The following is a 109,971-nucleotide window of genomic DNA, read 5'->3' on the forward strand; positions in this document are numbered from 1 at the left end:
AACAGCGCTCCATGGCTTGCTGCCACGGCAGCCAGCACTGATCGCGGTGTTCGCGCGGGCTCAGCCGCACGGGCCGCGGCGCCGGCACGCACAGGCCGAACAGGTGCTCGGTGTTGTGCGTCACGCCCGGTGCATAGCGGTGGCGCCACTGCGGGTAGATCTCGTAGACGTTCTCCAGGCCCCAGTCGCTGAGCACATGGCCGGGTGCGCGCGCGTCGAGCCCGGTCTCCTCGGCCACCTCGCGCACGGCGGTGGCCTCGAAGGCCTCGTCGGGGTGGTCGCGCGAGCCGGTGACCGATTGCCAGAAGCCCGGCGCGTCGGCGCGTTCGATCAGCAGCACCTCGAGCGCCGGCGTGTGGATCACCACCAGCACCGACCAGGGCAGCTTGTGCGCGGGCGCGGGCTCAGGCACGGCGGCCCGCGGTGAGGCGCTGCCACAGGCGCCACACCGAGAGCAGGCGCAGCGGCACCGAGAGGAAGCGGCTGGGTTTGCACGCCATCCACAGGCCCGAGGCCGCCGCCAGCGGCAGCACCACCTCGCGCGGCCAGCCGCGCAGCCACTGCCAGGCGGTCTGCACGCGGTCGGCCCAGGTCAGCACCGGTTCGAGCGAACGCGACTGCAGCGCGGCGCGCGCCCGCAGCGCGCGCGAACGCGCGCGCAGGGCCGTGCGGCGCTGCGCGAGCTGGCGGGCACGCAGGCCGGTCATGCGGGCGCCCCGTTCATGGTTCGAGCGATTCGCGGTCCTGGCGCAGCTCTTCGATGCTGGCCGAGAACAGGCGCGAGCCACGCCGGATGCGCTCGCGCGCCTGCGCCATCGCGATCAGGCCGGCGAGCAGAAACACCGCGGTGAACACCGACAGCGCCAGCAGCCGGTGCTCGTCCCACAGGGCCACGGTGATCAGGATGGCCAGGAAGCCCAGACCCAGCGCCATGCACACCAGCGCGATCGCGCCGTACGCGACCAGGCTGGCCACGCGCAGCACCTCTTCCTGGGCCTCGACGCTGAACAGCTCGAGGCGAACCTGCGCGAGTTCGACCAGGGTGGCGGCCAGGCCGCGCAGCGAGGCCGACAGGCGTTGGGCGGAGGGCTCCATGAACCGGGTCAGCGGCGGCCGATCAGCAGACCGATGAGCAGGCCCACGCCCGCCGCGGTGCCGATGGCCTGCCAGGGGTGGTCGTGCACGTATTCGTCGGTCACGCGCGCGGCCTCCTTGGTCTTGGCGGCGATGGTGTCCTCGATGTCACCGAGCTTGTGCTTGGCGGCCATGAGGTTTTCGCGGATGCGCTCGCGCATTTCGACCACCTTGCCTTCGGTCTCGCTGGCCGTGGCCTGCAACAGCTCTTCGGCGTCGCTGATGACGCGTTGCAGGTCGCGCACGAGCTTCTTCTTGCTGGCGGTGGTATCGGTGAGGGCTTCGGCCATGGCGGACTCCTTTTCCAGTCGGTTGAAAACGTTCGATCACGGGGACCAACGGTGCGACCACACAAGCATACGCAGGTTCCATGCAAAAAGGCGCCCGAAGGCGCCTTTTGCGGCATCGTCCTACAGGGCCCCTCAGGCCGGCTTGACCGCGTCGGGGTTGCGCAGGCGGATGTGCAGCTCGCGCAGCTGCTTCTCGTCGACCGGGCTCGGGGCCTGCGTGAGCAGGCACTGGGCGCGCTGGGTCTTGGGGAAGGCGATCACGTCGCGGATGGACTCGGCACCCGTCATGAGCGTGACGATGCGGTCGAGGCCGAAGGCCAGGCCGCCGTGCGGCGGCGCGCCGTACTGCAGCGCGTCGAGCAGGAAGCCGAACTTCATGCGCTGCTCTTCCGGACCGATCTTGAGCGCGTCGAAGACCTTGGCCTGCACGTCGGCGCGGTGGATGCGCACCGAACCGCCGCCGATCTCCCAGCCGTTGAGCACCATGTCGTAGCCCTTGGCGATGCAGCGGCCCGGGTCGGTGACCATCAGGTCCTCGTGGCCGTCCTTGGGCGCGGTGAAGGGGTGGTGCACCGCGGTCCAGCGGTCGGCCTCGTCGTCGTACTCGAACATCGGGAAGTCGACCACCCACATCGGGGCCCAGCGGTCTTCGAACAGGCCGTTCTTCTTGCCCAGTTCGCTGTGACCGATCTTGATGCGCAGGTTGCCGATGGCGTCGTTGACGACCTTGGCCTTGTCGGCGCCGAAGAACAGGATGTCGCCGTTCTGCGCGCCGCTGCGCTGCAGCACCGCGTCGAGCGCGGCATCGTGCAGGTTCTTCACGATCGGGCTCTGCAGGCCGTCGCGGCCCTTGGTGATGTCGTTGACCTTGATCCAGGCCAGGCCCTTGGCGCCGTAGATCTTGACGAACTCGGTGTAGGCATCGATCTCGCTGCGGCTCATCTCGGCGCCGCCGGGCACGCGCAGCGCCACCACGCGGCCGTTCTTCATCTGCGCGGGCGCGCTGAAGACCTTGAAGTCCACGTCGGCCATGACGTCGGTGAGCTCGGTGAACTCCATCTTCACGCGCAGGTCGGGCTTGTCCGAGCCGTAGCGGTGCATGGCCTCGCTGTAGGCCATGACCGGGAACTCGCCGAGGTCAACGCCCAGCGTGTTCTGGAACACCGTCTTGATCATGCCCTGGAACATGTCGCGGATGTCCTGCTCGGTGAGGAACGAGGTCTCGATATCGATCTGCGTGAACTCGGGCTGGCGGTCGGCGCGCAGGTCTTCGTCGCGGAAGCACTTGGTGATCTGGTAGTAGCGGTCGAAGCCCGCCACCATGAGCAGCTGCTTGAACAGCTGGGGCGACTGCGGCAGCGCGAAGAACATGCCGTCGTGCACGCGGCTGGGCACGAGGTAGTCGCGCGCGCCTTCGGGCGTGCTCTTGGTGAGCATGGGGGTTTCGATGTCGACGAAGCCGTTGGCGTCGAGGAACTTGCGCACCTCCATGGCCACGCGGTAGCGCAGCATGAGGTTGCGCTGCATGTAGGGGCGGCGCAGGTCGAGCACGCGGTGCGTGAGGCGCGTGGTCTCGGAGAGGTTGTCGTCGTCGAGCTGGAACGGCGGCGTGACCGAGGGGTTGAGCACCTTGAGCTCGTGGCACAGCACCTCGACCTTGCCGCTCTTGATGCCGTCGTTGGTCGTGCCCTCGGGGCGCGCGCGCACCACACCCACCACCTGCACGCAGAACTCGTTGCGCACCTCTTCGGCGGTCTTGAACATCTCGGGGCGGTCAGGGTCGCAGACCACCTGCACCGTGCCTTCGCGGTCGCGCAGGTCGATGAAGATCACGCCACCGTGGTCACGGCGGCGGTTCACCCAGCCCGCCAGCGTGACGGTTTGGCCCAGTTGGGCCTCGGTCACCAGACCGCAGTATTGGGAGCGCATGGACATGATGGCTTCTTTCTGTTTTCAGGAGGGGTCCGCGGCAACCACCGCGGGCTTGATCTTCGGGTTCTTGGGCCCACCGGGCACGATCACGCCCATGGACACGATGTAGGTGAGGGCCTCGTCCACGCTCATGGAGAGCTCAACGCAGTCGCGCGCGCGCAGCAGCACGAAGTAGCCGCCGGTGGGGTTGGGCGTGGTGGGCACGTAGACACTGACGAAGTCGTCGGTGAGCGTGTCCTGGCCGGGCTTGGCCTGCAGCGTGTCGAGCACCTCGCCCTGGGGCGCGCCCGTGAGGAAGGCAATGGTCCACATGCCTTCGTGCGGCCACTGCACCAGCACCGCCTTGCGAAAGGCGTTGCCCTTCTCGGAGAACAGCGTGTCGGAGACCTGCTTGACGCCCGAGTAGATGGAACGCACCACCGGAATCCGGTGCAGCAGCGCATGCCACCAGCTGACGATGCGGTTGCCGATGATGTTGGACGCGAGCGCCCCGATGGACAGCAGGATGACCAGCGCGAACACCACGCCCAGGCCAGGGATGTGCACCCCCAGCAGGGCGTCGGGCCGCCAGGCGGGCGGCAGGATGTTGAGCGTCAGGTCGAGCGTGCCGACCACCCAGTCGATCACCCAGAGGGTGACGATGAGTGGCACCAGGACCAGCAGTCCCGAGAAGAGCCACTTGCGCAGGGCGGTCATGCGGGCCGATCAGGTGGTCGAGGAGCCGGAGCCGCCGGCCGGTGCGGCGGCGGGGGCGCTCGCCGGGGCCGGCGCGGCCGCGGGCTTGCTCTCGCCCGACGGGGCGGCCGCAGCGTCGGCGCTCTTGGACTCGCCGGCCGAGCCGGCAGCGCCGCCGCTGGTGTTGCCGCCGCGGAAATCGGTGACGTACCAGCCGGAACCCTTGAGCTGGAAACCCGCGGCCGTGACCTGCTTGCGGAAGGCGTCGGCACCGCAGGCCGGGCACTGGGTGAGGGGGGCGTCGGAGATCTTCTGCAGGACGTCCTTGGCATGGCCGCAGGACCCGCACTTGTAGGCGTAGATGGGCATGGCGTGAACGCAGTGAAAAAGGGGAAGCCGCCCCGGCGCGCAGGCCCGGGCGGACAAAGCCCGCGATTATAAATTCCGGGGGGGTTCCCCTGCCGGGCGCGCGCGGCTCACCCGGGCGGCCTCACCACAGGCGCACGCGCAGCAGCAGCTGCATGGCCAGCAGCCCGAGCAGGAAGCCCACGCCGCCGTAGACGATGGCCTGCAGCAGGCGATTGGTGCGGCGCTGCTCGGCGATCAGGCCGTCGATCTCGCGCCGCAGGTCCTGCGGGCGATCGCGCAGGTAGTCGTGCAGCAGGCGCGGCAGCGCCGGCAGCAGCTTGGCGTACTGGGGCGCTTCGGCCTTGAGCTGGGCCAGCAGCTTCTGCGGCCCCATCTGCTCGAGCATCCAGCGCTCCAGGAAGGGCTTGGCGGTGGACCAGAGGTCGAGGTCGGGGTCGAGTTCGCGGCCCAGGCCCTCGATGTTGAGCAGGGTTTTCTGCAACAGCACGAGCTGGGGCTGGATCTCGACGTGGAAGCGGCGCGAGGTCTGGAACAGGCGCATGAGCACCATGCCCAGCGAGATTTCGCGCAGCGGCCGGTCGAAGTACGGCTCGCACACCGCGCGAATGGCCGACTCGAGCTCGTCGACCCGGGTGTCGGGCGGCACCCAGCCCGACTCGATGTGCAGCTCGGCCACGCGCTTGTAGTCGCGGCGGAAGAACGCCGTGAAGTTCTGCGCCAGGTACTCCTTGTCGAAGGCAGTCAGCGTGCCCACGATGCCGAAGTCGAGGGAGATGTAGCGGCCGAAGGTGGCCGGCTCCAGGCTCACCTGGATGTTTCCCGGGTGCATGTCGGCGTGGAAAAAGCCGTCGCGGAACACCTGGGTGAAGAAGATGGTGACGCCGTCGCGCGCGAGCTTGTGGATGTCCACGCCGCGGCGACGCAGTTCGTCGACGCGGTTGATGGGCACGCCGTTCATGCGCTCCATCACCATCACCTCGGTGCGGCACCAGTCCCAGTGCACCTCGGGGATGATGACCAGGTCGAGCCCGGCCATGTTGCGGCGCAGCTGGGCGGCGTTGGAGGCCTCGCGCAGCAGGTCGAGCTCGTCGTGCAGGTACTTGTCGAACTCGGCCACCACCTCGCGCGGCTTGAGGCGGCGCCCATCGGCCGAGAGCCGCTCGAGCCAGCCGGCCATCATGCGCATGAGCGACAGGTCCTTGTCGATCACGTGCAGCATGTGGGGCCGCAGCACCTTCACCGCGACCTCGCGGCCTGCGCTGCGGCCACTGCGCAAGGTGGCGAAGTGCACCTGGGCGATCGAGGCGCTGGCCACGGGCACGCGCTCGAAATGGCTGAAAACCTCGTCGAGCGGGCGGCCGTAGGCGCGCTCGATGGTGGCGATGGCGACCTCGGCCGGGAACGGTGGCACGCGGTCTTGCAGCAGCGCGAGTTCGTTGGCGATGTCGGGCGGCAGCAGGTCGCGCCGCGTGGACAGCACCTGGCCGAACTTCACGAAGATGGGCCCCAGGCTTTCGAGCGCCAGGCGCAGGCGCACGCCGCGCGGCTGCTCGAGCCGGCGGCCCAGCGTGAGCACGCGCGTGAGCCGGCGCAGCCAGGGGTGGTCGAAGCTCGAGAGCACGAGCTCGTCGAGCCCGTGCCGCAGCACCACCCAGACGATGAAGGCGCCGCGCAGCAGCCGCCTCACCGGTCCACCTTGGCGCTGCGCGCGGGTGGGCGGGGCATGCGCTCGGCAAAGGCCTTGACGGCCTCGGCCGCGCGCCGTGCGAAGCCCACGAGCGCATGGGCCGGGGCGTCGCCGACGATGCGCGAGAGGTCTTCCTCCACGTCCCAGCGCACGTTGTCGACCAGCCAGGCGATCTCGGCGGCCAGTTGCACGTCGCCCTGGATATCGACACCGGGTTTGTCGCCCGCGAGCACGCGCTGCGCGATGTCGATCGGCGAGGTCTGGGTGAGCGTGACCCGGAGTTCGGGCGTGGCCGATGCCGGGTCACAGCGCTCGAGCAGGCCGGCGCGCGTGGGCGCGAGCATGAGGTGGAAGTCGCCCCAGTGCAGCTGGATCGCTTTGCCGGCCTGGCGCTTCAGGCGCTCGGTGGCCGCGGGCTCCTGCTGCAGCACGTGGTTGAGCAACAGCACGAGGCGGTTCTGCAACTCGTCCACGGCCCAGGCGGGCGGGCGCAGCGCGCCCAGCAGGTCCTGCAGCAGGTTCAGGGGCGGCGGCAGGGGGGTGCCGGAAACGGAATCGGGTGGTACATGTGCCATGACCACCCGATTCTGACGGATAAGGCCGGCCCGGCGGCGTGCCCCGGGCCGGGTGCAGGGCTTATTGCAGGGCCTGCACGCCCGCCACCAGCCAGCCGCCCGGACCGGCCTTGGGGCGGGTGATGTTCCAGACCTCGCGGAACGGGTTGGGGCCGGCCGAGGCGTCCTCGCGGATCAGGCCCGAGAACTCGACGCTGGCCATGTAGTCCACGTCGGTCTCTTCGATGCCCAGGAGCTGTGCCTCGAGCATCACCACCTCGGTCTTGTTGGGCGCACCGCGGGCGTCGCGCTCGCGCTCGGCGAGCTGGGCCTGGATCTGCTCGAGCATGTCGTCGGTCATCATGGCGCGCAGGCTGGGGATGTCGGCGCGGTCCCAGGCGTCCTGCAGGTTCACGAAGTTGGTCTTGGAGGCCTTGAGAAAGCCTTCGGTGTCGAAGCCGGCCGGGATGCCCCAGGTCTGGCGGCCCAGCAGGGCCGAGCCGATCATGGAACCGCCGTGGCCGCCCTCGAGACTGGCGGGCGCACTGCGCTCCCAGGGGCGGGCCGAGGCGTCGTTGCCCACGTTCTTGGGGCTGTAGCTGCGCGGCATGGTGGGCTCGAAATCCGCCGGCGCGCGCGGCGCGGCGCCGGCGTTGCCCGCGCCCTGGTAGGCCAGACCGGTGTTCGCGGCGGCCGGCGCCTTGCGGCGCATCACGAAGCCGATCACCGCCATGACCACCACGGCCAGCAGCGCGAACAGCAGGAACTGCGCGAAGGCTTCACCGAAACCGAGCGCGGACGCGAGCCAGGCCAGGCCCAGGCCGGCGGCCAGGCCGCCGAGCATGGCGCCCCAGGGGCGCTTGGGTGCGGCGGCGGCGGGTGCCGTGGCCGGGCGCTGCGCGGCGCCGGCCTGCGGGGCCTGCGCGGGCGCGGCCTGCTGGGCCGGCGGCGTGGTCTGCGTCGGCGCGGTGTTGCGCTGCGTGACGTTGCTCGATTGCTTCCCGATGGACGAGCCCCCGCCCATGCGCTTGGCGAACGTATCGGTCGAGCCGACCGCGAGGGTCAGGGCCAGCAACACGGACCACAGCTTGTTCATCATCCTTGCCTCCTTATCGATATCGAACAATCCACCCAGCGATTCTGGGATCAACACTTGATGCCCACGTGCAAGGCGACCACCCCTCCCGTGAGGTTGTGCACGTCGACGTGGCCGAAGCCGGCCGACTTCATCATCTGCCGCAGGGTTTCCTGGTCCGGGTGCATGCGGATGGATTCCGCGAGATAGCGGTAGCTTTCTTCGTCCTTGGCGACCCACTTGCCCAGTTTCGGCAGCACCTGGAACGAATACCAGTCGTACGCCTTCTCCAGCGGTTTGGCCACCCGGGAAAACTCCAGCACCAGCAATTTGCCGCCCGGCCGCAGCGTGCGATGCATTTCGGCCAGCGCAAGTTCCTTGTGCGTCATGTTGCGCAGGCCGAATGCCACCGACACGCGGTCGAAGCTCTCGTCGGCAAAGGGCAGTTTCTCGGCGTCGCACACCAGGGTGGGCAGCACCACGCCGGCGTCGAGCAGCCGGGTGCGGCCTTCGCGCAGCATGGCCTCGTTGATGTCGGTGTGGAACACGCGGCCCGTGGGGCCGACCTCGCGCGCGAAGGCCAGCGCCAGGTCGCCCGTGCCGCCGGCGATGTCGAGCACGTACTGGCCCGGCTTCGCATCGGCCACGGTGATGGTGTAGCGCTTCCAGAGGCGGTGCAGGCCGGCCGACATCAGGTCGTTCATGACGTCGTAGCGCGAGGCGACCGAGTCGAACACGCCGCGCACGCGGCTGGCCTTCTCGCGCTCGTCGACGTTCTGGAAACCGAAATGGGTCTGGGCCATGGAGGGTCCTCAGTGGTGGTGGCCGCAGCCGGCACCGGCCTTCTCGGGCATGGGGTCGTCGCGGCCCACGCCGGCGGCCTGCAGCCGGGCTTCGTAGTCGGCCCAGAGCTGCTCCTGCTGGTCGCCCAGGAAGTACAGGTAGTCCCAAGAGAAGATGCCCGAGGAATGGCCGTCGTCGAAGGTGGGCTGCACCGCGTAGTTGCCCACGGGCTGCAGCTCGAGCAGGCCCACGTGGCGCTTGCCGGTCTGCAGCACCTCCTGGCCCGGGCCGTGGCCCTGCACCTCGGCCGAGGGCGAGTACACGCGCATGAGCTCGAACGGGATGCGAAAGCGCCTGCCGTCGGAGAAGCTCACCTCGAGCACGCGCGAGGCGCCGTGCACCGTGATGTCCTGGGGGGTGGGGGTGTTGCGGTCGAGGCCGGCCATGATTTGTCTCCTTTGCTTCAGACGAGCACGCGTTCGATGCCGCCCTGGTTGGCGCGTTCCACGTACTCGGGGAGCCAGTTCTCGCCCAGGATGTGGCGCGCCATCTCGACCACGATGTAGTCGGCCTCGAGCAGGCCGTTCTGCATGTCGTCGCGGTAGCGGCTCAGGCCCTGCAGGCAGCTCGGGCAGCTGGTGAGGATCTTGACGTTGGCGTCGGCCGCCACGGCGCCGCCATTGCGCAGCGCGGCCTCGCCCTTGCGCAGCTCTTCTTCCTTGCGGAAGCGCACCTGGGTCGAGATGTCGGGCCGGGTCACGCCCAGCGTGCCCGATTCGCCGCAGCAGCGCTCGCTCTTGAGCACCTGCTCGCCCACCAGCGCCTTCACGGTCTTCATGGGTTCCTGCAGCTTCATGGGGCTGTGGCAGGGGTCGTGGTACAGGTAGGCGCCCTTGCCTTCGAGGCGGATGCCCTTTTCAAGCAGGTACTCGTGGATGTCGACGATGCGGCAGCCCGGGAAGATCTTCTCGAATTCGTAGCCCTGGAGCTGGTCGTAGCAGGTGCCGCAGCTCACCACCACGGTCTTGATGTCGAGGTAGTTGAGCGTGTTGGCCACGCGGTGGAACAGCACCCGGTTGTCGGTGATGATCTTCTCGGCCTTGTCGAACTGGCCCGAGCCGCGCTGGGGGTAGCCGCAGCACAGGTAGCCGGGCGGCAGCACGGTCTGCACGCCGGCATGCCAGAGCATGGCCTGCGTGGCCAGGCCCACCTGCGAGAACAGGCGCTCCGAGCCGCAACCGGGGAAATAGAACACCGCCTCGGTCTCGGCCGTGGTGGCCTGCGGGTTGCGGATGATGGGGACGTAGTCCTTGTCCTCGATGTCGAGCAGCGCGCGCGCGGTCTTCTTGGGCAGGCCACCCGGCATCTTCTTGTTGATGAAGTGGATGACCTGTTCCTTGATGGGCGCGGGGCCCAGCGTGGCCGGCGGCGCGGCGGTCTGCTTGCGCGCCACGCGCTTGAGCAGGTCGTTGGCCAGGCGCTGCGCCTTGAAGCCCACGCCCACCATGGCCGAGCGCATGAGCTTGATGGTCTCGGGCTGGGTGGCGTTGAGAAAGAACATGGCCGCGGCATTGCCCGGGCGGAAGCTCTTCTGGCCCATCTTGCGCAACAGGTTGCGCATGTTCATGGTGACGTCGCCGAAGTCGATCTTCACCGGGCAGGGCGTGAGGCACTTGTGGCAGACCGTGCAGTGGTCGGCCACGTCCTCGAACTCCTGCCAGTGCTGGATGCTCACGCCGCGGCGCGTCTGCTCTTCGTACAGGAAGGCCTCGACCAGCAGCGAGGTGGCCAGGATCTTGTTGCGCGGGCTGTAGAGCAGGTTGGCGCGCGGCACGTGGGTGGCGCACACGGGCTTGCACTTGCCGCAGCGCAGGCAGTCCTTGACCGAATCGGCGATGGCGCCGATGTCGCTCTGCTGCATGATGAGCGATTCGTGCCCCATGAGGCCGAAGCTGGGCGTGTAGGCGTGCGACAGGTCGGCGCTGCGCGCGCCGTCCAGGCGGCCACGCAGCAGCTTGCCCTTGTTGAAGCGGCCCTCGGGGTCGACCTTGGCCTTGTAGGCGGCGAAGGGCGCGAGCTCGTCGTCGCTCAGGTACTGCAGCTTGGTGATGCCGATGCCGTGCTCGCCCGAGATCACGCCATCGAGCCCGCGCGCCAGCACCATGATGCGGTCGACCGCTTCGTGCGCGGTCTGCAGCATCTCATAGTCGTCGCTGTTGACCGGGATGTTGGTGTGCACGTTGCCGTCGCCCGCGTGCATGTGCAGGGCCACCCAGACCCGGCCCTTGAGCACGCGCTGGTGGATGGCGTTGCACTCGGTCAGCAGCGGACCGAAGGCCGCGCCGCTGAAGATCTGCTGCAGCGGGGCGCGGATCTGGGCCTTCCAGCTCGCGCGCAGCCGGTGGTCCTGCAGCTCGGGGAACAGGCGGTCGACGTCGGTGAGCCAGCCCTGCCACTGCGCGCGGACCTCGCGCACCAGCGCCAGGGCCTGCTGCACGCGGTCTTCGAGCAGCTCGGCGGTGGGGATCTCGCTCGCGTCGTCGCCCTTGCCCAGGGGCAGGTTGCCGCGCAGGAAGAAGGCCTCGAGCTCGTTGGCCAGGCGGATCTTGTTGCGCAGCGAGAGCTCGATGTTGATGCGCTCGATGCCCTCGGTGTACTCGCCCATGCGCGGCAGCGGGATCACCACGTCTTCGTTGATCTTGAAGGCGTTGGTGTGCTTGCTGATGGCCGCGGTGCGCTTGCGGTCGAGCCAGAACTTCTTGCGCGCCTCGGGGCTGATGGCGATGAAGCCTTCGCCGCTGCGCGAGTTGGCGATGCGGATCACCTCGCTGGTGGCGCGCGCGACCGCGTCGGGGTCGTCGCCCACGATGTCGCCGATCAGCACCATCTTGGGCAGGCCGCCGTTGCCCTTCTTGCTCTTGGTCGCGTAGCCCACCGCCTTGAGGTAGCGGTCGTCGAGGTGTTCGAGGCCGGCCAGCAGCACGCCCGAGCGCTTCTGCTCGGCGAACATGAAGTCCTTGATCTCGACGATGCTGGGCACCGCGTCTTTCGGGTTGCCGAAGAACTCCAGGCACACGGTGCGGGTGTGCTCGGGCATGCGGTGCACGATCCAGCGCGCGCTGGTGATCAGGCCGTCGCAGCCCTCTTTCTGGATCCCTGGCAGGCCCGAGAGGAACTTGTCGGTGACGTCCTTGCCCAGGCCTTCCTTGCGGAAGGTGCGGCCCGGGATGGCCAGGGTCTCGGTGCGGCGCAGGGTCTTGCCGTCGGGCGCGAAGTACTTAAGCTCGAAGGTCGCAACCTCGGCGTCGTGGATCTTGCCGCGGTTGTGGTCCAGGCGCGTCACCTCGAGCCACTCGGCCTGCGGCGTGACCATGCGCCAGCTCACCAGGTTGTCGAGCGCCGTGCCCCAGAGCACGGCCTTCTTGCCGCCGGCGTTCATGGCGATGTTGCCGCCGATGCACGAGGCCTCGGCGCTGGTGGGATCGACCGCGAACACATGGCCCGCGCGCTCGGCCGCGTCGGCCACGCGCTGGGTGACCACGCCGGCCTCGGTCCAGACCGTGGGCAGGGGCTCGTCGTGGCCGGGCACCTGGACCCACTCCACTTCGGTCATGGCCTCGAGCTTCTCGGTGTTGATCACCGCGCTCTTCCAGGTCAGCGGGATGGCGCCGCCGGTGTAGCCGGTGCCGCCGCCGCGCGGGATGATGGTCAGCCCGAGCTCGACGCAACCCTGCACCAGCCCGGCCATCTCGGCCTCGGTGTCGGGCGTGAGCACCACGAAGGGGTACTCGACGCGCCAGTCGGTGGCGTCGGTGACGTGCGAGACGCGCGACAGGCCGTCGAACTTGATGTTGTCGCGCGCGGTGAGCCGGCCCAGCAGCTTGTTGGCGCGCTGGCGCAGTGCGGCGACTTCGTCGAACTGGCGCGCGAAGGCCTCGACCGCGGCACGCGCCGCGACCAGCAGCTCGCCCACCAGGGCGTCGCGCGAGGGGTCGTCCTGCGGCGTGCGGCGTTTCTGCACCTCGCTCAGGCGGTGGTGGAGCGCGTCCACCAGCTGGCCCCGGCGCTTGCGGCTCGACAGCAGGTCGTCCTGCAGGTAGGGGTTGCGCTGCACCACCCAGATGTCGCCCAGCACTTCGTAGAGCATGCGGGCCGAGCGGCCGGTGCGGCGTTCGCCGCGCAGGCCGTCGAGCAGCGACCAGGCGCGCTCGCCGAGCAGGCGGATCACGATTTCGCGATCCGAGAAGGACGTGTAGTTGTAGGGAATTTCGCGCAGGCGGGGCGCGTCGTCCGTGGCGGTGGCGAGCAGCGGGATCGGAGTCGGAGCGTTCATGGGGCGCTCGGCACCGTCACAGGGCACCGAGGCGGGGATGGTATCGCAGCGCAACATCCCCTTTCCCGTCTGGTGGAAACCCCGGTTGTCACGGCGGGGCAACGCCTGTGCAATCGATCCGTCACAAAAGACCGATAGCCTGCGGCTTCCGCAGCACCCCTACCCGAGGAGCCTCCATGAAAAACCGCTACCTGCCCCTGGCCGGCGCCATCGCACTGGCCGCCGCCTTCACCACCCCCGCCCACGCACAGACCGAAATCCAGTGGTGGCATTCCATGGGCGGCGCGCTGGGCGAATGGGTGAACGACCTGGCCAAGGACTTCAATGCCACCCAGACCCAGTACAAGATCGTGCCGACCTTCAAGGGCAGCTACGACGAGTCCATGACGGCCGCGATCGCCGCCTTCCGCGCCGGCAACGCGCCGCACATCCTGCAGGTGTTCGAGGTGGGCACGGCCACCATGATGGCCAGCCGCCAGGCCATCGTGCCCGTGGGCGAGGTGATGAAAAAGGCCGGCGTGACCTTCGACCCCAACGCCTACGTGCCCGCCGTGGCCGGCTACTACACCGCGCCCAACGGCCAGATGCTGAGCTTCCCCTTCAACAGCTCGACGACCGTCTTCCATTACAACAAGGACGCCTTCAAGGCCGCCGGCCTCGACCCCGAGAAGCCGCCGCGCACCTGGCCCGAAGTCGCCCTGGCCGCGGGCAAGCTCAAGGCCTCGGGTCACAAGTGCCCCTTCACCACCAGCTGGGTGAGCTGGACCCAGCTCGAGAGCTTCTCGGCCTGGCACAACACCGAGTTCGCCACCCTGGGCAACGGCATGCGCGGCCTGAACACGCGGCTGAGCTTCAACAGCCCGCTGCACGTGCGCCACATCGAGAACCTGGCCAACATGGCCAAGACCGGCCTGTTCGTCTACAAGGGCCGCGGCAACGCCGCCGACGCCACCTTCGTCTCGGGTGAGTGCGCCATGATCACCGGCTCGTCGGCGCTGTACGGCAACGTCAAGCGCAACGCCAAGTTCGTGGGCGGCATCGGCACCCTGCCCTACTACCCCGACGTGGCCGGCGCGCCCCAGAACACCGTGATCGGCGGCGCCAGCCTGTGGGTGATGTCGGGCAAGAAGGAGGCCGAGTACAAGGGCGTGGCGATGTTCTTCGCCCACCTCTCCAAGGCCGAGGAAGCGGCCAAGAGCCACCAGCGCACCGGCTACCTGCCCGTGACCAAGGCGGCCTACGAGCTGACCGAAAAGTCGGGCTTCTACAAGCAGAACCCGGGCACCGACGTGTCGGTGGAGCAGATGATCCGCAAGACCACCGACAAGTCGCGCGGCATCCGCCTGGGCAACTTCGTGCAGATCCGCACCATCAACGACGAAGAGCTCGAACAGGTCTGGGCCGGCCGCAAGGCGCCCAAGCAGGCGCTCGACGACGCCGTCAAGCGCGGCAACGAGCTGCTGGCCCGCTTCGAAGCCGCCAACAAGGGCAAGTGATGTCCCCCGGGCACCCCGGGTGCCCAGCCCGCCCCGAACCGGCATGACCCGGTCGGGGCGGTTTTTGTTGTAGGGTCGCGCCCCTCGACGTCCACGAGATTGCCATGGAAAAACGCGTCCGATTCCGATCCGCCTGGCTGCCCTGGCTGCTGGTGGCCCCGCAGATGGCGGTGGTACTGGTGTTCTTCTTCTGGCCTGCCGCGCAGGCGCTCTACCAGAGCGTGCTGCAGCAAGACGCCTTCGGCCTGTCCACCGAGTTCGTGGGCCTGGCCAACTTCGAGCGCCTGTTCGCCGACCCGAGCTACATCGCCTCGTTCAAGGTCACGGCGGTGTTCTCCTTCCTCGTGGCCGCCGTGGGCCTGGTGATCGCGCTGCTGCTGGCCGTGATGGCCAACCGCGTGCTGCGCGGCGCCTCGGTCTACAAGACGCTGCTGATCTGGCCCTACGCCGTGGCCCCCGTGGTGGCGGGCGTGCTGTGGCTGTTCATGTTCGCCTCACCCTACGGCGTGGTGGCCTATGCGCTGCGCTGGATGGGCATGGACTGGAACCACCTGCTCAACCCCGACCATGCGCTCGCGCTGATCGTGATGGCCGCGGTGTGGAAGCAGATCTCGTACAACTTCCTGTTCTTCCTCGCGGGGCTGCAGTCGATCCCGCACTCGCTGATCGAGGCCGCCACCATCGACGGCGCCTCGCCCTGGCGCCGCTTCTGGACCATCGTGTTCCCGCTGCTGTCGCCCACCACCTTCTTCCTGCTGGTGATCAACATCGTCTACGCCTTCTTCGACACCTTCGCCATCGTCGATGCCACCACCCACGGCGGCCCGGGCAAGGAGACCGCGATCCTGGTCTACAAGGTGTACTACGACGGCTTCAAGGCCCTGGACATGGGCGGCTCGGCCGCGCAATCGGTGATCCTCATGGGCATCGTCATCGCGCTCACGGTGCTGCAGTTCCGCTTCGTCGAAAAGAAAGTGCAGTACTGACATGATCGAACGACGCCCCGTCCTCACCTTCTTTTCGCACCTGATCCTGCTGATCGGCGTGCTGGTGGTGGCCTTTCCGGTCTACATCACCTTCGTGGGCTCCACGCAGACGGCCGAGCAGGTGGCCACGAGCAACCCGCTGTCGCTGGTGCCGGGCAGCCATTTCTTCGAGACCTACAAGCTCGCGCTGCTCGGCGGCAAGACCAGCGGCGGCTCCACCATCGCGCCCGTGGCGCCCATGCTCTGGGTGAGCTTCGTGAGCGCCATGGTGATCGCCGTCGGCAAGATCGCGATCTCGCTGCTGTCGGCCTTCGCCATCGTGTACTTCCGCTTCCCGGCGCGCGGCCTGGTGTTCTGGATGATCTTCGTGACCCTGATGCTGCCGGTGGAGGTGCGCATCGGCCCGACCTACGCGGTGGTGTCCGACCTGGGCATGCTCAACAGCTACGCGGGCCTGACCGTGCCGCTGATCGCGTCGGCCACGGCCACCTTCCTGTTCCGCCAGTTCTTCCTCACCGTGCCCGACGAGCTCGTGGAGGCCGCGCGCATGGACGGCGCCGGCCCGATGCGCTTCTTCTGGGACGTGCTGCTGCCGCTGTCGCGCACCAGCATCGCGGCGCTGTTCGTGATCCAGTTCATCTACGGCTGGAACCAGTACCTCTGGCCGCTGCTCGTGACCACCAGCGAGGACATGTACCCGGTGGTGCTGGGCATCAAGCGCGCCATCTTCGGCGAGGTCTACGTGGAATGGAACGTGGTGATGGCCACCGCCATCCTCGCCATGCTGCCGCCGGCCTTCGTGGTCATCCTCATGCAGAAGTGGTTCGTCAAGGGCCTGGTCGATACCGAGAAATAAAGAGAGCCGACATGGCAACGCTGCAATTCAAGAACGTCATCAAGCAGTACCGGCAGGGCAAGCAGTCGCTGCAGGTGATCCACGGCGTGAGCGCCGACATCCACGACGGCGAATTCATCGTGATCGTCGGGCCCTCGGGCTGCGGCAAGAGCACGCTGCTGCGCATGGTCGCGGGCCTCGAAGAGGTCACGGGCGGCGAGATCTGCATCGGCCCGCGCGTGGTGAACCAGCTCGAACCGGCCGAGCGCGACATCGCCATGGTGTTCCAGAACTACGCGCTCTACCCGCACATGAGCGTGTTCGACAACATGGCCTACGGCCTGAAGATCGCCAAGGTACCGCCCGATCAGATCAAGGCGCGCGTGGACAAGGCCGCCAAGATCCTCGAGCTCGGCCACCTGCTCGAGCGCAAGCCGCGCCAGCTCTCGGGCGGCCAGCGCCAGCGCGTGGCCATGGGCCGTGCCATCGTGCGCCAGCCGCAGGTGTTCCTGTTCGACGAGCCGCTGTCCAACCTGGACGCCAAGCTGCGCGCGCAGACGCGCATCGAGATCCAGAAGCTGCACCGCGAACTCGGCATCACCAGCCTGTTCGTCACGCACGACCAGGTCGAGGCCATGACGCTGGCGCAGCGCATGATCGTGATGAACGCGGGGCACATGGAGCAGTTCGGCACGCCCGAAGCCGTCTACAACCGCCCGGCCACGACCTTCGTCGCAAGCTTCATCGGCTCGCCGCCCATGAACCTGCTCAAGCAGGCGCCCGGCGGGCGCGAAGGCCGCATCCTGGGCATCCGGCCCGAGCACCTCGACGTCGGCAGCGAAGGCTGGTCGCTGCAGGTGGAGACCGTGGAACTGCTGGGCGCCGAGCGCCTGGTGCACTGCCGCCTCGGCGACGAGGCCGTGATCATCCGCACCCACGAAGACGAAGGCGCGCCCGCCGTGGGCAGCACCATCCGCGCCAAGCCGCGCGAAGACCGCCTGCACTGGTTCGACGCGGCCACGCAGCGCCGCGTCGAGGCCTGAGGCGCGGACCCGCGCCATGCCCGCTCCCGCCCCCTGGCCCTATCCGCTGTGGATCGCGCACCGCGGCGCGGGCAAGCTCGCGCCCGAGAACACGCTCGCGGCCTTCCGCCTCGGCGCAGCGCACGGCTACCGCATGTACGAATGCGACGCCAAGCTCAGCGCCGACGGCGTGGTGTTCCTGCTGCACGACGCCACGCTCGAGCGCACCACCAATGGCCAGGGCACCGCCGGTGAACGCCCCTGGACCGAGCTGAGCCGGCTCGACGCCGGCGGCTGGCATTCGCGCGCCTACGCGGGCGAGCCGCCGGCCACGCTAGCGTCCATCGCGCGCCACTGCCAGGCGCACCGGCACTGGCTCAACATCGAGATCAAGCCCACGCCGGGTCAGGAACTCGAAACCGGCCGCGTGGTGGCGGCCGAGGCACAGCGCCTGTGGGTGCGCCAGCCCGACCGGCCGCCGCTGCTGACCTCGTTCCGACCCGAGTCGCTGCTGGGCGCGCGCCAGGCCGCGCCCGACCTGCCGCGCGGCCTGCTGCTCGACACGCTGTGGGACGGCTGGCTCGACGTGGCGCGCGAGCTCGGCGTGCGCGCCCTGGTGTGCAACCACGCGCTCTGGGACCGGGCCCTGGTGCGCATCGCGCGCGACGAGGGCTGGCGCATGCTGGCCTACACGGTGAACGACGAGTGGGCGGCCGAGCGCCTGATCGACCTCGGGCTGGACGGCATCATCACCGACCGGGTGGACCTGTTCGCACCGGTGAGCTGAGCCGGCTCAGCGCCCCCGCAACCACCAGGCCAGCGTGCCCTGCACCCCGACCAGCGCGGCGTACACGGCCATGCGGCCGTCGCGGTCGAACAGCACCAGGCCGGCCACCAGCACCAGCACGCCAGCGGCCAGCAGCACCGCGAATTGCGTGGCCGGCCCGAAGCGCTGGGCGCGCCGCACCCGCAGGCCCAGCCACAGCACCAGGGCCAGCCCGAAGGCCGGTGCCACGAAGGCCAGGACGTGCCCCAGCAACAGTCCAAACGTCATGCCGAAGGAAAAGCAGCGTCCATAAGCGCTAAATTTTATAATCCGGTCATGTCTGTCTGGACGCTCGGCATCAACCACCAGACGGCCCCGCTCGATCTGCGGGGCCGTTTCGCGTTCGCGCTCGACCAGATCCAGCCCACGCTGCACCAGTTGCGCAGCCGCCTGCCGCGCCAGCCCGAGGCCACGCTGCTGTCCACCTGCAACCGCACCGAGCTGTACGGGGCGGGTGATCCCACCGCCCTCGACCCCACGCTCGACTGGCTCGCCCAGACCGGCGGCGTGAGCCCGCAGGTGCTGCGCGAGCACGCCTACGTGCTGCGCGACGGGCACGCCGCGCGCCATGCGTTCCGCGTGGCCAGCGGCCTCGACAGCATGGTGCTGGGCGAGGCCCAGATCCTGGGCCAGATGAAAGACGCGGTGCGCGTGGCCGACGAAGCCGGCGCGCTCGGCACCACGCTGCACCAGCTGTTCCAGCGCTCGTTCGCGGTGGCCAAGCAGGTGCGCAGTTCCACCGAGATCGGCGCCCATTCCATCAGCATGACCGCCGCGGCCGTGCGCCTGGCCTCGCAGCTGTTCGAAGACCTGCGCGAGATCCGCGTGCTGTTCGTGGGCGCGGGCGAGATGATCGAGCTCGCGGCCACGCACTTCGCGGCCCGCACGCCCAAGGCCATGGCGATCGCCAACCGCACCATGGAGCGCGGCGAGAAGCTCGCTGGCCGCTTCGGCGCCCAGGTGATGCGCCTGGCCGACGTGCCCGACCGCCTGCACGAATTCGACGCCGTGGTGAGCTGCACCGCGAGCACCCTGCCCATCATCGGCCTGGGTGCCGTGGAGCGCGCGCTCAAGAAGCGCAAGCACCGGCCCATGTTCATGGTCGACCTGGCCGTGCCGCGCGACATCGAGGCCGAGGTCAAGGGCCTGGACGACATCTACCTCTACACCGTCGACGACCTCGCCCACGTGGTGCAGACCGGCAAAGAGCACCGCCAGGCCGCGGTGGCGCAGGCCGAGGCCATCATCGACGCCGGCGTGCTCAGCTTCATGCACTGGATGGAGCGGCGCGACCCCAACAACGGCGTGATCCCGCTGATCCAGCAGATCAACGCCCAGGCCGACGCCTGGCGCGCCCACGAGCTCGCGCGCGCCAAGCGCCTGCTCGCGCGCGGCGAACCCGTGGAGGCCGTGCTCGAGGCCCTGTCCAAGGGCCTCACGCAGAAGATGCTGCACGGCACCCTGGCCGAGTTGCACAGTGGCGACGCGGCCGCACGCGCCGCCACGGCCGAGACCGTCTCGCGCCTGTTCCTGCGCGAAGGCGCGCCCCCGCGCGAGCCGCGCGCCTAGCACCGCCTGCCGGCGGCCGGGCCCTGCGCCCGGCGCTGTGCATGGCCGAGTCCGCCCGCCCCCATGAAACCCTTCGTCCGCGACTCCCTGCTGCGCCAGCGCGCGCGGCTGCACGAGCTCGACGCCCTGCTCTGCGCGCCCGACGTGGTTGACGACATGGCGCGCTTTCGCGCGCTCAGCAAGGAGCACGCCGAGGCGAGCCAGGTGGTGGCGGTGTTCGACCGCTTCCTGCAGCGCGAGGCCGACCTGCAGACCGCCCACGAGCTGCTGCGCGACCCCGACATGGCCGACATGGCGCGCGAAGAGATCGCCGCCTGCGAGGCCGACATCGCCGCGCTCGACACCGAGCTGCAGACCCTGCTGCTGCCGCGCGACCCCGACGACGCGCGCAACGCCTTTGTCGAAATCCGCGCGGGCACGGGCGGCGACGAATCGGCGCTGTTCGCGGGCGACCTCGCGCGCCTGTACACGCGCTACGCCGAGCGCCAGGGCTGGCGCGTGGAAGTGATGAGCGAGTCGCCCAGCGAGCTGGGCGGCTACAAGGAGGTGGTGCTGCGCATCGAGGGCGACGGGGCATATGGCCGGCTGCGCTTCGAATCGGGCGGCCACCGGGTGCAGCGCGTGCCCGCCACCGAAGCCCAGGGCCGCATCCACACCAGCGCCGCCACCGTGGCCGTGATGCCCGAGCCCGACGAGGCCCAGGCCATCGAGCTCAACCCTGCCGAGCTGCGCATCGACACCTTCCGCGCCAGCGGTGCGGGGGGCCAGCACATCAACAAGACCGATTCGGCGGTGCGCGTGACGCACCTGCCCACCGGAATCACCGCCGAATGCCAGGACGGCCGCAGCCAGCACAGCAACAAGGCCAAGGCCCTGCAGGTGCTGGCCGCGCGGCTGCGCGAGAAAGACCGCGCGGCGCGCGCCGCCAAAGAAGCGGCCACGCGCAAGGGCCTGATCGGCAGCGGCGACCGCAGCGACCGCATCCGCACCTACAACTTCCCGCAGGGCCGGCTCACCGACCACCGCATCAACCTCACGCTCTACCAGTTGCTCAGCGTGATGGAGGGCGAGATCGACGAGGTGATCCACGCGCTGCAGGTGGCGCGCGGCGCCGAGCTGCTGGCCGAGCTCGAACAAGGCCAGGCATGACGCTCGCGTCCCGTCTCGCCCGCCTGACCACCGACGGTCTGCCCCGGCTCGAAGCCCAGCAGCTGCTCCTGCTCGCCCTCGGTCGCGACCCGCACGACCGCGCCTGGCTGCTCGCGCACGACGACCAGACGCTGAACACCGAGGCCGAGGCGCGGCTGTCCGCGCTGCTCGAGCGCCACCGCGCCGGCGAACCCATGGCCTACCTGCGCGGCGAGCAGGCCTTTTTCGGCCTGAACCTGCGCGTCGACCGCCGGGTGCTGGCTCCCCGCCCCGACACCGAAACCCTGGTGCAATGGGCCATCGATGTGCTGTCGACCGGAGCCCCTCCCGATGCGCGCGTGCTCGACCTCGGCACCGGCAGCGGCGCGATTGCGCTCGCCCTGCAGCACCACAGCCCCACCTGGCGCGTGACCGCCACCGACGCGAGCGCCGATGCGCTGGCGGTGGCGCGCGCCAACGCCGAGCGCCTGGGCCTGACCGTGGCCTGGCGCCAGGGCGCCTGGCTGGGCGCGGTGCCGGGCGAGCGCTTCGAGCTGATCGTGAGCAACCCGCCCTACATCGCCGAGGGCGACCCGCACCTGAGCGCGCTGCACCACGAGCCGATCGGCGCGCTCACCGCCGGCCCCGACGGCCTGGACGACCTGCGCACCCTGGTGGCGCAAGCGCCCGAGGCCCTGGCGCCGGGCGGCTGGCTGCTGCTGGAGCACGGCCACGACCAGGGCGAAACGGTGCAGACCCTGCTGCGCGAACGCGGCTTCGAGGCCGTGGCCGGCCGCACCGACCTTGCGGGCATCGTGCGCTGCAGCGGCGGCCGCTGGCCGGCAGCGCGATAATCCCGCGTCGCCGGCCCGGCGCCGGCATTGCACAGGACACCCCCATGAGCGACACCCAGACCCGCATCGACCAACTGGTCAAGTCCAACGACATCGTGCTCTTCATGAAGGGCAACGCAAGCTTTCCCATGTGTGGCTTCTCGGGCCGCGCGATCCAGATCCTCAAGGCCAGCGGCGTGGACCCCAAGGGCCTGGTCACGGTCAACGTGCTCGAAGACGACGCCATCCGCCAGGGCATCAAGGAATACAGCAACTGGCCCACGATCCCGCAGCTCTACGTCAAGGGCGAGTTCATCGGCGGCTCCGACATCATGATGGAGATGTACCAGTCGGGCGAGCTGCAACAGGTACTCGGTACGCAGGGCTGAGCCCCCTTTCGCCCCGCCGTCGAAGCCGCCCACCGGGCGGCTTCGTGCTTTCCGGCACACGGCGCGCGAAATCGCGTTCAAGCGGGGATTTCCCCAGCCTTTTCAGCGTTGAGCCCAGGCACGCCCTGTGCTTGAATGAAAGCGCCGAACCGCTTGAAGGAGTGATTCATGAGCAGCTCACGCAGCCTGGTGGCCACCCCTCCGATGGGCCTGCCCATCGCCCACATGCGCACCGTGTTCCAGCCCGAAGACGTGGAGCGCAAGCTCGCGCGGCTGCAGCAGGCGGCCGGCAGCGAACGCGAGCACGAGATCCTTCGCAACACCTGGCAACGCATGCTCGAGCGCGGCCCGCAACGCTTCGCGGTGAAGCCCTCGGGCGTGCCCGACATGGCGCCGCTCTACGAGCTCATGCCCAATTTTGGTGAGGCGCTCGACGACGTGAAGCGCCACGTGGCCCTGAGCCAGGACAGCCGCGACAGCCTCGAGGTCACCCCCATGCTGCTGCTGGGCCCGCCCGGCGTGGGCAAGACGCACTTCGCGCGCCAGATCGCCGAGCTGCTGGGCACCAGCATGAACCTGGTGCCCATGAGCAGCATGACCGCGGGCTGGCTGCTGTCGGGCTCGTCGTCGCAATGGAAAGGCGCGCGCCCCGGCAAGGTGTTCGAGGCCCTGATCGAGGGCCAGTACGCCAACCCCGTGATCGTGGTGGACGAGATCGACAAGGCCAGCGCCGATGCGCAGTACGACCCGCTGGGCGCGCTCTACAGCCTGCTCGAACACGACACCGCACAGCACTTCATCGACGAGTTCGCCGAGGTGCCGATCGATGCCAGCCAGGTGATCTGGGTCACCACGGCCAACGACGAGCGCGCCATCCCCGAGCCCATCCTCAACCGCATGAACGTGTACGAGATCCAGGCACCGTCGCCGGAGGCGGCGCGCAAGATCGCGGCCAACCTCTACCGCAGCATCCGCGCCGAACACGACTGGGGCCAGCGCTTCGCGCCCGAGCCTGCGTCCGACGTGCTCGATGCGCTGTCGGCCATGCCGCCGCGCGAGATGCGGCGCGCGATCGTCACGGCTTTCGGCAACGCCCGCCTCGACGAGCGCGACGCGGTGGAGCCCGACGACCTGCCGCGGCAGGGCTCGGGCAAGACCCGCATCGGCTTCCTGCAGTAAGGGAGGTCAGGCGTCGGGGTGCGCCCAGCGGCGCATCGCCACGTAGACCGAGTTCGGGTACGGCGCGCGGCCGCGGCTGCCGTTGTAGCGGCCCAGCGCAAGAAAGGTGTCGCCCCGCTCGCGGTCGAGGTAGTGGCGCAGGATGGTGCAGCCGAAGCTGATGTTGGCGTTGAGATCGAACAGCACGCCGGCGTCGCCGTTGCCGATCAACCGCGCCCAGAAGGGCATCACCTGCATGTAGCCGCGCGCGCCGACCGACGACACCGCGTACTTGCGAAAGGCACTTTCCACCTGCACCACGCCCATCACGAGGGTCGGATCCAGGCCCTGGCGCACCGCGTAGTACCAGACCGTGCGCAGGAACTCCTCGCGCTCGAGCGGGTGGGACTTCTGCCGGGCCAGGCGCGGCGCCAGGTCGCGCTCCCAGCGCGCGTAACGCTGGCGCGAGGGCAGCGGCAGCAACTCGTGGTTGGGCGGGCCCGCCGCTTCGATGGACATGCGCAAGGCGCCACGCACCGCGTCGGCCAGGGGTTCTTCCACCTGGCCCGCGTGCGCGGGCGGCAGCCAGGCGGACGCGCCCAGCGAGGCCAGCCCGAGCAGGCTGTCGCGGCGCGACCACCGCCCCGGCTTCATGCCTGCAGGCGGCCCTTCACGTGGGCCACGATGTCCGCGAGCTTGACGGCCGTGGGGGCGCTGTCGCGGCGGTGCTGGTACTCGACTTCGCCGGCCTTGAGCCCGCGGTCACCGATGGTGATGCGGTGCGGCACGCCGATGAGCTCCCAGTCGGCGAACATCGCGCCCGGGCGTTCGCCACGGTCGTCGAGGATCACGTCCACACCGTCGTTGAGGAGCTGCATGTAGAGATTGTCCGCCGCGGCCTTGACTTCCGCGCTGCGGTCCATGCCGATCGGGCACACCACGACCGTGAACGGCGCGATGGCGTCGGGCCAGATGATGCCGCGCTCGTCGTGGTTCTGTTCGATGGCGGCCGCGGGCAGGCGCGTGATGCCGATGCCGTAGCAGCCCATCTCGAAGTGCTTGGGCTTGCCGTCCTCGTCGAGGAAGGTGGCGTTCATGCCCTTGCTGTACTTGGTGCCCAGGTAGAACACGTGGCCGACCTCGATGCCGCGCTCGATCGCGAGCCGGCCCTTGCCGTCGGGCGACGGATCGCCTTCGACCACGTTGCGGATGTCGGCCACGTGGTCGGGCTCGGGCAGGTCGCGGCCCCAGTTCACGCCGGTCAGGTGCACGTCGACCTCGTTGCCGCCGCAGATCCAGTCGGCCATCACCGCGACCTCGCGGTCCACCACGAGCTTGACGGGCTGCTTCAGGCCGATCGGGCCCAGGTAGCCAGGCTTGCAGCCGAAGTGCGCCTCGATCTCGGGCACGGTCGCGAAACGGTAGCCCTGGTCGAGCCCCGGCACCTTGCCCACCTTGACCTCGTTCATGTCGTGGTCGCCGCGCAGCAGCAACAGCCACACCTGCGACTTCACCACCTCGCCCGCTTCGTTGAGCGTGTCGGTGGCCAGGACCAGCGACTTGACCGTGGTGGCCAGCGGCACGCCGAGCAGGGCCGCCACGTCGGCGCAGGTGGACTTGCCGGGCGTGGGCGTGCGCACGAGCGGGTTCGCGGGCGCCGGCCGCGGACCCGCGGGCGCCAGGGCCTCGGCCTTTTCCATGTTGGCCGCGTAGTCGCTGTGGGGGCAATAGACGATGGCGTCTTCGCCCGTGGCCGCAATCACCTGGAACTCTTCGCTCAGGTCGCCGCCGATGGCGCCGCTGTCGGCCGCCACCGCGCGGTAGCGCAGACCGAAGCGGTCGAAGATGCGGCGGTAGGCCGCGCCCATCACCTGGTAGCTCGCCTTGGCGCCGGCTTCGTCGCGGTCGAAACTGTAGGCGTCCTTCATGATGAACTCGCGGCCGCGCATGAGGCCGAAACGCGGCCGGCGCTCATCGCGGAACTTGGTCTGGATCTGGTACAGGTTGCGCGGCAGCTGCTTGTAGCTGCGCAGTTCCTGGCGGGCCACGTCGGTCACCACTTCCTCGCTGGTGGGCTGCACGACGAAGTCGCGGTCGTGGCGGTCCTTGATGCGCAGCAGCTCGGGGCCCATCTTCTCGAAGCGGCCCGACTCCTGCCAGTACTCGGCCGGCTGGATCACGGGCATGGTCATTTCCACCGCGCCGGCGCGGTTCATCTCTTCGCGCACGATCGCCTCGATCTTGCGGATCACGCGCAGGCCCATCGGCATGTAGTTGTAGATGCCGGCCCCCAGTTTGCGGACCATGCCCGCCCGGGTCATCAGGCGGTGACTCGCCACTTCGGCGTCGGCGGGCGCTTCCTTGAGCGTGGTGATCAGGAACTGGCTGGCTTTCATGAACGGGTGCGCCCCGTCGGGGGCGATCGGTTGCTGCGTTTCAGGCGGGGGAGGCGCCAGGCCGCTGCGGGTATGTCCCTAGGCGGGGCGCGGGCTGGAGCGGTGTGTGATCACTTCGGATCGCATGGGGTGCGATGCATAATGGTCACAGTTCAAAAATCCGAGGTTGATTATGCTTGACAGAGAGGGTTTCAGACCCAATGTCGGCATCATTCTGCTCAACCAGAAAAACCAGGTGTTCTGGGGCAAGCGCATCCGCTCCCACTCCTGGCAGTTTCCGCAAGGCGGCATCGATCGGGGCGAAACCCCCGAGCAGGCCATGTACCGGGAACTGCACGAGGAAGTCGGTCTGCGCCCCGAGCACGTGAGCATCGTGGCCCGCACGCGGGACTGGTTGCGCTACGAAGTGCCGGACCGCTTCATCCGCCGGGATGCTCGCGGCCACTACAAGGGACAGAAGCAGATCTGGTACCTGCTGCGCCTGACCGCGCAGGACTGGCATCTGAACCTGCGCGCCACCAACCACCCCGAGTTCGACGCCTGGCGCTGGAACGACTACTGGGTGCCGCTCGATGTGGTGGTGGAATTCAAGCGCGGCGTCTACGAGATGGCGCTCACGGAGCTCTCGCGCTACCTGCCCCGGGTCGAGGGCCAGCGCAACCGTTTCCTGCGCCATGGCGGCCGGCCCCGCGCATCGGAGACGACGGCGCCCGCCGTGCCGGCGGGCATCGAGTTGCCCCCAGGCGCCAGCTTCGAACCCATGCCCAACGCCGGCGCCTGCAGCGCCGACCCCGAATGAGCCCGATCCCGAACCGGTCACTGGCGGCGGCCGCGATCTTGTCCCTGGCGGCGTCCCTCGCGGCGGCGCAGGTGAACGAACCCGAGCCCTGGAAGGAATCGGCGGTGACGCCCCCGGCCGACTGGAGCGCGGAGCGCGCGGTCGAGTTCCGCCTGAACAACACCGCCACGCTGCGCTATGCCATCGATCCGAAGACGATTCGCTTCGATGATGACGGCGTGGTGCGTTACGTGTTCGTCGCTCGCAGCAGCAGCGGCGCGCTCAACGCGTTCTTCGAGGGCATCCGTTGCCAGACGGCCGAGGTCAAGACCCACGCGCGCTGGGACCCGGACGCGCGGCAATGGCGCACCGGCAGCGACACCTGGCAAGCGCTGGAGAACCGCGGCGCCACGCGCCGGGCCTGGCAAATGGCGCAGGCCGGCGTTTGCGACGGCAAAGCGCCCAACCGCTCAGTCAACCGCATCGTCGATTCGCTGCGCAACGGCCGCGCCGACCAGATGCGCTGACCGGCAGCCTCAGCCCCGGCTGAGCACCAGGTTGTCGCGGTGGATCATCTCGGGCTCGGCGGCGTAGCCGAGCAGACGCTCGAAATCCGCCGACGCCTTGCGGCACAGCAACCGCGCCTCGGGACTCGCGTAGTTGGCGAGCCCTCGGGCGATCTCCAGGCCGCGCGCATCGCGCACCGCGATCACGTCACCGCGCGAGAAGTCGCCCTCGACCGCGGTCATTCCGATGGGCAGCAGGCTCTTGCCCTCGCCCACGATCTTGCTCACGGCCCCGTCGTCCACCACCACCGCACCGCGCAATTGCAGGTGGTCCGACATCCAGCGCTTGCGCGCCTGGTGTTTCGCGGTCTGCGCCATGAGCGCGGTGCCGATGGCTTCGCCGGTGCACAGCCGCATGAGCACATCGGGCTCGCGGCCCCAGGCGATGACGGTCGACGCCCCGGAGGCGGCCGCACGCTTGGCGGCCAGGATCTTGGTGATCATGCCGCCCTTGCCGATGCCGGACCCGGCCCCGCCCGCCATGGCCTCGAGCGCCGGATCGCCCGCCCGCGCCACGTGAACGAATTGCGCCGCGGGATCGCGGCGCGGATCGGCCGTGTAGAGCCCCTTCTGGTCGGTGAGGATGACCAGCACATCGGCCTCGACCAGGTTGGCCACCAGCGCACCCAAGGTGTCGTTGTCGCCGAACTTGATCTCGTCGTTCACCACCGTGTCGTTCTCGTTGATCACGGGCACCACGCCCAGTTGCAGCAGCGTCAGCAGCGTCGACTTGGCGTTCAGGTAACGCTCGCGGTCCGCGAGGTCGGCGTGCGTCAGCAGCACCTGCGCACTGCCCACGCCACAGGCGCGCAACTGGGTCTCGTACATCTGGACCAGCCCCATTTGCCCGACGGCAGCGGCCGCCTGCAGTTCGTGGATCTCCTTGGGGCGCGTGCGCCAACCCAGACGCTTCATGCCTTCGGCCACGGCGCCGCTGCTGACCATGATCAGTTCGCGGCCTTGCTGCACCAGCGCCGCCAATTGCTGGCTCCACTGGCGGATGGCCTGTTCGTCGAGGCCCCTGCCCTCGTTGGTCACGAGGCTGGAGCCGACCTTGACGACGATGCGCCGCGCCTCGCGCAACACCGGACCGGGTTCGGAAATCGACTTGTCGCTGTCTGCCTGCATGGTGGGAAGCATGGGTCAGTCGTCCTGCGGCGCGCCGAAACGGGGGTCGATCTCGGCGGGCGGTTGCTCGCTGCGGTGCACGTTGTGGATGTGTTCGAACACCTTCTGCACCAGCAGCTCGCAGCCCTCGCGCGTGAGGGCCGAGATCTGGAACACGGGGCCCTTGTAGCGCAGGCGGCGCACGATGTCCTTGATGCGTTTCTCGCGCTCGTCGGCGGGCAACATGTCCACCTTGTTGAGCACGAGCCAGCGCGGCTTTTCGTGCAACGTGGGGTCGAATTTCTTGAGTTCGGCCGCGATGGCACGCACCTGCGCCACGGGGTCCACCGCCTCGTCAAAAGGCGCGGCGTCGACCAGATGCAGCAGCAGGCGGGTGCGCTGCAAATGGCGCAGGAACTGGTGCCCGAGGCCCGCGCCTTCGGAGGCGCCCTCGATGAGACCCGGAACGTCGGCCACGACAAAGCTCTTCTCGGGGCCGACCCGCACCACGCCGAGGTTGGGGTGGAGCGTGGTGAAGGGGTAGTCGGCGATCTTGGGCCGCGCATTGGAGATGGCCGCGATCAGCGTCGACTTGCCGGCATTGGGCATGCCGAGCAGGCCCACATCGGCCAGCACCTTGAGCTCGAGCTTGAGCGTCTTGCGCTCGCCGGGCCAGCCCGGCGTCTTCTGGCGCGGCGCCCGGTTGGTCGAACTCTTGTAGTGGAGGTTGCCGAAGCCGCCGTCACCGCCCTTGGCGATCATCACCTGCTCGCCAGGCTGCAGCAATTCACACACCAGGGCACCGGTCTCGGCGTCGGTGATGATGGTGCCGACCGGCATGCGAAGCACGATGTCGTCGCCTTTGACGCCGAACATGTCGGAGCCCTTGCCGTGCTCGCCCCGCTGGGCTTCGAAGCGGCGCGTGTAGCGGAAATCGACCAGCGTGTTCAGGCCTGCATCGGCCAGCGCGTACACATGCCCGCCACGGCCGCCATCGCCGCCGTCGGGGCCGCCGAACTCTTTGAACTTCTCGTGCCGGAAGGACGCGCAGCCATTGCCCCCATCACCCGCGGCGACGTCGATGTGGGCTTCGTCAACGAATTTCATGCTGGGGTTGTATCAGGCTCTGGGGGGTGCAACAAAAAGGCCCGCACGCGCGGGCCTCTTGCGGGGGAATGACCCGGGGGTCAGACCGGCGTGATGCTCACCACGTGACGGCCGAGCGCACCCTTGACCGCGAAGTTGACGTGACCGTCAACCGTGGCGAACAGGGAGTGGTCCTTGCCGATACCGACGTTGGTGCCGGGATGGAATTTCGTGCCGCGTTGGCGAACGATGATGGAGCCGGCCGAAACCAGTTCACCGCCGAAAGCCTTCACACCCAGCATCTTGGGCTTGGAATCGCGGCCGTTTCGCGTTGAGCCGCCGCCTTTTTTCTGTGCCATGTTGCGTGCTCCTTAGCCGGTGATCGAGGCGATCTCGATTTCGGTGAAGTTCTGCCGGTGACCCTGGCGCTTCTGGTAGTGCTTGCGGCGACGCATTTTGAAAATGCGCACCTTGTCGTGACGGCCGTGAGCCACCACTTTCACCGTGACCGTTGCGCCAGAGACCAAGGGGGTGCCCACCTTGAGTTCGGTGCCGTTACCGACAGCCAAAACCTGGTCGAACACGATCTCCTGGCCCACTTCCGCAGCAATCTGTTCTACTTTGATCTTCTCGCCAGCGGCAACGCGATACTGCTTGCCACCGGTTTTTATGACCGCGTACATAGGGATCCTCTCGATGTTTGCCGGCGCCCTGTGGCGCCCAGCCTCGGTAGACGGATTTCCACCGAACTGCGGATTATAGCGTCTGCCCTCCCGCCAGCCAAGACCGCGCCCGGTGAAGCCAGACGGGCGCGCGCCAGCGCGGCCGGGGCCCGGCGGACCGATTCCTATAATCCCGCGTCGCTCCTCCTGCCCATTCGCTGCGGTCACGCCTTGCCCTCTTCAAGCCCCTCTCCCCAGCCGCTCGATCTGATCCGCGCCGACATGGCCATGGTGGACGAGGTGATCCGCACGCGACTCACCACCGACGTTCCCCTGGTGCGCGAGGTGGCCCAATACATCATTTCCGCTGGTGGCAAACGCCTGCGTCCGGCGCTGCTGCTGCTGGTCAGCGGCGCCCTTCAGGACACGAACCCCCATCGTCACACGCTGGCCGCCGTGGTGGAGTTCATCCACACCGCCACCCTGCTGCACGACGACGTCGTCGACGAATCGACCCTGCGCCGCGGCCGCGCCACCGCCAACCAGACCTTCGGCAACGCCGCCAGCGTGCTGGTGGGCGACTTCCTGTACTCGCGCGCCTTCCAGATGATGGTGGACGTGAACAACATGCGGGTGATGGAGGTCCTGTCCGACGCGACCAACGTCATCGCCGAGGGCGAAGTGCTGCAGCTGATGAACATGCACGACGCCTCGATCGGTGAAGAGGACTACCTCAGGGTGATCCGCTCCAAAACGGCCAAACTGTTCGAAGCGAGTGCCCGCCTGGCCCCCATACTGGCCGGCGCGCCCGCCGCGATTGAAGAGGCCTGCGCCACCTACGGGCAGGCGCTGGGCACGGCCTTCCAGGTGATCGACGATGTGCTGGACTACGAAGGCGATGCGCAGGAACTCGGCAAGAACCTCGGCGACGACCTGCGCGAGGGAAAGGTGACCCTGCCCATCATCTGCGCGCTGCGCGCCGGCAGTCCGGCCGAACGCGAGCTGATCCAGGACGCCATCGAACAGGGCCGGGTGGAGCATCTGCCTGCGATCCAGTCCATCATCGTGCGCACGGGCGCGCTCGAGACGGCGCGCGAAGCGGCCCGCGGCGAGGCCCGCCGGGCATTGGCGGCGGCCGAGACGCTGCCCGCGAATAACCACCAATCGGCTTTGCTACAATTGGCGGCTTCGCTGCTGGAACGTCGCTCCTGACGCCTCCACAGCGGGATCAGCAGATCCACACGGGGTGTAGCTTAGCCTGGTAGAGCGCTACGTTCGGGACGTAGAGGCCGGAGGTTCGAATCCTCTCACCCCGACCATATGGTCTGATCCCATCGACGGTCCGCACGGGCCTGCACACCACCCACCTGCCCCCACCCGGATGTAATCTGGAAACCACGCGACCTGACGTGAGCCGCGTTTTTCCGGACAACTGGCGTCAATTGTGACGTGCAAGTTGTTGATTTCCGTTAGATTACGGGCATATGGCGTCAGCAGACACGGTCAATCAGGAAAGCCCGTCCATGGCCCTGCCGGGCTTGGGGCGCGCGCTCGTTTCCGCAGGCAAATTGGGACAAAAGGCGGCTGAAGAGCTCTACCGCAAAGCCCAAAGCAGCCGAACCAGCTTCATCGCCGAACTCACGGGTACGGGCGCGGTGTCACCCGCCGACCTCGCCCACACCATGTCGACGGCCTTCGCCGCACCCTTGCTCGACCTCGACGCGGTGGACGTGCAACGCCTGCCCACCGGCTTGCTCGACCCCAAGATCTGTGCCGACTTCCGCATCATCGCGCTGAGCAAGCGCAACAACCGGCTGATCGTCGCCACGGCCGACCCCTCAGACCAACAGGCCGCCGAGCGCATCAAGTTCGCCACGCAAATGGGCGTGGACTGGGTCATTGCCGAGTTCGACAAGCTGAGCAAGCTGGTCGAGTCACAGACCAAGTCGGTGACCGAGGCGATGGAGAACATCGTCGGCGACGTCGAGTTCGACGACCTCGCCGCCGAAGCCGCCGTCACCGACACGGCATCCGAAAAGGCCGCCGAGGTCGACGACGCCCCTGTCGTCAAGTTCCTCCACAAGATGCTGATCGACGCGTTCAACATGCGTGCGTCCGATCTGCACTTCGAGCCCTATGAGCACACCTACCGCGTGCGCTTCCGCATCGACGGCGAGCTGCGCGAGATCGCCTCGCCGCCCATTGCCATCAAGGAAAAGCTCGCCTCGCGCATCAAGGTGATCTCCCGCATGGACATCTCCGAGAAGCGGGTGCCGCAGGACGGGCGCATGAAGCTCAAGGTGGGTGCCGACCGCGTGATCGACTTCCGCGTCAGCACGCTGCCCACGCTGTTCGGCGAAAAGATCGTGATCCGTATCCTGGACCCGAGCCAGGCCAAACTGGGCATCGACGCCCTCGGATACGAACCCGAGGAAAAAGAGCGGCTGCTGGAGGCCATTCAGCGGCCCTACGGCATGGTGCTGGTGACCGGCCCGACGGGCTCGGGCAAGACCGTGTCGCTCTACACCTGCCTGAACATCCTCAACAAGCCGGGCGTCAACATCTCGACGGCGGAGGACCCCTCGGAAATCAACCTGCCCGGGGTCAACCAGGTCAACATGAACGAGAAGGCGGGGCTGACCTTCGCGGTCGCGCTCAAGGCCTTCCTGCGCCAGGATCCCGACGTGATCATGGTGGGCGAGATCCGCGACCTGGAAACCGCCGACATCGCGATCAAGGCCGCACAGACCGGCCACATGGTGATGTCGACCCTGCACACCAACGACGCGCCGACGACCCTCACCCGCATGATGAACATGGGCATCCCCACGTTCAACATCGCCTCCAGCGTCATTCTGATCACGGCCCAGCGCCTGGCGCGCCGCCTGTGTCCCAATTGCAAGGCGCCGCTCGACGTGCCGCGCAAGGCGCTGCTTGAAGCCGGGTACAAGCCCGAAGAACTCGATGGCAGCTGGACGCCCTACAAGCCCGTGGGTTGCTCGGCTTGCAACAACGGCTACAAGGGACGCGTAGGCATCTACCAGGTGATGCCGATTTCGGAGGAGATCCAACGCATCATCCTGCGAGGCGGCACCGCACTGGACATCGCGCAGCAAGCCAGCAAGGAAGGGGTTCGCTCGCTGCGCGAATCCGGCTTGCTCAAGGTCAAGCTCGGCCTGACTTCCCTCGAGGAAGTGCTGAGCGTGACCAACGAATGACACACCAACGACCCCCCGCCCCCTGAGGACCGCCCATGGCCACCGTTGCAAGCAAGAGCGTCAAGGACTTCGTGTTCGAGTGGGAGGGCAAGGACCGCAACGGCAAGCCGGTGCGGGGTGAGACGCGCGCGCAGGGGGAGAACCAGGTCACCGCCTCGCTGCGCCGCCAGGGCATCGTGCCGGTGAAGATCAAGAAGCGCCGCACCTCGTCAGGCAAACGCATCAAGCCCAAGGACATCGCGATCTTCACGCGCCAGTTCGCGACCATGATGAAGGCGGGCGTGCCCCTGCTGCAGGCGTTCGACATCGTGGGCCGGGGCAACCCCAATCCCAACGTCACCCGGCTGCTCGGCGACATCCGCGCCGACGTCGAAACCGGCACCTCGCTGAGTTCGGCGTTCCGCAAGTACCCGATGTACTTCGACAGCCTCTACTGCAACCTGGTGGAGGCCGGTGAAGCCGCCGGTATCCTGGAAGACCTGCTCGACCGCCTCGCCACCTACATGGAGAAGACCGAGGCGCTGAAGTCCAAGATCAAGTCGGCCCTGATGTACCCCACGGCCGTGATCATCGTGGCCTTCGTGGTGGTGGCGGTGATCATGATCTTCGTGATCCCGTCCTTCAAGCAGGTCTTCTCGAGCTTCGGCGCCGACCTGCCTGGACCGACTTTGGTCGTGATCGCCATGAGCGAGTTCTTCGTCGCTTACTGGTGGCTGATCTTCGGCGCGCTGGGCGGCGGCGCCTACTTCTTCATGCAGGCCTGGAAACGCAATGAACGGGTCCAGCGCTTCATGGACCGGCTGCTGCTCAAGCTGCCCATCTTCGGCCCGCTGATCGAAAAATCGGTGGTGGCGCGCTGGACGCGCACGCTCGCCACCATGTTCGGCGCCGGCGTTCCGCTGGTCGAGGCGCTGGATTCCGTGGGTGGCGCATCGGGCAACTCCGTGTACGCCATCGCCACCGAGAAGATCCAGCAGGACGTGTCGACCGGCATCAGCCTGACCACGGCCATGACGAACGCCAACATCTTTCCTTCCATGGTGCTTCAGATGTGCGCCATCGGCGAGGAGTCGGGCTCGATCGACCACATGCTGGGCAAGGCGGCCGACTTCTATGAAGCGGAAGTCGACGACATGGTGGCGGGCATCTCCAGCCTCATGGAGCCCATCATCATCGTGGTGCTGGGCACCGTGATCGGCGGCATCGTGGTGTCCATGTACCTGCCGATCTTCAAACTCGGTCAGGTGGTCTGATGGTCGAGATGGCCGCGGGCACGCCCGCCGGGGCGTTGCTGGGTTTGCTCGGGCTGCTGGTGGGCAGTTTTCTCAACGTGGTGATCCACCGCCTGCCCCGGATGATGGAGCGGCAGTGGGCGCGTGAATGCGCCGAGCTGCAGGGCCACGACACCGAGGCCCCCGAGGAAAAGGCCTACAACCTGCTCGTGCCCCGCTCCGCCTGTCCCCATTGCGGTCACAACATTCGCTGGCACGAAAACATCCCCGTGCTCAGCTACGCGCTTCTGCGCGGCCGCTGCAGCCAGTGCGGGCACGGCATCGGCATCCGTTATCCGCTGGTCGAACTCACGACCGGTGCGCTGTTCGCCTGGGTGGGGTGGCAGTGGGGGCTGGGTGTCACGGCGCTGGCCTGGTGCGGTTTCGCCGCGGCCCTGCTGGCGCTCGCCGGCATCGACTGGGACACCACCTTGCTGCCCGACGACATCACGCTGCCGCTGCTGTGGGCAGGCCTGGTGCTCTCGGCGGCCGGTTTCATGAGCGTGCCCTTGGCCGACGCGGTGTGGGGCGCGGTCGCGGGCTACCTGTCGCTCTGGCTCATCTATTGGGTCTTCAAGCTGCTCACCGGCAAGGAGGGCATGGGCCATGGCGATTTCAAGCTCTTCGCCGCCCTGGGGGCCTGGTTCGGCTGGCAGGCCCTGGTGCCCATCATTCTGATGGCCTCGGTGCTGGGCGCTGTCGTTGGCATCGGCATCAAGCTGGTGGGCCGGCTGCGCGAAGGCGGCTACGTGCCCTTCGGCCCCTTCCTGGCGCTCGGCGGCATCACGGCCATGCTGTTCGGGCCGCGCGCCATCCTCGCGGCCGTGGGCCTGTGAAGCCACCGCTTCCCTGGCGGCTCGGGCTCACCGGCGGCATCGGCAGCGGCAAGAGCACGGTCGCGGCGCGGCTGCAAGCGCGCGGCGCCGAGGTGGTCGACGCGGACGCCCTGTCCCGCCAGAGCACGGCCGAGGGTGGCGCAGCCATCGACGCGATTCGCGTGGCCTTCGGGGACGCCTTCATCGATGCCGAAGGCGCCTTGAACCGCGCGGCCATGCGCGAACGCGTGTTCAGCGATCCGTCGGCGCGGCAGCGCCTCGAAGCCATCGTGCACCCCATCGTGGCCGCGGGCATCGCGCAACAGGTGGCCCGAAGCCGGGCGCGCTGCGTGGTGTTCGATGTGCCGCTGCTGGTCGAATCGCCGCGCTGGCGGCCCCAGCTCGACCGTGTGCTGGTGGTGGACTGCAGCGAAAGCACCCAGTTGCGGCGCGTGCGTGCGCGCAGCGGCTGGGACGACGACACCATCCGGGCCGTGATCCGCCAGCAGGCGTCTCGCGCGCGGCGCCTGGCCGCGGCCGATCTGGTGCTGTTCAACGATGCGGACGACCTCGACCGGCTGCATGCCGAAATCGACCGGCTGTCCTCGCGCTTCGGGCTATGATCGCCCAGCCACCGCTCTTGGGCCCCGCCCTGCGATCAAGCCCGTGATCCTGTACGAATACCCCTTCAACGAACGCATCCGCACCTACCTGCGGCTTGAGCAGCTGTTCAAGCGCCTGGCGCTGCTGGTGCCCCGTGAGCACGCGCTCGATCACCACTACGCCATCCAGACGCTGTTCGAGATCATGGACGTGGCTTCGCGGGCCGACATGAAGTCGGACGTGCTCAAGGACCTCGATCGCCACAAGCAGACCCTCAACGGTTACCGCGGCAACCCCGCGATCTCCGAACAGGCGCTCGACACGGTGATCGGCCAGCTCGACCACTGCTTCAACCAGATCGCCGAGAACGCCGGCAAGCCGGGGCACGCGCTCACCGAGAACGACTGGCTCATGGCCATCCGCAGCCGCATCGGCATCCCCGGTGGCACCTGCGAATTCGATCTGCCGGCCTACTTCCACTGGCAGCACCTGCCCGCCGCGCAGCGGCAGGCCGAGCTGGCCGCGTGGGCGCAATCGCTGGCCCCGCTGGCCGAGGCGCTGGTGCTGCTGCTCAAGATGATGCGCGACACCGGCACGCCGCAAAAGGTGGTGGCCGTGGGCGGCCAGTACCAGCAGAACCTGCCGCAGGGCCGCAGCTTCCAGCTGCTGCGCCTGCGCATCGATCCCACGCCCGGCCTGATCCCCGAGATCAGCGGCAACCGCCTGATGTTCTCGGTGCGCCTCATGCGGCTGGGCGAGGACCACCGCCTGCACCCCGCGGGCGAAGACGGCAGCTTCGAGCTGACCCTGTGCGCCTGAGACCATGAGCAGCGCGCCCGAGGAACGCGTGGTCACCTGCCCCGCCTGTGGCGGCGACAGCGTCTACGCACCGCGCAACCGCTGGCGGCCCTTCTGCAGCGAACGCTGCAAGCAGCAGGACCTGGGGGCCTGGGCGAGCGGTTCGTATGCCGTGCCCGAGCGCGAAGGCCAGAGCGATCCGGACTTCGAGAAAAGCTGAGCCGCCCGGCTCAGCGCGGCGCCGCGGCCTCTTCTTCGAGCCAGCGCAGCACCGGCACGGTGCCCGCCAGCACCGGCGCGCATTGCACCGGCAGTCGCTCCCAGCTGAACTGCTGCCCCTCGTGCATCTGGAGCTCGCCGCGCCATTCGTACACCTTGCAGAAGTGGAGCCGCACCAGCGCATGGGGGTAGTCGACCAACTGCGTGCGCCAGGCGTGTGCGGGGCCGATGCACACCCCGATCTCTTCGATCAGTTCGCGCCGCAAAGCCTCTTCCACGCTCTCGCCGGCCTCGAGCTTGCCGCCGGGAAACTCCCAGTAGCCCGCGTACACCTTGCCCGGGGGACGCGAGGTCAGCAGGAAACGGCCCTGGGCATCGATGAGCACGCCCACGGCCACTTCGGTCACGGGGCGCCCGGCCTGGTCGGCGGTGCGGCCGCCGTCCACCACCAGCACTTCGGCATTCATGCCGCGGGGCCGTGCGAGCCCGCGTAGTCGCGGGCAAACTGCTGCGCCACGCGGCCGCTGCGCGAGCCGCGCTCCAGCGCCCACACCAGCGCCTGCGGACGCGCGGCCTCGATGGCTGCCGGCGACACACCGAACGACGAGAGCCATTGCGCCACGATGCTCAGGTACTCGTCCTGGCTGAAGGGATAGAAGCTGATCCAGAGCCCGAAGCGCTCGGACAGCGAGATCTTTTCCTCCACCACCTCGCCCGGATGCACCTCGCCGTCCGCGGTGTGCGTGTAGCTGAGGTTCTCTTTCATGTACTCGGGCAGCAGGTGGCGCCGGTTGCTGGTGGCGTAAATCAGCACGTTGGCGCTCGAGGCCGACACCGAGCCGTCGAGGATGGACTTGAGCGCCTTGTAGCCGGGCTCGCCGTCTTCGAAGCTCAGGTCGTCGCAATAGACGATGAACTTTTCGGGGCGCGCGGCGACGAGTTCCACGATGTCGGGCAGGTCCACGAGATCGGCCTTGTCGACCTCGATCAGCCGCAGCCCGCGGTCGGCGAACGCGTTGAGGCAGGCCTTCACGAGCGAGGACTTGCCCGTGCCACGCGCGCCCGTGAGCAACACGTTGTTGGCCGGCAGGCCCTGCACGAAATGCTCGGTGTTGCGCAAGATGCGGTCCTTCTGGCCCTCGACCTCCTTGAGGTCCTCGAGCCGGATGGTGGCCACGTGGCGCACCGGCTCGAGCACGCCGTGCCCATTGCTGCGCTTTCGGTAGCGGAAAGCGATCGAGGCGCTCCAGTCGGGCTCGCTCAGCGGCTGCGGCAGCACCGCCTCGATGCGGTCGATCAGCGCTTCGGCCCGCTGCAGCAGGCGCTCGAAAGACGGGTTCATGAACGGTAGTCCGCGTTGATGGTCACGTAGTCGTGGCTGAAGTCGCAGGTCCACACGGTCTCGCTCGCCGTGCCACGGCCCAGGCCGATGCGCACGGTGATCTCGGCGGGTTTCATCACGCGCTGGCCGTCTTCCTCGCGGTAGGCCGGGTGGCGGCCACCCTGGGTGACCACGTGCACGTCGCCGAGCCACAGATCGATACCGCCCACGTCGAGGTCGTCGATGCCCGCATAGCCCACGGCCGCGAGGATGCGACCCAGGTTGGGATCGCTCGCGAAGAAAGCGGTCTTCACCAGCGGCGAGTGCGCGACCGCGTACGCGGCCTTGAGGCATTCCTCGCTGTTGCGGCCGCCTTCGACGCGCACGGTGATGAACTTGGTCGCACCCTCGCCGTCGCGCACGATCGCATGCGCCAGGCGCTGGGCCAGCGGCGTCAGCGCGGCCAGCAGGGCCTGGCCCTCGGCGCTCGCGAGGTCGGTCACCGGGGCATGGCCGGCACGGCCGGTGGCGATCACCACAAAGGAGTCGTTGGTGCTGGTGTCGCCGTCCACCGTCACGCGGTTGAAGGACGCATCGGCCAGCCGGCGCGCCAGCTCGTTCGCCACCGCCGGCGACACCGCGGCGTCGGTGGCGAGGAAGCCCAGCATGGTCGCCATGTTGGGCCGGATCATGCCCGCGCCCTTGGCAATGCCCGTGGCCTGCACCGCCTGGCCGCCCAGCGTGAAGCGCACGCTGGCCGCCTTGGGCACGGTATCGGTGGTCATGATGCCCTGGGCCGCGGCCAGCCAGTGGGCGCCGCTGTCGTGCTGCGGCTGCGCCGCGTGCGTGAGCGCCGCGGGCAGGCCGCCGAGCAGGCGGTCCATGGGCAGCGGCTCCATGATCACGCCGGTGGAAAAGGGCAGCACCTGTTCGTGGTGCAGTTGCAGCGAACGCGCCAGCGCCACGCAGGTCTGGCGCGCGTTCGCCAGACCACTCTCGCCGGTGCCCGCGTTGGCATTGCCGGTGTTGATCACCAGGGCGCGAATGCCCTGCCCGCTCGCGAGGTGCTCTCGGCACACCTGCACCGGCGCAGCGGCGTAGCGGTTGCGCGTGAACACCGCGCCCACCGAGCAGCCCTCGTCGAGCAGGAACACCGTGAGGTCCTTGCGGTGGGCCTTGCGGATGCCGGCTTCGGCAATGCCGATGCGCACGCCCGCGATGGGCAACAGGTCGGCTTCAACCGGCTCAGGAAGCTGGACGGGCATGGAGGTCTCCGAAGCGATGGGCGCCGATGCGGCGCCGCGGATTCAATCGAGCTTGCCGTGGCAGGCCTTGTACTTCTTGCCGCTGCCGCAGGGGCAGGGATCGTTGCGTCCGACGCGGGGCACGTCAGCGGCGCGCGCGCCACCGGCGGTGGTCTCGGCGTCGCCGGTTTCGGTGGGCGCGGTGTAGGTCACGTTGCTGATGGCCTCGGCACGCTCTTCGAGCTGCTCGGCCGCCTGCGAGATCTGCTCGGCCGACTGCACACGCACGTTCATCAGGATGCGCGTGACGTCGTTCTTCACGGCGTCGAGCAACTGCCCGAACAGCAGGAAGGCCTCGCGCTTGTACTCCTGCTTGGGCTGCTTCTGCGCATAGCCGCGCAGGTGGATGCCCTGGCGCAGGTAGTCGAGCGCGGCCAGGTGTTCCCGCCACTGCGAGTCGATGGTCTGCAACAGCACCACGCGCTCGAACGAGGTGAAGTTCTCTTCGCCCACGAGCGCCACCTTGGCATCGAAGGCGCTCTTGGCCGCGGCCAGCACGCGCTCGACGATGTCGTCGACCTCGATGGATTCGGCCTCCGACACCCACGAGGTCACCGGCGCATCGATCGACCATTCCTCGCGCAGCGCCTTCTCGAGCGCGGGCAGGTCCCACTGCTCTTCCACGCTGCCCTCGGGGGCGAACTGGTGCACGAGATCGGTCACGGCGCCGTCGCGCAGCGAGTCGATCTGCGCGCGCAGGTCCTGCGCGTCGAGGATGTCGTTGCGCTGCTGGTAGATCACCTTGCGCTGGTCGTTCGCCACGTCGTCGTACTCGAGCAGCTGCTTGCGGATGTCGAAGTTGCGCGCCTCGACCTTGCGCTGCGCGCTCTCGATGCTGCGCGTGACGATGCCGGCCTCGATCGCCTCGCCCTCGGGCATCTTGAGGCGGTCCATGATGGCGCGCACGCGGTCGCCCGCGAAGATGCGCATCAGCGGGTCGTCGAGCGACAGGTAGAAGCGGCTCGAGCCCGGGTCGCCCTGGCGGCCCGAGCGGCCGCGCAGCTGGTTGTCGATGCGGCGGCTCTCGTGGCGTTCGGTCGCGATGATGCGCAGGCCGCCCAGGCCCACCACCTTTTCATGGTCGGCCTGCCACTGGGCGCGCAGCGCTTCGGCGCGCGCGGCCTTGGTGGCGTCGTCCAGCGAGGGGTCGGCGTTGACCGCGTCGATCATCTTCTCCAGGTTGCCGCCGAGCACGATGTCGGTGCCGCGGCCCGCCATGTTGGTGGCGATGGTGATGGCGCCTGGACGGCCGGCCTGCACGATGATCTCGGCCTCGCGCGCGTGCTGCTTGGCGTTTAGCACCTGGTGCGGCAGCTTGGCCGCGGTGAGCAACTGCGAGATGACCTCGGAGTTCTCGATCGACGAGGTGCCCACCAGCACAGGCTGACCGCGCTCGTGGCATTCGCGGATATCGGCAATGGCCGCGGCGTATTTTTCCTGGGTGGTCTTGTAGACGCGGTCGAGCTGGTCCTGGCGCTTGCTCGGCCGATTCGGCGGGATCACCACGGTCTCGAGGCCGTAGATCTCCTGGAATTCGTAGGCCTCGGTGTCGGCCGTGCCGGTCATGCCCGAGAGCTTGGTGTACAGGCGGAAGTAGTTCTGGAAGGTGATGGACGCCAGCGTCTGGTTCTCGGGCTGGATCGCCACGCCTTCCTTGGCTTCCACGGCCTGGTGCAGACCGTCGCTCCAGCGGCGGCCGGCCATCAGGCGGCCGGTGAACTCGTCGACGATCACGATCTCGCCGCCCTGGTTCACGTAGTGCTGGTCGCGGAAGTACAGGTGGTGCGCCTTGAGCGAGGTCACCAGGTGGTGCAGCAGCGTGATGTTGGCCGGGTCGTAGAGCGAGGCGCCTTCGGGCAGCAGGCCGGCCTTGGCCAGCAGCTGCTCGGCGTGCTCGTGGCCCTGCTCGGTGAGGTGGATGTTGCGGGCCTTCTCGTCGAGCGTGAAGTCGCCGGCCTTGATCACGCCCTCGCCGGTGCGCGGATCGGCCTCACCCTCCTGGCGCGTGAGGCGCGGCACGAGCTGGTTGATGGCCACGTACAGCGCGGTCTGGTCTTCGGCCTGACCGCTGATGATCAGCGGTGTGCGCGCTTCGTCGATCAGGATCGAGTCGACCTCGTCGACGATGGCGTAGTGCAGCGCGCGCTGCACGCGGTCGGCCGCCTCGTAGACCATGTTGTCGCGCAGGTAGTCGAAGCCGTACTCGTTGTTGGTGCCGTAGGTGATGTCGGCGCGGTAGGCGGCCTGCTTCTCCTCGCGCTGCATCTGCGGCAGGTTCACGCCCACCGAAAGGCCGAGGAAGTTGTAGAGGCGGCCCATCCACTGCGCGTCGCGGCTGGCGAGGTAATCGTTGACGGTCACCACGTGCACGCCCTTGCCGGCCAGCGCGTTCAGGTAGACCGGCAGCGTGGCGGTCAGCGTCTTGCCCTCGCCGGTGCGCATCTCGGCCACCTTGCCGTTGTGCAGGGCGATGCCGCCGATCATCTGCACGTCGAAGTGGCGCATCTTCATGACGCGCTTGCTGGCCTCGCGGACCACGGCGAAGGCCTCGGGCAGCAGGGCGTCGAGGGTCTCACCACCCGCGACGCGCTGCTTGAACGCGTCGGTCATGCCGCGCAGTTCCTCGTCGCTCAGTTTCTCGAACTGCGGCTCCAGGGCATTGATGCGATCGACCGTCTTGCGGTACTGCTTGAGCAGGCGGTCGTTGCGGCTTCCGAAGAGCTTGGTGAGGAAATTGGTGGCCATGTTGAAGCGCCTGCGGCAGGCGCTGGGCACCTGGGCGGACGATGGTGTCGTTCAAGGGGGCACGGACGTGCCCGGGGCTGGTGGACGCGGATTGCCGGTTGCAGATGCAGGCGGACCCGCGGCTTTCAAGCGCGAAGCGGCGATTTTAGCCGGGGGGCCTGACCCGCGTCAGCGCCCGGCCGGGGCCTTGGCGGCGGCGTCCCCGCGGGCCAGCTGCTCGCCCGCGCGCAGGAATTTCTGGGGATCCTGGGGCACGCCCGCGACCCAGACCTCGAAGTGCAGGTGGGGGCCGGTGGAGCGGCCGCTGTTGCCCACGTCGGCGATGCGCTGGCCGCGGCGCACGATGTCGCCCTTCTGCACATGCACCTTGGAGGCGTGCGCGTAGCGCGTGACCAGGTTGTTGCCGTGGTCGATCTCGACCAGGTTGCCGTACGCGGGATGGAATTCCTGGGCGATCACCACGCCGCCCGCCGCGGCCAGGATGGGCGTGCCGATGTCGGCGGGAAAGTCGAGACCGGTGTGCAGGGCCGATTGGCCGGTGATGGGGTCGATGCGGAAACCGAAGGGCGAGCCCGGGCGCACGCCCACCACGGGCTCTTCGGTGGGCACCATCGAGCGCTGGATCTTCTGGTCGAAGAGGCGCGACTCGATGGCCGTGAGCCAGTCGACCCGCGCGCCGCTGCCCGCGTCGAGCGCGTCGAGTTCGCGCGAGAGCTCTTCCAGCGTGAGCGATCGGTTCGCCACCAGGGCGCCGCCCGAGCCGGGCAAGGGCGGGCGCGACTGCGCAGGCTCCAGGCCCGCGAGGCCCGACACACGTTCACCCAGCGCGTCGATCTGCATCAGCCGGGCCTGCATCTCGCCGAGCTTGCGCGCCATGGCGTCGAGATTGGCGCGCAGGTAGGCGTCGCGGTCGCCGGCGTTGTCGCGGTGCACCAGCCGGGCCACCGATTCGAAGCCGGGCCAGCCGCGCCGGATGCCTTCGAGGAACACCCAGTGGTAGGTCGCCACGGCGCCGAACATCAGCAGCAGCACGGCCAGCACGGCCGCGCCGATCAGCTTCCAGCCGTTGAGGTGAAGGGCCTGGCGACGCGCCAGCCAGGCGTCGGTGATGATGATGTGCACGTCCTTGTCCTTTCGCGGGCCCCGGGCCCTGCTGCCGGCGGGGCCTGGGCGAAAATCGCGCCATGCCCGCTCACCGATCGCCCTCGTTCCTCAGCCTGCAGGAGGCCGTGGGTGCCGCCCCCACGCTGGCCTTGCTGCGCGAGCGCGCCGAAGCCTCGCAACGCTGCCTGGCCCTGGTGCGCCCCCTGATGCCCGCCGGGCTGCGCCAGCAGGTGGCGCCCGGACCCTGGGGCGATGGCGAGTGGTGCCTGCTGGTGGGCAACGCTGCCGCGGCCGCGAAGCTGCGTCAGCTGCTGCCCGCGATGCGCGAAGTGCTGCTGGAAAACGGGGCGCAGGTTAGCGCAATCCGCATCAAGGTCCAAGTGCCGGGGCGATGAGCCCGCGCGGGTGGGGGTCGGGTGGTGCCGCTTGTCCGAATCGAACGGACGACCTATCGCTTACAAGGCGAGTGCTCTACCAACTGAGCTAAAGCGGCACGGGACGGCCATTCTAGAGAAGCCCGGGCGCGCGCCCAGGGCGCGCTGCGCCGCCGGTCACTTCACGCGTTTGAGCTGCGGACGGCCGCCGGGGCGCGGGCCATCGCCGCCGTCGCCAGGCTCGGCGGCCGGCGAATCGGGCGTGACGGCGCGCAGCGGCGTGGCCGGCGCGGCGGGTGGCGGAGCCTCCACCCCCGCGGCGATCGGCGCCGGCGCGGGAAAGGCCATGCCCTGACCGTTCTCGCGCGCGTAAATGGCGATCACGTGCGTGACCGGCACCACGATGTCGCGCGCGATGCCGCCGAAGCGGGCCTTGAACTCGATGAACTCGTTGCCCAGGCGCAAGCCGTTGGTGGCGTCCATGCTCACGTTGAGCACGATCTCACCGTTCTTCACGTACTCCATGGGCACCTGCACCGAGGCGTCCACGTGCACCGCGATGTAAGGCGAGAAGCCGTTCTCGCTGCACCACTCGTACAGCGCCCGGATCAGGTAGGGGCGCGTGGAAGGCACGGGCGCTTCGGGAAGGCTCATGGCGAGCGCCTTACTTGCGCATGACCTTTTCGGACGGGGTCAACGCTTCGATGTAAGCCGGGCGCGAGAAGATGCGCTCGGCGTACTTGAGCAGCGGCGCGGCGTTCTTGCTCAGCTCGATGCCGTAGAAGTCGAGGCGCCACAGCAGCGGCGCGATTGCGACGTCGAGCATCGAGAAGTTGTCGCCCAGCATGTACTTGTTCTTCATGAACACGGGGGCGAGCTGGGTCAGGCGGTCGCGGATGTGCGAGCGGGCCTTTTCGAGTGCCTTGTCGTTGCCCTTGCTGCTGCGCGACTCGAGCACGGACACGTGCGTGAACAGCTCCTTCTCGAAGTTGAGCAGGAACAGACGCACGCGCGCGCGGTCCACCGGGTCACCGGGCATGAGCTGCGGGTGCGGGAAGCGCTCGTCGATGTACTCGTTGATGATGTTCGACTCGTACAGGATGAGGTCGCGCTCGACCAGGATGGGCACCTGGCCGTAGGGGTTCATCACGCTGATGTCTTCGGGCTTGTTGTACAAGTCCACGTCGCGGATCTCGAAGTCCATCCCTTTTTCGAACAGCACGAAGCGGCAGCGGTGCGAATAGGGGCAGGTGGTACCCGAGTACAAGACCATCATGATTGGCGTCTCCTGAAACAGAAAACAGTGGCATGCGTTTGTGCCGGTCCGGCACCGCAGGCCACTGTGGGCGGGAGCCGGCGCGGATCGCGCGCCAGCACCAGGGCTTACTTGACGTCTTTCCAGTACGCGGCGTTCAGACGCCAGGCGACCACGGTGAAGAACCCGAGGAAGATGAGCACCCAGACGCCCAGGCGCACGCGGGTGTTGGCCGCGGGTTCGGCCATCCACTGCAGGTAGGCCACGAGGTCGCCCACGTTCTGGTCGTACTGGGCCTGGGTCAGCTTGCCGGGTTTGACCTGGGTCCAGCCGGTCAGCACCTCGGTCTCGTGGCCGTGGCTTTCAACCTTCTTGTAGACCGGGGCGCGCTCGCCCTGCAGCTCCCACAGCGGGTGCGGCATGCCGATGTTCGGGAAGGCCTTGTTGTTCCAGCCGGTCGGCTTGGTCTCGTCGCGGTAGTAGCTGCGAAGCAGCGTGTAGAGGTAGTCGGGGCCGCTGCCAGCGCTGCTCGAGCGCGAACGCGCCACCAGCGTCAGGTCGGGCGGGTTCTTGCCGAACCAGTCCTTGGCCAGCTTGGGATCGATGGCCGCCTTCATGGTGTCGCCGATCTTGTCGGTGGCGAAGGTCAGGTTTTCGGCGATCTGCTTGTCCGTCAGCCCGATGTCGCGCAGGCGGTTGTAGCGCATGAACGCGGCCGAGTGGCAGTTCAGGCAGTAGTTGACGAACAGCTTGGCGCCGTTCTGCAGGGCGGCCATGTCGTTGGTGCGCTGGGGCGCGCGGTCCAGCGGAATGCCGCCACCGGCGGCCAGTGCGGCACCGCTCACACCCAGGCTCAGGGCGAGGGCCAGAAGGATCTTCTTCATTGCTCTGTTTCTCCGGGAACGCGTGGGGTCAGTGCGGCTGGAAGGTCACACGGTTGGGCACGGGCTTGAACTCACCCAGGCGGCTCCACCACGGCATCAGCAGGAAGAAGCCGAAGTAGAACAGCGTGCCCACCTGGGAGACGCGCTCGCCGATCGGCGAGGGCGGCAGGATGCCCAGGTAGCCCAGCACGAAGAAGTTGAGCACGAACACGGCGTAGAGCCACTTGTTCCACGTCGGGCGGTAGCGGATCGACTTGACCGGGCTGTTGTCGAGCCAGGGCAGGAAGAACAGGATGATCACGGCCGCGCCCATCACGACCACACCCCAGAACTTGGCGTCGATGGACAGCATGGCGGCGCTCACGGCGATCGCGGCGGCCACGATGCCGCCCTTGACGGCACCGTTCACCTTGGCCTTGAGCACACCCAGCACGGCGCCGAGCACCACGCAGGCCACGAGCACGTACATCATCTCGGCGGTGATGGCGCGCAGCATCGAGTAGAAGGGCGTGAAGTACCAGACCGGCGCGATGTGCAGCGGCGTGGTCAGCGGGTCGGCCGGGATGAAGTTGTTGAACTCCAGGAAGTAGCCGCCGAACTCGGGCGCGAAGAACACGATCGCCGAGAACACCATCAGGAACACCGACACGCCCAGGATGTCGTGCACGGTGTAGTACGGGTGGAACGGGATGCCGTCGACCGGCTTGCCGGACGCGTCCTTGTTGGCCTTGATCTCGACGCCGTCGGGGTTGTTCGAACCCACTTCGTGCAGCGCGATGATGTGCGCCACCACCAGACCCAGCAGCACCAGCGGCACCGCGATCACGTGGAAGCTGAAGAAGCGGTTCAGCGTGGCGTCGCCCACCACGTAGTCGCCGCGGATCAGCAGCGCGAGGTCGGGGCCGATGAAGGGGATTGCGGAGAACAGGTTCACGATCACCTGCGCGCCCCAGTAGGACATCTGGCCCCAGGGCAGCAGGTAGCCCATGAAGGCTTCGGCCATCAGGCACAGGAAGATCGCGCAGCCGAACACCCAGACCAGCTCGCGCGGCTTGCGGTAGCTGCCGTAGAGCAGGCCGCGGAACATGTGCAGGTACACCACCACGAAGAACGCCGAGGCGCCGGTGGAGTGCATGTAGCGGATCAGCCAGCCCCAGGGCACGTCGCGCATGATGTACTCGACCGAGGCGAAGGCCACGTTCGCGTCGGGCTTGTAGTGCATCACCAGGAAGATGCCGGTGACGATCTGGATCACCAGCACCAGCAGGGCCAGCGAACCGAAGAAGTACCAGAAGTTGAAGTTCTTCGGTGCGTAGTACTCGGCCAGGTGCTCGTTGTAGAGCTTGCTCAGCGGGAAGCGGTTGTCGACCCAGTTCAGGGCCTTCTGGCTCAGCGGCGCGTCGGGGGAGATCTCTTTGAATTCAGCCATGGGGAAGCCTCATTGATTCGATGACGCGGCCTCAGGCCGACTTCTCTTCGCCGACCACGAGCAGGTTGTCGGACGCGTAGTAGTGCGGCGGGATCTCGAGGTTGTCGGGCGCGGGCTTGTTCTGGAACACGCGGCCGGCGACGTCGAACGTGGAGCCGTGGCAGGCGCAGAGGAAACCGCCCTTCCAGTCGTTGGGCAGCGACGGCTGCGGACCGGGAGTGAGCTTGTCGCCGGGCGAGCAACCCAGGTGGGTGCAGATGCCCACGGCCACGAAGAACTCGGGCTTGATCGAGCGGTGGCGGTTCTTGGCGTACGCCGGCGTGGGGATGGCCGTGCGGTTGGAGTTCGGGTCGGCGAGCTGGGCCTCGTCTTTCTCCAGCGTGGCCAGCTGCTCGGGCGTGCGGCGGAAGATCCACACCGGCTTGCCGCGCCATTCCACGATGCGCTTCTCGCCGGGCGCGATGGTGGAAATGTCCACTTCGACAGCGGCGCCGGCGGCCTTGGCGCGCTCGGAGGGCTGGAAGGAGCTCACGAAGGGCACGGCAACGGCCGCGGCACCCACGCCACCCATGGCGCAGGAGGTGATCAGCCAGGTCCGGCGGCTGCTGTCCACAGTGCCGTTGGTGGCCCCAGCGACTTGGCCGCTGTTGGCAGTAGCTTCACTCATGGGAGGAGTCTTTCTCGGGGTCGAGGGTGGGGATCTCAGGGACAACCCGGCATTGTACTGGACCGGTTTGCGGGTTTTCGAAGCTCCTTGCAGCGCAGTCGGTCTATCGCGCGACAGTGCCGCGCAAAGCCGGCGCCGGGCCCATGGCGCATGTGAGAATGCCGCCCACAACAACCCCCGAGGAGCAGCCCATGGGCATGATGCAGGAGTTCAGAGAGTTCGCCGTCAAGGGCAATGTGATCGATCTCGCGGTCGGCGTGATCATCGGCGGCGCCTTCGGCAAGATCGTCAGTTCGCTGGTCGACGACGTGATCATGCCGGTGGTGGGCCTGGTGTTCGGCAAGCTCGACTTCAGCAACCTGTTCGTCGTGCTCGGCAGCGTGCCCGAGGGCACCGCGCGCACGCTGGCGGCCATGAAACAGGCCGGCGTGCCGGTGCTGGCCTATGGCAATTTCATCACGGTGGGCATCAACTTCCTGATCCTGGCCTTCATCATCTTCATGATGGTCAAGCAGGTGAACCGCCTCAAGCGCGAAGCGCCGCCGGCGCCGCCGGCCGCCACGCCGGAAGACATCGTGCTGCTGCGCGAGATCCGCGACAGCCTCAAGCGCTGAGCGCACTGGCCGCCGCGGCGGCCTCGATCGCGGCGAGCAGGCTGTCCGCGCTGGCGATGCCCTGGCCCGCGATGTCGAACGCGGTGCCGTGGTCAGGGCTCGTGCGCACGAAGGGCAGGCCCAGCGTGGTGTTCACGCCGTGCTCCACGCCCAGCAGCTTCACCGGGATCAGCCCCTGGTCGTGGTACATGGCCACGACCACGTCGAACGCGCCCTGGCGCGCGCGCATGAACACCGTGTCGGGCGGGTGCGGCCCGCTGGCCTCGATGCCCTCGGCCCGCGCCGCGGCCACGGCGGGCGCGATGTGCTCGATCTCTTCGCGACCGAACAGCCCGCCCTCCCCCGCGTGCGGATTCAGGCCGGCCACCGCGATGCGCGGCCGCGCCAGCCCCATGCGCCGGAAGTGGGCCTGGGTGATGCGCACGGTCTGCAGCACGTTCGGCGCCCGCACCGCATCGAGCGCTTCGCGCAGTGCCACGTGGATGCTCACGAGCACGGTGGCCAGGCCCGGGGCGCTGAGCATCATGCGCACGGGCACGGCGTCGATCGCCACGCCCAGGTGTTCGGCGGCCAGCGCCTGCAGCAGCTCGGTATGGCCGGGAAACGGCTCACCGGCGGCGGCCAACGCCTCTTTGTGCAGCGGGGCCGTGACGAGCGCCCGGGCCTGACCGGCCAGCACCGCGCGGGCGCCTGCCCGCACGGCCGCGGCCGCCGCCCGGCCAGCCTGCGCCGAGACCGCGCCCCAGGGCAAGACGGGCAGCGCCTCGCCCACCTGCACCAGGGCCACCGCGCCGGGTGGCCGCGTCGCGGCGTCGGCCACCGTCGCGAGCTCGGCCAGCACCGGCGGGCCGGCCGGCGCCACCAGGCGCGCGGCGCGGTGCAGCGTGCCCACGTCGCCCAGCACCACGACCCGTTCGCGCAGCGCGGGGCGCTCGATCAGGGCGCGCATCACGGTCTCGGGGCCGATGCCCGCGGGATCGCCCATGCTGATGGCCAGCGGGAGATTGGTCACTGGACTACCCTCCGTCCTACGGACTGCGGGGCTATGCGCCTTGGGAGCGGCCCGGCGGCTCATGCCGGGTTCGGAATGTCGATGAACCGGTGCTCGATGCCGAGCTCGGACGCCACCTGCATGGCCACGGCTGGCGCGCCGTAGCGCTCGGTGGCGTGGTGGCCGCAGGCCAGGTAGGCCACGCCGCATTCGCGCGCGTAGTGGGCCTGCGGTTCGGAGATTTCGCCGGTGATGAAGGCGTCGACGCCGGCGGCGATCGCGGCCTCGAAGTAGCCCTGCGCACCGCCCGTGCACAGGCCGATGCGGCGCACCGGGCGGTCGGGTTCGGCCACCAGCGTGACTGCGCGACCCAGCGTGGCCTGCACGTGATCGGCCAGGGCGCGGGCGCTGGCGGCTTCACGCCGCCCCACGAAGCCCAGCGACTGGTCGCCGAAGCGCACGCCGTCTTCGAGTGCGATGCCGAGCACCCGGGCCAGTTGCGCGTTGTTGCCGAGCGCGGGGTGCGCATCCAGCGGCAGGTGGTAAGCAAAGAGGCTGATGTCGTGCGCGAGCAGGCGCGACAGGCGCTGTTTCATCCAGCCGGTCACGCGGCCGTCCTGGCCGCGCCAGAACAGGCCGTGGTGCACCACGATGGCGTCGGCCCCAGCCTCGATGGCGGCGTCGATGAGCGCGCGGCTCGCGGTCACGCCACTGACCAGCCGGCGCACCTCGCTGCGGCCCTCCACCTGCAGGCCGTTCGGGCCGTAGTCCTTGAACGCCGCGGGCTGCAGCAGGGCGTCGAACGCGTGGGCGAGTGCGTCGCGGGTGGTGCTCATCGGTGGGTCGCCGGGCAGGCGGGACTTGAAAAGCGGCATTCTGACAGCCACGTGCAAGGCCCGGGGATGCAGGACAATCCCGTTTTCCGCCGCTCGCACCACCGCTCCGAATGAAACGCCTCTGGCTCGTGTTTGCCCAAACCGTCACTGTCCTGGTGGCGGTGCTCTTCGTGGTCGCCACCCTGCAGCCGCAGTGGCTGGGCCGGCGCGCCATGCCCTCGGTGGTGCCGGTGTTCGAGGCCCTGCCCGGCAGCTCGCCCGCGGTGGGCGGCGATCCCGGCGCGGTGAGCCTGCGCGCGGCGGCCAAGGCGGCTTCCCCAGCGGTCGTCAGCATCAACACCAGCAAGGCCGCCCCCAACAACCCCAACAGCGCCGACCCCTGGTTCCGCTTCTTCTTCGGCGACCAGGCCAACAACCAGCCCCAGACCGGCCTGGGCTCGGGCGTGATCCTCAGCCCGGCGGGTTACGTGCTGACCAACAACCACGTGATCGAAGAGGCCGACGAGATCCAGGTCATCCTCAACGACGGCCGCCAGGCCAGCGCCCAGGTGATCGGCACCGACCCCGAGACCGACCTGGCCGTGCTCAAGATCGGCCTCACCGACCTGCCCGTGATCACGCTCGGCGACTCCGACGCGCTCGAGATCGGCGATCCGGTGCTGGCCATCGGCAACCCCTTCGGCGTGGGCCAGACCGTCACCAGCGGCATCGTGAGTGCGCTGGGCCGCACGCAGCTGGGCATCAACACCTTCGAGAACTTCATCCAGACCGATGCCGCGATCAACCCGGGCAACTCGGGCGGCGCGCTGGTCGATGTGCATGGTCACCTGATGGGCATCAACACCGCGATCTATTCGCGCTCGGGCGGCTCCATGGGCATCGGCTTCGCCATTCCCACTTCGACCGCGCGCAGCGTGATGGAGGCCATCGTCAAGGACGGCCAGGTCACGCGCGGCTGGATCGGCGTGGAGCCCCAGGACCTCACGCCCGAGCTCGCGGAAAGCTTCGGCGTGGGCGTGCGCAGCGGCGTGATCATCACGGGCGTGCTGCAGAACGGCCCCGCGGCCCAGGCCGGCATCCGGCCGGGCGACGTGATCACGAAGGTGAAGGGCCGCGAGGTGCGCGACGTGCCGCAGCTGCTGTCGGCCGTGGCCGCGCTGCCCCCCGGCGAAAAAGCCGAGCTCGATGTGCTGCGCCGCGAAGCATCGCTGAAGGTTCAGGTGACGCCCGGCAAGCGCAACCTCGCGCGCCAGGCCGTCAACCGCCGCTGAAGCCGCCTCAGGCGGCGGGCTTCTGGTCCGCGGCCTCTTCGTCCTCGCCGTCCTTGCGGCCGTTCTTGAGGAACAGCTGCGCGCCCCAGATGCCGAGCTCGTAGAGCACGCACATGGGCACGGCCAGCGCGAGCTGCGAGATCACGTCGGGCGGGGTCACCACGGCGGCGATGATGAACGAAATGACGATGAAGTAGCCGCGGAAATCCTTGAGCTTCTGGATCGAGACCATGCCCATCTTCACGAGCAGGATGACCACGATGGGCACCTGGAAGGCCAGGCCGAACGCGAGGTACAAGCCCAGAATCGCTTCGACGTAGGACGCGATGTCGGGCGTGGCGGCCACGCTGGCGGGCGTGAACTTCTGGATGAACGCGAACATCTTGTCGAGCACGAAGAACTGCACGAACGCGATGCCCGCATAGGCCAGCAGGCTGCCCAGGAAGATCAGGGGCACGGCGAAGCGCTTCTCGTGGCTGTAGAGGCCCGGCGCGATGAACGACCAGAGCTGGTACATCCACCACGGCAGCGACAGCAGCACGGCGGCCATGGCCAGCACCTTGAGCGGCACAAAGAACGGCGAGAACACGCCCACGGCGATCAGACGCGCGTCGGGCGGCATGTGGGCGCGGATGGGCACGGCCACGAGATCGATCAGGCCGGCCGGCCCGGGCCAGATCGCGAGCGCGGCCATGCAGACCGCCAGACCGATGACGCTGTAGAGGAGCCGATCGCGCAGCTCCATCAGGTGCTGCACGAAGGGCTGTTCGGTGCCGGCGAGCTCGTCGGCGGGATCGGGCTTGTCGGACATCAGGATTTGCTGGACGGGCGGGGCCGGAAGCGGGCCACGCGGGCCGCGCCCGACTGGGTGCGCGTGCGGATGCCGGCGCGGGACTTGAACCACTGCGGCACCGCCTTCTGCTTCAGGCGGAAATTCTTCTTGGGGTGCTTGTAGACCGGGAACACCGGCTGGCCGTAGGCGTCGGTTTCACCGGGTTCGCGCAGCGGCTCGTTCAGGCCCGCCGTGGCCTCGGACCAGGACTTCTCGAAGTCGCTCGCGCCCGATTCGACCGAGGTCTGCACGTCGCGCGCCGCGCTTTCCACCGAGTCCTTCATCTTCTTGAGCTCTTCGAGCTCCATCGAACGGTTGACCTCGGCTTTGACGTCGGCCACGTAGCGCTGGGCCTTGCCCAGCAGCGTGCCGACCGTGCGCGCCACGCGCGGCAGTTTCTCGGGACCGATGACGACCAGCGCCACCGCACCGATGAGCGCGAGCTTGGAAATGCCCAGATCGATCATGGATCAGCCCTTGCAGAGACGCTTCGGGGCTGTCGACCAGCCCCGGGTGTCGTCGCGACGAAGGAGTGAGCGTCGGGTGCCGACGGCTCAGCTCTTTTGCTTGGCTTCGACGTCGATGGTGCCCTTGTCGGCCGCGCTGTTCTGCGTGACCTGCTGGGGCGCCTGGCCCGCGGGGGCATCGGCGGCGTTCTGACCGCCTTCTTTCATGCCGTCCTTGAAGCCCTTGACGGCGCCGCCGAGGTCGGAGCCGATGTTCTTGAGCTTCTTGGTGCCGAACACCATGACGACGATCAGCAGGACGATGAGCCAGTGCCAGATGGAAAACGTACCCATGTCAATCTCCAGAGAGGGTGGGGTGAGCGCGAGCCCAAGCGTCGGATTCTAAGCCGCGCCCGGGGTTCAACCGATGACAGTGCAAGGGCCCGAGCGGGGCGAATGGTCAACCGCGCGCCCAGGGACGCGGGCCGCCCATGACGTGCACGTGCAGGTGGTGCACTTCCTGGCCGCCTTCAAGGCCCGTGTTGCACACGATGCGAAAGCCGCCTTCGGGGTAGGGGTTGCAGCCCTGCTCGAGCGCGAGCCGGGGCGCGAGCGTGAGCATGCGGCCCATGAGGCGTTCGTGTTCGGCCCCGATCTGGGCCATGGACGGGATGTGGCGCCGGGGCACGAGCAGGAAGTGCACCGGCGCCCAGGGGTTGATGTCGTGGAAGGCGTAGATGTCCTCGTCTTCATAGACCTTCTTCGACGGGATCTGGCCGGCGACGATCTTGCAGAAGATGCAGTTGGGGTCGTGTGCGCTCATGGTGTCCGGGGGTCAGCGGGGCATCGGGCGGTTGTCGTTCATGTTCACCATGCCGCGCACGATGCGGTAGAGGAACCAGAGCGAGATCAGGCCCCAGGCGATCCAGCCCGGCGCGATCAGCAACAGCCACAGCGGCGAGGTGACGAGGTAGAGGATGGCGGCCCAGATCACCGTGCGGATGCGCCAGGCGAAGTGGCTGGCCTGCCAGGTGCCTTCGGCATCGCCCTTCTTCACGAGGTCGATCACCAGCGCCACGATGAGCAGCGCCACACCGGGCTGCGTGGCCGGCAGCACGGCGCCCACGGCCACGATGAGGTGCAGCAGGTAGCTGAGCCAGCCCACGCTTTTGAGCGACTGGGCCTTTTCGCTGTCGGTGGTTTCCACGTCGATCACGTCGCTCATCGCCACACCCCTTTCAGGCGCTCATTCACCGGCCTCGCGCGCCTGCGCCTTGCGCAGCGCCTTTTCTTCGAGGCCGCTCAGGCCCTCGCGGCGCGCGAGCTCGGCCACCACCTCGGCCGGGCCCAGGCCGTAGTGGGCCAGGGCCACCATGCTGTGGAACCACAGATCGGCCACTTCGTTCACCAGTTTCTGCCGGTCGCCGCCGTGGTCGATGTCCTTGGCGGCCATCACGGCCTCGGTGGCCTCTTCGCCGATCTTCTTGAGGAAGGCGTCGGGCCCCTTGTGCAGCAGGCGTGCGACGTAGCTCTTCTCGGGATCGCCGCCGTTGGCAGGCTTGCGGCTTTCGATCACGGCGGCCAGGCGGGCCAGGTCGTCGACGGTGCTCATGGTGTTACTTGTAGATCGATTCCGGGTCTTTCAAGACCGGCTCGACAGTGATCCATTGCCCGTTCTCGTGGCGCTGGAAGAAACAGCTGTGCCGGCCGGTGTGGCAGGCGATGCCGGGCTCATGGCCGAGCTGCGTGACCTTGAGCAGCACCACGTCGTTGTCGCAATCGAGCCGGATGTCGTGCACGGTCTGCACGTGGCCCGATTCTTCGCCCTTGAACCAGAGCTTGTGGCGCGACCGGCTGTAGTACACGGCGCGGCCGAGCTCGGCGGTCTTCTGCAGCGCTTCGCGGTTCATCCAGGCGAACATGAGCACATCGCCCGTGGCGGCCTCTTGCGCGATCACGGGCACCAGGCCCTGCGCGTCCCATTTCACGGCATCGAGCCAGTCCATCAGCGCCTCACGGGAATGCCACGCTCGGCCATGCGCGCCTTGGCCTGGGCCACGGTGTACTCGCCGTAGTGGAAGATGCTCGCGGCCAGCACGGCGTCGGCGCCGCCCTGCTGCACGCCGTCGGCGAGGTGGTCGAGGTTGCCCACACCGCCCGAGGCGATCACGGGCACGCTCACGGTGTCGGCCACGGCACGCGTGAGCGCGAGGTCGAAGCCCGACTTGGTGCCGTCGCGGTCCATGCTGGTGAGCAGGATCTCGCCCGCGCCGAGCTCGGCCATGCGCTGCGCCCAGGCCACGGCGTCGAGGCCGGTGTTCTTGCGGCCGCCATGGCTGTACACGTCCCAGCCCTCGCCGCGCTGCGCAAGGTCCTCGCCCTGGCGGCGCTTGGCGTCGATCGCCACCACGATGCACTGCGAGCCGTACTTGTCGGACGCGTCGCGGATGACCTGCGGGTTGGCGATGGCGGCCGAGTTGAAGCTGGTCTTGTCGGCGCCCGCGTTGAGCAGGCGGCGCACGTCTTCGACGGTGCGCACGCCGCCACCGACGGTGAGCGGGATGAAGACCTGCGAAGCCACGGCCTCGATGATGGGCAGGATCAGGTCGCGGCCGTCGCTGGTGGCGGTGATGTCGAGGAAGGTGAGCTCGTCGGCGCCCTGCTCGTTGTAGCGGGCCGCGATCTCCACCGGGTCGCCGGCGTCACGCAGCTCGACGAAATTCACGCCCTTGACGACGCGGCCACCCGTGACATCGAGGCAGGGAATGATGCGTTTAGCGAGCATGGCATGCAGCCGATGGTTTTGCCGCCGGGCCGCCCCAAGGCAAAACGCGCCCCCTCGGGGGGCAGCGACCCGCGAAGCGGCGGAGCGTGGGGGCCATGTTCATCCGTTCAGCTCGTCGGCGAGCTTTTGCGCGGCCTCGAAGTCGAGGTCGCCGCTGTAAATGGAGCGGCCGCAGATCACGCCTTCCACGCCTTCGTCTTCCACCGCGCAGAGCTTGCGGATGTCCTCGAGGTTGGACAGGCCGCCCGAGGCGATCACCGGAATGGTCAGCGACTGCGCGAGCTTGACCGTGGCCTCGATGTTGATGCCCGTGAGCATGCCGTCACGGCCGATGTCGGTGTAGACGATGGATTCGACGCCGTAGTCCTCGAACTTCTTCGCGAGGTCGACCACTTCGTGGCCGGTGAGCTTGCTCCAGCCGTCGGTGGCGACCTTGCCGTCCTTGGCGTCGAGGCCCACGATGATGTGGCCGCCGAAGGCCGTGCAGGCGTCCTGCAGAAAGCCCGGGTTCTTGACCGCGGCGGTGCCGATGATCACGTAGCGCAGGCCGGCGTCGAGGTAGCGCTCGATGGTGTCGAGGTCGCGAATGCCGCCGCCCAGCTGCACGTCGACCTCGCTGCCGATCTCCTTGAGGATGGCGCGGATGGCCTGCTCGTTCTTGGGCTTGCCCGCGAAGGCGCCGTTGAGGTCAACGAGATGCACGCGGCGAGCGCCCTTGGCCACCCAGTTGCGCGCCATGGCGGCCGGGTCTTCGCTGAACACCGTGGATTGGTCCATGTCGCCTTGCTTGAGGCGAACGCAGTGGCCGTCCTTGAGGTCGATGGCGGGAATCAGCAGCATGGTCGTGGGCAGGCGCGAGCCGAAGGCTCAGGGGTTCCAGGAGAGGAAGTTGCGGTAGAGCGCGAGGCCTTGGTCGGCACTCTTCTCGGGGTGAAACTGGGTCGCAAAAATGTTATCGCGTGCCACCGCGGCTGCAAAGCGGCCGCCGTAGTCGCATTCGCCGGCGACATGGGCCGCCAGCGCGGGCGCAGCGAAGTAGCTGTGCACGAAGTAGAAGTAGCTGCCGTCGGGCACGCCGGCCCACACGGGGTGCGGCCGGGCCTGGAACACGCGGTTCCAGCCCATCTGCGGCACCTTGTAGCGGCTGCCGTCGGGCTGCAGACGGCCCTCGAGCCGGAAGCGACGCACCTCGCCGGGGATCAGGCCCAGACCGTCGGTGGGGCCTTCTTCGCTGCGATCCAGCAGCATCTGCATGCCCACGCAGACGCCGAACAGCGGCTTGTTCGCGCAGGCGTGCAGCACCGCGTCCATCAGGCCCGAATCGGCGAGCGCGCGCATGCAGTCGCCCATGTGGCCCTGGCCGGGCAGCACCACGCGCTCGGCGGCCATGATGTCGGCGGCCGACTGGGTGACGATCACGTCGACACCGCTGCCCTGCGCCGCGTGCATCACCGCCTGCGAAACCGAGCGGAGGTTTCCGCTCTCGTAGTCGACCACGGCGACCGTCCTGGCTTTCATCGCACAGAAAAGAAAAAGATCAGAGGGAGCCCTTGGTCGAGGGAATCGCGTCGCCCAGGCGGGCGTCGCGCTCGAGGGCCATGCGCAGCGCGCGCGCGAAGGCCTTGAACACGGTCTCGGCCTGGTGGTGCGCGTTCTCGCCGTGCAGGTTGTCGATGTGCAGCGTGACGCCCGCGTGGTTCACGAAGCCCTGGAAGAACTCGTAGGTGAGCTGGGTGTCGAAGCCGCCGATCATGCCGGCCTTGAAGGGCACGCGCATGTGCAGGCCGGGCCGGCCGGAGAAGTCGATCACCACGCGCGAGAGCGCTTCGTCGAGCGGCACGTAGGCGTGGCCATAGCGGCGGATGCCCTTTTTGTCGCCCACGGCGCGCGCGAAGGCCTGGCCCAGCGTGATGCCCACGTCTTCCACCGTGTGGTGGCCGTCGATGTGCAGATCGCCCTCGGCCTGGATCTCGAGGTCGATCAGGCCGTGGCGCGCGATCTGGTCGAGCATGTGATCGAAAAAGCCGATGCCCGTGGCGAGCACGGCGACGCCGGTGCCGTCGAGGTTGACGCGCACACCGATGCGGGTCTCGCTGGTGTTGCGCTGCACGCTGGCGGCGCGCTCACCGGGGCCCGGATCGGGAAAGGCGGGCGTGGGGGTGTTCATAGGGCGGTCTGCAAGGCGCGGAGGAGCTGGGTGTTCTCGTCGGGAGAGCCCACCGTGAGCCGCAGACACTGGGCCAGCAGCGGGTGCATTGTAGAAACATTCTTCACGAGCACGCCCTGGGCCTTGAGGGCCTCGAAGCTGCGCTTCGCATCGGGCACGCGCACCAGCACCATGTTGGCCTGGCTCGGGAACGGCGTGACGCCGGGCATGGCGGCGAGCGCGGCAATGAGCCGCTCACGCTGCTCGCGGATCTGCGCGGCCTGGCCTGCGAACACGTCGGCGTGTTCGAGCGCGAACAGCGCGCACTCGGCGTTGAGCACGCTCACGTTGTAGGGCGGGCGCAGCTTGTCGAACTCGTGCACCAGGGCCTGCGGCCCCACGAGGTAGCCGATGCGCACGCCCGCCAGGCCGAACTTGGACAGCGTACGCATGAGCAGCACGTGTGCGTTGGCCTCGGGCCGGGCGCGCATCTCGTCGAGCCAGGTGTGGCTGGAGAAGGGCTGGTAGGCCTCGTCCATCACCACCAGGCCGCCGAAGCTGGCGGCCTCGGCGATGAGGCGGCGGATCACGGCCGCGTCCCACAGGTTGGCCGTGGGGTTGTTGGGGTAGGCCAGGTAGGTGATGGCGGGGCGGTGCTCGCGCATGGCGGCCAGCATGGCGGCTTCGTCGAGTTCGAAGCCGGCCGTGAGCGGCACGCCGTGAAAGCCCAGGCCCTGCAGCTGCGCGCTCATGGCGTACATGACGAAGCCGGGCAGCGGCGCAAGGATGGTGGCGCCGGGCAGGTCGCAGCCCATGGCGATCAGCGAGATGAGTTCGTCAGAGCCGTTGCCCAGCATCAGCGCGTGGCCGGCCGGCAGGTCGATGTGCTGCTCGAGCGCGCGCTTGAGCTCGTCGATGCGCGCGCCCGGATAGCGGTTGATGGCCACGGCGCCGAGGCGGCGGCCGAGCTCGGCCTGCAGCGGCAGCGGCAGCGCGAAGGGGTTTTCCATCGCGTCGAGCTTGAGCATGCCGGCCGAGTTCTGGATCGCGTAGGCGTGCATGGACTGCACGTCCTGGCGGATGCGGGCCATGGGGTTGGTGTTCAAAGGCGTATTCATCGGGCACCTCGCATCGGGGGAACGTCGTTCAGGCGCAGTTCGGCCGCGCGCGCGTGGGCCTGCAGACCTTCGCCATAGGCGAGTTCGGCGGCCACGGTGCCGAGCGATTGCGCCCCCGCGGCACTGACCTCGATCAGGCTGCTGCGTTTCTGGAAGTCGTACACCCCCAGCGGCGAGGAAAAACGGGCCGTGCCGCTGGTGGGCAGCACGTGGTTGGGGCCGGCGCAGTAGTCGCCCAGGCTTTCGCTGGTGTACGCACCGAGGAAGATGGCGCCCGCATGCCGCAGCAGCGGCTCCCAGCGGTGCGGCTCGGCGCTCGAGACCTCGAGGTGCTCGGGCGCGATGCGGTTGCTGATGGCGCAGGCCTCTTCCATGCTGCGCGTGTGGATCAGCGCGCCGCGGTCGTTGAGGCTCTTGGCGATGATGGCCGCGCGCGGCATGGTGGGCAGCAGGCGGTCGATCGCGGCCTGCACGGCGGCTATGTAGGCCGCGTCGGGGCACAGCAGGATGCTCTGTGCGAGTTCGTCGTGCTCGGCCTGGCTGAACAGGTCCATGGCCACCCACTCGGCCGGCGTGCTGCCGTCGGCGAGCACCAGGATCTCGCTCGGGCCCGCGATCATGTCGATGCCCACGGTGCCGAACACGCGCTTCTTGGCGCTGGCCACGTAGGCGTTGCCGGGGCCGGTGATCTTGTCGACCTTGGGCACGGTGGCCGTGCCGTAGGCCAGCGCGGCCACGGCCTGCGCGCCGCCGATGGTGAAGGCGCGCGTGACGCCGGCCACGTGGGCCGCGGCCAGCACGAGTTCGTTGCGTTCGCCGCGCGCCGCGGTGGCCGCGCCGCTGCCGCCCGTGGCGACGCTGCCGCGCACCGGCGTGGGCACCACCATCACGATCTCGGGCACGCCGGCCACGTGCGCGGGCACGGCGTTCATGATCAGGCTCGACGGGTAGGCGGCCTTGCCGCCGGGCACGTAGATGCCCACGCGGTCCAGCGGCGTGACCTTCTGGCCCAGCAGCGTGCCGTCTTCGTCGCGATAGCTCCAGCCTTCGCCATTGGCCTTCTTCTGCGCCTCGTGGTAGCGGCGCACGCGCGCGGCCGCGGCCTGCAGGGCTTCGCGCTGCGCGGCGGGCAGCGCGTCGAAGGCGGCCTTGAAGTCGGCCTGGGTAAGCTCGAGTTCGGCCACGCTCGCGGCCTGCAGACCGTCGAAGCGCGCGGTGTATTCGAGCACCGCGGCATCACCGCGCCGCTGCACGTCGGCCAGGATGTCGGCCACGCGCTGCTCGATCGCATGGTCCGTCTCGCTCGACCAATGCAGGCGCGCCGCGAAGCGGGCCTCGAAATCGGCTTGGGCGGTGGACAGGCGAAGGGGCGTGGCGGCGGGGTTCATGCGGTGGCGGTCAGGACTGGATGGCGCCGGCGAAGGCGTCGATGAGGGGGCGCAGGCGCGCCTGTTTGAGTTTGAGGGCCGCCTGGTTCACCACCAGGCGGGAGCTGATGTCCATGATGCGCTCGACCTCCACGAGGTGGTTGGCCTTGAGCGTGTTGCCGGTGGACACGAGGTCCACGATGGCATCGGCCAGGCCGGTGAGCGGCGCGAGCTCCATGCTGCCGTAGAGCTTGATCAGGTCCACGTGCACGCCCTTGGCGGCGAAGAAGTCGCGCGCAATGGTGGTGTACTTGGTGGCCACGCGCAGGCGCGATCCCTGGCGCACGGCCGAGGCGTAGTCGAAATCGGCGCGCACGGCCACGCTCACGCGGCAGCGCGCGATGTTGAGGTCCAGCGGCTGGTACAGGCCCAGGCCGCCGTGCTCGATCAGCGTGTCCTTGCCGGTCACGCCGAGATCGGCGCCGCCGTGCTCCACATAGGTCGGTACGTCGGTGGCGCGCACCAGCACCACGCGCACGTCGTTCTGGTTGGTCGGCAGGATGAGCTTGCGCGACTTCTCGGGGTCTTCGAGCACCTCGATGCCGGCGGCGCGCAGCAGCGGCATCGTTTCGTCGAAGATGCGGCCCTTGGACAGGGCCAGCGTGATGGTCTGGCTCATTTGATGCGTTCGATGTCGGCGCCCAGGGCGCGCAGCTTCACTTCCATCTGGTCGTAGCCGCGGTCGAGGTGGTAGATGCGGTCGACGGTGGTCTCGCCCTCGGCCACCAGGCCGGCGATCACCAGGCTGGCCGAGGCACGCAGGTCGGTGGCCATCACGGTGGCGCCCGAGAGCTGGGGCACGCCTTCGACCATCGCCACCTTGCCCTCGGTCTGGATGCGCGCGCCCAGGCGCACCAGCTCGTTCACGTGCATGAAGCGGTTTTCGAAGATGGTCTCGGTGACCTTGCTGGTGCCGTCGGCCACCGCATTCACCGCCATGAACTGGGCCTGCATGTCGGTGGGGAAGCCGGGGTACTCGGTGGTGCGGAAGGTCTGGGCCTTGAGGCGGCCGTTGGCACGGATGCGGATGAAGGGGCCGGCGGCGTTCGAGCCGGCCTCGACCTCGGCGCCCGCGTCGGTGAGCTTGTCGATCACGGCGTCGAGGTGGTCGGCGCGCGCCTGGCGCAGCAGCACGTCCCCGCCCGTGGCGGCCACGGCGCACAGGAAGGTGCCGGTCTCGATGCGGTCGGCCACCACCTCGTGCGTGCAGCCATTGAGGCGTTCGACGCCCTGCACGTGGATGCGGCTGGTGCCGTGGCCTTCGATCTTCGCGCCCATCTTGATGAGCATCTCGGCGAGGTCGGTCACCTCGGGTTCCTGCGCCGCGTTCTCGAGCAGGGTCTCGCCCTCGGCCAGCGCCGCAGCCATGAGGAAGTTCTCGGTGCCGGTCACGGTGACCATGTCGGTGGCGATGCGCGCGCCGTGCAGGCGTCTGCGGCCCGCGGGCAGGCGCGCCACCATGTAGCCGTGTTCGACCACGATCTCGGCGCCCATGGCCTGCATGCCCTTGATGTGCTGGTCGACCGGCCGCGAGCCGATGGCGCAACCGCCGGGCAGCGAGACGCGCGCCGCGCCGAAGCGCGCGAGCAGCGGGCCCAGCACCAGCACCGAGGCGCGCATGGTCTTCACGAGTTCGTAGGGCGCCTCGGCCTTGAGCACGCCGCGCGCGTGCAGCAGCAGGCCGCCGCGCTCGCCCGCCACGTCCTCGGTGTGCACGCCCATGTGGGTGAGCAACTGGCGCATGGTGCTCACGTCGCGCAGGCGCGGCACGTTGGTGAGCGTCACGGGCTCGTCGGTGAGCAGCGCGGCGCAGAGCTCGGGCAGGGCCGCGTTCTTGGCGCCGGAGACGGTGATCTCGCCGCTGAGCTTGCGACCACCGCGGATCAGGAGTTTGTCCATGCGTGCTTCAGCCTTGTGCGGCCCATTCGGCCGGCGTGAGGGTTTTCATCGACAGCGCGTGCACCTCGTCGGTGTGCATGCGCTGGCCCAGCGTGGCATAGACCGCCTGGTGGCGCTGGATGGCGCGCTTGCCTTCGAAGGCCGGCGAGACGATCACGGCCGACCAGTGACGGCCATCGCCGGTGACCTCGATGTGGTCGCAGGGCAGACCGGCGGCGATGAGGGCTTGCAGTTGTTCGGCGTTCATGGGTTCAGTGGCGGACCTTGTAGCCCGTCTTGAGCAGGTGCAGCGCGAGCGCGCTGACCGCGGCCAGCGCTCCGCCCACCAGCAGCAGGCTGAGCCAGGGCGACACGTCGCTGCGGCCGAAGAAGCCGTAGCGGAAGCCGTCGATCATGTAGAAGAAGGGATTGAGGTGGCTCACCTTCTGCCAGAAGGCCGGCAGCGAGTGGATGGAGTAGAACACGCCCGAAAGAAAGGTCATGGGCATGATGATGAAGTTCTGGAACGCGGCCATCTGGTCGAACTTCTCGGCCCACAGGCCTGCGATGAGCCCGAGCGCGCCCAGCAGCGCCGCGCCCAGGACCGCGAACACCAGGATCCACAGCGGCGCCACCAGCGTGGGCTGCGCGAACCACCAGGCCACCACCATCACGCCTGCGCCCACCGCAAGGCCGCGCACGATGGACGAGCCCACGTAGGCCACGAACCACGCGCGGTGCGACAGCGGCGTGAGCAACAGGAAGACCAGGTTGCCCATGATCTTGCTCTGGATCAGCGAGGAGCTGCTGTTGGCGAAGGCGTTCTGCAGCACGCTCATCATCACGAGGCCGGGCAGCAGGAAGGCGGTGTAGTTCACCGACTCGTAGACCTGCACGCGGTCTTCGAGCACGTGCGCAAAGATCAGCAGGTAGAGCAGCGCGGTGAGCACCGGCGCGGCCACGGTCTGGAACGAGACCTTCCAGAAGCGCAGCACCTCTTTGTAGAACAGCGTTTGCCAGCCCGTCATGATTTACGCACCCCCACGCTCGGCACTGACGTGTCCTCGCTGCCCCCCGAGGGGGCTGCCTCGCCTGGGGGCGGCCCGGCGGCGGGGCGTGTGTTCGCGCCCGTGAGGTCGAGGAACACGTCCTCGAGGTCGGCCTTGCGCACCTCGATGTCCTCGGGCATCACACCGGCTTCGCGCAGGCGGGCCAGCACATGCTCCACGGCACGCGCATCGAGCGCGGGCAGTTGCACCACGCGGCCCGTGATGCGCGCCTGCGCCGCGATGTCGGCGGGCAGCGCGGCGTCGGTCTTGAAGCGCAACACGTTGGACGCGGCGCGCGCGAGCAGCGCCGAGGTGGATTCGAGCGCCACCACCTGGCCCTGCTTGAGCATGGCGATGCGCCCGCACAGGGCCTCGGCCTCTTCAAGGTAATGGGTGGTGAGCAGCACCGTGCTGCCGAGGCGCTTGTTCAGGCCCGAGACGAACTGCCACAGGGTCTGGCGCAACTCCACGTCCACGCCCGCCGTGGGCTCGTCGAGCACGATCACGGGCGGCTTGTGCACGAGCGCCTGGGCGATCAGCACGCGGCGCTTCATGCCGCCCGAGAGCTGGCGCATGTTGGCCGTGGCCTTGTCGGCCAGACCCAGGCCCGTCAGCAACTCGTCGATCCAGTCGTCGTTGCGGCGCACGCCGAAGTAGCCCGACTGGATGCGCAGGGTTTCGCGCACATTGAAGAAGGGGTCGAACACCAGTTCCTGCGGCACCACGCCCAGGTGGCGGCGTGCCTCGCGGTAGTCGGTGAGCACGTCGTGGCCGTGAACGACCACCCTGCCCTCGCTGGCGCGCGCGAGCCCGGCCAGGATGCTGATGAGCGTGGTCTTGCCCGCGCCATTGGGGCCGAGCAGGCCGAAGAACTCGCCAGGCTCGATGTCGAAGGACACCGAGCGAAGGGCGTGCAGGGGGCCACGGGTCGTGGCGTAGGTCTTGGAGACGTTCTGGAAGGAGACGGCTGGCATGCGCGGCGACACCGCTGGGTCGCCCGCGGCCCGCGGGACATCCGGGGCGGTGGCGAAAGCGGGATTTTACGGCCCGGGGCCTTTCCGCGGCGGCACCAGGGCCACCGCGGCCGGCTCAGGCGGTCAGCAACTCCTGCACGCCGTAGACGCGGACCAGGTCCTGCAGGCGCGGCGGCCACTGCCGCACCTGCAGCGTGCGGCCCTGCTGCTGCAGTTCGCGACGCAACTCCAGCAGCACCGCCACGGCCGACGAATCGAAGTGGCGCAAGGCGCCCGCATCGACCGTGACGGCCGCGCCGCCCTCGCCCCCTGCCACCGCCGCGCGCAACGCGCCCAGGGTGGCAGCGGCCTCGTCGAGCGTGAGGCGTTCGGGCAGGCGGGGCTCGCTCATCAGCTGGTCTTGGCCGTGGCGCTGGCCTTGTTGCGCTGGGACAGCGATTTGATCAGGCCGTCGATGCCGTTGGCGTTGATCTCCTGGGCGAACTGGTTGCGATAGGTTTCCACCAGCCACAGGCCGAGCACGTTCAGGTCGTAGATCTTCCAGCCGTCGCCCACCTTCTCGAGGCGGTAGTCGAGCTGGATGGGCTCGCCCTTGCCGCGCACCTCGGAGCGCACCACCACCTCGGTGTCTTCGGGGCGCATGCGCATGGGCTTGAAGCTCAGGGTCTGGTCGCGGACCTCGCCCAGCGCGCCCGAGTAGGTGCGCACCAGCAGGGCCTTGAACTCGGTTTCGAGTTGCTTCTGCTGCTCGGGCGTGGCCTGGCGCCAGCCGCGGCCCACCGCGGACGCGGTCATGCGCGTGAAGTTCACGTTGGGCATGATCTTGCTGTCGACCAGCGCCATGATCTTGTTCATGTCGCCGGCGCGGATCGCGGGATCGGTCTTGATGGTGTCGAGCACCTCGGTGGAGATGCGCTTGACCAGGGCATCGGGCGCTTCCGAGGCCGCGGCCGGCAGGCTCCAGGCCATCGCGGCCAGCGTGAGGCCGGCGATCCAGGCGCGTCGTTGCAGCAGGTTCTTCGTCATCGTGTGTTTCTCCGTGGCGGCCTTTTGGGCCGGGAAGACATCCTAGGGCTCAGAGCAGACGCTTCTGTGTCGGGTTCCGGGCCAAAGGTTGCGAGTCGTATCGCTGGTTTGCGCTCACTCTCGCGTCAGTTCCCGTTGCCCAGGCCGATGCCTTTGTCGATCATGTCGTTGATCTGGGTCTGGCGACGGCTGAGGTAGAAGTCGCGGGTGAAGCTGTACTTGTCGAGCGCTGCGTCGTCGAGCAGGTTGGACGCACGCAGCAGCTGCGCGCGCGTGTCCACGATGCGCAGGGCATAGAGGCTGTTTCGGGTGGGCACGTGGTCCACGTAGGCCACCGGATCGCCCGCGGCGTCGGCCACCATGCCCACGCTGTCGCGCGCGGTCGACGGGCCCAGCAGCGGCCACACCACGTACGGGCCCGAGGGCACGCCCCAGCGGCCCATGGTCTGGCCGAAGTCGATGCGGCTGCGCGGAATGCCCGCCTCGCTCGCGATGTCGAGCAGGCCACCGAAGCCGAGCACGGTGTTGACGCCGAAGCGCATGAGGTTCTCGCCGCTTTCGCGCGGGCGCAGCTGCAGGCCCGCGTTCACCGCCGACCACAGGTCCCCCAGGTTGCTGAAGAAGTTGTTCACGCCGGTGCGCACCGGGCTGGGCGTGACCTTCACGTAGGCCGTGGCCACGGGCTTGAACACCGCTTCATCGGCGGCGTCGTTGAAGCGCTGGACCTGGCGGTTGAAGGGTTCGAGCGGATCGCGCGGATCGGCGTCGGGGCCGGTGGCGCAGCCGCCCAGGGCGACCAGGGCGGTGGCGGCGAGCGCAGGGCGCAGGGCGGGCAAGGGGGACGGCAGGTTCATGGTGGGTCTCCCAGCGAGAGGGTCACTGCGAGGTCGAAGGGGCGCCGGGGGCCGCCGGCTTGCTGTCGGCCCCTTCGGCGGCGCGGTTGAACAGGAACTGGCCGATGAGATTCTCCAGCACCAGGGCCGACTGCGTCTGCGTGACCACGGCACCGTCGGCGAGGTTGTCGGGGTCGCCCCCGGCCTCGATGCCGATGTACTGGTCGCCCAGCAGGCCGCTGGTGAGGATCTTCATCGAGCTGTCCTTGGGAAAGGCGTAGCGCTTCTGCAGCGAGAGCGTGATGCTGGCCTGGAAGGTCTTGTCGTCGAAGCCGATGTTCTCGACCCGGCCCACCACCACGCCGGCGCTGCGCACCGCGGCGCCGGGCTTGAGGCCGCCGGCGTTGTCGAAGCGCGCGGTGACGCGGTAGGTGGGCTCGAAGTTCAGGCTCAGCAGGTTGGCCGATTGCAGCGCGAGGAACAGGATGGCCGCCCCGCCGATGAGCACGAAGAGGCCGACCCAGAAATCGTTCTTGGAGGAGGTCATGGTGTTTCTCCAGGGATGCTCAGATGCTGAACATCATGGCGGTGAGCACGAAATCGAGCCCGAGCACGGTGAGCGAGGCCATCACCACGGTGCGGGTGGTGGCGCGCGACACGCCCTCGGGCGTGGGGCGTGCGAGGTAACCCTGCAGCAGCGCGATGAAAGTGACGGCGAAGCCGAACACGACGCTCTTGATGACGCCGTTGCCGACATCGGCCCAGACATCGACGCCGCTCTGCATCTGGCTCCAGAAGGCGCCACCGTCGAGGCCGATGAGGCCCACGCCCACCAGCCAGCCGCCGATGACGCCGACCGCGCTGAACACGGCGGCCAGCAGCGGCATGGTGATCACGCCGGCCCAGAAGCGCGGCACGAGCACGCGGCGCACCGGGTCCACGGCCATCATTTCCATGGCGCTGAGCTGCTCGCCGGCCTTCATGAGGCCGATCTCGGCGGTGAGCGAGGTGCCCGCGCGGCCCGCGAACAGCAGCGCGCTAACCACCGGCCCGAGCTCGCGCACCAGCGAGAGCGCCACCAGCACGCCGAGCGCGTCGGTGGCGCCATAGCGCTGCAGCGTGTAGTAGCCCTGCAGACCGAGCACGAAGCCCACGAACAGGCCCGACACGCCGATGATGGACAGCGAGTGGTTGCCCAGGAAATGGATCTGGTCGCGCACCAGGCCGAAGCGGCGCAGGGCCACGCCCGCCAGCGCCACGAGGCGAAGGAACAGCCGGGCACCGAAACCCAGCGCCGTGAGCCACAGGCGCACGGCGCGGCCGACGCGGGCGGGGTGCAGGGGGCTCATCGCGCGCCTCCGGGGCCGAAGTCGTCGGCGAGCGAGGGGGCCGGGTGGTGGAAACGCACCGGGCCTTCGGGCCGCGCATTCACGAACTGGGCCACCAGGGGGTCGTCGCTGTGGCGCACGTCGTCGGGCGTGCCCTGCGCGGCGATGCGGCCGTTGGCCAGCACGATCACCTGGTCGGCGATGGCGAAGGTTTCGTCGAGGTCGTGCGAGACCACGATGCTCGTGAGGCCCATGGCGTCGTTGAGTTCGCGGATCAGGCGCGAGGCGGTGCCCAGCGAGATCGGGTCGAGGCCGGCGAAGGGCTCGTCGTACATCACGAGCTCGGGGTCGAGCGCGATGGCGCGGGCCAGTGCCACGCGCCGCGCCATGCCGCCCGAGAGTTCGCTGGGCATGAGGTTTCGCGCGCCGCGCAGGCCCACGGCGTTGAGCTTCATGAGCACGATGTCGCGCACCAGCGGCTCGGGCAGCCGGGTGTGCTCGCGCAGCGGGAAGGCCACGTTGTCGAACACGCTCATGTCGGTGAACAGCGCACCGAACTGGAACAGCATGCCCATGCGGCGGCGTGCCGCGTAGAGCGCGCGCGGGTCCATGGTGGTGACGTCGACGCCATCGAACAGGGTCTGGCCGCGCTGGGCGCGGATCTGCCCGCCGATGAGGCGCAGCACCGTGGTCTTGCCACCGCCCGAGGCACCCATGAGCGCCGTGACCTTGCCGCGCGGCACGGTCAGCGAGATGTCGTCGAGGATGACGCGCTCACCGTAGCCGAAGGTGAGCCCGCGCAGTTCGACCAGCGGGGGTGGGGAGGCGGTGTTCATCAATGAAAAGCCGGGCGTGAAACCCGGCCGCCGCATGATACGGGAATCGGCTCAACCCGATTTCCGTATCCCCTTACAGATTGGTAATCGTCTGTTCAGCGCGGCAGGTCGGAGTAGCCCATGAGGAATTCGTCGACCGCGCGCGCGGCCTGGCGGCCTTCGCGGATGGCCCAGACCACCAGCGACTGGCCACGGCGCATGTCGCCGGCGGCGAACACCTTGGCCACATTGGTGGCGTAGCCGCCCGTGAAGTCGGTGCTGGCGCGGGCGTTGCCGCGCGCGTCCTTGTCGACGCCGAAGGCCTCGAGCACGCTGGCCACGGGGTTGGTGAAGCCCATGGCGAGCAGCACCAGGTCGGCCTTGTATTCCTTCTCGGTGCCCGGCACCTCGACGAACTTGCCGTCCTTGAATTCGACGTGCACGGTCTTGAGGCCGGTGAGCTTGCCGTTCTTGCCGATGAATTCCTTGGTGGACACCGCGAACTCGCGCACGCAGCCCTCTTCGTGGCTGGAGCTGGTGCGCAGCTTGAGCGGCCAGTAGGGCCACACCAGGGGCTTGTTTTCCTGCTCGGGCGGCTGGGGCATGACCTCGAACTGGGTCACGCTCGCAGCGCCGTGGCGGTTGCTGGTGCCCACGCAGTCGGAACCGGTGTCGCCGCCGCCGATCACGATCACGTGCTTGCCGTCGGCGCGCAGCTGGCCCTTGAGCTTGTCGCCCGCGTTGACCTTGTTCTGCTGCGGCAGGAACTCCATGGCGAAGTGCACGCCATCGAGCTCGCGGCCGGGCACGGGCAGGTCGCGGCTCTGTTCGGCGCCGCCCGTGAGCAGCACGGCGTCGAACTCGCTCTTGAGCTGCTCGGCGCTCACGGTTTCCTTGGCCCAGTTGGTGACCTTGCTGCCCGCGGGCATGGCGCCCACGAGCACGCCGGTGCGGAACACCACGCCTTCGGCCTCCATCTGCGCCACGCGGCGGTCGATGTGCGACTTCTCCATCTTGAAGTCGGGAATGCCGTAGCGCAGCAGGCCACCCACGCGGTCGTTCTTCTCGAACACGGTCACATCGTGGCCGGCGCGCGCGAGCTGTTGCGCCGCTGCCAGGCCCGCGGGGCCCGAACCCACCACGGCCACCTTCTTGCCGGTCTTGTGGCGCGCGGGCTGCGGCTGCACCCAGCCTTCGGCCCAGGCCTTGTCGATGATCGCGTGCTCGATCGACTTGATGCCCACGGCGTCGTCGTTCACGTTGAGCGTGCAGGCGGCCTCGCAGGGCGCGGGGCAGATGCGGCCGGTGAACTCGGGGAAGTTGTTGGTGCTGTGCAGCACCGTGATGGCGTTCTTCCAGTCGCCCTGGTACACGAGGTCGTTGAAGTCCGGAATGATGTTGTTGACCGGGCAGCCGTTGTTGCAGAACGGCGTGCCGCAGTCCATGCAGCGCGCGCCCTGCACTTTGGCCTGCGCTTCATCGAGGCCGACAACGAACTCCTTGTAGTGCTTGAGCCGCTCGGGCACGGGCTTGTAGCCCTCTTCGATGCGCTCGAATTCCATGAAGCCGGTGACTTTTCCCATGGTGCTGTCCTTGTGCGTGTCGTGGGGCGGTGTGCTTACTTCGCGGGCGCGGCGGCCTTCTTGGCCGTGCCCTTGGCTTTGGTCGTGGCGTCCGCGGCGGCCTGGCGGGCGTGCATTTCGCCGAGCGCGCGCTTGTATTCGGTGGGCATGACCTTGACGAATTTCGCGCGGGCCTGGGCCCAGTTGTCGAGCAGTTCGCGCGCGCGCTTGCTGCCAGTCCAGCGGTTGTGGTCCTCGAGCAGCTTTTTGAGCTGGGCCTCGTCGGCCTGGCCGCGGTGCCAGGCGGCCTTGTCGCTCTGGGCTTCCTGCTCCTTGGCCGACAGCACGGGCTCCAGGCCCACCATGGCGGTGTTGCAGCGTTTGGCAAACTGGCCGTCTTCGTCGTACACGTAGGCCACGCCGCCGCTCATGCCGGCCGCGAAGTTGCGGCCGGTCTTGCCCAGCACCACCACGGTGCCGCCGGTCATGTATTCGCAGCCGTGGTCACCCGTGCCTTCCACCACCGCGGTGGCGCCCGACAGGCGCACCGCGAAGCGCTCGCCGGCCACGCCGGCGAAGAAGGCCTCGCCCGTGGTGGCGCCGTACAGCACCGTGTTGCCCACGATGATGTTGCGGGTGGACTCGCCGCGGAAGTCGATGCTGGGGCGCACCACCACGCGGCCGCCCGACAGGCCCTTGCCGGTGTAGTCGTTGGCGTCGCCGATCAGGTAGAGCGTGATGCCCTTGGCCAGGAAGGCGCCGAACGACTGGCCGCCCGTGCCCTCGAGCTGGATGCGGATGGTGTCGTCGGGCAGGCCTTCGGGGTGGTGCTTGGTGAGTTCGCCCGAGAGCATGGCGCCCACCGAGCGGTTCACGTTGCGGGCCACCTCGATGAACTGCACGCGCTCGCCCTTTTCGATGGCGGGCTTGCACTTCTGGATCAGCACCTGGTCGAGCGCTTTCTCCAGGCCGTGCTCCTGCGCTTCGGTGTGCAGGCGCGGCACGTCGGCCGGCACCGCGGGCGTGGCCAGCAGGCGGCTGAAGTCGAGGCCGCGGGCCTTCCAGTGGGCGATGCCGGCGCGCATGTCGAGCAGGTCGGCGCGGCCGATGAGGTCGTCGAACTTGCGCACGCCGAGCTGGGCCATGATGTGGCGCACCTCTTCGGCGATGAAGAAGAAGTAGTTGACCACGTGCTCGGGCTTGCCCGAGAACTTCTTGCGCAGCGCCGGGTCCTGCGTGGCCACGCCCACCGGGCAGGTGTTGAGGTGGCACTTGCGCATCATGATGCAGCCCTCGACCACCAGCGGCGCGGTGGCGAAGCCGAACTCGTCGGCGCCGAGCAGCGCGCCGATGACCACGTCGCGGCCGGTCTTCATCTGGCCGTCGGCCTGCACGCGGATGCGGCTGCGCAGGCGGTTGAGCACCAGGGTCTGCTGGGTCTCGGCCAGGCCGATCTCCCAGGGCGAGCCCGCGTGCTTGATGGACGACCAGGGCGAGGCGCCGGTGCCACCGTCGTGGCCCGCGATCACCACGTGGTCGGCCTTGCACTTGGCCACGCCCGCGGCGATGGTGCCCACGCCCACCTCGGACACCAGCTTGACGCTGATGCTGGCGTGCGGCGCCACGTTCTTGAGGTCGTGGATCAGCTGGGCCAGGTCTTCGATGGAGTAGATGTCGTGGTGCGGCGGCGGGCTGATGAGGCCCACGCCCGGCACCGAGTAGCGCAGCTTGCCGATGTACTCGGACACCTTGCCGCCGGGCAGCTGGCCGCCCTCGCCCGGCTTGGCGCCCTGGGCCATCTTGATTTGCACCTGGTCGGCGCTCTGCAGGTATTCGGCCGTGACGCCGAAGCGGCCCGAGGCCACCTGCTTGATCTTCGAGCGCAGGCTGTCGCCGTCTTCGAGCGGCAGGTCGACCTCGACCACGTCCTCGCCGATGATGGACTTGAGCGTTTCGCCCTTGGTGATCTTGATGCCCTTGAGCTCGTTGCGGTAGCGGCGCTCGTCTTCGCCGCCTTCGCCGGTGTTGCTCTTGCCGCCGATGCGGTTCATGGCCACGGCCAGCGTGGCGTGGGCCTCGGTGCTGATCGAGCCCAGCGACATCGCGCCGGTGGCGAAGCGCTTGACGATCTCCTTCGCCGGCTCGACCTCGTCGAGCGGGATGGCCTTGCTCGGGTCGAGCTTGAACTCGAACAGGCCGCGCAGCGTCATGTGGCGGCGGCTCTGGTCGTTGATGATCTGGGCGTACTCCTTGTACGTGTTCCAGTTGTTGGCGCGCGTGCTGTGCTGCAGCTTGGCGATGGCGTCGGGCGTCCACATGTGCTCTTCGCCGCGCGCACGCCACGCGTATTCGCCACCGGCGTCGAGCATGCTTTCGAGCACCGGGTCGTCGCCGAAGGCGGCCTTGTGCATGCGCAGCGCCTCTTCGGCGATCTCGAACACGCCGATGCCCTCGACGCGGCTCGCGGTGCCGGTGAAGTACTTGGCCACGGTGTCGCTGCTCAGGCCGATGGCCTCGAAGAGCTGGGCGCCGCAGTAGCTCATGTAGGTGCTCACGCCCATCTTGGACATGATCTTCGACAGGCCCTTGCCGATCGCCTTGATGTAGTTGTAGATCGCCTTGTCGGCGCTCAGCGCGCCCGGCAGGTCCTTGTGGATCGAGGTGAGCGTTTCCAGCGCCAGGTAGGGGTGCACGGCTTCGGCGCCGTAGCCCGCGAGCACGGCGAAGTGGTGCACCTCGCGCGCGGTGCCGGTCTCCACCACCAGGCCGGCGCTGGTGCGCAGGCCTTCACGCACCAGGTGCTGGTGGATGGCCGACAGCGCGAGCAGCGCAGGAATGGCCACCTGCGCCGCGCCCACGCCGCGGTCGCTGATGATGAGGATGTTCTTGCCGCCCTTGATGGCGTCGACCGCGGCCGCGCACAGCGAGGCCAGCTTGGCTTCCACGCCCTCGCGGCCCCAGGCCACCGGGTAGGTGATGTCGAGCGTGACGCTGCGGAACTTGCCCTGCGTCACCGATTCGATGTTGCGCAGCTTGGCCATGTCGCGGAAGTCGAGCACGGGCTGGCTCACTTCGAGGCGCATGGGCGGGTTGACCTGGTTGATGTCGAGCAGGTTGGGCTTGGGGCCGATGAAGGACACCAGCGACATCACGATGGCTTCGCGGATCGGGTCGATCGGCGGGTTCGTGACCTGCGCGAACAGCTGCTTGAAGTAGTTGTAGAGCGGCTTGTTCTTGTCCGACAGCACGGCCAGCGGGCTGTCGTTGCCCATGGAGCCGATGCCCTCTTCGCCGTTCGTGGCCATGGGGCTCATGAGGAACTTGATGTCCTCCTGCGTGAAGCCGAAGGCCTGCTGCAGGTCGAGCAGCTCGGGCGAGACGCGCTCGACGCCGGCCGACTGCGGCTCGGTTTGGGCCACGGGCAGCTCCTGCGGCGATTCACCGGCCACCGGGTGCTCGACGTCATCGAGGCGGATGCGCAGGTTGTCGATCCACTGCTTGTAGGGCTTGCTGTTGGCGAGGTTGGCCTTGAGCTCCTCGTCGTCGATCATGCGGCCCTGCTCGAGGTCGATCAGGAACATCTTGCCGGGCTGCAGGCGCCACTTGCGCACGATCTTGTTCTCGGGCACGGGCAGCACGCCCGACTCCGAGCCCATGATCACCAGGTCGTCGTCGGTGATGCAGTAGCGCGAAGGGCGCAGGCCGTTGCGGTCGAGCGTGGCGCCGATCTGGCGGCCATCGGTGAACACGATCGAGGCCGGGCCGTCCCAGGGCTCGAGCATGGCGGCGTGGTACTCGTAGAACGCGCGGCGGCGGTCGTCCATGAGCGTGTGCTGTTCCCAGGGCTCGGGAATCATCATCATCACGGCCTGCGCCAGCGGGTAGCCGGCCATGGTGAGCAGCTCGAGGCAGTTGTCGAAGGTCGCGGTGTCGGACTGGTGCGCGAAGCTGATCGGGTAGAGCTTCTTCAGGTCGTCACCGAGCACGGGCGAGCTCATCACGCCCTCGCGCGCCTTCATCCAGTTGTAGTTGCCCTTGACGGTGTTGATCTCGCCGTTGTGCGCGACGTAGCGGTACGGGTGGGCGAGCGGCCACTCGGGAAAGGTGTTGGTGGAGAAGCGCTGGTGCACCAGGCCCAGCGCGGACACGCAGCGCGGGTCCTGCAGGTCCTTGAAGTAGGTGCCGACCTGGTCGGCCAGCAGCAGGCCCTTGTAGACCACGGTGCGGCTGCTCATGCTCACCACGTAATACTCTTTCGAGTGCGTGAGCTTGAGGCGCTGGATCGCGGCGCTCGCGGTCTTGCGGATCACGTAGAGCTTGCGCTCGAGCGCGTCCTGCACGATGACGTCGTTGCCGCGGCCGATGAAGACCTGGCGGATGATGGGTTCCTTGGCGCGCACCGTGGGCGACATGGGCATGTCGAGGTTCACGGGCACGTCGCGCCAGCCCAGCAGTACCTGGCCTTCGGCGGCGATGGCGCGCTCCATTTCCTGTTCGCAGGCCAGGCGGCTGGCGTGCTCCTTGGGCATGAAGATCATGCCCACGCCATACTCGCCCGCGGGCGGCAGCGTGACGCCCTGCGCCGCCATCTCTTCGCGGTAGAGCGCGTCGGGCATCTGGATCAGCAGGCCCGCACCGTCGCCCATGAGCTTGTCGGCGCCCACGGCGCCCCGGTGGTCGAGGTTCTCGAGGATCTTGAGCGCCTGGGTCACGATCGCGTGACTCTTCTCGCCCTTGATGTGCGCCACGAAGCCCACACCGCACGCATCGTGCTCGTTGGCCGGGTCGTACAGACCGTGTTGCTGGAGGTGCTGCTGCTCGCCAAACGTGCTCATGGCGTGTCCTTATTCGTCGTGGGGCAAAAACAAACGGGACCGCGAGCATATTGCATCGCACCATGCCGGCCAAGCATTTTAAATGGGGTCAGATCCCATTTTTCTCACCATCCCAGTCCGCGAGAATTCAATTGGGGACAGATCAAAGACGCGAAGGGCTCAGGGCTCGTCGGCACGCACGGGCATCGGCGGGCGGCCGCGCGGCGAGCGTGCCACCCGGCGCTCGGTGTGCTTTTGCAGGGCCTGCACGAAGGCCGCATCGCCCAGCGCCCAGCCGTGCAGCGTGGCGTCGGCGATGGCCCGCTGCTGCTCGGCCGACAGCCCAGCGCGGACCCGCTCGCCATAGGCCGCCTCGCGCGCGAACGGCGTGTTGCCCAAGGCCCAGTAAACGGGGTGCGGCGTGAGCTGGCGGTCGACGCGCTGCCCGATGTGGTGGCGGTGGCTCGACCAGGCGTAGTCGCGCGGGTCCGACACCAGGCCCTCGCGCACCGGGTGCAGCTCGATGTGGGCCATGCACGCCAGCAGGTAGCCCTCTTCCTGCACCAGCGTCGACTTGTAGCGCCCATCCCACAGCGTGCCGCTGCGGCCGTGCCGGTTGTTGAAGCGGCGCACGTAGGCCCGTCCCACGGCCTGCATGGTGCGCGGCACGCCATCGGCCGTGCTGGGCGTGAGCAGCAGGTGCAGGTGGTTGTCCATCAGCGCCCAGGCGTGCACGGCCACGCCGTGGGCACGCGCCTGCTCGAACACGAGGTCCATGAGCTGCTGGCGGTCGGTGTCGTCCAGCACGATGGCCTGGCGGTTGTTGCCGCGCTGGATCACGTGGTGGGCGTGACCGGCAAGGGTGAGGCGGGGCAGTCGGGCCATGGCCGGGGCATCGTGTTGGGGGCCGATTATGGGAGCGCGCGGTCGATGCGCTGGGCCACCCACAGGCCCAGCAGGCAGCAGGCGCCGGTCACGAGCCAGCTCCATTGCCAGCCCCCGGCCAGCGTCGCCACCCAGGCCACCAGCGGCGGGCCGGCGAACTGCCCCAGGGCCGAGAGCTGCTGCATCCAGCCCACCGTGGTCGACACCGTGTCTTCACCCGGTGCCAGCCGCACCGCGAGCCCGAACAGTGTGCCCGGAATCAGCCCGCCCACGCCCGAGAACACCAGCACCCCCAGGTATTGCAAGACGAACGGCCCGTCGAGCGCGAACGCCAGCACCGCGCCCACGCCCATGGCCAGGTAGGCGAGCCGAAGCACCACCAGGGGCCGCGCACCGTGCGCGATCCAGCGGCCGGCGCCGATGTTGCCGCCCATGTTCACCGCCGCGGCCAGCGCGCTCAGCAGGCCGGCCGCGACACCGCCGAGACCGCCCTGCGCCAGGATGGTGGGCAGAAAGCCCACCACCGCCAGCCACTGGCCCGAGTACAGCAGGAAACCCAGGGCCACGAGCCAGGGCCCGGGCGCCGACAGGGTGCGCCGCAGGCGCGGCAGCAAGGGAGCGGCCTGACCGTCCAGGCGGGCGTCCGCCGGCAGGCCCGTGAGCAGCATCAGCGCGGCCAGGGCCGACACCCCCGACAGCGCCAGCCACACCACGCGCCACCCCATGGTCTCGATCACCGGCGCGCCCACCAGCAGGGCCAGGGCCGTGCCCAGCGGCATGTAGGCGCCCCACCAGCCCAGCGAGCGCGCGAGCAGCCGCGGCTCGGCCACGTGGCGGCGGATCAGCCCGGGGGCCGGCAGCACCGCCAGCAGAAAGCCCAGCCCTTCGAGCACGCGCGAGGCCAGCAGCCAGCCCGGCGAAGGCGCCGTGGCGCCCCAGGCGCTGCCCAGTGCGAGGGCCACCAGCCCGAGCAGCATCACGCGCCGCGGACCGAAGCGGTCGGCCGAGAGGCCGACGAACAGGCCCAGGCACATGCCCGCGAGCTGCACCAGCGACAACAGGAAGCCGGCCTGCAGCAGGCTGATGCCCAGCCCGGCCTGCAAGGCCGGCACGGCGGGCGGCAGCTTGCCGATGTGCAGGGCGCAGGTCACGCCCACGCCCACCACGAGCGCGGCCGCGCGCTTCGGAGGCTGCGGCCCGCTCATGGGAACACCGCGGCGCCGAACAGGCGTTCGTGCTCGCGGATCGCGAAGCGGTCGGTCATGCCCGCGATGTAATCGGCCACGGCGCGCGGCAGCGCCGGCGCTTCGCGGTAGGCCTCGGGCAATTGCGAGGGCTCGGCCAGGTAGCGCTCGAACAGGTCGCGCACCACCTGGCGCGCCCGGCCCGTGGTCTCCACCACCTGCGGGTGGCGGTAGAGGTTGCGGAACAGGAAGCGCTTGAGCTGCTGGCTGCTGTCGCGCATGCCTTCGGAAAAGCGCACCAGCGCGGCCGAGGCCCGCGCCTCGTCGGGCGATTGCACGCCCGCCTCGGCGATGCGCGCGCGCGTGGCGTCGATCACGTCGTACACCTGATCGCTCAGCATGCGGCGGATGCTTTCGAAGAGCAGCCGCCGGCCGCGCAGGTGGGGGTGCTGCTGCAGCGCCTGGCGGCGGTAGCGGTCGAACAGCTCGACGGCCTCGAGCTGCTCCATGGTGATCAGGCCCGAGCGCACGCCGTCGTCGATGTCGTGCGCGTTGTAGGCGATCTCGTCGGCCAGGTTGCACAACTGGGCTTCGAGCGAGGGCGAGCCGCCCTGGAGGAAGCGCTGCGCGACGCCACCCGGCTCGCGGGCCTCAAGCTGTTCGGCGTGGCGGCGCGAGCAGTGCTTGAGAATGCCCTCGCGCGTTTCGAAGCAGAGGTTCAGGCCGTCGAACTCGGGGTAGCGTTCTTCGAGTTCGTCGACCACCCGAAGGCTTTGCAGGTTGTGCTCGAAGCCCCAGCCCTCGGGGGCCTGGCCGTCGGGCGGCAAGGCCTGCAGGGCTTCGTGCAGGGCGTCCTGGCCGGCATGGCCGAAGGGCGTGTGGCCCAGGTCGTGGGCCAGCGCCACGGCCTCCACCAGGTCTTCGTTGAGACGCAGCGAGCGCGCGATGCTGCGGCCCAGTTGGGCCACCTCGATCGAGTGCGTGAGCCGCGTGCGGAACAGATCGCCTTCGTGGTTGAGGAAGACCTGGGTCTTGTAGACCAAGCGGCGGAACGCGGTGGAGTGCACGATGCGGTCGCGGTCGCGCTGGAAGGCGGTGCGCGTCGGCGCGTCGGGCTCGGGGTGGCGCCGGCCGCGGCTGCGCGCGGGATCGCAGGCGTAGGGGGCCAGCAAGGCCGTCATGCGGGCTGGCAGCTGCGCGCGATCACGTCGGCCACCACCGCATCGGGCACCGGGCGCAGCACCGCACGGCCCGGGCCGTCGATGAGCACGAAGCGGATCTCGCCGGCCTCGGACTTCTTGTCCACCCGCATGAGCTCGAGGTAACGCTCGGCGTTGCGACTGGGGTCGAGCACCGGCGCCACCACGGGCAGTCCGGCGCGCTCGACGAGGCGCTTGACGCGGTCCACGAAGGCCGCATCGACCAGCCCGACCGCCTGCGACAGGCGCGCCGCCATGACCATGCCGCATCCCACGGCTTCGCCGTGCAGCCAGGCGCCATAACCCATGCCGGCCTCGATCGCGTGCCCGAACGTGTGGCCGAAGTTGAGGATGGCGCGCAGGCCCGATTCGCGCTCGTCGCTGGACACCACGGCGGCCTTGATCTCGCAGCTGCGCTGCACCGCATGCGCCAGGGCCTGCAGGTCGAGGGCCCGCAGGGCATCGATGCGCGTCTCGATCCATTCGAAAAAGGCCATGTCGGCGATCGGTCCGTACTTGATGACCTCGGCCAGGCCCGCGCTGAGTTCGCGCGCCGGCAGGGTGCGCAGCACCGAGAGGTCGCACAGCACGCGCAAGGGCTGGTGGAAGGCGCCGACCATGTTTTTGCCCAGCGGGTGGTTGATGCCGGTCTTGCCACCCACGGAAGAGTCGACCTGCGACAGCAAGGTGGTGGGCAGTTGAACGAACGACACGCCGCGCATGAAGCACGCGGCGGCGAAACCGGTCATGTCGCCCACCACACCGCCGCCCAGGGCATAGAGCACGGTCTTGCGGTCACAGCCCGCAGCGAGCAGGCCATCGAAGATGCGCTGCAGTGTGGCCCAGTTCTTGTGCGCCTCGCCGTCGGGCAACACCACCGTGTGCACCAGGCGGTGCCGGCGCTTGAGCCCCTGCTCGAGCGCCGCCAGGTACAAGGGCGCCACGGTTTCGTTGGTCACGATCAGCGCGTGGCCACTGGCGGGCAGGCCGTCGTAGGAGGCGGGATCGTCGAGCAGACCGGCGCCGATCAGGATGTCGTAGCTGCGATCGCCCAGGTCGATGGGCACTAGCAAAGGCGTGGGAGCAACGGCGGTGGAGGGCATGCCCGAAGTGTATGCCGGCCCCCGGGCCGGGCCTTCGGGGCTCAGGCCGGCGCGTCGGGCGCGGTGCGCACGAAGCCCGCGAGTTCGAGCTGCATGACGATCATGTTCACCAGCGTCGCCACCGAGGGCCGGCCGGTGTCGATCGTGAAATGTGCGCTCTGCGCATACAGCGGGTGGCGTTGTGCGTGCAGCTCGCGCAGCTTGGCCAGCGGATCGGCAACCTGCAGCAGCGGCCGGTTGCGGTCATGGCGGAGACGGCGCTGCAACTCCTCGGGCGAGGACCGCAAGTACACGACCTGACCGTGCTCGCGCATGCACTGCCGGTTCTCGGGCCGCAGCACCGCTCCCCCGCCGGTCGACACGACCGAGACCGGGCCGGCGGCGATGTCGGCCAGCACGCCGGCCTCGACGTCGCGAAACGCGGCCTCGCCCTCGCGCTCAAAGAAGGTGCGGATACTGGAGCCGATGTGCGCCTCGATGGCGTGGTCCACATCGACAAAGGGCAAACCCAGCCGGCGGGCCAACTGGCGCCCGACGGTGGATTTGCCCGAGCCTGGCAGTCCGACGAGGAATACCGATGTGCTGAGACTCAATTGATCGCGGTGCGGCCGAGCACGCGGGGCGTGATGAAGATCAGCAGTTCGGAACGCTCATCGATCATGTCGCGCGACTTGAACAGGTTGCCCACGGCCGGGATGTCGCCGAGCAGCGGCACCTTGCGGATCTGGTTGCGCTCGGTGCGCTCGAAGATGCCGCCGATCACCACGGTGCCGCCGTTCTCGACCAGCACCTGGGTCTTCACGTGCTTGGTGTCGATCGCGATGCCGTCCACGGTGGTCTCGCCGCGGGTGTCCTTGTTCACGTCCAGGTCGAGAATGATGTTGCCCTCGGGCGTGATCTGCGGCGTGACCTCGAGCTTGAGGTTGGCCTTGCGGAACGCGATGGCCGTGGCGCCGCTGGAGGTCGCAGTCTGGTAGGGGAATTCGGTGCCCTGCTCGATCAGGGCCTTCACCTGGTCGGCCGTGACCACCCGCGGGCTCGACACCACGCGGCCCTTGCCGTCCGATTCGAGCGCCGAGATCTCGAGCGCCAGGAAGCGCGAGGCGTTGGGGCTGAACAGCGAGAGCGCGTAGGTGGCCGCGGCGCCGCTGGGCGGCAGCGCGGGCAGGTTGACGAAGGGCGAGGAGGTCAGCGTGGGGCTGGTCGTGACGGCCGAGTAGTTGCTGCCGAAGTTGCCTCGAACGCCGTTGCCGTTGACCGAACCGGCGCTGAAATCACGCACACCGCCGCCCAGGCGCACCCCGATGGACTTGCTGAAGTCGTCGTCGGCTTCGACGATGCGGGCCTCGATGAGCACCTGGCGGATCGGGATGTCGAGCTTGGCAATGAGCTCCTGCACCTGCTGCAGGCGCGAGGGGATGTCGGTCACGAACAGCTGGTTGGTGCGCGGCTCGGCGATCACGCTGCCACGTGCCGAGATGATGCGCGCCGAGCTGCCGGACGAGCCACTGCCCCCCACCGCGCCCGACGTGAGTTGGGTCGCGATGTCGGCCGCCTTGGCGTAGTTCATCTGGAACGACTGGGTGCGAACCTGTTCGAGGCTCTCCACGGTCGCACGGGCCTCGAGCTCCTGCTTCTCGCGGGCGGCGATCTCGTCGCGCGGCGCGATCCACAGCACGTTGCCGGTCTTGCGCAGGCCCAGGCCCTTGGCCTGCATGATGATGTCGAGCGCCTGGTCCCAGGGCACATCGCGCAGGCGCAGGGTCACGGCGCCCGTCACCGAGTCGGAGGTGACGATGTTGAAGTTGGTGAAGTCGGCAATGACCTGCAGCAGCGCACGGACCTCGATGTTCTGGAAATTCAGCGACAGCTTCTCGCCCGAGTAGCCCGGGCCCTGGGTGAGCTTCGAGGGGTCGATGCGCTGCTCGCGCACCTCGAGCACGAACTGGTTGTCGCTCTGGTAAGCCGAGTGTTCCCAGTTGCCCGTGGCGGCCACCACCATGCGCACGCGATCGCCGTTCTGGGTGGTGGTGACGGTGCGCACCGGCGTGCCGAAGTCGGTCACGTCGAGGCGGCGGCGCAGACCTTCGGGCAGCACGCTCTTCATGAACTCGACGACCAGGCCGGTGCCTTCCTGGCGGATGTCCACGCCCACCTGGTTGTTCGGCAGTTCGACGACCACGCGGCCGCTGTTGCCCGTGCCGCGGCGGAAGTCGATGTCGCGCAACGCGCCCACGTCCACGTTGCGGCTCTCGGAGAAAGCCGCGGGCGGGTTCGTCTGGGCCGTCACGGCTTCGGAGCGCTCCAGCACGACGAGCAGGCTGTTGCCGTCAATGCGCGTCTGGAAGGCCGCCGCCTGCTTGAGGTTGATCACCACGCGCGTGCGGTCGCCCGCCTGCACCACCGTGGCCGAGCGCAGGTTGCCCTCGTTGATGTCCACGGTGCTGCGGCCGATCGCGTTGGAGACGCCAGGAAAGTCCAGCGCGATGCGGGCAGGCGACTGCGTGGAGAAGCTCGCCGGAACGGCCTTGAGCGGCTCGTTGGTGTTGATGCGGATGATCTCGACGCCACTCTGGATGCCGCCCGTGACCGACTGGATCGCCACCTGCGCCTGGGCCAGCCAGGAACTGGCGAGCAGACAAGCCGCCAGACCGCCCTTGTACAGCCTCCGCCCCCACGATGCGCCCGTCATCGTCTGTTCCGGCTTCTTCATTTAGATTCCTCTACTAGCTGCAGCGCCGTCGGGCGCTCGATCCATTCGCCTGCGGCGTCCTGCACGATCTCGCGCAGGACCACTTCGGTTTCGGTAATGCGGGTCACCCGCCCGTAGTTCTGACCCAGGTAGTTTCCGGGACGCACCTGGTACAGCAGCCGGTCGATCTTCACCAGGGCCACCAGCTGGCCATTGCGGTTCAGACTGCCCACCATGCTCATGGCGTCCAGCGGGAAGGCCTCGAGCGGCTGACGGCGACGCGCCAACTCGGGCTCGATCAGCGCCGAACTGGCCGCGGACACCGTCTGCGCGCCGCGCAGCAGGCTGGCCAGCTTCTCGGTGCTGAAGGGCGGGATCAGGCGCTCGGCGCCGTAGGGCTGGGGAACGAAGCGGGTGGGTTCTGAAATGGGCTGCACCGACGGACGGATCGCGTTGCGCTCGGCCTGCATCCAGGCCTGCAGTTCGTCCTGGCCCGAGGACGTGCAGCCCGCCAGGACCATCACCCCCAGTGCCGCGCAGGAAAATCGATGCATCACTTGGCAGCCCCCTTGGCCTTTTGCTGTGCCGCCACCTCATCCGGATCCAGGTAACGGAAGGTCTTGGCCACGCCGTCCATGGCGAGGTAGCCCTCACGATTGGCTATCGGCGTCAGCGTGAGGTTGTTGAGGGTCACGATGCGCGACAGGTTGGCGATGTCGCCGGCGAACAGACCGATGTCGTGGTAGCTGCCCGTGACGCGGATGGTGATCGGGAGTTCGGCGTAGTACTCGCGCACCGCCACCTGCCCCGGACGGAACAGCTCGAACTGCAGGCTGCGGCCCAGACCGGCCTGGTTGATGTCCGACAGCAGCGCGTCCATCTCGGCCTTGCTGGGCAGCTGCTTCTCCAGCTGCGTCACGTACTGCTGGACCTGCTCGAGCTGCTTGCGCAGGGCGTCGAGGTTCACGGCCTGCACCAGCTTCTGCTTGTAGGTCTCGCGCAGCTGCTGTTCCTTGGCGGTCTCGGCCACGAGCTCCTCATCCACGCCCTTGAGCCAGGAGAACCACAGCGCCGCCACCACGCCCGCGCACACCGCGACGAACAACAGGTTGCGGGGCAGCGCGGGCCACAGCGAGGGGTCGTTGGGATCGAGCCCCGAGAACTGCGACCGCAGCTTGCCCTGCAGGGCAGACAAATCCATGTTGAGAGCGGACTTCTTGGCCATCACAACCTCTTCAAACCTTGCCCGCGGCGGGGGCCGCGGGTTTGGCCGGGTCAGCGGCCGGCACCGCGGCCGGCTTCGGGGCTTCCGGACGGCGCAGGGTCACACGCATGACGAAGTTCGCCACGCGCCGCGCGTCCTTGCCGCTCACCGCAGCGTTCGCTGCGACGATCTCGACGAGTTCGGGACGGGTCAGGGCCGGGCTGTTGTTGCCAAGGTTGCGCAGCAACTCGGACACACGCTCCTGGGACTGGGCGGTGCCGTTGAGCAGCACACTGCTGCCCTCCTGCTTCATCGAGCGCAGGTACACCCCTTCGGGCAGTTGCTTGACCAGCTCTTCGAGCAGGTACACCGGCAGGTTGCGGCCGGCCTGCAGGTCTTCCACCGCGGCCTGGCGGGCGCGCAGCGAGGCGATCTGCGCCTGCAGCGTGGCGATGTCCTTGATCTCGGCGTCGAGCTTGGCGATTTCCTGCGTGAGGAACTGGTTGCGCTCCTGCTGGACCGAGATCTGGCCCTGGTACCAGGTGAACACGGCACCGCTGATCACGCCGCCGAGCAGGGCGGAGAGTCCCAGCTGGACAAAAAACTGTTCCTTCTGGCGCTTGCGTGCCGCTTCGCGGTGCGGCAGCAGGTTGATGAGGATCATTGGTAGAACCTCCGCAGCGCAAGACCGGTGGACGTCAGGTAAGCCGACGACTCGCGCGAGATCTTGCGCGCCTGGATGTTGGAGCCCAGCTCCATCGCGTCGAAGGGATTGATCAGCATGCAGGCGAACGAGGTCTGGTGCGTGACGGCTTCGGTCAGGCCCAGCAGTGCGGCGCTGCCGCCCGCGAGCAGGATGTGGTCGATCTTGTTGTACGGCGTGCTCGTGAAGAAGAACTGCAGCGCCCGACCGATTTCCTGCGACAGGCTTTCGATGAAAGGATCGAGCACGGCGCTCTGGTAGTCCTCGGGCAGATCGCCCGACCGCTTCTTGGCCTCGGCCTCGTCGGTCGAAAAACCGTACTGGCGGATGATGAGTTGGGTGAGCTGGCTGCCGCCGAACGCCTGGTCGCGCTCGTAGAGCACCTCGTCGTTGCGGATGACCTGCAAACTGGTGGTCATCGAGCCGATCTCGAACAGGGCCACGAGCGCATCGACGCCCTGGTTCGGCAGGGTCTCGATCACGCGGCCCGCGGCCAGGCGCGACGCGTAGGACTCCACGTCCATCACCACGGGCTTGAGGCCGGCCGCTTCGGCCAGGCCCTGCCGGTCGGACACCTTTTCCTTGCGCGAGGCCGCGATGAGCACCTCGACGTCGCCCACCGAGGTGGTGCTGGGCCCCACCACGCAGAAATCGAGGCTGACCTCGTCGAGCGAGAACGGGATGTACTGGCTGGCCTCGGACTCGACCTGCGCCTCGAGTTCCTTGTCGGACATGCCACCGGGCAGGATGATCTTCTTCGTGATCACCGCCGATGCCGGCAGCGCGAGCGCCACGTTGCGGGTCTTGCTGCCGCTCTTGCGCACCACGCGGCGCAAGGCGTCGGCCACTTCGTCGAACTTCTCGATGTTGCCGTCGGTGATCCAGCCGCGCTCCAGCGGCTCCATGGCACACCGTTCAAGCACGAACTCGCCTGCGCGATTGCGGCTCAACTCGACCAGCTTGACGCTGGAGGAACTGACATCAATGCCCAACAAGGGCGCCGGTTCCCGGCTGAAAAGCGATCCCAATGAGATCAAGGTGGCCCCCAAATCGCGTGGCGCGCACGCGCGCCATACTTAAGAATTCACTTCAATGCTAGCAGTAAGCCCATTGAGCGGCAAAGATTTCTTGCCTCACGCACAAATAGAAACGTTGTCAAAAGCCGACGCGCTGTGAGGGGACCGTGATGGCCGAGTGCCCAGGTGTCTGCCCTGGTTCCGGCCCATGCGAAGCCGCCCTTCAAAACCCCGTCAGCCCGGAAACCGACTCCTACAATGGCGGGCCGATTGCCCCGAATCCGAATGACCCAAGACACCCAGCCTGCCAAAGGCACCACTGCGAAGGCAGTATCTGCGCGCCCTTCTGCACTCGCCTGGATCGGGCGCTTGGTGGTGGCTGCGGCCGGACTGGCGGCGGCGGGTGTTGCGGCCATGTTGATCGCCATCGGCATCGCTCTGGCGGTGGCCTATCCCAACCTGCCCGACGTCACCGGACTGGCCGACTACCGGCCCAAGCTGCCCCTGCGCGTGCTCGCGGACGACGGGCAGTTGCTCGGCGAATTCGGTGAAGAGCGGCGCAATCTGCTCACCATCGACGAGATCCCCGACGTGATGAAGAACGCGGTGCTCGCCATCGAGGACGCGCGCTTTTTCGAGCACAGCGGCGTCGACTACCGCGGCATGGTGCGCGCGGCGCTGGCCAACCTGCGCGAGGCCAAGAGCCAGGGCGCATCCACCATCACCATGCAGGTCGCGCGCAACGTCTACCTGTCGGCCGAGAAGAGCTACACACGCAAGATCTACGAGGTGCTGCTCACCTTCAAGCTCGAGCACCTGCTCACCAAGGAACAGATCCTCGAGATCTACATGAACCAGATCTTCCTGGGGCAGCGGGCCTACGGTTTCGCATCGGCCTCGCAGATCTACTTCGGCAAGCCGCTCAAGGACGTGACCATCGCCGAGGCCGCGGTGCTGGCCGGCCTGCCCCAGGCGCCTTCGGCCTACAACCCGGTGCGCAACCCCAAGCGCGCCCAGGCGCGGCAGCGCTACATCATCGACCGCATGGTCGAAAACGGTTTCATCACGCCGGCCCAGGCGGCCGAGGCCAAGGCCCAGCCGATCAAGCTGCGCCAACCCGCCCGCGAGGAACACATGGCCGCCGAATTCGCGGCCGAAATGGCGCGCCAGGCCATCGTCGCGCAGTACGGCGAAGCGGCCTACACGCGCGGGCTGGTCGTCACCACCACCATCAACACCAAGGCGCAGCAGGCGGCCTACCGCGCGGTGCGCCAGGGCGTGCTCGACTACGAACGCCGCCAGTTCTACCGCGGCCCCGAGCTGTTCATCAACCTGCCCGACGACCCGCAGCAGCGCGACCAGGCCATCGACGAGGCGCTCGCCGAGCGCCCCGACAACGGCGATCTGCTGTCGGCCGTGGTGCTCGAAGCCAGCCCGCGCAAGGTGGTCGTGGTGCGCCAGGACGGCGACCCGATCGAGATCACGGGCGAAGGCCTCAAGCCCGTGCAATCGGGTCTGTCGGACAAAGCCGGCCCCAACATCAAGCTGCGCCCGGGCGCGGTGGTGCGCGTGGTCAAGGTCGACGACAAGTCCTGGCGCATCACGCAGGTGCCCGAGGTGGAGTCGGCCTTCGTGGCCATGGATCCGCGCAATGGTCGCATCGCGGCCCTCATCGGCGGCTTCGACTTCAACAAGAGCAAGTTCAACCACGTGACGCAGGCCTGGCGCCAGCCGGGCTCGAGCTTCAAGCCCTTCATCTATTCCGCGGCGCTGGAAAAGGGCCTCACGCCCATGACCGTGGTGAACGACGCGCCGCTGTTCTACTCGGCCACCGAAACCGGCGGCAAGCCCTGGGAGCCCAAGAACTACGACGGCCAGTTCGAAGGCCCGATGTCGGTGCGCCGCGCGCTCGCCAAGTCCAAGAACATGGTGTCGATCCGCGTGCTGCAGCTGGTGGGCACGCAGAGCGCGCAGGAATGGGTGACGCGCTTCGGCTTCGACGCCGACAAGCACCCCGCCTACCTCACGATGGCCCTGGGTGCCGGCTCGGTCACGCCGCTGCAGATGGTCTCGGCCTATTCCGTGTTCGCCAACGGCGGTCACCGCGTGGCGCCCCTGCTCATCACGCGCGTCACCGACGCGCGCGGCCACGTGCTCTACGAGGCGCCGCAAACCACGCTGGACAACGCACCGCGAGCGATCGAACCGCGCAACGCCTTCATCATGAACAACCTGCTGCAGGAGATCACGCGCTCGGGCACCGCGGCGCGCGCGCAGGCCACGCTCAAACGCCCCGACCTGTACGGCAAGACCGGCACCACCAACGACGCGGTCGACGCCTGGTTCGTGGGCTTCCAGCCCACGCTGGCCGCGGGCGCCTGGATCGGCTACGACACGCCGCGCAACCTGGGCAGCCGCGAAACCGGCGGTGGCCTGGCCCTGCCGATCTGGATCTCGTTCATGCAGGAGATGCTCAAGGGCGTGCCGGTCACGACGTACGAGGCCCCGCCCGGCGTCGTCAATGTGGGCGGCGAGTGGTACTACGAAGAGTTCGTGCCCGGCCGCGGCGTGCACGGCCTGGGCCTGGGCGACCCCTGGCCCGGAGCACCGAACGGCACGCCGGTCGACAACAACGGCCTGCCGGTGCCGGCGCCGGTGCCAGCACCGCAGCCGGACGAGCGACGCAGCATCCTCAACCTGTTCCGGAACTGAAGCGCAAGGGCTGGCCGGCCTGCTCGCTGGCGTAGCGGCTCAGGTTCTCGAAGAACTCGCCGTTGCCCTTGGTGTCCTGCCAGTTCGTGCCGTCGTGCTTGTAGTGGAAGCCCCCCGCGCGCGCGGCCAACCACACTTCGTGCAGCGGCTTCTGGAGGTTGATCACGATCTGGCTGCGGTTGCGAAAGGTCAGCGTGATCATGCCGCCCACACGCTGGTTGTCGATGTCGGCATCGCTGTCTTCGTTGATGCGATCGCAGGCCAGCTCGACCGCGCGCAACAAGGCTTCGGCGCGGTCCTGGTATTCGAGGTCGGTCATAGAATGCGCGGATGTTCAGGTGGCTGCGCATTCTAGGTTTCCGCTCCGGCCCCGCTCGGGTCATGGCCTTGGCGTTGGCGCTGTCGTGCCTGGCTGCCTGCGGGCAGCGGGGTCCGCTCTACCTGCCCTCTCCGACCTCCGCCGCCAAGACCAAGGCTTCCACCGATGTCCCTGCCCCTGCCCGCACACCTGACGCTTCGACACGGTGAACTGCATTTCGAGGACGTGCCCCTCGAGCGCCTGGCCCGCGAACACGGCACCCCGCTCTTCGTTTACAGCAAGGCCGCCATCCTGCAGGCGCTGGCCGCCTACCAGCGTGGCCTCGCGGGCCGCAAGCACCTGATCTGCTACGCCATGAAGGCCAACTCGTCGCTGGCCATCCTGCAGGTGCTGGTGCGGGCGGGCTGCGGCCTGGACATCGTCTCGGGCGGTGAGCTCGAACGCGCGCTGGCGGCCGGTTGCGCGCCCGAGCGCATCGTCTTCTCCGGCGTGGGCAAGCAGCGCGGCGAGATGCGCCGCGCGCTCGAGGTCGGCATCGGCTGCTTCAACGTCGAAAGCCGCGCCGAGCTCGACGTGCTCGACGAGGTCGCGCGCTCGATGGGCCTGCGCGCGCGCGTGAGCATCCGCGTCAACCCCGATGTGGACGCGAAGACCCACCCCTACATCTCCACCGGCCTCAAGGGCAACAAGTTCGGCATCGCCCACAGCGAGGTGCTGCAGACCTACCGCCATGCCGCGGCCTGCGCGGGCCTGGAGGTCGTGGGCATCGACTGCCACATCGGTTCGCAGATCACCGAAGTGGCGCCCTACCTCGACGCCATGGACCGCGTGCTCGACCTGGTCGCCGCGATCGAGGCGGCGGGCGTGCCCCTGCACCACATCGACTTCGGCGGCGGTCTGGGCATCGACTACAACGGCGACACCCCGCCGGCCGCCGACGCGCTCTGGCCCCAGCTGCTGGCCAAGCTCGATGCGCGCGGCTACGGCGAGCGCACGGTGATGATCGAACCCGGCCGCTCGCTGGTGGGCAACGCGGGCGTCTGCCTCACCGAGGTGCTGTTCACCAAGCCCGGCGAACAGAAGAACTTCCTGATCGTCGACGCGGCCATGAACGACCTGCCGCGGCCCGCCATGTACCAGGCCTTCCACCGCATCGAGCCGGTGCGCCCGCGCGCCGACGCCGCGAGCAGCGTGTGGGACGTGGTGGGCCCGGTGTGCGAAAGCGGCGACTGGCTGGGCCGCGACCGGGCGCTCGCCGTGCAGCAGGGCGACCTGTTGGCCGTGTTGTCGGCCGGTGCGTACTGCATGGCCATGGCCAGCAACTACAACACGCGCGGCCGCGCGGCCGAGGTGCTGGTGGACGGCGCCAAGGCCACGCCGATCCGCCAGCGCGAGAGCGCGGCCGATCAGATGCGGCTCGAGACGCTGCTGCCCTGAGGCGCGAGGCGCCGCCACAGGCGCCAGCCCAGCACCAGCGCGAACAGCGCGGCGTACACCGCCACCTCCTGAAAGTTGTTCTTGCCCGCGCGCATCCAGAAGAAGTGCAGCAGCGCGAGCACCGCGATCGCGTAGACCGCGCGGTGCAGCGCCTGCCAGCGCGGTGCACCGAGCGCGCGGATGGCGCGGTTGAATGAGGTCGCCGCGAGCGCCAGCAGCAGCAGCCAGGCCAGCGAGCCCACCAGAATGAACGGGCGCTTGGGAATGTCGGCCACCACATCGGCCCACACGAACCCCATGTCGAACCACACATACGCGAGCCAGTGCAGCGTGGCGTAGAAGAACACGAACACGCCGAGCATGCGGCGAAAGCGCGCGAGCGCGGGCATCCGGAAGGTGATCCGCAAGGGCGTTACCAGCAGCACCAGCAGCAAGGCGCGCAGGGTCCAGTCGCCCAGCGATCGGATCAGCGCTTCGGCCGGGTTGGCGCCGAGCCGGTCCGCCACCGCGGCCCAGACCAGCCACACGAAAGGCAGCAGCCACAGCGTGAACACCAGCGGCTTGGCCAGGGGATGCAACAAGGCCCGCTGAAGGGCCGCGCGGTCCATGGTGCGGGGCTCAGTAGAACTTCTTGAGGTCCATGCCCGCGTAGAGCTGGCCCACCTGCGCCTCGTAGCCGTTGAACATCAGGGTCTGTCGGCGCTTGGCGAACAGGCCCCCGCCGTCTTCGCCGATGCGGCGCTCGGTGGCCTGGCTCCAGCGCGGGTGCGACACCTGCGGGTTCACGTTCGAATAGAAACCGTACTCCTGCGGCGCCGCCACGTTCCAGGCCGTCTTGGGCTGCTGCTCGGTGAAGCGGATCTTCACGATCGATTTGCCGCTCTTGAAGCCGTACTTCCAGGGCACCACGAGCCGAACCGGCGCGCCGTTCTGGTTCGGCAGCACCTCGCCGTACATGCCGAAGGTGAGCAGGGTCAGCGGGTGCAGGGCCTCGTCCATGCGCAGGCCTTCCACATAGGGCCAGGTCAGCACGTTCGAGCGCAGACCGGGCATCTGCTTGTCGTCGGCCAGGGTCACGAACTCCACGTACTTCGCGCTGCCCTGCGGCTCCACGCGTTTGATGAGTTCGGCCAGCGAGTAGCCCTCCCACGGAATCACCATCGACCAGCCCTCGACGCAGCGCAGGCGGTAGATGCGCTCCTCCATGGGCGCCAGCTTGAGCAGGGCCTCGAGATCGAAGCGGCCCGGCTTGTTCACCAGCCCCTCGACCTGCACGGTCCAGGGCTGCGGCTTGAGCGTCTTGGCGTACCGCGCCGGGTCTTCCTTGTCGAGGCCGAACTCGTAGAAGTTGTTGTAGCCCGCCGCGTCTTCGTAGCGCGCGGGTTTTTCCACGGTGGTGCCGCCGGGTACGGTGCTGGGCTTGCCCGGCAGGGGGGCGAGTTTGCCCGGACGGGGCACCGTGTTCTGGGCCCAGGCGTCGCGAGCGGCCCAGGTGGCGCCGGCGGCGGCCGCCGCGAGCAGCCATTGGCGGCGTTGCAGGTAGGCCGAGCGCGGCGTGATGTCGCTGCTGGTGGGGTGGACGAAACCGTTGTCGGACGTGCGGATCAGCATGGCCTTGCCTCCAGAAATGACACGGGCGCGGAAGATGCCGCGCCCGTTGGCGGATCGTTGCTTCGATCCGCCAGAGTCTCGCTGGTTTCCGCGATCAGAGTTCGCCGTAGCTGTGCAAACCCGACAGGAACATGTTGACGCCGAGGAAGGCGAAGGTGGTGATGGCCAGACCGACCAGCGCCCACCAGGCGGCCACGGTGCCGCGCAGGCCCTTCATGAGGCGCATGTGCAGCCAGGCCGCGTAGTTGAGCCACACGATCAGCGCCCAGGTCTCCTTGGGGTCCCAGCTCCAGTAGCCGCCCCAGGCCTCGGCGGCCCAGAGCGCGCCCAGCACGGTGGCGATGGTGAAGAAGGCGAAGCCGACCGCGATGGCCTTGTACATCACGTCGTCGAGCACCTCGAACGAGGGCAGGCGCTCGGCGATGCGGCGGCGGCCGAACATGATGGTGCCCACGATGAGCGCCGACACGCCAAAGTAGACGAACCAGTAGCTGCCGCCCTTCTCGGCCGCGCTCTGGCGGAACACGATGGGCTCGAAGCACAGCACCACACCCAGCAGCCACAGCGGCGCAAGCTTGTACCAGCGCGTCTCGCCCGCGGTCTGCTTGATGAGGTAGGCGAAGGCCAGCATGGCCGCGATCGCGAAGGTACCGTAGCCGATGAAGTTCGCGGGCACGTGCAGCTTCATCCACCAGCTCTGCAGCGCGGGCACCAGCGGCTGGATCTCGTGCGCTTCGCGCACCACCGTGTACCAGAGCAGGAAGCCCACGGCCGCGCTCACGATCAGCATCGAGAACGCGCCCATGCTGCGCGTGGCGTAGCGGTCTTCGTAGTACAGGTAGAAGGCCGCGGTCATCCAGCAGAACAGCACGAACACTTCGTACAGGTTGCTCACCGGGATGTGGCCGATGCCGGGGCCGATCTGGTGGCTTTCGTACCAGCGCACGAGCGAGCCGATGAGCGCCAGGCCGATGGCCACCCAGGCCAGGCGCGAGCCCATGGCCTCGAAGGCCGCGCCGGCGCGCGTGAACATGCCGATCCAGTAGAAGGCCGTGCTCATGAAGAACAGCACGCTCATCCAGAGGATGGCCGACTGGCTCGAGATGAAGTACTTGAGCAGGAACACCTGCTCGCTGCGCGCGAGATCGGCGCCGCCACCCGGCGCCTGGTAAAGCCAGATCGCCAGCAGCGCCAGCGCGCCGACGACCACCGTCAGCAGGCGCAGCGGGCGCCAGAACCAGCCGAGCCAGACCAGGCTGGGCACGGTGCCCGCGAGGATGGCCTTTTCATAGCCGTCCATGGCGCTGCCATAGAGCGCGAAGGCCGCGACACCGGCCGCGAGCACGAGCGCGGCAAAGAGCCAGTCCCACACGTCGCGGCGTGCGAAGTAGCCGGGCTGCAGGCCGCCGCCGGCGGCGGCCTTCTTGAGATCGATGGTCTGGGTGGCGGTGTTCATGGTTTCACCTGCAACAGCTGGGTCTTGAGCAAGTCGAATTCGTGGTCGGCGTCGAGCGTCTTGCGGTTGGTCGACAGGGCCAGGCTGGCCTGGGCGCCCTGCGCGTTCGGCGCGAGCCACACCCACACGCGGCGTTCGCGCACATAGAGCATGGCAAAGACGCCCAGGATGAGCAACAGGCACCCCAGGTAGACGATGGTCTTGCCGGGCGCGCGCGCGACCTGGAAGACGCTGGCCTGCACGTGGGTGAAGTCCTTGAGCGTCAGCGCCATGGGCGCCGGGTAGAAGAAGCTGTCGGACAGGCTGATGACGGCCTGGGTCATGAAGCGCTGGGTGGCGTCGTCGCGCGGCAGCGGCGCCAGGCCGGCCTTTTCACGGCTGAGCTGCAGCAGTTCGAACAGGGTGCCGTTGAGGATGCGCACCAGCACCTCGCTCGCGCGCTCGCGTTCATCGGCCGGCACGCTGGTTTCCAGGAAGGCCGACACCGCCTGCAGGCCGCCCTTGAGCTCGCGCGGCGGCTGGCCGTTGCCACCGGCCGCGGCCTCGGCAGGCAGGCGCTCGGCGCCCGCGAACAGCGCGAGCGCGCGCGTGGCCGACGCCGCCAGCGCCTGGGCCAGGTCGGTGCGGCCGCTCTCGACCGATTGCACGGCGTAGCGGCGCACGGCCTCGGCGCGCAGCTGGGGGTCGTCGAGCGCCGCGCGCAGGCGGGCGAAGCCGTCCATGGCATCGTTCTCGTCGGCCGGTACGCGCAGGTAGCGGAACGGGTCCTGCGGCGTTTCGCGCAGGCCCAGCAGGAAGACGCGCTGACCGTCGAGCTCCACCGGGAGCATGTAGTTGTGGTACTCGATCGCCTGGCCTGCGCTGTCGCGCAGCTTGTAGGTCACGCTCGGCCCCACGTTGCGCAGCGTTTTTTCGGTGGTGGTCTTGTGCGCCGAGCCCAGCCGGCTCTCCACCGCCTCGCGCAGGTCGACCTTGCGCACGTCGGTGCCACCGCCCGCGTTGCCCGCGAAGTTCTCGACGTTGATCACGCGCAGCGCGGTGTATTCCAGCGTCATCTGCTGGTCGCCGTTGCTGAGCTGGGTCGAGCCGCCGATGGTGCCTTCGACCTCGAAGGGCCGGGCGCCGCGCGTAAAGGGCACGGCCTGCAGCTTCACGCGCGAGCCGCCGTCGTCGAAGCTCGACTGGTAGATGGCGATGCCGCGGTGGAACACCGGGTGGTTCACCTCGACACGCGCCGGAATCTGCTCACCGGTCTCGCGGTCGTGGATCACGATCTCGCTCGCGAACAGGCGCGGCATGCCGGTGTCGTAGTACTCGACGATGAACTTCTTGAGCTCGACCGAGAACGGCAGCTCCTGCAGCAGCACGCCGCCCGGCTGCGAAAGGATCGCGGTGCTCGATGCCGTGCCTTCGGTGACCAGCAGGTTGCCGCGGAAGGTGGGGTTGCTGGTGGACAACCGGTGCTGGGCCGGCACGTCGGCGATCATGCCGCCGCCCTCGAAGATCTGTTTGCCGTTGAACCAGGTCTGCGCGCGCACCATGAGGTCGCCGTCGAGCAGGCCGCCCACGCAGACCAGCACGATCGCGCTGTGCGCGGCGATGTAGCCCCACTTGTTGGCCGCGCCCTTCTTGGCGGCCACCATCCAGCCCTCGCCCTGGGGCGTGGTGCGCGACTGCAACCGCACCTTCCAGCCCGCGCCCAGCAGTTGCTGTCCGATGCGGTGCGCCGCGGCCTGCGGTGCCTCGGCCAGTTCACCCTGGGCGCGGTGCGGGAAGGCCTTGAGGCTTTGCTCGCGGATGTTTTCCTTGTAGGCCTTGAAGTCGGCCAGGATCTTGGGCGTGTTGCGCGCGATGCACAGGCTGGTGCTCACCACCAAGAAGGCCAGGATGAGCAGGAACCACCAGGCGCTGTAGACCGTGAACAGGTGGGCCGAACCGAACACCTCGGCCCAGAACGGCCCGAACTGGTTGACGTAGTTGTTGTACGGCTCGGCCTGCTTGACCACGGTGCCGATCACCGAGGCGATGCAGATCACCGTGAGCAGCGCGATGGCAAAGCGCATCGACGACAGCAATTCCACCAGCGCGGCCCAGCGGCGCGAGCCGTTCTGCAGTTCCAGGCCTTGGGTCGATGCGGTCATGGGATGAAGGGCGAAGAAAAAAGGCGCTTGCGGAGTTCGCGAAGCGCCTTGTTCTGATGCGGTTGCGCGGCGCCGGTTCAGTGACCGGCGAAAAAATCAGCGCAGGCCGGCAATGTAGTCGGACACCGCCTTGATCTCGCGGTCGGTCATCTTGGCGGCCACGTCGCGCATCTGCGCGTTGTTGGCACGCGTGCCGTTGCGGAAATGCTCAAGCTGGGTCTTGGTGTAGTCGGCGTGCTGACCCGACAGGCGCGGGTACTGCGACGGGATGCCGGCGCCGTTCGGGCTGTGGCAGCCGGCACAGGCGGCGATACCACGGTCGGCCAGGCCGCCGCGGTAGATGCGCTCACCGAGCTTGACGAGCTCGGGGTCCGACGCGAAGCCCGGCGCGGGCTTTTGCGAGGCCAGCCAGTGGGCCACGTTGCGCATGTCGTCGTCCGACAGGCCGGCGGCCATGCCCTGCATGATCGCGTTGGCACGCTTGCCCGACTTGTATTCCTGCAGTTGCTTCATCAGGTACTCGGGGTGCTGGCCCGCGAGCTTGGGATTGGCCGGCGTGGTCGAGTTGCCGTCGGCGGCGTGACAGGCCACGCAGACGTTGCCGTAGGTGGCGGAACCCTTGGCGAGGTCCGGCTTGGCCGCCTGCGCGTGCACGTTCAGGGAAAGGGCTGCAGCGGCAGCGGCCATCAGGAAGGAGACAGGCAATTTCATGTCGGGGCGTGCGTCGCGGGCGGACGGGTTCGGTGTGTGGGGACGATCGAGGCTCGGCCGGTCAAAACCCAACGATTTTACAATGCGCCACCAAGCCTGCCTCAGATGACCCACCACTCCACTCCGGCCCCCAGTGCCGACGCCCGCCTGGCCCACGCGTGGTTGCACACGGCGCGCTTTCTCACCACCGCCCCGACGCTGGAGACCCTGCCCGCGCTCGAGGTGCCCGAATTCGCCTTCGTGGGCCGCTCCAACGCGGGCAAGTCCACGGCGATCAACACGCTGACGCAGCAGAAACGGTTGGCGTTCGCCTCGAAAACGCCTGGCCGCACCCAGAGCATCAACCTGTTCACCCTGGGCAAGCAGGGCGTGACCGACGCCGTGCTTGCCGACCTGCCCGGCTACGGCTACGCGGCGGTGCCGCGCGAGGCCAAGCTGCGCTGGCAGCGCGTGATGGCCAATTACCTGCTGACCCGCCCCAACCTGCGCGCAGTCGTCATGCTGGTCGACCCGCGCCTGGGCCTGACCGAACTCGACGAGGCGCTGCTCGAAGCGATCCGCCCGCGCGTGCAGGACGGTCTGAAGTTCCTCGTGCTGCTCACCAAGGCCGACAAGCTCACCCGCACCGAGGCCCACAAGGCGCTGTCGATCGCGCGGCTGCAGACCGCCGGCGGCGAGGCCCGGCTGTTCTCGGCGCTCAAGAAGCAGGGCCTGGACGAGGTGGCGGTGCTGCTGCGGCAATGGGCACTCGAAGCCCCCGCGGCGCCCGCCGCCGCCCCCGCGCCGCCAGACGACGAGCCCCCGGCCCTGGACTGACGCCGCGCCGCGCGGCGCGTGTCAGACCCCGATGTAGAACGGCGGCTCGCCCGGCGGCCGCGTCTTGAAGCGCTTGTGCACCCAGTAGTACTGCTCGGGCATGGTGCGGATGAAGCCTTCGAGCTGGCGGTTCATCTCGGCGGTGTCTTCTTCCACCGTGCCGCCCGGGTAGCCCTGCCAGGCCGGCAGCACCGTGACCTCGTAGCCCTCGGGCACCAGGCGGGTGAGCACCGGCACCACCTGCGCCTTGCCCAACCGCGCCAGGCGAGGCAGCGAGGTGACGGTGGCCGCGAGCACGCCGAAGAAAGGCACGAACACGGCGTCACGCTCGCCGTGATCCATGTCGGGCAGCAGGTAGAGCGGAAAACCGTCGCGCACCGCGGCCACGATGGGCCGCAGGCCCTGGCGCTTGTTCACCACGTGCGGCTGGCCGAAGCGCTGGCGGCCGGCGGCCATCCAGCGGTCGATGTCGGCGTTGAGCTGCTCGGCATACACCGTGCAGAAGCGCCGCGGCAGCTTGGCGGTGAGTGCGAGGCCGCCCGCATCGAGTCCCACGAAATGCGGTGCGAAGATCACCGTGGGCGTGTTGCCGTCGAACACGGCCAGATCGCCCTTGAGCACCAGACGGCGCTTCACCACCTCGTCGGGCGCTTCCCAGAGCCAGCTGCGGTCGAGCCAGGCCTGGGCGAAATACACGAAATGGCGGCGCACTGCGGCATCGCGCTCGGCCTCGGACTGTTCGGGAAAACAGGCCGCCCAGTTGGTGCGCGCGATGCGCCGGCGCCGCCCGGCAACGGTGTGCAGCACCTGGCCCAGCACCCAGCCCAGCGCCCGTACCCACGACAGGGGCAGGCGCGCGAGCACGCGCATGAAGCCGATGCCCAGGCGCGCGCCCAGGCTGGCGGGGGGATCGTCGAGGGACGGGGCGTCTTTCGCGGGTTCGGTCATCGGCGAGGCGCCTTGTAGCGGTCGTACGACCAGAGGTACTGGGCGGGCGATTCTCGCACCAGCGTTTCCATGGCGGCATTGACCACCCGCGCCGCCGCTTCGGGCTCGGCGGGCAGCGGCTGGCCGAGCGGACGCACGTGGATCACGTAGCCGCGACCCCAGGGCAGGCGCTCGCCCCAGCTCAGCAGCACCACCGCGTCGGCCGAGCGCGCGAGGCGGGCCGACAGGGTCATGGTGTAGGCATCGCGGCCGAAGAACGGCGCCCAGACCCCGAGCCCCTGGGGCGGCACCTGGTCGGGCAACAGGCCCACGGCCTCGCCCGCGCGCAGGGCGCCGATGAGCTGGCGCACCCCGGACAAGGTGGTGGGGGCCGTCTGCAGGCCGGGGCGCTCGCGCGCCCGGTCCACCAGCTCGCGCAGCCAGGGCTGGCGCGAGGGCCGGTAGAGCACGGTCATGGGCCGCCGGGCGCCGAAGCGCGCGGCATAGGCTTGGGCCGTGACCTCGAAGCAGCCCAGGTGCGGGGTGAGGAACAGCAGGCCGCGGCCCGCCGCCTGCGCGGCCTCGATGTGTTCGACGCCGCTCCAGCGCCAGGGCACGGGCGCGCCCAGCCACAGGCGCGGCAACTCGGTCACCAGCCGGCCCGCGTGGCCGACCGAGCGCAGGGCCACGGCCAGCGGCTGACCGGCCTGACGCGCATTGGCCAGCAGGCGACGGCGGTAGGTGGGCGACAGCGCGAAGCTGAGCCAGCCCAGCAGCAGGCCCACCGCGTGCAGCACGGCCAGCGGCAGGCGCGCGCCCGCGGAGAACAAGAGACGGATCAGTGTGGCCAAGAGAACAAAGGGGCCCTGTGAGGCCAGACGGGCGCTGCACTAGAATCGCGCCATCGCCGAGTTGATGAACTGATTGCGGGGCGATTCACAAATACCGCTAAAGCGTTCGCCGACTTCTGACAGACCGGCAACGCCGATCACGACAACCTTCAGGAGTTTAAATGGCGAGCGATTTCCTCTTCACGTCCGAATCCGTGTCCGAAGGCCACCCCGACAAGGTGGCCGACCAGATCTCCGACGCCATCCTCGACGCGATCTTCCAGCAGGACCCGCGCAGCCGCGTGGCCGCCGAAACGCTGACCAACACGGGTCTGGTGGTGCTGGCCGGCGAGATCACCACCAACGCCCACGTCGACTACATCCAGGTCGCGCGCGACACCATCAAGCGCATCGGCTACGACAACACCGAATACGGCATCGACTACAAGGGTTGCGCCGTGATGGTCTGCTACGACAAGCAGTCCAACGACATCGCCCAGGGCGTGGACCACGCGAGCGACGACCACCTGAACACCGGCGCCGGCGACCAGGGCCTGATGTTCGGCTACGCCTGCGACGAAACGCCCGAGCTGATGCCCGCGCCCATCTACTACGCGCACCGCCTCGTGGAGCGCCAGGCCCAGCTGCGCAAGGACGGCCGCCTGCCCTTCCTGCGGCCCGACGCCAAGAGCCAGGTGACCATGCGCTACGTCGACGGCAAGCCGCACAGCATCGACACCGTGGTGCTCTCCACCCAGCACTCGCCCGACCAGAGCGAGACGCCCACCAAGATGAAGGCCAGCTTCAACGAGGCCATCATCGAGGAGATCATCAAGCCCGTGCTGCCCAAGGAGTGGCTGCAGAACACCAAGTACCTGATCAACCCCACGGGCCGGTTCGTCATCGGCGGTCCGCAGGGCGACTGCGGCCTGACCGGCCGCAAGATCATCGTCGACACCTACGGCGGCGCCTGCCCGCACGGCGGTGGCGCGTTCTCGGGCAAGGACCCGTCCAAGGTCGACCGCTCGGCCGCCTACGCGGCGCGCTACGTGGCCAAGAACATCGTGGCCGCCGGCCTGGCCAAGCAGTGCCAGATCCAGGTGGCGTACGCCATCGGCGTGGCGCGCCCCATGAACGTCACGGTCTACACCGAAGGCACCGGCGTGATCCCCGACGAGCAGATCGCCCAGCTCGTGCAGGAACACTTCGACCTGCGCCCGAAAGGCATCATCCAGATGCTCGACCTGCTGCGCCCGATCTACTCCAAGACCGCTGCCTACGGCCACTTCGGCCGCGAGGAGCCGGAGTTCACCTGGGAAAAGACCGACAAGGCCGCTGCCCTGCGCGCCGCCGCCGGCCTGAAGTAAGTCGAATCACTGCCTGAAAGGCCCCGCCGGCGCGAGCCCGCGGGGCCTTTTTTCGTGGTTTTCATCCCTTCGTCCATGAACGCAAGCGAGCGCTGAATTTTTCCGGGCGTGCGCCGATATGAACGCACAAGTCCTTCTTCGCCTGCGCAGAACCCGCCGGAGCTTTCATGGAACTCGACCTGTCCTTCACCGACATCGGCTGCGAATCAACCCCCGGCCAGGACCCCTTCGACCAGGTCCCGGGCGGCCTGCTCGCGCTGGACGCGCATCTGCATTGCGTGCGGGCCAATCGCACGCTGCTGAACTGGCTCGGCCACAGCGGCGCGGGCGCTGACGCGCTGGCGCATGTGATCGAACCGGCCGACGCACAAAGCCTCGAGCAACTGCGTGCCCACGTGGACGCGCTGCGCCAGCGCGGCGAGGCCCCACCGCTGGATCTCGCCCTGCGCAAGGCCGACGGCGCCGTGTGGCAGGCCCGGCTGCAATCGGCCGCGGTGTTCGACGGCCAGGGCCACTTCCTGCACAGCAGCACCCTGGTGCAGCCCGCGCCCGCCCCCGCGGCTGCCGCGGGCGGCGCGCCCACGCCCACCGAGGCCCTGCTGCGCAGCATCACCGACCGCATTCCCGCGCGCCTGGCCTACTACGACAAGGACCTGGTCTGCCGCTTCGCGAACGCAGCGCACGCCGGCCGCTACGGCAAGACGCCCGAAGAAATGGTGGGCTCGCACCTGAGCTACGTGGTGCGCCCCGAGGTGCTGCACGAGATCCTGCCGCGCGTGGCCGCGGCACTCAGCGGCCAGCCGCAGAGCTTCGAGGCCGAGCGCCAGGACGCCTCGGGCCAGCGGCACTACTACGAGATCCACTACCTGCCCGACCAGCAGGGCCATGAGATCAAGGGCATCTTCATCGAGCTGCACGACATCAGCGAGCGCCGCCGCACCGAAGAACTGGTGCTCAACGCCAACCGCGACCTCGAAGAGCGTGTGCGCGAGCGCACCACCGAGCTGTTCGAGAGCGAGCAGCGCTACCGCCTGATGGTGGACGCGCTGCAGGACTACTGCGTCTACTTCATCGACGAGCAAGGCCGCATCACCGAGTGGACCGAGAGCGCCCAGCGCCTGCACGGCCACAGCAAGGCCCAGGTCACGGGCAAGCCCTTCGGTTCGCTCATGAGCGCCGACAACGCGGGCGAGGACGAGATCGACATCCAGCAGGTGCTGCGCCTGGCGAAGTCGCACGGCCAGTGGGAAACCCGCGGCTGGCGCCTGCGCGAGGACGGCACGCGCTTCTGGGCGCACAGCGTGGTGACCGCGCTGCGCAACCAGCAGGGCGAGCTGCGCGGCCTGTCGTGCATCACGCGCGACATGACCGCCGCCAAGAACCTCGAGGACGTGATGAACGACCTCAACCGCGAGCTCGAGAAACGCGTGGCCGACCGCACGCGCCAGCTCGTGGCCGCCAACAAGGACCTCGACGTCTTCTCGCACATGGTCTCGCACGACCTGCGCGCGCCGCTGCGCCACATCGCCAGCTTCACCTCGCTGCTGCAGGAGCAGATCGGCGAGTCCGACGACCCGATGGTGCAGCAGTGCCTGCAATCGATCGGCAAGTCGAGCAAGCGCATGGGCGTGATGATCGAAGGCCTGCTCGAATACGCGCGCCTGGGCCGCGTGGCGATCGAGTCGCAGCCGGTGCCGCTGAGCCCGCTGCTGCACGGCGTGATCGCCCACCTGCGGCAGGAGAACACGCAGCGCCAGATCGACTGGGTGATCGACACCGACCTGCCCATGGTGCGCGGCGACGCGATGCTGCTGGCCCAGGCCTGGGGCAACCTGCTCGACAACGCGGTGAAGTACACGCGCAAGCACCCGAACGCGCGCATCGAGGTCGGCTGCAAGGTCAACCCGGTGGGCGGCCACATGTTCTACATCAGCGACAACGGCGTCGGCTTCGACCTGGAGAAGGCGCACAACCTGTTCGTGATGTTCCAGCGCCAGCACCACTCGATGGACTTCGAGGGCAACGGCACCGGTCTCGCGCAGACGCAGCGCATCATCGAGCGCCACGGCGGCCGCATCTGGTGCGAAACCGCCCCCGGCCGCGGCTGCACCTTTTACTTCACGCTGCCCTTCGAAGGCACCGGCCCGGCCACCGAGTTCACGCCCTCGGCCCTGGCCGCCTTGAGCGCCTGAGAACCGCCGACGACCCCAGACAGGGCCCGGGACATCCCGGGCCCATTTTTTTGGGGCGTGCCGGCCGATCGCCATTGCCGCGATCTTGAAATCGACACACATCGGCCCCATGATTAGCACTCGCCAGCGCTGAGTGCTAACATTCGCGCCCGCGTCCCGGCCCCCGGGTCGGGACCCCCTTTTTCCCTCCACCAACATTCTTCCCATTCAGGAGATGCAATGAAACTTCGTCCCCTCGCCGATCGCGTGATCGTCAAGCGCGTCGACAGCGAAACCAAGACCGCCTCCGGCATCGTCATCCCCGACGCCGCCGCCGAGAAGCCCGACCAGGGCGAGGTCGTGGCCGTGGGTCCGGGCCGGACCAACGACAAGGGCGAAACCAAGGCGCTGACCGTGAAGGTCGGTGACCGTGTCCTGTTCGGCAAGTACAGCGGCCAGACCGTCAAGGTCGACGGCGACGAGCTGCTCGTCATGAAGGAAGACGACCTGTTCGCGGTCGTCGAGAAGTAAGCCCTCCCCCTTTATCGCTATTCAGGAGTCTGAAAAATGGCAGCTAAAGACGTAGTTTTCGGCGGCGAAGCCCGCGCCCGCATGGTCGAGGGTGTGAACATCCTGGCCAACGCCGTGAAAGTCACCCTGGGCCCCAAGGGCCGCAACGTGGTGCTCGAGCGCTCCTTCGGCGCCCCCACCGTGACCAAGGACGGTGTGTCCGTGGCCAAGGAAATCGAGCTCAAGGACAAGCTGCAGAACATGGGCGCCCAGCTCGTGAAGGAAGTGGCCTCCAAGACCTCCGACAACGCCGGTGACGGCACCACCACCGCCACCGTGCTGGCCCAGGCCATCGTGCGCGAAGGCAGCAAGTACGTGGCCGCCGGCCTGAACCCCATGGACCTCAAGCGCGGCATCGACAAGGCCGTCGCCGCCCTGGTGGAAGAGCTGAAGAAGTCGTCCAAGGCGACCACCACCAGCAAGGAAATCGCCCAGGTGGGCTCGATCTCCGCCAACTCCGACGAGTCGATCGGCAAGATCATTGCCGACGCGATGGACAAGGTCGGCAAAGAGGGCGTGATCACCGTGGAAGACGGCAAGTCGCTCGACAACGAACTCGATGTCGTGGAAGGCATGCAGTTCGACCGCGGCTACCTGTCGCCCTACTTCATCAACAACCCCGAAAAGCAGGCCGCCCTGCTGGACAACCCCTTCGTGCTGCTGTTCGACAAGAAGATCAGCAACATCCGTGACCTGCTGCCCACGCTGGAGCAAGTCGCCAAGGCCGGCCGTCCGCTGCTGATCATCGCCGAGGAAGTCGAAGGCGAAGCCCTCGCGACCCTGGTGGTCAACACCATCCGCGGCATCCTGAAGGTTGTGGCCGTCAAGGCGCCTGGCTTCGGCGACCGCCGCAAGGCCATGCTCGAAGACATCGCCATCCTCACCGGCGGCAAGGTCATCGCTGAAGAAGTGGGCCTGACGCTCGAGAAGGTGACCCTGGCCGACCTGGGCCAGGCCAAGCGCGTGGAAGTGGGCAAGGAAAACACCACCATCATCGACGGCGCTGGCGCCGCGGCCGACATCGAGGCCCGCGTCAAGCAGATCCGCATCCAGATCGAAGAAGCCACCAGCGACTACGACCGCGAGAAGCTGCAAGAGCGCGTGGCCAAGCTGGCCGGCGGTGTGGCCGTGATCAAGGTCGGTGCGGCCACCGAAGTCGAGATGAAAGAGAAGAAGGCCCGCGTGGAAGACGCGCTGCACGCCACGCGTGCCGCCGTTGAAGAAGGCGTGGTGGCCGGTGGTGGCGTGGCCCTGCTGCGCGCCAAGCAGGCCGTGGGCGACAAGCTCAAGGGCGACAACCCCGACCAGGACGCCGGCATCAAGCTGGTGCTCAAGGCGATCGAAGCGCCCCTGCGCGAGATCGTGGCCAACGCCGGTGGCGAGCCGTCCGTGGTGGTCAACGCCGTGCTGAACGGCAAGGGCAACTACGGCTTCAACGCCGCCAACGACACCTACGGCGACATGATCGAGATGGGCATCCTGGACCCGACCAAGGTGACCCGCACCGCGCTGCAGAACGCCGCCTCGGTGTCCTCGCTGCTGCTGACGACCGAAGCCATGGTCGCCGAAGCGCCGAAGGACGACGCTCCCGCCCCCGCCGGCGGCATGGGCGACATGGGTGGCATGGGCGGCATGGGCATGTAAGCCCCGCCCGGCTTCCCGGCCAACAAAAAACCCCGCGAGCGATCGCGGGGTTTTTTTATGGGCCACGCTCGCAAGCGGCGGGCTCAGACCATCAGCGCTTCGAGCTTGATCGCGTCGGCCACGAAGGCGCGAATGCCTTCGGCCAGCTTCTCGGTGGCCATCGCGTCTTCGTTGAGCGCGAAACGAAAGCCCGCCTCGTCGTAGGCCACCGCGGGCAGGTCGAGCGCGCGGGCCGCGTCGGCGTCGAGCGCACGCGCGAGCGGCGCCTCACTCGCGGCCAGTTGCGCGAGCAAGTCGGGGCTGATGGTGAGCAGGTCGCAACCCGCAAGCGCAACGATCTGGCCCACGTTGCGAAAGCTCGCGCCCATCACCTCGGTGCGGATGCCGTGGCGCTTGTAGTGCTCGAAGATGCGGCGCACCGAGCGCACGCCGGGGTCGTTCGCGCCCGCGTTGGCGGCCTCGTCCCACTGGGCGCCGGCCTGCTTCTTGTACCAGTCGTAAATGCGGCCCACGAAGGGCGAGATGAGCTGCACGCCCGCCTGGCCACAGGCCACGGCCTGGGCGAACGAGAACAGCAGCGTGAGGTTGGTGTGGATGCCTTCGCGCTCGAGCTGCTCGGCCGCGCGAATGCCTTCCCAGGTGGCCGCGACCTTGATCAGCACACGGCCGCTGTCCACGCCCTCGGCGCGGTAGAGCGCGATGAGTTCGCGCGCGCGTGCCAGCGTGGCCGCGGTGTCGAAGCTCAGGCGCGCATCGACCTCGGTCGACACCCGGCCCGGGATCAGGCTCAGGATCTCGCAGCCGAAGCGCACCAGCAGGCGGTTCATCAGCGCCACCTTGTCGGCGCTGCCGTGGCGCGCGATGGCCTGGGCCAGCAGCGGCGCGTACTCGGGCTTCTGCACCGCCTTGAGGATCAGCGAGGGGTTGGTGGTGGCGTCCTGCGGGGCATAGGCCGCCAGCTGCTTGAAGTCGCCGGTGTCGGCGACCACGGTGGTGAACTGTTTGAGCGCGTCGAGCTGGTTCATGGGCGCATTATCGCGACCCGCCGGTAATAAAATTTCAGCCCATTCGTCCACCGGGTTCCACGCCATGCTCGATCGCATCAAGGCCTCCCTGCCCTCGCTCGCCCCGGCCGAACAGCGCGTGGGCCGGCTGGTGCTGCAAGACCCGCGCAGCTTCGCGAGCCTGCCCGTGAGCGAGCTGGCCGAGCGCGCGCACGTGAGCAAACCCACGGTGGTGCGCTTTTGCCGCAGCATGGGCTACGACGGGCTGTCGGATTTCAAGCTCAAGCTCGCGGGCACGGTGAGCGAGGGCGTGCCCTTCATCCACCGCAGCGTGGACGCCGACGACAAGACCGGCGACGTGCTGGTGAAGGTGGTCGACAACACGGTGGCGGCCTTCCTCAAGTACCGCAACGACGCGTCGAGCCACGCGATCGAGCGCGCGGTGGACGCGCTCATGGCCTCGTGGAAATCGCGCGGCCGCATCGAGTTCTACGGCGCGGGCAACTCGGGCATCGTGGCGCACGACGCCCAGCACAAGTTCTTCCGGCTGGGCATCAACGCCGTGGCCTACAGCGACGGCCACATGCAGGTGATGGGTGCGTCGCTGCTGAGCGCGGGGGACTGTCTGGTGATCGTGTCGAACTCGGGCCGCACGCGCGACCTCATGGACGCGGCCGACATCGCGCGCAAGCACGGCGCCACGGTGATCACCATCACCACCAGCGGCTCGCCGATGGCGCAGGTGGGCCACATCCACCTCGCGGCCGACCACCCCGAGGGCTACGACCGCTACAGCCCCATGACCTCGCGGCTGCTGCACCTGATGGTGATCGACATCCTCGCCACCTGCCTGGCGCTGCGCATCGGCAGCACGCGGCTGCAGCCGCTGCTGCGCGAGATGAAGAACAACCTGCGCAGCAAACGCTACGCCTAGCGCCTCAGAGACGGCCTTCTTCGACGGCGTGGCACGCGATGCGGATGCCGCCCAGGGTCTGCAGCGCGGGGCGCTCGTTGCGGCAGCGCTCGTTGGCGTGCGGGCAGCGCGGGTTGAAGGCGCAGCCGCTGGGCGGGTTCAGCGGGTTGGGCACCTCGCCCTGCACCGGGGTGCGCGCGCGGCCCGTGTCGTGCATCTTGGGGATCGCGTCGAGCAGCATGCGCGTGTAAGGGTGGCGCGGCCGCTCGAACAGCGTGTGCTTGGGCGCGAGCTCCACCAGCCGGCCCAGGTACATCACGCCCACCTGGTCGCTCACGTGGCGCACCACGGCCAGGTTGTGGCTGATGAACAGGTAGGTCAGGCCGCGCTCGCGCTGCAGGTCCTTCATGATGTTGAGCACCTGCGCCTGCACCGACACGTCGAGTGCGCTGGTGGGCTCGTCGCAGACCAGGAAGTCGGGCTGCGTGGCCAGGGCGCGCGCGATCGAGATGCGCTGGCGCTGGCCGCCGCTGAACTGGTGCGGGTACTTCACGCGGTCGAGCGGGCTCAGGCCCACCGACTGCAGCAAGCTGTCCACGCGCTCGCGCAGCTTCACCGGGTCGGACTCGATCTGGTGCTCGCGCAGCGGCTCGGCAATGATGTCTTCCACACGCCAGCGCGGGTTCAGGCTCGCGTACGGGTCCTGGAAGATCATCTGGATGCGCCGGCGCAGCACGCGGCCTTCGGGCGTCTTGAACGCGGCGTGCGCGTCCTGGCGGTCGAACTCGAAGCCGCCGCGCGTGGGCTCGTACAGGCCCACGAGCAGCCGCGCCACGGTGCTCTTGCCGCAGCCGGACTCGCCCACCAGCGCCAGCGTCTGCCCGCGCGGGATGTCGAAGCTCACGCCGTCGACGGCGCGCAGCAGCTGGCGCGGCTTGCGCTCGATCACGCGGTTGAGCCAGGGCGGCGAGACGTCGAAGGTCTTGGCCAGGTCGGTGGCGCGCACCAGCGGGGTGTCGTCGTTCACGGCGGCGTTCACGGTGGCGTTCATGCAGCGGCTCCGCTCGAGAGCCAGCAGGCGGCGCGCGTGGCGCCCGCGTCCATGAGCTCGGGCCGCTCGGCGTGGCAGCGCTCGAACACGCGCTCGCAGCGCGGGTTGTAGGCGCAGCCCTTGGGGATGGCGTTCAGGCGCGGCATGGCGCCGTCGATCTGGTGCAGCCGCTCGCGGTCTTCGGTCATGTCGGGGATGCAGGCCATCAGGCCGCGGGTGTAGGGGTGGGCCGGGTGGTTGATCACCTCGTGCACCGGGCCGATCTCGGCGATGCGGCCCGCGTACATCACGGCCACGCGGTCACAGGTCTCGGCGATCACGCCCATGTCGTGCGTGATCAGCATGACGGCCGCGCCGCGCTGTTTGCAGATGGTCTTGAGCAGCGTGATGATCTGCGCCTGGATGGATACGTCGAGCGCGGTGGTGGGCTCGTCGGCCACGATCAGCTGCGGCTCGGCCGCGAGCGCCAGCGCGATCACCACGCGCTGGCGCATGCCGCCGGAGAACTGGTGCGGGAAGTGGTCGATGCGCTGCTCGGCCGCGGGGATGCCGGTGTCCTTGAGCAGCTGGATGGCGCGCTCGCGCGCCTCGGCCTGGCTCACCGGCAGGTGCGTGGTGATGGTCTCGATGAGCTGGCGGCCCACCGAGTACAGCGGGTTCAGCGAGGTCAGCGGGTCCTGGAAGATGGCGCCGATCTTGCGCCCGCGGATGCGGCGCATCTGCTCGTGCGGCAGGTGGTCGATGCGCTGGCCTTCGAGCAGCACCTGGCCCGAGGCGATGCGCCCCGGCGGCTCGAGCAGGCCGATGATGGAGGCGCCCGTGAGCGACTTGCCCGCGCCCGATTCGCCGACCACGCCCAGGATCTCGCCGGGCGCGATGTCGAAGGAGATGTCGTCGAGCGCGCGCAGCGTGCCGCGGCGCGTGGGGAACTCGACGACGAGGTTCTTGACTTGCAGAAGACTCATGTTCAACGGAGCCGGGGGTTCAGGGCGTCGCGCAGCCAGTCGCCCAGCAGGTTCACGCTCAGGGCGATGAGGATGAGCATCAGGCCCGGGAAAATGGTGATCCACCACTCGCCCGAGAACAGGTAGTCGTTGCCCACGCGGATGAGCGTGCCCAGCGAGGGCGAGGTGGGCGGCGCGCCCACGCCCAGGAAGGACAGCGTGGCCTCGGTGATGATGGCCGTGGCGACCTGGATGGTGGCCAGCACCAGCACCGGGCCGAGCACGTTGGGCAGCACGTGGCGGCCCATGATGCGCAGCGGCGCCACGCCGGTCACGCGCGCGGCCTGCACGTATTCCTTGTTGCGCTCGACCAGCGTGGAGCCGCGCACCGTGCGCGCGTACTGCACCCAGCCGGTGAGCGTGATGGAGATGATGAGCACGCCGAAGGCGAGCGTCTCGTGCGCGTTGGGAAACAGCGCACGCCCCACGCCGGCGATCAGCAGCGCGATCAGGATGGGCGGGAACGACAGCATCACGTCGCACAGGCGCATGAGGAAGGCGTCGATCCAGCCGCCCAGGAAACCCGCGAGCAGGCCCAGCGTGACGCCGATGAGCACCGACAGCACCACCGAGGCCAGGCCCACGGCCAGCGAGATGCGCGCGCCGTACATGAGCGCGGACAGGATGTCGCGGCCCTGGTCGTCGGTGCCGAGCGCGAACTGCGGGTTGCCGCCCTCCTGCCACATGGGGGGCAGGCGCGCGTTCATCAGGTCGAGCGTGGCAAGGTCGAAGGGGTTGTGCGGCGCCACCCAATGGGCAAACACCGCGCAGAAGATGCAGATGGCCGCGATCACCGCGGCCACGATGGCCGTCGGCGAGGTGCGGAAGCTGTAGCCGACATCGCTGTCGAATACCTTGTGCAGGAAGGCGATCACGTTGTGGTCCGTGGGACAGGGCATGCGCGGGCGGATGCGGCCGCGCCGGCCGGCATCCGCCCGATGGGGCGCGGGGTTTACTTCACCGAGAAGTAGCGGAAGGGCATGAAGTTGTCGGCCATCTGCACGAGGCTCACGTTGTTGGCCACGCCCCATGCCAGGGCCTGCTGGTGCAGCGGCAGGTGGCCGATGTCGTCCGAGTGGATCTTGAAGGCCTCGCGGATCATGGCGTCACGCTTGGACTTGTCGGTCTCGGCCTGGATCTTGTTGGTCAGCTCGTCGAGCTTGGGGTTGCAGTACGAACCGAGGTTGAACTGGCCCGCACCCGAATCGTCCACGCAGCGCATCAGGGCGTTGAGCGCGTTGTGCGCGTCGTAGGTGCCCGGCGTCCAGCCCAGCATGTAGAAGCTGGTGTCGCGGCGCAGGATCTTGGGGAAATAGGTGCCCTTGGTTTCGGCCTGCAGGTTGATCTTCACGCCGACGCGAGCGAGGTTGGCCGCAACCGCCTGGCACACGTTGCCGTCGTTGACGTAACGGTCGTTCGGGCAGTTCATGGCCACTTCGAAGCCGTTGGGGTAGCCGGCTTCCGCGAGCAGTTTCTTCGCGGCTTCGGGGTCGTAGGGCAGGCGGGTGTTCAGCGCGGGATCGAAGCCGGTGATGCCCGGGCCCACCATCAGCGCGGTGGGCGACGAGGCGCCGCGCATCACGGTGCGCTGGATGCCCTGGATGTCGATGGCCTGGTAGAAAGCCTGGCGCACGCGCTTGTCCTTGAAGGGGTTCTTGCCCTTCACGTTCGAGTACAGCAGCTCGTCGCGCTTCTGGTCCATGCCCAGGAAGATGGTGCGCAGCTCGGGGCCTTGCAGCACCTTGGACTTGCCGCTGCCGTTGATGCGCTGCACGTCCTGCAGCGGCACCGGCTCGATCACGTCGACCTGGCCCGAGAGCAGCGCGGCCACGCGCGTGGCGTCGTTGCCGATCGGCGTGTACTCCACGTTCACCACGTTGCCTTCGATCTTGCCCCAGTAGCTGCCGTTGCGCTGGAACGTGGTCTTCACGTTGGGCTGGCGCTCGCGCAGGCGGAACGGACCGGTGCCGTTGGCGCGGAACGAGGCCGCGTTCTCGATGCCCTTGCGGCGGTCCACGGGACGCGTGGCCTGGTTCTCCTCGCTCCACTTCTTGCTCATGATGTAGAGCAGCGAGAGCACGTCGGGCAGGATGGGGAACGGCGTCTTGGTCTCGATGTCGACCACGTGATCGTTGACCTTGCGCACCTCTTTCACGTCGTTGACGTAGCTCTTCATGTCCGAGCCCTCGCCCGCGGCACGCGCGAAGGTGAACAGCACATCGTCGGCGGTGAACGGCGTGCCGTCGTGGAACTGCACGCCCTTGCGCAGTTCGAAGCGCCACACCGTGGGCGAGGTCTGGCGCCAGCTCGTGGCCAGACCGGGGATCACCTTGAGGTTGCGGTCGCGCGCCACCAGCGGCTCGTAGACGTTGCCCGTGACGCTCAGCTGCAGCGATTCGTTGAGCGAATGCGGGTCCATCGACAGGGCATCGCCCTGGTTGCCGATGCGCACGGTCTGGGCCGAAGCCATGCCGACAGCGGTCATGGCCAACAAGGCGGCGGCGGTTTGGGTGAAGGTCATGCGTCGCTCCTGACAGGGTTGGGTGAAACGGGTGTGTGACGGAGGGTGGGCTGCGCCGCTTCTTCGGCGAGCGGCATGCCCTGTTCGACAAGGCCGGCGTGCAGCGCCGCACCCAGCGGCAGCACGTCGTCGTTGAAGTCGTAGCGGCTGTTGTGCAGGAAGCAGGCACCCACGCCGTTCTCGGCGCCCTGGCCCAGGCGCAGGTAGGCGCCGGGCTTGACCTGCAGCATGAAGGAAAAGTCTTCGGCACCCATGCTCGGGTCCATGTTGCGGTCCACGTGTTCGTGGCCCACGAGCTTTTGTGCCACCTCCATCGCGAAGCGGGCTTCGTCGCGCGTGTTGATGGTGGCCGGGTAGAT

General features: G+C 68.4%; 113 protein-coding genes and 2 tRNA genes (2 of these 115 running past the window's edge). 32 read left to right on the plus strand and 83 right to left on the minus strand.

Annotated elements, in window-relative coordinates; genetic code table 11:
- The 13 genes from nudB to WDZ95_RS04665 form a co-directional block, all read right to left on the minus strand.
- A protein-coding gene (nudB, locus tag WDZ95_RS04605; RefSeq protein WP_287468005.1) for a dihydroneopterin triphosphate diphosphatase crosses the window boundary here: on the minus strand, positions 1-412 show its 5' portion. 65 nt of this gene lie to the left of the window's left edge; the window shows 412 of its 477 coding nt (coding positions 1-412); the start codon lies at positions 410-412; its stop codon lies off the left edge, out of view.
- A complete protein-coding gene (locus WDZ95_RS04610; RefSeq protein WP_425776557.1) occupies positions 405-707 on the minus strand; it encodes a hypothetical protein in 303 nt (100 codons plus the stop codon). Before WDZ95_RS04610 ends, nudB begins: the two co-directional genes overlap by 8 nt.
- 13 nt (positions 708-720) lie before the next feature.
- Positions 721-1,095 carry a phage holin family protein gene (locus tag WDZ95_RS04615; protein ID WP_425776559.1) on the minus strand — a complete coding sequence of 125 codons (375 nt, stop codon included), beginning with the start codon at positions 1,093-1,095 and terminating at the stop codon, positions 721-723.
- Positions 1,096-1,103: 8 nt separating this feature from the next.
- A complete protein-coding gene (locus WDZ95_RS04620) occupies positions 1,104-1,424 on the minus strand; it encodes a DUF883 family protein (protein ID WP_425776561.1) in 321 nt (106 codons plus the stop codon).
- A gap of 132 nt (positions 1,425-1,556) precedes the next feature.
- Complete coding sequence (aspS, locus tag WDZ95_RS04625; protein WP_166230551.1) at positions 1,557-3,359, minus strand: aspartate--tRNA ligase; 1,803 nt, start codon at positions 3,357-3,359, stop codon at positions 1,557-1,559.
- A gap of 18 nt (positions 3,360-3,377) precedes the next feature.
- Positions 3,378-4,052 (minus strand): DUF502 domain-containing protein, encoded by a 675-nt coding sequence (locus tag WDZ95_RS04630; RefSeq protein WP_425776563.1) that lies wholly within the window; start codon positions 4,050-4,052, stop codon positions 3,378-3,380.
- A 9-nt stretch (positions 4,053-4,061) separates the two neighbouring features.
- Positions 4,062-4,400 carry an FmdB family zinc ribbon protein gene (locus WDZ95_RS04635; protein ID WP_425776565.1) on the minus strand — a complete coding sequence of 113 codons (339 nt, stop codon included), beginning with the start codon at positions 4,398-4,400 and terminating at the stop codon, positions 4,062-4,064.
- A gap of 121 nt (positions 4,401-4,521) precedes the next feature.
- Positions 4,522-6,087, minus strand: a complete 1,566-nt coding sequence (gene ubiB / locus WDZ95_RS04640) for a ubiquinone biosynthesis regulatory protein kinase UbiB (protein WP_425776567.1) — start codon at positions 6,085-6,087, stop codon at positions 4,522-4,524.
- Positions 6,084-6,662 (minus strand): hypothetical protein, encoded by a 579-nt coding sequence (locus WDZ95_RS04645; RefSeq protein WP_166230543.1) that lies wholly within the window; start codon positions 6,660-6,662, stop codon positions 6,084-6,086. The genes ubiB and WDZ95_RS04645 overlap by 4 nt, the downstream gene beginning before the upstream one ends.
- Before the next feature lie 61 nt (positions 6,663-6,723).
- A complete protein-coding gene (locus WDZ95_RS04650) occupies positions 6,724-7,737 on the minus strand; it encodes a Tim44 domain-containing protein (protein ID WP_425777255.1) in 1,014 nt (337 codons plus the stop codon).
- A gap of 50 nt (positions 7,738-7,787) precedes the next feature.
- The gene (gene ubiE, locus WDZ95_RS04655; protein WP_425776569.1) at positions 7,788-8,519 is read right to left on the minus strand and encodes a bifunctional demethylmenaquinone methyltransferase/2-methoxy-6-polyprenyl-1,4-benzoquinol methylase UbiE; all 732 of its coding nucleotides are present in this window, start codon (positions 8,517-8,519) and stop codon (positions 7,788-7,790) included.
- Positions 8,520-8,528: 9 nt separating this feature from the next.
- Complete coding sequence (locus tag WDZ95_RS04660; protein ID WP_166230539.1) at positions 8,529-8,945, minus strand: gamma-butyrobetaine hydroxylase-like domain-containing protein; 417 nt, start codon at positions 8,943-8,945, stop codon at positions 8,529-8,531.
- A 17-nt stretch (positions 8,946-8,962) separates the two neighbouring features.
- A complete protein-coding gene (locus WDZ95_RS04665) occupies positions 8,963-12,832 on the minus strand; it encodes a DUF3683 domain-containing protein (protein ID WP_425776571.1) in 3,870 nt (1,289 codons plus the stop codon).
- 176 nt (positions 12,833-13,008) lie between these two features.
- Here WDZ95_RS04665 and ugpB point away from each other — a divergent pair, with 176 nt between their 5' ends.
- The 5 genes from ugpB (at position 13,009) to ugpQ (ending at position 17,958) form a co-directional block, all read left to right on the plus strand.
- Positions 13,009-14,328, plus strand: coding sequence for a sn-glycerol-3-phosphate ABC transporter substrate-binding protein UgpB (gene ugpB, locus WDZ95_RS04670; RefSeq protein WP_425776573.1), 1,320 nt, complete (start codon positions 13,009-13,011; stop codon positions 14,326-14,328).
- A gap of 104 nt (positions 14,329-14,432) precedes the next feature.
- The gene (gene ugpA / locus WDZ95_RS04675; RefSeq protein WP_287468011.1) at positions 14,433-15,314 is read left to right on the plus strand and encodes a sn-glycerol-3-phosphate ABC transporter permease UgpA; all 882 of its coding nucleotides are present in this window, start codon (positions 14,433-14,435) and stop codon (positions 15,312-15,314) included.
- Position 15,315: 1 nt separating this feature from the next.
- On the plus strand, positions 15,316-16,170 hold the full coding sequence (gene ugpE / locus WDZ95_RS04680) for a sn-glycerol-3-phosphate ABC transporter permease UgpE (protein WP_166230531.1): 855 nt from the start codon (positions 15,316-15,318) through the stop codon (positions 16,168-16,170).
- A gap of 11 nt (positions 16,171-16,181) precedes the next feature.
- The gene (locus tag WDZ95_RS04685; RefSeq protein WP_425776575.1) at positions 16,182-17,192 is read left to right on the plus strand and encodes a sn-glycerol-3-phosphate import ATP-binding protein UgpC; all 1,011 of its coding nucleotides are present in this window, start codon (positions 16,182-16,184) and stop codon (positions 17,190-17,192) included.
- Positions 17,193-17,208: 16 nt separating this feature from the next.
- Positions 17,209-17,958, plus strand: a complete 750-nt coding sequence (gene ugpQ, locus WDZ95_RS04690; protein WP_287468014.1) for a glycerophosphodiester phosphodiesterase — start codon at positions 17,209-17,211, stop codon at positions 17,956-17,958.
- Positions 17,959-17,964: 6 nt separating this feature from the next.
- Here the strand turns inward: ugpQ and WDZ95_RS04695 are convergent, their stop codons facing one another.
- Positions 17,965-18,225, minus strand: a complete 261-nt coding sequence (locus WDZ95_RS04695) for a hypothetical protein (RefSeq protein ID WP_166230525.1) — start codon at positions 18,223-18,225, stop codon at positions 17,965-17,967.
- A gap of 48 nt (positions 18,226-18,273) precedes the next feature.
- Between WDZ95_RS04695 and hemA the strand changes: the two genes are divergently transcribed.
- From hemA to WDZ95_RS04720, 5 genes are all read left to right on the plus strand, one after another.
- Positions 18,274-19,566 carry a glutamyl-tRNA reductase gene (gene hemA, locus WDZ95_RS04700; RefSeq protein ID WP_425776578.1) on the plus strand — a complete coding sequence of 431 codons (1,293 nt, stop codon included), beginning with the start codon at positions 18,274-18,276 and terminating at the stop codon, positions 19,564-19,566.
- Positions 19,567-19,629: 63 nt separating this feature from the next.
- Complete coding sequence (gene prfA / locus WDZ95_RS04705; protein ID WP_425776580.1) at positions 19,630-20,715, plus strand: peptide chain release factor 1; 1,086 nt, start codon at positions 19,630-19,632, stop codon at positions 20,713-20,715.
- Positions 20,712-21,548, plus strand: a complete 837-nt coding sequence (prmC, locus tag WDZ95_RS04710; protein WP_425776582.1) for a peptide chain release factor N(5)-glutamine methyltransferase — start codon at positions 20,712-20,714, stop codon at positions 21,546-21,548. The genes prfA and prmC overlap by 4 nt, the downstream gene beginning before the upstream one ends.
- A 44-nt stretch (positions 21,549-21,592) precedes the next feature.
- Positions 21,593-21,916 carry a Grx4 family monothiol glutaredoxin gene (gene grxD, locus WDZ95_RS04715; protein ID WP_166230517.1) on the plus strand — a complete coding sequence of 108 codons (324 nt, stop codon included), beginning with the start codon at positions 21,593-21,595 and terminating at the stop codon, positions 21,914-21,916.
- 168 nt (positions 21,917-22,084) lie between these two features.
- Positions 22,085-23,095 carry an AAA family ATPase gene (locus WDZ95_RS04720; protein ID WP_425776584.1) on the plus strand — a complete coding sequence of 337 codons (1,011 nt, stop codon included), beginning with the start codon at positions 22,085-22,087 and terminating at the stop codon, positions 23,093-23,095.
- A gap of 6 nt (positions 23,096-23,101) precedes the next feature.
- On the opposite strand, the gene WDZ95_RS04725 is transcribed toward WDZ95_RS04720, so the two are convergent.
- Both WDZ95_RS04725 and WDZ95_RS04730 read right to left on the minus strand, forming a co-directional pair.
- Positions 23,102-23,728 (minus strand): lytic transglycosylase domain-containing protein, encoded by a 627-nt coding sequence (locus WDZ95_RS04725; RefSeq protein ID WP_166230514.1) that lies wholly within the window; start codon positions 23,726-23,728, stop codon positions 23,102-23,104.
- Positions 23,725-25,470, minus strand: coding sequence for a proline--tRNA ligase (locus WDZ95_RS04730; protein ID WP_425776587.1), 1,746 nt, complete (start codon positions 25,468-25,470; stop codon positions 23,725-23,727). Before WDZ95_RS04730 ends, WDZ95_RS04725 begins: the two co-directional genes overlap by 4 nt.
- Before the next feature lie 172 nt (positions 25,471-25,642).
- Here WDZ95_RS04730 and WDZ95_RS04735 point away from each other — a divergent pair, with 172 nt between their 5' ends.
- Positions 25,643-26,269, plus strand: coding sequence for an RNA pyrophosphohydrolase (locus WDZ95_RS04735; RefSeq protein ID WP_425776589.1), 627 nt, complete (start codon positions 25,643-25,645; stop codon positions 26,267-26,269).
- Positions 26,266-26,775, plus strand: coding sequence for a CNP1-like family protein (locus WDZ95_RS04740; RefSeq protein WP_425776591.1), 510 nt, complete (start codon positions 26,266-26,268; stop codon positions 26,773-26,775). The genes WDZ95_RS04735 and WDZ95_RS04740 overlap by 4 nt, the downstream gene beginning before the upstream one ends.
- A 9-nt stretch (positions 26,776-26,784) precedes the next feature.
- On the opposite strand, the gene proB is transcribed toward WDZ95_RS04740, so the two are convergent.
- The 4 genes from proB to rplU all read right to left on the minus strand — a co-directional run bounded on the left by proB (position 26,785) and on the right by rplU (position 29,690).
- Positions 26,785-27,954 (minus strand): glutamate 5-kinase, encoded by a 1,170-nt coding sequence (gene proB / locus WDZ95_RS04745; RefSeq protein ID WP_425776593.1) that lies wholly within the window; start codon positions 27,952-27,954, stop codon positions 26,785-26,787.
- 3 nt (positions 27,955-27,957) lie between these two features.
- Positions 27,958-29,028, minus strand: a complete 1,071-nt coding sequence (gene cgtA / locus WDZ95_RS04750; RefSeq protein WP_166230506.1) for an Obg family GTPase CgtA — start codon at positions 29,026-29,028, stop codon at positions 27,958-27,960.
- A gap of 80 nt (positions 29,029-29,108) precedes the next feature.
- Positions 29,109-29,366, minus strand: a complete 258-nt coding sequence (rpmA, locus tag WDZ95_RS04755) for a 50S ribosomal protein L27 (protein WP_166230504.1) — start codon at positions 29,364-29,366, stop codon at positions 29,109-29,111.
- 12 nt (positions 29,367-29,378) lie between these two features.
- Entirely contained in the window at positions 29,379-29,690 is a 312-nt protein-coding gene (gene rplU, locus WDZ95_RS04760; protein WP_166230502.1) for a 50S ribosomal protein L21, read from the minus strand.
- Between the two features lie 261 nt (positions 29,691-29,951).
- Here rplU and WDZ95_RS04765 point away from each other — a divergent pair, with 261 nt between their 5' ends.
- From WDZ95_RS04765 to WDZ95_RS04800, 8 genes are all read left to right on the plus strand, one after another.
- Positions 29,952-30,881 carry a polyprenyl synthetase family protein gene (locus WDZ95_RS04765; RefSeq protein ID WP_425776595.1) on the plus strand — a complete coding sequence of 310 codons (930 nt, stop codon included), beginning with the start codon at positions 29,952-29,954 and terminating at the stop codon, positions 30,879-30,881.
- A gap of 30 nt (positions 30,882-30,911) precedes the next feature.
- A tRNA-Pro gene (locus tag WDZ95_RS04770) sits at positions 30,912-30,988 on the plus strand.
- A 165-nt stretch (positions 30,989-31,153) separates the two neighbouring features.
- Positions 31,154-32,887: a type IV-A pilus assembly ATPase PilB gene (gene pilB / locus WDZ95_RS04775; RefSeq protein WP_425776597.1), complete on the plus strand. Its 1,734-nt coding sequence runs from the start codon at positions 31,154-31,156 to the stop codon at positions 32,885-32,887.
- Between the two features lie 35 nt (positions 32,888-32,922).
- Positions 32,923-34,140 carry a type II secretion system F family protein gene (locus WDZ95_RS04780; protein WP_166230496.1) on the plus strand — a complete coding sequence of 406 codons (1,218 nt, stop codon included), beginning with the start codon at positions 32,923-32,925 and terminating at the stop codon, positions 34,138-34,140.
- A complete protein-coding gene (locus tag WDZ95_RS04785; RefSeq protein ID WP_425776600.1) occupies positions 34,140-34,994 on the plus strand; it encodes a prepilin peptidase in 855 nt (284 codons plus the stop codon). Before WDZ95_RS04780 ends, WDZ95_RS04785 begins: the two co-directional genes overlap by 1 nt.
- Positions 34,991-35,596, plus strand: a complete 606-nt coding sequence (coaE, locus tag WDZ95_RS04790; RefSeq protein WP_425776602.1) for a dephospho-CoA kinase — start codon at positions 34,991-34,993, stop codon at positions 35,594-35,596. The genes WDZ95_RS04785 and coaE overlap by 4 nt, the downstream gene beginning before the upstream one ends.
- Positions 35,597-35,639: 43 nt before the next feature.
- The gene (gene zapD, locus WDZ95_RS04795) at positions 35,640-36,395 is read left to right on the plus strand and encodes a cell division protein ZapD (RefSeq protein WP_166230492.1); all 756 of its coding nucleotides are present in this window, start codon (positions 35,640-35,642) and stop codon (positions 36,393-36,395) included.
- A 4-nt stretch (positions 36,396-36,399) separates the two neighbouring features.
- Complete coding sequence (locus WDZ95_RS04800; RefSeq protein WP_425776604.1) at positions 36,400-36,594, plus strand: DNA gyrase inhibitor YacG; 195 nt, start codon at positions 36,400-36,402, stop codon at positions 36,592-36,594.
- Between the two features lie 10 nt (positions 36,595-36,604).
- Here WDZ95_RS04800 and WDZ95_RS04805 read toward each other — a convergent pair whose 3' ends face one another.
- The 5 genes from WDZ95_RS04805 to WDZ95_RS04825 form a co-directional block, all read right to left on the minus strand.
- A complete protein-coding gene (locus WDZ95_RS04805; RefSeq protein WP_425776606.1) occupies positions 36,605-37,060 on the minus strand; it encodes an NUDIX domain-containing protein in 456 nt (151 codons plus the stop codon).
- Positions 37,057-37,935 (minus strand): ATP-binding protein, encoded by an 879-nt coding sequence (locus WDZ95_RS04810; RefSeq protein ID WP_425776608.1) that lies wholly within the window; start codon positions 37,933-37,935, stop codon positions 37,057-37,059. The genes WDZ95_RS04805 and WDZ95_RS04810 overlap by 4 nt, the downstream gene beginning before the upstream one ends.
- The gene (argJ, locus tag WDZ95_RS04815; protein WP_425776610.1) at positions 37,932-39,179 is read right to left on the minus strand and encodes a bifunctional glutamate N-acetyltransferase/amino-acid acetyltransferase ArgJ; all 1,248 of its coding nucleotides are present in this window, start codon (positions 39,177-39,179) and stop codon (positions 37,932-37,934) included. The genes WDZ95_RS04810 and argJ overlap by 4 nt, the downstream gene beginning before the upstream one ends.
- 42 nt (positions 39,180-39,221) lie before the next feature.
- Positions 39,222-41,963, minus strand: a complete 2,742-nt coding sequence (gene secA / locus WDZ95_RS04820; RefSeq protein ID WP_166230482.1) for a preprotein translocase subunit SecA — start codon at positions 41,961-41,963, stop codon at positions 39,222-39,224.
- A gap of 168 nt (positions 41,964-42,131) precedes the next feature.
- Positions 42,132-43,085 carry a M23 family metallopeptidase gene (locus WDZ95_RS04825; protein WP_166230480.1) on the minus strand — a complete coding sequence of 318 codons (954 nt, stop codon included), beginning with the start codon at positions 43,083-43,085 and terminating at the stop codon, positions 42,132-42,134.
- Positions 43,086-43,147: 62 nt separating this feature from the next.
- On the opposite strand from WDZ95_RS04825, the gene WDZ95_RS04830 reads away from it, so the two are divergent.
- A complete protein-coding gene (locus WDZ95_RS04830) occupies positions 43,148-43,462 on the plus strand; it encodes a hypothetical protein (protein ID WP_425776613.1) in 315 nt (104 codons plus the stop codon).
- Between the two features lie 22 nt (positions 43,463-43,484).
- Here WDZ95_RS04830 and WDZ95_RS04835 read toward each other — a convergent pair.
- From WDZ95_RS04835 to petA, 6 genes are all read right to left on the minus strand, one after another.
- A tRNA-Thr gene (locus tag WDZ95_RS04835) sits at positions 43,485-43,560 on the minus strand.
- A 58-nt stretch (positions 43,561-43,618) separates the two neighbouring features.
- Positions 43,619-44,095, minus strand: a complete 477-nt coding sequence (locus WDZ95_RS04840; RefSeq protein ID WP_425776614.1) for a ClpXP protease specificity-enhancing factor — start codon at positions 44,093-44,095, stop codon at positions 43,619-43,621.
- Positions 44,096-44,105: 10 nt separating this feature from the next.
- Positions 44,106-44,717 carry a glutathione S-transferase N-terminal domain-containing protein gene (locus WDZ95_RS04845; protein WP_166230474.1) on the minus strand — a complete coding sequence of 204 codons (612 nt, stop codon included), beginning with the start codon at positions 44,715-44,717 and terminating at the stop codon, positions 44,106-44,108.
- A gap of 107 nt (positions 44,718-44,824) precedes the next feature.
- Positions 44,825-45,580, minus strand: coding sequence for a cytochrome c1 (locus WDZ95_RS04850; protein WP_166230472.1), 756 nt, complete (start codon positions 45,578-45,580; stop codon positions 44,825-44,827).
- Between the two features lie 28 nt (positions 45,581-45,608).
- Positions 45,609-47,009, minus strand: a complete 1,401-nt coding sequence (locus WDZ95_RS04855) for a cytochrome b (RefSeq protein WP_166230470.1) — start codon at positions 47,007-47,009, stop codon at positions 45,609-45,611.
- Between the two features lie 31 nt (positions 47,010-47,040).
- Positions 47,041-47,676: a ubiquinol-cytochrome c reductase iron-sulfur subunit gene (gene petA / locus WDZ95_RS04860; protein WP_425776617.1), complete on the minus strand. Its 636-nt coding sequence runs from the start codon at positions 47,674-47,676 to the stop codon at positions 47,041-47,043.
- 191 nt (positions 47,677-47,867) lie between these two features.
- Here petA and mscL point away from each other — a divergent pair, with 191 nt between their 5' ends.
- A complete protein-coding gene (gene mscL / locus WDZ95_RS04865; protein WP_166230466.1) occupies positions 47,868-48,290 on the plus strand; it encodes a large conductance mechanosensitive channel protein MscL in 423 nt (140 codons plus the stop codon).
- Here mscL and pdxA read toward each other — a convergent pair.
- The gene (gene pdxA / locus WDZ95_RS04870; protein WP_425776619.1) at positions 48,280-49,302 is read right to left on the minus strand and encodes a 4-hydroxythreonine-4-phosphate dehydrogenase PdxA; all 1,023 of its coding nucleotides are present in this window, start codon (positions 49,300-49,302) and stop codon (positions 48,280-48,282) included. The two genes, mscL and pdxA, sit on opposite strands and share 11 nt — an antisense overlap.
- Positions 49,303-49,361: 59 nt before the next feature.
- Positions 49,362-50,117, minus strand: a complete 756-nt coding sequence (locus tag WDZ95_RS04875) for a Nif3-like dinuclear metal center hexameric protein (protein WP_425776621.1) — start codon at positions 50,115-50,117, stop codon at positions 49,362-49,364.
- Between the two features lie 110 nt (positions 50,118-50,227).
- Between WDZ95_RS04875 and WDZ95_RS04880 the strand changes: the two genes are divergently transcribed.
- Positions 50,228-51,388 carry a Do family serine endopeptidase gene (locus WDZ95_RS04880; RefSeq protein ID WP_166230460.1) on the plus strand — a complete coding sequence of 387 codons (1,161 nt, stop codon included), beginning with the start codon at positions 50,228-50,230 and terminating at the stop codon, positions 51,386-51,388.
- Positions 51,389-51,395: 7 nt separating this feature from the next.
- Here the strand turns inward: WDZ95_RS04880 and tatC are convergent, their stop codons facing one another.
- The 36 genes from tatC to WDZ95_RS05060 all read right to left on the minus strand — a co-directional run bounded on the left by tatC (position 51,396) and on the right by WDZ95_RS05060 (position 84,428).
- Positions 51,396-52,199, minus strand: coding sequence for a twin-arginine translocase subunit TatC (tatC, locus tag WDZ95_RS04885; RefSeq protein ID WP_425776623.1), 804 nt, complete (start codon positions 52,197-52,199; stop codon positions 51,396-51,398).
- Positions 52,199-52,687 (minus strand): Sec-independent protein translocase protein TatB, encoded by a 489-nt coding sequence (tatB, locus tag WDZ95_RS04890; protein WP_425776625.1) that lies wholly within the window; start codon positions 52,685-52,687, stop codon positions 52,199-52,201. Before tatB ends, tatC begins: the two co-directional genes overlap by 1 nt.
- 87 nt (positions 52,688-52,774) lie before the next feature.
- Positions 52,775-53,020 (minus strand): Sec-independent protein translocase subunit TatA, encoded by a 246-nt coding sequence (tatA, locus tag WDZ95_RS04895; RefSeq protein ID WP_425776627.1) that lies wholly within the window; start codon positions 53,018-53,020, stop codon positions 52,775-52,777.
- Positions 53,021-53,126: 106 nt separating this feature from the next.
- Positions 53,127-53,489 (minus strand): histidine triad nucleotide-binding protein, encoded by a 363-nt coding sequence (locus WDZ95_RS04900; protein WP_166230452.1) that lies wholly within the window; start codon positions 53,487-53,489, stop codon positions 53,127-53,129.
- Positions 53,490-53,501: 12 nt separating this feature from the next.
- Complete coding sequence (locus tag WDZ95_RS04905) at positions 53,502-53,891, minus strand: DUF4870 family protein (protein WP_166230450.1); 390 nt, start codon at positions 53,889-53,891, stop codon at positions 53,502-53,504.
- Between the two features lie 21 nt (positions 53,892-53,912).
- Entirely contained in the window at positions 53,913-54,278 is a 366-nt protein-coding gene (locus WDZ95_RS04910; protein ID WP_166230448.1) for a phosphoribosyl-ATP diphosphatase, read from the minus strand.
- A 4-nt stretch (positions 54,279-54,282) separates the two neighbouring features.
- Entirely contained in the window at positions 54,283-54,672 is a 390-nt protein-coding gene (hisI, locus tag WDZ95_RS04915) for a phosphoribosyl-AMP cyclohydrolase (RefSeq protein ID WP_425776630.1), read from the minus strand.
- Entirely contained in the window at positions 54,672-55,451 is a 780-nt protein-coding gene (gene hisF, locus WDZ95_RS04920) for an imidazole glycerol phosphate synthase subunit HisF (RefSeq protein ID WP_166230444.1), read from the minus strand. Before hisF ends, hisI begins: the two co-directional genes overlap by 1 nt.
- Positions 55,452-55,550: 99 nt before the next feature.
- Positions 55,551-56,291 (minus strand): 1-(5-phosphoribosyl)-5-[(5-phosphoribosylamino)methylideneamino]imidazole-4-carboxamide isomerase, encoded by a 741-nt coding sequence (gene hisA, locus WDZ95_RS04925; RefSeq protein WP_425776632.1) that lies wholly within the window; start codon positions 56,289-56,291, stop codon positions 55,551-55,553.
- A gap of 27 nt (positions 56,292-56,318) precedes the next feature.
- A complete protein-coding gene (gene hisH, locus WDZ95_RS04930) occupies positions 56,319-56,969 on the minus strand; it encodes an imidazole glycerol phosphate synthase subunit HisH (RefSeq protein WP_425776634.1) in 651 nt (216 codons plus the stop codon).
- Positions 56,970-56,988: 19 nt separating this feature from the next.
- A complete protein-coding gene (gene hisB / locus WDZ95_RS04935) occupies positions 56,989-57,618 on the minus strand; it encodes an imidazoleglycerol-phosphate dehydratase HisB (RefSeq protein ID WP_166230438.1) in 630 nt (209 codons plus the stop codon).
- Positions 57,615-58,715: a histidinol-phosphate transaminase gene (hisC, locus tag WDZ95_RS04940; protein WP_425776636.1), complete on the minus strand. Its 1,101-nt coding sequence runs from the start codon at positions 58,713-58,715 to the stop codon at positions 57,615-57,617. The genes hisB and hisC overlap by 4 nt, the downstream gene beginning before the upstream one ends.
- Positions 58,712-60,103 carry a histidinol dehydrogenase gene (gene hisD, locus WDZ95_RS04945; RefSeq protein ID WP_425776638.1) on the minus strand — a complete coding sequence of 464 codons (1,392 nt, stop codon included), beginning with the start codon at positions 60,101-60,103 and terminating at the stop codon, positions 58,712-58,714. The genes hisC and hisD overlap by 4 nt, the downstream gene beginning before the upstream one ends.
- Before the next feature lie 10 nt (positions 60,104-60,113).
- Positions 60,114-60,761 carry an ATP phosphoribosyltransferase gene (gene hisG / locus WDZ95_RS04950; protein ID WP_425776640.1) on the minus strand — a complete coding sequence of 216 codons (648 nt, stop codon included), beginning with the start codon at positions 60,759-60,761 and terminating at the stop codon, positions 60,114-60,116.
- Positions 60,758-62,041, minus strand: coding sequence for a UDP-N-acetylglucosamine 1-carboxyvinyltransferase (murA, locus tag WDZ95_RS04955; protein WP_425776642.1), 1,284 nt, complete (start codon positions 62,039-62,041; stop codon positions 60,758-60,760). The genes hisG and murA overlap by 4 nt, the downstream gene beginning before the upstream one ends.
- A 7-nt stretch (positions 62,042-62,048) precedes the next feature.
- Complete coding sequence (locus WDZ95_RS04960) at positions 62,049-62,288, minus strand: BolA family protein (protein WP_166230428.1); 240 nt, start codon at positions 62,286-62,288, stop codon at positions 62,049-62,051.
- Between the two features lie 4 nt (positions 62,289-62,292).
- The gene (locus tag WDZ95_RS04965) at positions 62,293-63,048 is read right to left on the minus strand and encodes an ABC transporter permease (RefSeq protein ID WP_425776644.1); all 756 of its coding nucleotides are present in this window, start codon (positions 63,046-63,048) and stop codon (positions 62,293-62,295) included.
- Positions 63,045-64,043, minus strand: coding sequence for an ABC transporter ATP-binding protein (locus WDZ95_RS04970; RefSeq protein ID WP_425776646.1), 999 nt, complete (start codon positions 64,041-64,043; stop codon positions 63,045-63,047). The genes WDZ95_RS04965 and WDZ95_RS04970 overlap by 4 nt, the downstream gene beginning before the upstream one ends.
- Before the next feature lie 115 nt (positions 64,044-64,158).
- On the minus strand, positions 64,159-64,434 hold the full coding sequence (locus WDZ95_RS04975; protein ID WP_287468062.1) for an STAS domain-containing protein: 276 nt from the start codon (positions 64,432-64,434) through the stop codon (positions 64,159-64,161).
- On the minus strand, positions 64,434-65,069 hold the full coding sequence (locus WDZ95_RS04980; protein ID WP_166230420.1) for an MlaC/ttg2D family ABC transporter substrate-binding protein: 636 nt from the start codon (positions 65,067-65,069) through the stop codon (positions 64,434-64,436). The genes WDZ95_RS04975 and WDZ95_RS04980 overlap by 1 nt, the downstream gene beginning before the upstream one ends.
- 125 nt (positions 65,070-65,194) lie before the next feature.
- A complete protein-coding gene (locus WDZ95_RS04985; RefSeq protein ID WP_166230418.1) occupies positions 65,195-65,923 on the minus strand; it encodes an MlaA family lipoprotein in 729 nt (242 codons plus the stop codon).
- Between the two features lie 22 nt (positions 65,924-65,945).
- Positions 65,946-66,449 (minus strand): outer membrane lipid asymmetry maintenance protein MlaD, encoded by a 504-nt coding sequence (gene mlaD / locus WDZ95_RS04990; protein ID WP_166230416.1) that lies wholly within the window; start codon positions 66,447-66,449, stop codon positions 65,946-65,948.
- Between the two features lie 19 nt (positions 66,450-66,468).
- Positions 66,469-67,251 (minus strand): lipid asymmetry maintenance ABC transporter permease subunit MlaE, encoded by a 783-nt coding sequence (gene mlaE / locus WDZ95_RS04995; protein ID WP_425776650.1) that lies wholly within the window; start codon positions 67,249-67,251, stop codon positions 66,469-66,471.
- Complete coding sequence (locus WDZ95_RS05000; RefSeq protein WP_425776652.1) at positions 67,248-68,066, minus strand: ABC transporter ATP-binding protein; 819 nt, start codon at positions 68,064-68,066, stop codon at positions 67,248-67,250. The genes mlaE and WDZ95_RS05000 overlap by 4 nt, the downstream gene beginning before the upstream one ends.
- A 95-nt stretch (positions 68,067-68,161) precedes the next feature.
- Positions 68,162-69,628: a glutamate synthase subunit beta gene (locus WDZ95_RS05005; RefSeq protein WP_425776654.1), complete on the minus strand. Its 1,467-nt coding sequence runs from the start codon at positions 69,626-69,628 to the stop codon at positions 68,162-68,164.
- 35 nt (positions 69,629-69,663) lie between these two features.
- Positions 69,664-74,442: a glutamate synthase-related protein gene (locus WDZ95_RS05010; RefSeq protein WP_425776656.1), complete on the minus strand. Its 4,779-nt coding sequence runs from the start codon at positions 74,440-74,442 to the stop codon at positions 69,664-69,666.
- Between the two features lie 159 nt (positions 74,443-74,601).
- Positions 74,602-75,306, minus strand: a complete 705-nt coding sequence (locus WDZ95_RS05015) for a transposase (protein ID WP_425776658.1) — start codon at positions 75,304-75,306, stop codon at positions 74,602-74,604.
- 26 nt (positions 75,307-75,332) lie between these two features.
- On the minus strand, positions 75,333-76,511 hold the full coding sequence (locus WDZ95_RS05020) for a CynX/NimT family MFS transporter (RefSeq protein ID WP_425776660.1): 1,179 nt from the start codon (positions 76,509-76,511) through the stop codon (positions 75,333-75,335).
- The gene (locus WDZ95_RS05025; RefSeq protein ID WP_425776662.1) at positions 76,508-77,671 is read right to left on the minus strand and encodes a deoxyguanosinetriphosphate triphosphohydrolase; all 1,164 of its coding nucleotides are present in this window, start codon (positions 77,669-77,671) and stop codon (positions 76,508-76,510) included. Before WDZ95_RS05025 ends, WDZ95_RS05020 begins: the two co-directional genes overlap by 4 nt.
- Positions 77,668-78,792, minus strand: coding sequence for a 3-dehydroquinate synthase (gene aroB / locus WDZ95_RS05030; RefSeq protein ID WP_425776664.1), 1,125 nt, complete (start codon positions 78,790-78,792; stop codon positions 77,668-77,670). Before aroB ends, WDZ95_RS05025 begins: the two co-directional genes overlap by 4 nt.
- A 41-nt stretch (positions 78,793-78,833) precedes the next feature.
- Positions 78,834-79,385 (minus strand): shikimate kinase, encoded by a 552-nt coding sequence (locus WDZ95_RS05035; protein WP_425776666.1) that lies wholly within the window; start codon positions 79,383-79,385, stop codon positions 78,834-78,836.
- Entirely contained in the window at positions 79,382-81,505 is a 2,124-nt protein-coding gene (gene pilQ / locus WDZ95_RS05040) for a type IV pilus secretin PilQ (protein ID WP_425776668.1), read from the minus strand. The genes WDZ95_RS05035 and pilQ overlap by 4 nt, the downstream gene beginning before the upstream one ends.
- Complete coding sequence (locus WDZ95_RS05045) at positions 81,502-82,038, minus strand: pilus assembly protein PilP (RefSeq protein WP_425776670.1); 537 nt, start codon at positions 82,036-82,038, stop codon at positions 81,502-81,504. Before WDZ95_RS05045 ends, pilQ begins: the two co-directional genes overlap by 4 nt.
- Positions 82,038-82,709 carry a type 4a pilus biogenesis protein PilO gene (locus tag WDZ95_RS05050; protein WP_425776672.1) on the minus strand — a complete coding sequence of 224 codons (672 nt, stop codon included), beginning with the start codon at positions 82,707-82,709 and terminating at the stop codon, positions 82,038-82,040. The genes WDZ95_RS05045 and WDZ95_RS05050 overlap by 1 nt, the downstream gene beginning before the upstream one ends.
- Positions 82,710-82,719: 10 nt before the next feature.
- Entirely contained in the window at positions 82,720-83,352 is a 633-nt protein-coding gene (locus tag WDZ95_RS05055; RefSeq protein WP_166230393.1) for a PilN domain-containing protein, read from the minus strand.
- Complete coding sequence (locus tag WDZ95_RS05060; RefSeq protein ID WP_425776674.1) at positions 83,349-84,428, minus strand: pilus assembly protein PilM; 1,080 nt, start codon at positions 84,426-84,428, stop codon at positions 83,349-83,351. The genes WDZ95_RS05055 and WDZ95_RS05060 overlap by 4 nt, the downstream gene beginning before the upstream one ends.
- A 264-nt stretch (positions 84,429-84,692) precedes the next feature.
- Between WDZ95_RS05060 and WDZ95_RS05065 the strand changes: the two genes are divergently transcribed.
- On the plus strand, positions 84,693-87,119 hold the full coding sequence (locus tag WDZ95_RS05065; RefSeq protein ID WP_425776676.1) for a penicillin-binding protein 1A: 2,427 nt from the start codon (positions 84,693-84,695) through the stop codon (positions 87,117-87,119).
- On the opposite strand, the gene cyaY is transcribed toward WDZ95_RS05065, so the two are convergent.
- A complete protein-coding gene (cyaY, locus tag WDZ95_RS05070; RefSeq protein ID WP_425776678.1) occupies positions 87,100-87,438 on the minus strand; it encodes an iron donor protein CyaY in 339 nt (112 codons plus the stop codon). The two genes, WDZ95_RS05065 and cyaY, sit on opposite strands and share 20 nt — an antisense overlap.
- 11 nt (positions 87,439-87,449) lie before the next feature.
- Here cyaY and lptM point away from each other — a divergent pair, with 11 nt between their 5' ends.
- The gene (gene lptM, locus WDZ95_RS05075; protein ID WP_166230368.1) at positions 87,450-87,647 is read left to right on the plus strand and encodes an LPS translocon maturation chaperone LptM; all 198 of its coding nucleotides are present in this window, start codon (positions 87,450-87,452) and stop codon (positions 87,645-87,647) included.
- Positions 87,604-88,875: a diaminopimelate decarboxylase gene (gene lysA, locus WDZ95_RS05080; protein WP_425776681.1), complete on the plus strand. Its 1,272-nt coding sequence runs from the start codon at positions 87,604-87,606 to the stop codon at positions 88,873-88,875. Before lptM ends, lysA begins: the two co-directional genes overlap by 44 nt.
- Here lysA and WDZ95_RS05085 read toward each other — a convergent pair.
- The 5 genes from WDZ95_RS05085 to WDZ95_RS05105 all read right to left on the minus strand — a co-directional run bounded on the left by WDZ95_RS05085 (position 88,845) and on the right by WDZ95_RS05105 (position 94,794).
- Entirely contained in the window at positions 88,845-89,483 is a 639-nt protein-coding gene (locus tag WDZ95_RS05085) for a sulfite oxidase heme-binding subunit YedZ (protein WP_425776683.1), read from the minus strand. The genes lysA and WDZ95_RS05085 overlap by 31 nt on opposite strands.
- Before the next feature lie 10 nt (positions 89,484-89,493).
- Positions 89,494-90,486 (minus strand): protein-methionine-sulfoxide reductase catalytic subunit MsrP, encoded by a 993-nt coding sequence (gene msrP, locus WDZ95_RS05090; protein WP_425776687.1) that lies wholly within the window; start codon positions 90,484-90,486, stop codon positions 89,494-89,496.
- Positions 90,487-90,580: 94 nt separating this feature from the next.
- Positions 90,581-91,942: a c-type cytochrome biogenesis protein CcsB gene (ccsB, locus tag WDZ95_RS05095; RefSeq protein WP_166230360.1), complete on the minus strand. Its 1,362-nt coding sequence runs from the start codon at positions 91,940-91,942 to the stop codon at positions 90,581-90,583.
- Positions 91,939-94,083: a cytochrome c biogenesis protein ResB gene (locus WDZ95_RS05100; RefSeq protein ID WP_425776690.1), complete on the minus strand. Its 2,145-nt coding sequence runs from the start codon at positions 94,081-94,083 to the stop codon at positions 91,939-91,941. Before WDZ95_RS05100 ends, ccsB begins: the two co-directional genes overlap by 4 nt.
- 96 nt (positions 94,084-94,179) lie before the next feature.
- On the minus strand, positions 94,180-94,794 hold the full coding sequence (locus WDZ95_RS05105) for a c-type cytochrome (protein ID WP_425776692.1): 615 nt from the start codon (positions 94,792-94,794) through the stop codon (positions 94,180-94,182).
- Between the two features lie 105 nt (positions 94,795-94,899).
- On the opposite strand from WDZ95_RS05105, the gene yihA reads away from it, so the two are divergent.
- Positions 94,900-95,610 carry a ribosome biogenesis GTP-binding protein YihA/YsxC gene (yihA, locus tag WDZ95_RS05110; RefSeq protein WP_166230354.1) on the plus strand — a complete coding sequence of 237 codons (711 nt, stop codon included), beginning with the start codon at positions 94,900-94,902 and terminating at the stop codon, positions 95,608-95,610.
- 21 nt (positions 95,611-95,631) lie between these two features.
- Here the strand turns inward: yihA and WDZ95_RS05115 are convergent, their stop codons facing one another.
- The gene (locus WDZ95_RS05115) at positions 95,632-96,558 is read right to left on the minus strand and encodes a lipid A biosynthesis acyltransferase (RefSeq protein ID WP_425776694.1); all 927 of its coding nucleotides are present in this window, start codon (positions 96,556-96,558) and stop codon (positions 95,632-95,634) included.
- Positions 96,555-97,376 (minus strand): lysophospholipid acyltransferase family protein, encoded by an 822-nt coding sequence (locus WDZ95_RS05120; RefSeq protein ID WP_425777257.1) that lies wholly within the window; start codon positions 97,374-97,376, stop codon positions 96,555-96,557. Before WDZ95_RS05120 ends, WDZ95_RS05115 begins: the two co-directional genes overlap by 4 nt.
- A 173-nt stretch (positions 97,377-97,549) precedes the next feature.
- Here WDZ95_RS05120 and metK point away from each other — a divergent pair, with 173 nt between their 5' ends.
- From metK to groL, 4 genes are all read left to right on the plus strand, one after another.
- A complete protein-coding gene (metK, locus tag WDZ95_RS05125; protein WP_166230348.1) occupies positions 97,550-98,734 on the plus strand; it encodes a methionine adenosyltransferase in 1,185 nt (394 codons plus the stop codon).
- 167 nt (positions 98,735-98,901) lie between these two features.
- Complete coding sequence (locus WDZ95_RS05130) at positions 98,902-100,926, plus strand: PAS domain-containing sensor histidine kinase (protein WP_425776697.1); 2,025 nt, start codon at positions 98,902-98,904, stop codon at positions 100,924-100,926.
- A gap of 219 nt (positions 100,927-101,145) precedes the next feature.
- Positions 101,146-101,436 carry a co-chaperone GroES gene (gene groES / locus WDZ95_RS05135; protein WP_166230344.1) on the plus strand — a complete coding sequence of 97 codons (291 nt, stop codon included), beginning with the start codon at positions 101,146-101,148 and terminating at the stop codon, positions 101,434-101,436.
- A gap of 36 nt (positions 101,437-101,472) precedes the next feature.
- On the plus strand, positions 101,473-103,119 hold the full coding sequence (groL, locus tag WDZ95_RS05140) for a chaperonin GroEL (RefSeq protein ID WP_166230342.1): 1,647 nt from the start codon (positions 101,473-101,475) through the stop codon (positions 103,117-103,119).
- Between the two features lie 83 nt (positions 103,120-103,202).
- On the opposite strand, the gene tal is transcribed toward groL, so the two are convergent.
- A complete protein-coding gene (gene tal, locus WDZ95_RS05145; RefSeq protein WP_425776699.1) occupies positions 103,203-104,144 on the minus strand; it encodes a transaldolase in 942 nt (313 codons plus the stop codon).
- A gap of 64 nt (positions 104,145-104,208) precedes the next feature.
- On the opposite strand from tal, the gene WDZ95_RS05150 reads away from it, so the two are divergent.
- On the plus strand, positions 104,209-105,057 hold the full coding sequence (locus WDZ95_RS05150) for a MurR/RpiR family transcriptional regulator (protein WP_425776701.1): 849 nt from the start codon (positions 104,209-104,211) through the stop codon (positions 105,055-105,057).
- Positions 105,058-105,061: 4 nt separating this feature from the next.
- Here the strand turns inward: WDZ95_RS05150 and WDZ95_RS05155 are convergent, their stop codons facing one another.
- The 5 genes in view from WDZ95_RS05155 to WDZ95_RS05175 are tightly spaced (at most 53 nt apart) and all read right to left on the minus strand, a layout consistent with a single transcriptional unit that may run on beyond the window.
- Entirely contained in the window at positions 105,062-106,087 is a 1,026-nt protein-coding gene (locus tag WDZ95_RS05155; RefSeq protein WP_425776703.1) for an ABC transporter ATP-binding protein, read from the minus strand.
- On the minus strand, positions 106,084-107,052 hold the full coding sequence (locus tag WDZ95_RS05160) for an ABC transporter ATP-binding protein (protein ID WP_425776705.1): 969 nt from the start codon (positions 107,050-107,052) through the stop codon (positions 106,084-106,086). The genes WDZ95_RS05155 and WDZ95_RS05160 overlap by 4 nt, the downstream gene beginning before the upstream one ends.
- Before the next feature lie 2 nt (positions 107,053-107,054).
- Positions 107,055-107,990, minus strand: coding sequence for an ABC transporter permease (locus WDZ95_RS05165; RefSeq protein WP_166230334.1), 936 nt, complete (start codon positions 107,988-107,990; stop codon positions 107,055-107,057).
- A gap of 53 nt (positions 107,991-108,043) precedes the next feature.
- Positions 108,044-109,612, minus strand: a complete 1,569-nt coding sequence (locus WDZ95_RS05170; protein WP_425776707.1) for an ABC transporter substrate-binding protein — start codon at positions 109,610-109,612, stop codon at positions 108,044-108,046.
- A protein-coding gene (locus tag WDZ95_RS05175; protein ID WP_425776709.1) for a M20 aminoacylase family protein crosses the window boundary here: on the minus strand, positions 109,609-109,971 show its final stretch. 924 nt of this gene lie beyond the right edge of the window; 363 of the gene's 1,287 nt are visible here — the last part of the coding sequence; the start codon falls outside the window, past its right edge; its stop codon occupies positions 109,609-109,611. Before WDZ95_RS05175 ends, WDZ95_RS05170 begins: the two co-directional genes overlap by 4 nt.

The sequence above is a fragment of the Hydrogenophaga sp. T2 genome (assembly GCF_049843535.1).
Taxonomy (GTDB): domain Bacteria; phylum Pseudomonadota; class Gammaproteobacteria; order Burkholderiales; family Burkholderiaceae_C; genus Hydrogenophaga; species Hydrogenophaga crocea.

Excerpts from the sequence above, each read along its gene's own strand:
- WDZ95_RS04610 (WP_425776557.1), bottom strand. The coding sequence starts at position 707 with ATGACCGGCCTGCGTGCCCGCCAGCTCGCGCAGCGCCGCACGGCCCTG.
- WDZ95_RS04615 (WP_425776559.1), bottom strand. The coding sequence starts at position 1,095 with ATGGAGCCCTCCGCCCAACGCCTGTCGGCCTCGCTGCGCGGCCTGGCC.
- WDZ95_RS04620 (WP_425776561.1), bottom strand. The coding sequence starts at position 1,424 with ATGGCCGAAGCCCTCACCGATACCACCGCCAGCAAGAAGAAGCTCGTG.
- aspS (WP_166230551.1), bottom strand. The coding sequence starts at position 3,359 with ATGTCCATGCGCTCCCAATACTGCGGTCTGGTGACCGAGGCCCAACTG.
- WDZ95_RS04630 (WP_425776563.1), bottom strand. The coding sequence starts at position 4,052 with ATGACCGCCCTGCGCAAGTGGCTCTTCTCGGGACTGCTGGTCCTGGTG.
- WDZ95_RS04635 (WP_425776565.1), bottom strand. The coding sequence starts at position 4,400 with ATGCCCATCTACGCCTACAAGTGCGGGTCCTGCGGCCATGCCAAGGAC.
- WDZ95_RS04645 (WP_166230543.1), bottom strand. The coding sequence starts at position 6,662 with ATGGCACATGTACCACCCGATTCCGTTTCCGGCACCCCCCTGCCGCCG.
- WDZ95_RS04650 (WP_425777255.1), bottom strand. The coding sequence starts at position 7,737 with ATGAACAAGCTGTGGTCCGTGTTGCTGGCCCTGACCCTCGCGGTCGGC.
- ubiE (WP_425776569.1), bottom strand. The coding sequence starts at position 8,519 with ATGGCCCAGACCCATTTCGGTTTCCAGAACGTCGACGAGCGCGAGAAG.
- WDZ95_RS04660 (WP_166230539.1), bottom strand. The coding sequence starts at position 8,945 with ATGGCCGGCCTCGACCGCAACACCCCCACCCCCCAGGACATCACGGTG.
- WDZ95_RS04665 (WP_425776571.1), bottom strand. The coding sequence starts at position 12,832 with ATGAACGCTCCGACTCCGATCCCGCTGCTCGCCACCGCCACGGACGAC.
- ugpB (WP_425776573.1), top strand. The coding sequence starts at position 13,009 with ATGAAAAACCGCTACCTGCCCCTGGCCGGCGCCATCGCACTGGCCGCC.
- ugpA (WP_287468011.1), top strand. The coding sequence starts at position 14,433 with ATGGAAAAACGCGTCCGATTCCGATCCGCCTGGCTGCCCTGGCTGCTG.
- ugpE (WP_166230531.1), top strand. The coding sequence starts at position 15,316 with ATGATCGAACGACGCCCCGTCCTCACCTTCTTTTCGCACCTGATCCTG.
- WDZ95_RS04685 (WP_425776575.1), top strand. The coding sequence starts at position 16,182 with ATGGCAACGCTGCAATTCAAGAACGTCATCAAGCAGTACCGGCAGGGC.
- ugpQ (WP_287468014.1), top strand. The coding sequence starts at position 17,209 with ATGCCCGCTCCCGCCCCCTGGCCCTATCCGCTGTGGATCGCGCACCGC.
- WDZ95_RS04695 (WP_166230525.1), bottom strand. The coding sequence starts at position 18,225 with ATGACGTTTGGACTGTTGCTGGGGCACGTCCTGGCCTTCGTGGCACCG.
- hemA (WP_425776578.1), top strand. The coding sequence starts at position 18,274 with ATGTCTGTCTGGACGCTCGGCATCAACCACCAGACGGCCCCGCTCGAT.
- prfA (WP_425776580.1), top strand. The coding sequence starts at position 19,630 with ATGAAACCCTTCGTCCGCGACTCCCTGCTGCGCCAGCGCGCGCGGCTG.
- prmC (WP_425776582.1), top strand. The coding sequence starts at position 20,712 with ATGACGCTCGCGTCCCGTCTCGCCCGCCTGACCACCGACGGTCTGCCC.
- grxD (WP_166230517.1), top strand. The coding sequence starts at position 21,593 with ATGAGCGACACCCAGACCCGCATCGACCAACTGGTCAAGTCCAACGAC.
- WDZ95_RS04720 (WP_425776584.1), top strand. The coding sequence starts at position 22,085 with ATGAGCAGCTCACGCAGCCTGGTGGCCACCCCTCCGATGGGCCTGCCC.
- WDZ95_RS04725 (WP_166230514.1), bottom strand. The coding sequence starts at position 23,728 with ATGAAGCCGGGGCGGTGGTCGCGCCGCGACAGCCTGCTCGGGCTGGCC.
- WDZ95_RS04730 (WP_425776587.1), bottom strand. The coding sequence starts at position 25,470 with ATGAAAGCCAGCCAGTTCCTGATCACCACGCTCAAGGAAGCGCCCGCC.
- WDZ95_RS04735 (WP_425776589.1), top strand. The coding sequence starts at position 25,643 with ATGCTTGACAGAGAGGGTTTCAGACCCAATGTCGGCATCATTCTGCTC.
- WDZ95_RS04740 (WP_425776591.1), top strand. The coding sequence starts at position 26,266 with ATGAGCCCGATCCCGAACCGGTCACTGGCGGCGGCCGCGATCTTGTCC.
- proB (WP_425776593.1), bottom strand. The coding sequence starts at position 27,954 with ATGCTTCCCACCATGCAGGCAGACAGCGACAAGTCGATTTCCGAACCC.
- cgtA (WP_166230506.1), bottom strand. The coding sequence starts at position 29,028 with ATGAAATTCGTTGACGAAGCCCACATCGACGTCGCCGCGGGTGATGGG.
- rpmA (WP_166230504.1), bottom strand. The coding sequence starts at position 29,366 with ATGGCACAGAAAAAAGGCGGCGGCTCAACGCGAAACGGCCGCGATTCC.
- rplU (WP_166230502.1), bottom strand. The coding sequence starts at position 29,690 with ATGTACGCGGTCATAAAAACCGGTGGCAAGCAGTATCGCGTTGCCGCT.
- WDZ95_RS04765 (WP_425776595.1), top strand. The coding sequence starts at position 29,952 with ATGGCCATGGTGGACGAGGTGATCCGCACGCGACTCACCACCGACGTT.
- pilB (WP_425776597.1), top strand. The coding sequence starts at position 31,154 with ATGGCGTCAGCAGACACGGTCAATCAGGAAAGCCCGTCCATGGCCCTG.
- WDZ95_RS04780 (WP_166230496.1), top strand. The coding sequence starts at position 32,923 with ATGGCCACCGTTGCAAGCAAGAGCGTCAAGGACTTCGTGTTCGAGTGG.
- WDZ95_RS04785 (WP_425776600.1), top strand. The coding sequence starts at position 34,140 with ATGGTCGAGATGGCCGCGGGCACGCCCGCCGGGGCGTTGCTGGGTTTG.
- WDZ95_RS04800 (WP_425776604.1), top strand. The coding sequence starts at position 36,400 with ATGAGCAGCGCGCCCGAGGAACGCGTGGTCACCTGCCCCGCCTGTGGC.
- WDZ95_RS04805 (WP_425776606.1), bottom strand. The coding sequence starts at position 37,060 with ATGAATGCCGAAGTGCTGGTGGTGGACGGCGGCCGCACCGCCGACCAG.
- WDZ95_RS04810 (WP_425776608.1), bottom strand. The coding sequence starts at position 37,935 with ATGAACCCGTCTTTCGAGCGCCTGCTGCAGCGGGCCGAAGCGCTGATC.
- argJ (WP_425776610.1), bottom strand. The coding sequence starts at position 39,179 with ATGCCCGTCCAGCTTCCTGAGCCGGTTGAAGCCGACCTGTTGCCCATC.
- secA (WP_166230482.1), bottom strand. The coding sequence starts at position 41,963 with ATGGCCACCAATTTCCTCACCAAGCTCTTCGGAAGCCGCAACGACCGC.
- WDZ95_RS04830 (WP_425776613.1), top strand. The coding sequence starts at position 43,148 with ATGCCCGCTCACCGATCGCCCTCGTTCCTCAGCCTGCAGGAGGCCGTG.
- WDZ95_RS04840 (WP_425776614.1), bottom strand. The coding sequence starts at position 44,095 with ATGAGCCTTCCCGAAGCGCCCGTGCCTTCCACGCGCCCCTACCTGATC.
- WDZ95_RS04845 (WP_166230474.1), bottom strand. The coding sequence starts at position 44,717 with ATGATGGTCTTGTACTCGGGTACCACCTGCCCCTATTCGCACCGCTGC.
- WDZ95_RS04850 (WP_166230472.1), bottom strand. The coding sequence starts at position 45,580 with ATGAAGAAGATCCTTCTGGCCCTCGCCCTGAGCCTGGGTGTGAGCGGT.
- WDZ95_RS04855 (WP_166230470.1), bottom strand. The coding sequence starts at position 47,009 with ATGGCTGAATTCAAAGAGATCTCCCCCGACGCGCCGCTGAGCCAGAAG.
- petA (WP_425776617.1), bottom strand. The coding sequence starts at position 47,676 with ATGAGTGAAGCTACTGCCAACAGCGGCCAAGTCGCTGGGGCCACCAAC.
- mscL (WP_166230466.1), top strand. The coding sequence starts at position 47,868 with ATGGGCATGATGCAGGAGTTCAGAGAGTTCGCCGTCAAGGGCAATGTG.
- WDZ95_RS04875 (WP_425776621.1), bottom strand. The coding sequence starts at position 50,117 with ATGAGCACCACCCGCGACGCACTCGCCCACGCGTTCGACGCCCTGCTG.
- WDZ95_RS04880 (WP_166230460.1), top strand. The coding sequence starts at position 50,228 with ATGAAACGCCTCTGGCTCGTGTTTGCCCAAACCGTCACTGTCCTGGTG.
- tatC (WP_425776623.1), bottom strand. The coding sequence starts at position 52,199 with ATGTCCGACAAGCCCGATCCCGCCGACGAGCTCGCCGGCACCGAACAG.
- tatB (WP_425776625.1), bottom strand. The coding sequence starts at position 52,687 with ATGATCGATCTGGGCATTTCCAAGCTCGCGCTCATCGGTGCGGTGGCG.
- tatA (WP_425776627.1), bottom strand. The coding sequence starts at position 53,020 with ATGGGTACGTTTTCCATCTGGCACTGGCTCATCGTCCTGCTGATCGTC.
- WDZ95_RS04900 (WP_166230452.1), bottom strand. The coding sequence starts at position 53,489 with ATGAGCGCACACGACCCCAACTGCATCTTCTGCAAGATCGTCGCCGGC.
- WDZ95_RS04905 (WP_166230450.1), bottom strand. The coding sequence starts at position 53,891 with ATGAGCGACGTGATCGACGTGGAAACCACCGACAGCGAAAAGGCCCAG.
- WDZ95_RS04910 (WP_166230448.1), bottom strand. The coding sequence starts at position 54,278 with ATGAGCACCGTCGACGACCTGGCCCGCCTGGCCGCCGTGATCGAAAGC.
- hisI (WP_425776630.1), bottom strand. The coding sequence starts at position 54,672 with ATGGACTGGCTCGATGCCGTGAAATGGGACGCGCAGGGCCTGGTGCCC.
- hisF (WP_166230444.1), bottom strand. The coding sequence starts at position 55,451 with ATGCTCGCTAAACGCATCATTCCCTGCCTCGATGTCACGGGTGGCCGC.
- hisA (WP_425776632.1), bottom strand. The coding sequence starts at position 56,291 with ATGCTGCTGATTCCCGCCATCGACCTCAAGGACGGCCACTGCGTTCGC.
- hisH (WP_425776634.1), bottom strand. The coding sequence starts at position 56,969 with ATGAAAGCCAGGACGGTCGCCGTGGTCGACTACGAGAGCGGAAACCTC.
- hisB (WP_166230438.1), bottom strand. The coding sequence starts at position 57,618 with ATGAACACCCCCACGCCCGCCTTTCCCGATCCGGGCCCCGGTGAGCGC.
- hisC (WP_425776636.1), bottom strand. The coding sequence starts at position 58,715 with ATGAATACGCCTTTGAACACCAACCCCATGGCCCGCATCCGCCAGGAC.
- hisD (WP_425776638.1), bottom strand. The coding sequence starts at position 60,103 with ATGAACCCCGCCGCCACGCCCCTTCGCCTGTCCACCGCCCAAGCCGAT.
- hisG (WP_425776640.1), bottom strand. The coding sequence starts at position 60,761 with ATGAGCCAGACCATCACGCTGGCCCTGTCCAAGGGCCGCATCTTCGAC.
- murA (WP_425776642.1), bottom strand. The coding sequence starts at position 62,041 with ATGGACAAACTCCTGATCCGCGGTGGTCGCAAGCTCAGCGGCGAGATC.
- WDZ95_RS04960 (WP_166230428.1), bottom strand. The coding sequence starts at position 62,288 with ATGAACGCCGAACAACTGCAAGCCCTCATCGCCGCCGGTCTGCCCTGC.
- WDZ95_RS04965 (WP_425776644.1), bottom strand. The coding sequence starts at position 63,048 with ATGACGGGCTGGCAAACGCTGTTCTACAAAGAGGTGCTGCGCTTCTGG.
- WDZ95_RS04970 (WP_425776646.1), bottom strand. The coding sequence starts at position 64,043 with ATGCCAGCCGTCTCCTTCCAGAACGTCTCCAAGACCTACGCCACGACC.
- WDZ95_RS04975 (WP_287468062.1), bottom strand. The coding sequence starts at position 64,434 with ATGAGCGAGCCCCGCCTGCCCGAACGCCTCACGCTCGACGAGGCCGCT.
- WDZ95_RS04980 (WP_166230420.1), bottom strand. The coding sequence starts at position 65,069 with ATGACGAAGAACCTGCTGCAACGACGCGCCTGGATCGCCGGCCTCACG.
- WDZ95_RS04985 (WP_166230418.1), bottom strand. The coding sequence starts at position 65,923 with ATGAACCTGCCGTCCCCCTTGCCCGCCCTGCGCCCTGCGCTCGCCGCC.
- mlaD (WP_166230416.1), bottom strand. The coding sequence starts at position 66,449 with ATGACCTCCTCCAAGAACGATTTCTGGGTCGGCCTCTTCGTGCTCATC.
- mlaE (WP_425776650.1), bottom strand. The coding sequence starts at position 67,251 with ATGAGCCCCCTGCACCCCGCCCGCGTCGGCCGCGCCGTGCGCCTGTGG.
- WDZ95_RS05000 (WP_425776652.1), bottom strand. The coding sequence starts at position 68,066 with ATGAACACCGCCTCCCCACCCCCGCTGGTCGAACTGCGCGGGCTCACC.
- WDZ95_RS05005 (WP_425776654.1), bottom strand. The coding sequence starts at position 69,628 with ATGGGAAAAGTCACCGGCTTCATGGAATTCGAGCGCATCGAAGAGGGC.
- WDZ95_RS05010 (WP_425776656.1), bottom strand. The coding sequence starts at position 74,442 with ATGAGCACGTTTGGCGAGCAGCAGCACCTCCAGCAACACGGTCTGTAC.
- WDZ95_RS05015 (WP_425776658.1), bottom strand. The coding sequence starts at position 75,306 with ATGGCCCGACTGCCCCGCCTCACCCTTGCCGGTCACGCCCACCACGTG.
- WDZ95_RS05020 (WP_425776660.1), bottom strand. The coding sequence starts at position 76,511 with ATGAGCGGGCCGCAGCCTCCGAAGCGCGCGGCCGCGCTCGTGGTGGGC.
- WDZ95_RS05025 (WP_425776662.1), bottom strand. The coding sequence starts at position 77,671 with ATGACGGCCTTGCTGGCCCCCTACGCCTGCGATCCCGCGCGCAGCCGC.
- aroB (WP_425776664.1), bottom strand. The coding sequence starts at position 78,792 with ATGCCCTCCACCGCCGTTGCTCCCACGCCTTTGCTAGTGCCCATCGAC.
- pilQ (WP_425776668.1), bottom strand. The coding sequence starts at position 81,505 with ATGAAGAAGCCGGAACAGACGATGACGGGCGCATCGTGGGGGCGGAGG.
- WDZ95_RS05045 (WP_425776670.1), bottom strand. The coding sequence starts at position 82,038 with ATGCATCGATTTTCCTGCGCGGCACTGGGGGTGATGGTCCTGGCGGGC.
- WDZ95_RS05050 (WP_425776672.1), bottom strand. The coding sequence starts at position 82,709 with ATGGCCAAGAAGTCCGCTCTCAACATGGATTTGTCTGCCCTGCAGGGC.
- WDZ95_RS05055 (WP_166230393.1), bottom strand. The coding sequence starts at position 83,352 with ATGATCCTCATCAACCTGCTGCCGCACCGCGAAGCGGCACGCAAGCGC.
- WDZ95_RS05065 (WP_425776676.1), top strand. The coding sequence starts at position 84,693 with ATGACCCAAGACACCCAGCCTGCCAAAGGCACCACTGCGAAGGCAGTA.
- cyaY (WP_425776678.1), bottom strand. The coding sequence starts at position 87,438 with ATGACCGACCTCGAATACCAGGACCGCGCCGAAGCCTTGTTGCGCGCG.
- lptM (WP_166230368.1), top strand. The coding sequence starts at position 87,450 with ATGTTCAGGTGGCTGCGCATTCTAGGTTTCCGCTCCGGCCCCGCTCGG.
- lysA (WP_425776681.1), top strand. The coding sequence starts at position 87,604 with ATGTCCCTGCCCCTGCCCGCACACCTGACGCTTCGACACGGTGAACTG.
- WDZ95_RS05085 (WP_425776683.1), bottom strand. The coding sequence starts at position 89,483 with ATGGACCGCGCGGCCCTTCAGCGGGCCTTGTTGCATCCCCTGGCCAAG.
- msrP (WP_425776687.1), bottom strand. The coding sequence starts at position 90,486 with ATGCTGATCCGCACGTCCGACAACGGTTTCGTCCACCCCACCAGCAGC.
- ccsB (WP_166230360.1), bottom strand. The coding sequence starts at position 91,942 with ATGAACACCGCCACCCAGACCATCGATCTCAAGAAGGCCGCCGCCGGC.
- WDZ95_RS05100 (WP_425776690.1), bottom strand. The coding sequence starts at position 94,083 with ATGACCGCATCGACCCAAGGCCTGGAACTGCAGAACGGCTCGCGCCGC.
- WDZ95_RS05105 (WP_425776692.1), bottom strand. The coding sequence starts at position 94,794 with ATGAAATTGCCTGTCTCCTTCCTGATGGCCGCTGCCGCTGCAGCCCTT.
- yihA (WP_166230354.1), top strand. The coding sequence starts at position 94,900 with ATGACCCACCACTCCACTCCGGCCCCCAGTGCCGACGCCCGCCTGGCC.
- WDZ95_RS05115 (WP_425776694.1), bottom strand. The coding sequence starts at position 96,558 with ATGACCGAACCCGCGAAAGACGCCCCGTCCCTCGACGATCCCCCCGCC.
- metK (WP_166230348.1), top strand. The coding sequence starts at position 97,550 with ATGGCGAGCGATTTCCTCTTCACGTCCGAATCCGTGTCCGAAGGCCAC.
- WDZ95_RS05130 (WP_425776697.1), top strand. The coding sequence starts at position 98,902 with ATGGAACTCGACCTGTCCTTCACCGACATCGGCTGCGAATCAACCCCC.
- groES (WP_166230344.1), top strand. The coding sequence starts at position 101,146 with ATGAAACTTCGTCCCCTCGCCGATCGCGTGATCGTCAAGCGCGTCGAC.
- groL (WP_166230342.1), top strand. The coding sequence starts at position 101,473 with ATGGCAGCTAAAGACGTAGTTTTCGGCGGCGAAGCCCGCGCCCGCATG.
- tal (WP_425776699.1), bottom strand. The coding sequence starts at position 104,144 with ATGAACCAGCTCGACGCGCTCAAACAGTTCACCACCGTGGTCGCCGAC.
- WDZ95_RS05150 (WP_425776701.1), top strand. The coding sequence starts at position 104,209 with ATGCTCGATCGCATCAAGGCCTCCCTGCCCTCGCTCGCCCCGGCCGAA.
- WDZ95_RS05155 (WP_425776703.1), bottom strand. The coding sequence starts at position 106,087 with ATGAACGCCACCGTGAACGCCGCCGTGAACGACGACACCCCGCTGGTG.
- WDZ95_RS05160 (WP_425776705.1), bottom strand. The coding sequence starts at position 107,052 with ATGAGTCTTCTGCAAGTCAAGAACCTCGTCGTCGAGTTCCCCACGCGC.
- WDZ95_RS05165 (WP_166230334.1), bottom strand. The coding sequence starts at position 107,990 with ATGCCCTGTCCCACGGACCACAACGTGATCGCCTTCCTGCACAAGGTA.
- WDZ95_RS05170 (WP_425776707.1), bottom strand. The coding sequence starts at position 109,612 with ATGACCTTCACCCAAACCGCCGCCGCCTTGTTGGCCATGACCGCTGTC.